The 115,343-nt window shown below is 69.3% G+C and carries 83 protein-coding genes and 3 pseudogenes (2 of these 86 running past the window's edge); 45 read left to right on the forward strand and 41 right to left on the reverse strand.

Features of this window, described 5'->3' with window-relative positions:
• Nucleotides 1-1,294 (reverse strand): annotated as a pseudogene (fadD2, locus tag AC5Y47_RS10850) (long-chain-fatty-acid--CoA ligase FadD2) (its annotated part extends 368 nt beyond the left edge of the window); the annotation flags it as partial.
• Nucleotides 1,295-1,363: 69 nt separating this feature from the next.
• Between fadD2 and AC5Y47_RS10855 the strand changes: the two are divergent.
• The 9 genes from AC5Y47_RS10855 to AC5Y47_RS10895 all read left to right on the forward strand — a co-directional run bounded on the left by AC5Y47_RS10855 (nucleotide 1,364) and on the right by AC5Y47_RS10895 (nucleotide 9,754).
• Nucleotides 1,364-2,599, forward strand: a complete 1,236-nt coding sequence (locus AC5Y47_RS10855; RefSeq protein WP_499943973.1) for a DNA polymerase domain-containing protein — start codon at nucleotides 1,364-1,366, stop codon at nucleotides 2,597-2,599.
• A 41-nt stretch (nucleotides 2,600-2,640) separates the two neighbouring features.
• A complete protein-coding gene (locus AC5Y47_RS10860) occupies nucleotides 2,641-3,606 on the forward strand; it encodes an ABC transporter substrate-binding protein (RefSeq protein WP_499944089.1) in 966 nt (321 codons plus the stop codon).
• A gap of 78 nt (nucleotides 3,607-3,684) precedes the next feature.
• On the forward strand, nucleotides 3,685-4,350 hold the full coding sequence (locus AC5Y47_RS10865) for a 5-oxoprolinase subunit B family protein (RefSeq protein WP_499943974.1): 666 nt from the start codon (nucleotides 3,685-3,687) through the stop codon (nucleotides 4,348-4,350).
• A 10-nt stretch (nucleotides 4,351-4,360) separates the two neighbouring features.
• Nucleotides 4,361-5,233: a 5-oxoprolinase/urea amidolyase family protein gene (locus tag AC5Y47_RS10870; RefSeq protein WP_499943975.1), complete on the forward strand. Its 873-nt coding sequence runs from the start codon at nucleotides 4,361-4,363 to the stop codon at nucleotides 5,231-5,233.
• A 17-nt stretch (nucleotides 5,234-5,250) separates the two neighbouring features.
• Nucleotides 5,251-5,784, forward strand: a complete 534-nt coding sequence (locus AC5Y47_RS10875) for a GNAT family N-acetyltransferase (protein WP_499943976.1) — start codon at nucleotides 5,251-5,253, stop codon at nucleotides 5,782-5,784.
• Between the two features lie 122 nt (nucleotides 5,785-5,906).
• Complete coding sequence (locus AC5Y47_RS10880; protein WP_499943977.1) at nucleotides 5,907-7,313, forward strand: nitrate/nitrite transporter; 1,407 nt, start codon at nucleotides 5,907-5,909, stop codon at nucleotides 7,311-7,313.
• Nucleotides 7,314-7,412: 99 nt separating this feature from the next.
• The gene (locus tag AC5Y47_RS10885) at nucleotides 7,413-8,558 is read left to right on the forward strand and encodes a uroporphyrinogen-III synthase (protein WP_499944090.1); all 1,146 of its coding nucleotides are present in this window, start codon (nucleotides 7,413-7,415) and stop codon (nucleotides 8,556-8,558) included.
• Entirely contained in the window at nucleotides 8,555-9,283 is a 729-nt protein-coding gene (locus tag AC5Y47_RS10890; protein WP_499943979.1) for a sirohydrochlorin chelatase, read from the forward strand. The genes AC5Y47_RS10885 and AC5Y47_RS10890 overlap by 4 nt, the downstream gene beginning before the upstream one ends.
• Before the next feature lie 21 nt (nucleotides 9,284-9,304).
• Entirely contained in the window at nucleotides 9,305-9,754 is a 450-nt protein-coding gene (locus tag AC5Y47_RS10895) for a TetR/AcrR family transcriptional regulator (protein WP_065146645.1), read from the forward strand.
• A gap of 6 nt (nucleotides 9,755-9,760) precedes the next feature.
• Here the strand turns inward: AC5Y47_RS10895 and nirD are convergent, their stop codons facing one another.
• Nucleotides 9,761-10,129 (reverse strand): nitrite reductase small subunit NirD, encoded by a 369-nt coding sequence (nirD, locus tag AC5Y47_RS10900; protein WP_499943980.1) that lies wholly within the window; start codon nucleotides 10,127-10,129, stop codon nucleotides 9,761-9,763.
• 14 nt (nucleotides 10,130-10,143) lie between these two features.
• Nucleotides 10,144-12,684, reverse strand: coding sequence for a nitrite reductase large subunit NirB (gene nirB / locus AC5Y47_RS10905; RefSeq protein ID WP_499943981.1), 2,541 nt, complete (start codon nucleotides 12,682-12,684; stop codon nucleotides 10,144-10,146).
• Nucleotides 12,685-12,901: 217 nt separating this feature from the next.
• On the opposite strand from nirB, the gene AC5Y47_RS10910 reads away from it, so the two are divergent.
• On the forward strand, nucleotides 12,902-13,351 hold the full coding sequence (locus AC5Y47_RS10910; protein WP_499943982.1) for an Hsp20/alpha crystallin family protein: 450 nt from the start codon (nucleotides 12,902-12,904) through the stop codon (nucleotides 13,349-13,351).
• A 63-nt stretch (nucleotides 13,352-13,414) separates the two neighbouring features.
• Here the strand turns inward: AC5Y47_RS10910 and AC5Y47_RS10915 are convergent, their stop codons facing one another.
• Entirely contained in the window at nucleotides 13,415-14,167 is a 753-nt protein-coding gene (locus tag AC5Y47_RS10915) for an isocitrate lyase/PEP mutase family protein (RefSeq protein ID WP_499943983.1), read from the reverse strand.
• A gap of 123 nt (nucleotides 14,168-14,290) precedes the next feature.
• Between AC5Y47_RS10915 and AC5Y47_RS10920 the strand changes: the two genes are divergently transcribed.
• From AC5Y47_RS10920 to AC5Y47_RS10940, 5 genes are all read left to right on the forward strand, one after another.
• On the forward strand, nucleotides 14,291-14,587 hold the full coding sequence (locus tag AC5Y47_RS10920; protein WP_499943984.1) for an Rv0250c family protein: 297 nt from the start codon (nucleotides 14,291-14,293) through the stop codon (nucleotides 14,585-14,587).
• A gap of 80 nt (nucleotides 14,588-14,667) precedes the next feature.
• Complete coding sequence (gene sdhC, locus AC5Y47_RS10925; RefSeq protein WP_499943985.1) at nucleotides 14,668-15,504, forward strand: succinate dehydrogenase subunit SdhC; 837 nt, start codon at nucleotides 14,668-14,670, stop codon at nucleotides 15,502-15,504.
• Between the two features lie 37 nt (nucleotides 15,505-15,541).
• A complete protein-coding gene (locus tag AC5Y47_RS10930) occupies nucleotides 15,542-17,455 on the forward strand; it encodes a fumarate reductase/succinate dehydrogenase flavoprotein subunit (RefSeq protein ID WP_499943986.1) in 1,914 nt (637 codons plus the stop codon).
• Nucleotides 17,455-18,201 carry a succinate dehydrogenase/fumarate reductase iron-sulfur subunit gene (locus tag AC5Y47_RS10935; protein ID WP_499943987.1) on the forward strand — a complete coding sequence of 249 codons (747 nt, stop codon included), beginning with the start codon at nucleotides 17,455-17,457 and terminating at the stop codon, nucleotides 18,199-18,201. The genes AC5Y47_RS10930 and AC5Y47_RS10935 overlap by 1 nt, the downstream gene beginning before the upstream one ends.
• Before the next feature lie 36 nt (nucleotides 18,202-18,237).
• Nucleotides 18,238-18,399 carry a hypothetical protein gene (locus AC5Y47_RS10940; RefSeq protein WP_499943988.1) on the forward strand — a complete coding sequence of 54 codons (162 nt, stop codon included), beginning with the start codon at nucleotides 18,238-18,240 and terminating at the stop codon, nucleotides 18,397-18,399.
• On the opposite strand, the gene AC5Y47_RS10945 is transcribed toward AC5Y47_RS10940, so the two are convergent.
• Both AC5Y47_RS10945 and AC5Y47_RS10950 read right to left on the reverse strand, forming a co-directional pair.
• Nucleotides 18,396-18,884, reverse strand: a complete 489-nt coding sequence (locus AC5Y47_RS10945; protein WP_499943989.1) for a flavin reductase family protein — start codon at nucleotides 18,882-18,884, stop codon at nucleotides 18,396-18,398. The two genes, AC5Y47_RS10940 and AC5Y47_RS10945, sit on opposite strands and share 4 nt — an antisense overlap.
• Before the next feature lie 50 nt (nucleotides 18,885-18,934).
• Nucleotides 18,935-19,972 (reverse strand): isopenicillin N synthase family dioxygenase, encoded by a 1,038-nt coding sequence (locus AC5Y47_RS10950; protein ID WP_499943990.1) that lies wholly within the window; start codon nucleotides 19,970-19,972, stop codon nucleotides 18,935-18,937.
• A gap of 148 nt (nucleotides 19,973-20,120) precedes the next feature.
• Here AC5Y47_RS10950 and AC5Y47_RS10955 point away from each other — a divergent pair, with 148 nt between their 5' ends.
• Nucleotides 20,121-21,956 (forward strand): acyl-CoA dehydrogenase, encoded by a 1,836-nt coding sequence (locus AC5Y47_RS10955; RefSeq protein WP_499943991.1) that lies wholly within the window; start codon nucleotides 20,121-20,123, stop codon nucleotides 21,954-21,956.
• Nucleotides 21,957-22,309: 353 nt separating this feature from the next.
• On the opposite strand, the gene AC5Y47_RS10960 is transcribed toward AC5Y47_RS10955, so the two are convergent.
• Entirely contained in the window at nucleotides 22,310-23,623 is a 1,314-nt protein-coding gene (locus AC5Y47_RS10960) for an acetyl-CoA C-acetyltransferase (protein WP_499943992.1), read from the reverse strand.
• A 120-nt stretch (nucleotides 23,624-23,743) separates the two neighbouring features.
• Between AC5Y47_RS10960 and AC5Y47_RS10965 the strand changes: the two genes are divergently transcribed.
• Nucleotides 23,744-25,108: a 3-oxoacyl-ACP reductase gene (locus AC5Y47_RS10965; RefSeq protein ID WP_499943993.1), complete on the forward strand. Its 1,365-nt coding sequence runs from the start codon at nucleotides 23,744-23,746 to the stop codon at nucleotides 25,106-25,108.
• 1 nt (nucleotide 25,109) lies between these two features.
• Nucleotides 25,110-25,952 (forward strand): MaoC/PaaZ C-terminal domain-containing protein, encoded by an 843-nt coding sequence (locus AC5Y47_RS10970; protein WP_499943995.1) that lies wholly within the window; start codon nucleotides 25,110-25,112, stop codon nucleotides 25,950-25,952.
• A gap of 3 nt (nucleotides 25,953-25,955) precedes the next feature.
• On the opposite strand, the gene AC5Y47_RS10975 is transcribed toward AC5Y47_RS10970, so the two are convergent.
• Genes AC5Y47_RS10975 through AC5Y47_RS10985 form a run of 3 tightly spaced genes read right to left on the reverse strand, consistent with a single transcriptional unit; the run spans nucleotide 25,956 to nucleotide 29,064 of the window.
• Nucleotides 25,956-27,212 carry a chloride channel protein gene (locus AC5Y47_RS10975; protein ID WP_499944091.1) on the reverse strand — a complete coding sequence of 419 codons (1,257 nt, stop codon included), beginning with the start codon at nucleotides 27,210-27,212 and terminating at the stop codon, nucleotides 25,956-25,958.
• Nucleotides 27,213-27,839: a TetR/AcrR family transcriptional regulator gene (locus AC5Y47_RS10980; protein ID WP_499943996.1), complete on the reverse strand. Its 627-nt coding sequence runs from the start codon at nucleotides 27,837-27,839 to the stop codon at nucleotides 27,213-27,215.
• 40 nt (nucleotides 27,840-27,879) lie between these two features.
• Nucleotides 27,880-29,064, reverse strand: coding sequence for a glycoside hydrolase family 3 N-terminal domain-containing protein (locus AC5Y47_RS10985; RefSeq protein ID WP_499943997.1), 1,185 nt, complete (start codon nucleotides 29,062-29,064; stop codon nucleotides 27,880-27,882).
• Between the two features lie 73 nt (nucleotides 29,065-29,137).
• Between AC5Y47_RS10985 and AC5Y47_RS10990 the strand changes: the two genes are divergently transcribed.
• Genes AC5Y47_RS10990 through AC5Y47_RS11000 form a run of 3 tightly spaced genes read left to right on the forward strand, consistent with a single transcriptional unit; the run spans nucleotide 29,138 to nucleotide 34,910 of the window.
• The gene (locus AC5Y47_RS10990) at nucleotides 29,138-29,311 is read left to right on the forward strand and encodes a DUF2613 domain-containing protein (RefSeq protein ID WP_023369784.1); all 174 of its coding nucleotides are present in this window, start codon (nucleotides 29,138-29,140) and stop codon (nucleotides 29,309-29,311) included.
• 25 nt (nucleotides 29,312-29,336) lie between these two features.
• Complete coding sequence (locus tag AC5Y47_RS10995) at nucleotides 29,337-33,482, forward strand: alpha-(1->3)-arabinofuranosyltransferase domain-containing protein (protein ID WP_499944092.1); 4,146 nt, start codon at nucleotides 29,337-29,339, stop codon at nucleotides 33,480-33,482.
• Between the two features lie 27 nt (nucleotides 33,483-33,509).
• A complete protein-coding gene (locus AC5Y47_RS11000; protein WP_499943998.1) occupies nucleotides 33,510-34,910 on the forward strand; it encodes a lipase maturation factor family protein in 1,401 nt (466 codons plus the stop codon).
• Here the strand turns inward: AC5Y47_RS11000 and AC5Y47_RS11005 are convergent.
• From AC5Y47_RS11005 to AC5Y47_RS11025, 5 genes and pseudogenes are all read right to left on the reverse strand, one after another.
• Nucleotides 34,880-35,155: a hypothetical protein gene (locus AC5Y47_RS11005; protein ID WP_499944093.1), complete on the reverse strand. Its 276-nt coding sequence runs from the start codon at nucleotides 35,153-35,155 to the stop codon at nucleotides 34,880-34,882. The two genes, AC5Y47_RS11000 and AC5Y47_RS11005, sit on opposite strands and share 31 nt — an antisense overlap.
• A gap of 189 nt (nucleotides 35,156-35,344) precedes the next feature.
• Nucleotides 35,345-36,803 (reverse strand): annotated as a pseudogene (locus AC5Y47_RS11010) (PPE family protein); the annotation flags it as partial.
• Nucleotides 36,804-37,051: 248 nt separating this feature from the next.
• On the reverse strand, nucleotides 37,052-38,032 hold the full coding sequence (locus AC5Y47_RS11015; RefSeq protein WP_499943999.1) for an NHL repeat-containing protein: 981 nt from the start codon (nucleotides 38,030-38,032) through the stop codon (nucleotides 37,052-37,054).
• 283 nt (nucleotides 38,033-38,315) lie between these two features.
• Nucleotides 38,316-38,912 carry a group II intron maturase-specific domain-containing protein gene (locus AC5Y47_RS11020; protein WP_499944000.1) on the reverse strand — a complete coding sequence of 199 codons (597 nt, stop codon included), beginning with the start codon at nucleotides 38,910-38,912 and terminating at the stop codon, nucleotides 38,316-38,318.
• Nucleotides 38,913-39,385: 473 nt separating this feature from the next.
• Nucleotides 39,386-41,029, reverse strand: a complete 1,644-nt coding sequence (locus tag AC5Y47_RS11025; RefSeq protein WP_499944001.1) for an acetolactate synthase large subunit — start codon at nucleotides 41,027-41,029, stop codon at nucleotides 39,386-39,388.
• Nucleotides 41,030-41,120: 91 nt separating this feature from the next.
• Between AC5Y47_RS11025 and AC5Y47_RS11030 the strand changes: the two genes are divergently transcribed.
• Complete coding sequence (locus AC5Y47_RS11030; RefSeq protein ID WP_499944002.1) at nucleotides 41,121-42,497, forward strand: NADP-dependent succinic semialdehyde dehydrogenase; 1,377 nt, start codon at nucleotides 41,121-41,123, stop codon at nucleotides 42,495-42,497.
• 124 nt (nucleotides 42,498-42,621) lie between these two features.
• Here AC5Y47_RS11030 and AC5Y47_RS11035 read toward each other — a convergent pair whose 3' ends face one another.
• The 3 genes and pseudogenes from AC5Y47_RS11035 to AC5Y47_RS11045 all read right to left on the reverse strand — a co-directional run.
• Nucleotides 42,622-43,560, reverse strand: coding sequence for a R2-like ligand-binding oxidase (locus AC5Y47_RS11035; protein WP_499944004.1), 939 nt, complete (start codon nucleotides 43,558-43,560; stop codon nucleotides 42,622-42,624).
• Nucleotides 43,557-44,231: a TetR/AcrR family transcriptional regulator gene (locus AC5Y47_RS11040; protein ID WP_499944005.1), complete on the reverse strand. Its 675-nt coding sequence runs from the start codon at nucleotides 44,229-44,231 to the stop codon at nucleotides 43,557-43,559. Before AC5Y47_RS11040 ends, AC5Y47_RS11035 begins: the two co-directional genes overlap by 4 nt.
• 143 nt (nucleotides 44,232-44,374) lie before the next feature.
• Nucleotides 44,375-45,697: pseudogene (locus AC5Y47_RS11045) on the reverse strand (acyl-CoA dehydrogenase family protein); the annotation flags it as partial.
• A 62-nt stretch (nucleotides 45,698-45,759) separates the two neighbouring features.
• Between AC5Y47_RS11045 and AC5Y47_RS11050 the strand changes: the two are divergent.
• From AC5Y47_RS11050 to AC5Y47_RS11060, 3 genes are read left to right on the forward strand one after another with little or no spacing between them, the layout of a single operon-like run.
• The gene (locus tag AC5Y47_RS11050; protein WP_499944006.1) at nucleotides 45,760-46,740 is read left to right on the forward strand and encodes a phosphotriesterase family protein; all 981 of its coding nucleotides are present in this window, start codon (nucleotides 45,760-45,762) and stop codon (nucleotides 46,738-46,740) included.
• A complete protein-coding gene (locus tag AC5Y47_RS11055) occupies nucleotides 46,737-48,194 on the forward strand; it encodes an AMP-binding protein (RefSeq protein ID WP_499944007.1) in 1,458 nt (485 codons plus the stop codon). The genes AC5Y47_RS11050 and AC5Y47_RS11055 overlap by 4 nt, the downstream gene beginning before the upstream one ends.
• Nucleotides 48,195-48,197: 3 nt before the next feature.
• The gene (locus tag AC5Y47_RS11060) at nucleotides 48,198-48,944 is read left to right on the forward strand and encodes a PP2C family protein-serine/threonine phosphatase (RefSeq protein WP_499944008.1); all 747 of its coding nucleotides are present in this window, start codon (nucleotides 48,198-48,200) and stop codon (nucleotides 48,942-48,944) included.
• A gap of 95 nt (nucleotides 48,945-49,039) precedes the next feature.
• Here the strand turns inward: AC5Y47_RS11060 and AC5Y47_RS11065 are convergent, their stop codons facing one another.
• On the reverse strand, nucleotides 49,040-50,212 hold the full coding sequence (locus tag AC5Y47_RS11065) for an acyltransferase family protein (RefSeq protein ID WP_499944009.1): 1,173 nt from the start codon (nucleotides 50,210-50,212) through the stop codon (nucleotides 49,040-49,042).
• Nucleotides 50,213-50,314: 102 nt separating this feature from the next.
• Between AC5Y47_RS11065 and pgfA the strand changes: the two genes are divergently transcribed.
• Together pgfA and AC5Y47_RS11075 are read left to right on the forward strand one after the other, a co-directional pair.
• A complete protein-coding gene (gene pgfA, locus AC5Y47_RS11070; RefSeq protein WP_499944010.1) occupies nucleotides 50,315-51,601 on the forward strand; it encodes a cell envelope lipid trafficking protein PgfA in 1,287 nt (428 codons plus the stop codon).
• Nucleotides 51,602-51,606: 5 nt separating this feature from the next.
• Nucleotides 51,607-53,301, forward strand: a complete 1,695-nt coding sequence (locus AC5Y47_RS11075; protein WP_499944011.1) for an MmpA family trehalose lipid delivery protein — start codon at nucleotides 51,607-51,609, stop codon at nucleotides 53,299-53,301.
• On the opposite strand, the gene AC5Y47_RS11080 is transcribed toward AC5Y47_RS11075, so the two are convergent.
• Nucleotides 53,282-53,575: a helix-turn-helix transcriptional regulator gene (locus tag AC5Y47_RS11080; protein ID WP_499944012.1), complete on the reverse strand. Its 294-nt coding sequence runs from the start codon at nucleotides 53,573-53,575 to the stop codon at nucleotides 53,282-53,284. The genes AC5Y47_RS11075 and AC5Y47_RS11080 overlap by 20 nt on opposite strands.
• 208 nt (nucleotides 53,576-53,783) lie before the next feature.
• Between AC5Y47_RS11080 and AC5Y47_RS11085 the strand changes: the two genes are divergently transcribed.
• The gene (locus AC5Y47_RS11085; RefSeq protein WP_499944013.1) at nucleotides 53,784-54,548 is read left to right on the forward strand and encodes a YoaK family protein; all 765 of its coding nucleotides are present in this window, start codon (nucleotides 53,784-53,786) and stop codon (nucleotides 54,546-54,548) included.
• Nucleotides 54,549-54,573: 25 nt separating this feature from the next.
• On the opposite strand, the gene AC5Y47_RS11090 is transcribed toward AC5Y47_RS11085, so the two are convergent.
• Complete coding sequence (locus AC5Y47_RS11090; protein ID WP_499944014.1) at nucleotides 54,574-55,728, reverse strand: glycosyltransferase family 4 protein; 1,155 nt, start codon at nucleotides 55,726-55,728, stop codon at nucleotides 54,574-54,576.
• Between the two features lie 205 nt (nucleotides 55,729-55,933).
• Here AC5Y47_RS11090 and AC5Y47_RS11095 point away from each other — a divergent pair, with 205 nt between their 5' ends.
• The 3 genes from AC5Y47_RS11095 to AC5Y47_RS11105 are packed head-to-tail and all read left to right on the forward strand — an operon-like array spanning nucleotide 55,934 to nucleotide 60,012.
• The gene (locus AC5Y47_RS11095; protein WP_499944015.1) at nucleotides 55,934-57,700 is read left to right on the forward strand and encodes a serine/threonine-protein kinase PknH/PknJ; all 1,767 of its coding nucleotides are present in this window, start codon (nucleotides 55,934-55,936) and stop codon (nucleotides 57,698-57,700) included.
• Nucleotides 57,701-57,723: 23 nt separating this feature from the next.
• A complete protein-coding gene (locus tag AC5Y47_RS11100; RefSeq protein ID WP_499944016.1) occupies nucleotides 57,724-58,491 on the forward strand; it encodes a class I SAM-dependent methyltransferase in 768 nt (255 codons plus the stop codon).
• A 45-nt stretch (nucleotides 58,492-58,536) separates the two neighbouring features.
• Complete coding sequence (locus AC5Y47_RS11105) at nucleotides 58,537-60,012, forward strand: aldehyde dehydrogenase (protein WP_499944017.1); 1,476 nt, start codon at nucleotides 58,537-58,539, stop codon at nucleotides 60,010-60,012.
• Here AC5Y47_RS11105 and AC5Y47_RS11110 read toward each other — a convergent pair.
• Nucleotides 59,963-62,188 carry an MMPL family transporter gene (locus AC5Y47_RS11110; protein ID WP_499944018.1) on the reverse strand — a complete coding sequence of 742 codons (2,226 nt, stop codon included), beginning with the start codon at nucleotides 62,186-62,188 and terminating at the stop codon, nucleotides 59,963-59,965. The two genes, AC5Y47_RS11105 and AC5Y47_RS11110, sit on opposite strands and share 50 nt — an antisense overlap.
• Before the next feature lie 10 nt (nucleotides 62,189-62,198).
• Entirely contained in the window at nucleotides 62,199-63,398 is a 1,200-nt protein-coding gene (locus AC5Y47_RS11115) for a cytochrome P450 (protein WP_499944019.1), read from the reverse strand.
• 134 nt (nucleotides 63,399-63,532) lie between these two features.
• On the opposite strand from AC5Y47_RS11115, the gene AC5Y47_RS11120 reads away from it, so the two are divergent.
• Nucleotides 63,533-64,360 carry a Coq4 family protein gene (locus AC5Y47_RS11120; RefSeq protein ID WP_499944020.1) on the forward strand — a complete coding sequence of 276 codons (828 nt, stop codon included), beginning with the start codon at nucleotides 63,533-63,535 and terminating at the stop codon, nucleotides 64,358-64,360.
• Entirely contained in the window at nucleotides 64,360-65,718 is a 1,359-nt protein-coding gene (locus AC5Y47_RS11125) for a cytochrome P450 (protein WP_499944021.1), read from the forward strand. The genes AC5Y47_RS11120 and AC5Y47_RS11125 overlap by 1 nt, the downstream gene beginning before the upstream one ends.
• A gap of 16 nt (nucleotides 65,719-65,734) precedes the next feature.
• On the opposite strand, the gene AC5Y47_RS11130 is transcribed toward AC5Y47_RS11125, so the two are convergent.
• Nucleotides 65,735-67,030, reverse strand: a complete 1,296-nt coding sequence (locus AC5Y47_RS11130) for a cytochrome P450 (RefSeq protein ID WP_499944022.1) — start codon at nucleotides 67,028-67,030, stop codon at nucleotides 65,735-65,737.
• A 324-nt stretch (nucleotides 67,031-67,354) separates the two neighbouring features.
• Between AC5Y47_RS11130 and AC5Y47_RS11135 the strand changes: the two genes are divergently transcribed.
• Nucleotides 67,355-68,176, forward strand: a complete 822-nt coding sequence (locus AC5Y47_RS11135; RefSeq protein WP_499944023.1) for a phthiotriol/phenolphthiotriol dimycocerosates methyltransferase — start codon at nucleotides 67,355-67,357, stop codon at nucleotides 68,174-68,176.
• 92 nt (nucleotides 68,177-68,268) lie between these two features.
• Nucleotides 68,269-69,075 (forward strand): phthiotriol/phenolphthiotriol dimycocerosates methyltransferase, encoded by an 807-nt coding sequence (locus AC5Y47_RS11140; RefSeq protein ID WP_499944024.1) that lies wholly within the window; start codon nucleotides 68,269-68,271, stop codon nucleotides 69,073-69,075.
• Here the strand turns inward: AC5Y47_RS11140 and AC5Y47_RS11145 are convergent.
• Complete coding sequence (locus AC5Y47_RS11145) at nucleotides 69,050-70,423, reverse strand: WS/DGAT/MGAT family O-acyltransferase (RefSeq protein WP_499944025.1); 1,374 nt, start codon at nucleotides 70,421-70,423, stop codon at nucleotides 69,050-69,052. The two genes, AC5Y47_RS11140 and AC5Y47_RS11145, sit on opposite strands and share 26 nt — an antisense overlap.
• 9 nt (nucleotides 70,424-70,432) lie before the next feature.
• The gene (locus AC5Y47_RS11150) at nucleotides 70,433-71,596 is read right to left on the reverse strand and encodes a 3-ketosteroid-9-alpha-monooxygenase, oxygenase component (protein ID WP_499944094.1); all 1,164 of its coding nucleotides are present in this window, start codon (nucleotides 71,594-71,596) and stop codon (nucleotides 70,433-70,435) included.
• A 498-nt stretch (nucleotides 71,597-72,094) separates the two neighbouring features.
• On the opposite strand from AC5Y47_RS11150, the gene AC5Y47_RS11155 reads away from it, so the two are divergent.
• Both AC5Y47_RS11155 and AC5Y47_RS11160 read left to right on the forward strand, forming a co-directional pair.
• On the forward strand, nucleotides 72,095-72,238 hold the full coding sequence (locus tag AC5Y47_RS11155; protein WP_499944027.1) for a hypothetical protein: 144 nt from the start codon (nucleotides 72,095-72,097) through the stop codon (nucleotides 72,236-72,238).
• A complete protein-coding gene (locus tag AC5Y47_RS11160; protein ID WP_499944028.1) occupies nucleotides 72,235-72,849 on the forward strand; it encodes a TetR/AcrR family transcriptional regulator in 615 nt (204 codons plus the stop codon). Before AC5Y47_RS11155 ends, AC5Y47_RS11160 begins: the two co-directional genes overlap by 4 nt.
• On the opposite strand, the gene AC5Y47_RS11165 is transcribed toward AC5Y47_RS11160, so the two are convergent.
• The 6 genes from AC5Y47_RS11165 to AC5Y47_RS11190 all read right to left on the reverse strand — a co-directional run bounded on the left by AC5Y47_RS11165 (nucleotide 72,850) and on the right by AC5Y47_RS11190 (nucleotide 79,050).
• A complete protein-coding gene (locus tag AC5Y47_RS11165; RefSeq protein ID WP_499944029.1) occupies nucleotides 72,850-73,146 on the reverse strand; it encodes a hypothetical protein in 297 nt (98 codons plus the stop codon).
• Nucleotides 73,143-74,636, reverse strand: coding sequence for a class I adenylate-forming enzyme family protein (locus AC5Y47_RS11170; RefSeq protein WP_499944030.1), 1,494 nt, complete (start codon nucleotides 74,634-74,636; stop codon nucleotides 73,143-73,145). Before AC5Y47_RS11170 ends, AC5Y47_RS11165 begins: the two co-directional genes overlap by 4 nt.
• Nucleotides 74,637-74,729: 93 nt before the next feature.
• Nucleotides 74,730-75,506, reverse strand: a complete 777-nt coding sequence (locus AC5Y47_RS11175; RefSeq protein ID WP_499944031.1) for a crotonase/enoyl-CoA hydratase family protein — start codon at nucleotides 75,504-75,506, stop codon at nucleotides 74,730-74,732.
• Nucleotides 75,507-75,564: 58 nt separating this feature from the next.
• On the reverse strand, nucleotides 75,565-76,974 hold the full coding sequence (locus tag AC5Y47_RS11180) for a WS/DGAT/MGAT family O-acyltransferase (RefSeq protein WP_499944032.1): 1,410 nt from the start codon (nucleotides 76,972-76,974) through the stop codon (nucleotides 75,565-75,567).
• A 35-nt stretch (nucleotides 76,975-77,009) separates the two neighbouring features.
• Nucleotides 77,010-78,209, reverse strand: a complete 1,200-nt coding sequence (locus AC5Y47_RS11185; protein ID WP_499944034.1) for an alpha/beta hydrolase fold domain-containing protein — start codon at nucleotides 78,207-78,209, stop codon at nucleotides 77,010-77,012.
• Between the two features lie 196 nt (nucleotides 78,210-78,405).
• Nucleotides 78,406-79,050: a class I SAM-dependent methyltransferase gene (locus tag AC5Y47_RS11190; RefSeq protein WP_499944035.1), complete on the reverse strand. Its 645-nt coding sequence runs from the start codon at nucleotides 79,048-79,050 to the stop codon at nucleotides 78,406-78,408.
• Between the two features lie 210 nt (nucleotides 79,051-79,260).
• Here AC5Y47_RS11190 and AC5Y47_RS11195 point away from each other — a divergent pair, with 210 nt between their 5' ends.
• Nucleotides 79,261-80,175 (forward strand): alpha/beta hydrolase, encoded by a 915-nt coding sequence (locus AC5Y47_RS11195; RefSeq protein ID WP_499944036.1) that lies wholly within the window; start codon nucleotides 79,261-79,263, stop codon nucleotides 80,173-80,175.
• Here AC5Y47_RS11195 and AC5Y47_RS11200 read toward each other — a convergent pair.
• Both AC5Y47_RS11200 and AC5Y47_RS11205 read right to left on the reverse strand, forming a co-directional pair.
• On the reverse strand, nucleotides 80,160-81,461 hold the full coding sequence (locus AC5Y47_RS11200; protein WP_499944037.1) for an amidohydrolase family protein: 1,302 nt from the start codon (nucleotides 81,459-81,461) through the stop codon (nucleotides 80,160-80,162). The two genes, AC5Y47_RS11195 and AC5Y47_RS11200, sit on opposite strands and share 16 nt — an antisense overlap.
• Nucleotides 81,462-81,468: 7 nt before the next feature.
• Nucleotides 81,469-82,608: a CoA transferase gene (locus AC5Y47_RS11205; RefSeq protein ID WP_499944038.1), complete on the reverse strand. Its 1,140-nt coding sequence runs from the start codon at nucleotides 82,606-82,608 to the stop codon at nucleotides 81,469-81,471.
• A gap of 246 nt (nucleotides 82,609-82,854) precedes the next feature.
• On the opposite strand from AC5Y47_RS11205, the gene AC5Y47_RS11210 reads away from it, so the two are divergent.
• Both AC5Y47_RS11210 and AC5Y47_RS11215 read left to right on the forward strand, forming a co-directional pair.
• A complete protein-coding gene (locus tag AC5Y47_RS11210) occupies nucleotides 82,855-85,605 on the forward strand; it encodes a PE family protein (protein ID WP_499944039.1) in 2,751 nt (916 codons plus the stop codon).
• A 264-nt stretch (nucleotides 85,606-85,869) separates the two neighbouring features.
• Nucleotides 85,870-102,297: a PE family protein gene (locus AC5Y47_RS11215; RefSeq protein ID WP_499944040.1), complete on the forward strand. Its 16,428-nt coding sequence runs from the start codon at nucleotides 85,870-85,872 to the stop codon at nucleotides 102,295-102,297.
• Nucleotides 102,298-102,358: 61 nt separating this feature from the next.
• Here the strand turns inward: AC5Y47_RS11215 and AC5Y47_RS11220 are convergent, their stop codons facing one another.
• Nucleotides 102,359-103,369, reverse strand: a complete 1,011-nt coding sequence (locus tag AC5Y47_RS11220; RefSeq protein WP_499944041.1) for a MaoC family dehydratase — start codon at nucleotides 103,367-103,369, stop codon at nucleotides 102,359-102,361.
• A gap of 56 nt (nucleotides 103,370-103,425) precedes the next feature.
• Here AC5Y47_RS11220 and AC5Y47_RS11225 point away from each other — a divergent pair, with 56 nt between their 5' ends.
• Nucleotides 103,426-104,604 (forward strand): acyl-CoA dehydrogenase family protein, encoded by a 1,179-nt coding sequence (locus AC5Y47_RS11225; RefSeq protein ID WP_499944042.1) that lies wholly within the window; start codon nucleotides 103,426-103,428, stop codon nucleotides 104,602-104,604.
• A 64-nt stretch (nucleotides 104,605-104,668) separates the two neighbouring features.
• Entirely contained in the window at nucleotides 104,669-105,058 is a 390-nt protein-coding gene (locus AC5Y47_RS11230) for a CD225/dispanin family protein (protein ID WP_499944043.1), read from the forward strand.
• Here AC5Y47_RS11230 and AC5Y47_RS11235 read toward each other — a convergent pair.
• The 6 genes from AC5Y47_RS11235 to AC5Y47_RS11260 form a co-directional block, all read right to left on the reverse strand.
• Nucleotides 105,052-105,990, reverse strand: coding sequence for an enoyl-CoA hydratase/isomerase family protein (locus tag AC5Y47_RS11235; protein ID WP_499944044.1), 939 nt, complete (start codon nucleotides 105,988-105,990; stop codon nucleotides 105,052-105,054). The two genes, AC5Y47_RS11230 and AC5Y47_RS11235, sit on opposite strands and share 7 nt — an antisense overlap.
• Before the next feature lie 3 nt (nucleotides 105,991-105,993).
• On the reverse strand, nucleotides 105,994-107,517 hold the full coding sequence (gene fadD4, locus AC5Y47_RS11240) for a fatty-acid--CoA ligase FadD4 (protein ID WP_499944045.1): 1,524 nt from the start codon (nucleotides 107,515-107,517) through the stop codon (nucleotides 105,994-105,996).
• Between the two features lie 24 nt (nucleotides 107,518-107,541).
• Nucleotides 107,542-108,780 carry a calcium:cation antiporter family protein gene (locus tag AC5Y47_RS11245; RefSeq protein ID WP_499944046.1) on the reverse strand — a complete coding sequence of 413 codons (1,239 nt, stop codon included), beginning with the start codon at nucleotides 108,778-108,780 and terminating at the stop codon, nucleotides 107,542-107,544.
• A gap of 228 nt (nucleotides 108,781-109,008) precedes the next feature.
• On the reverse strand, nucleotides 109,009-110,835 hold the full coding sequence (locus tag AC5Y47_RS11250; protein WP_499944047.1) for a phosphoenolpyruvate carboxykinase (GTP): 1,827 nt from the start codon (nucleotides 110,833-110,835) through the stop codon (nucleotides 109,009-109,011).
• A gap of 181 nt (nucleotides 110,836-111,016) precedes the next feature.
• Complete coding sequence (locus tag AC5Y47_RS11255) at nucleotides 111,017-112,477, reverse strand: hypothetical protein (RefSeq protein WP_499944095.1); 1,461 nt, start codon at nucleotides 112,475-112,477, stop codon at nucleotides 111,017-111,019.
• On the reverse strand, nucleotides 112,474-113,490 hold the full coding sequence (locus AC5Y47_RS11260) for a hypothetical protein (protein ID WP_499944048.1): 1,017 nt from the start codon (nucleotides 113,488-113,490) through the stop codon (nucleotides 112,474-112,476). Before AC5Y47_RS11260 ends, AC5Y47_RS11255 begins: the two co-directional genes overlap by 4 nt.
• 131 nt (nucleotides 113,491-113,621) lie before the next feature.
• On the opposite strand from AC5Y47_RS11260, the gene trmB reads away from it, so the two are divergent.
• The 3 genes in view from trmB to mmpL3 are tightly spaced (at most 49 nt apart) and all read left to right on the forward strand, a layout consistent with a single transcriptional unit that may run on beyond the window.
• Nucleotides 113,622-114,368, forward strand: coding sequence for a tRNA (guanosine(46)-N7)-methyltransferase TrmB (gene trmB, locus AC5Y47_RS11265; protein WP_499944049.1), 747 nt, complete (start codon nucleotides 113,622-113,624; stop codon nucleotides 114,366-114,368).
• A 4-nt stretch (nucleotides 114,369-114,372) separates the two neighbouring features.
• A complete protein-coding gene (locus AC5Y47_RS11270) occupies nucleotides 114,373-115,110 on the forward strand; it encodes an NYN domain-containing protein (RefSeq protein ID WP_499944050.1) in 738 nt (245 codons plus the stop codon).
• A 49-nt stretch (nucleotides 115,111-115,159) separates the two neighbouring features.
• Nucleotides 115,160-115,343, forward strand: the 5' end (the start) of a protein-coding gene (gene mmpL3, locus AC5Y47_RS11275) for a trehalose monomycolate exporter MmpL3 (RefSeq protein ID WP_499944051.1). The gene runs 2,651 nt beyond the window's last position; the window shows 184 of its 2,835 coding nt (coding positions 1-184); it begins with the start codon at nucleotides 115,160-115,162; its stop codon lies off the right edge, out of view.

Here is a 115,343-nt window from a genome sequence, read left to right on the forward strand (position 1 = left end):
CGATGATCTCCTTGTGGCCGCCGCCGGTGTAGCCCTCGAACGGGAAGGCGTTGCCCACGAAGATCCGACCGACCTCACCCTGCGGCTTCTCCTTGCCGTTGTCGTCGAGGATCTTGACCTTGACGCCCTTGACCACCGGTCCGACCGTCGACGGGTCTTTCTCCAGGTCCTCCGGGCGGGCGATGGTGGCGAACGCGATCTCGGTCGAGCCGTACATGTTGTAGATGACCGGGCCGAAATCTTCCAGCGCGCGCGCCGCCAACTCGCCACCCAACTGCGAACCCGACACGAAGATGATCTTCAGGTTCGACAGATCGGGCTTCTTGTCCATCTTCTCGATGGCGTCCAACAGCCGCGAGAGCATCACCGGCACCACGACCATGGCGGTCGCCTTGTGCTTTTCGAGGTCTTCAAGCACCAGCGGCGGCTTGAACTTGCGCCGCAACACCAGCGTCGAGCCCAGGAACATGGCGATCGTGGCGTGCAGGAAACCCAGCGCGTGGAACATCGGCGCCGGCAGCGAGGTGATCTCGTTGGCCTTGAACGGAACGTGCGACAGGATGCCGCCGACCGGCGCCAACGTCGGCGGGGTGCTGCGGTTGGCGCCCTTCGGGGTACCGGTGGTGCCGCTGGTCAGGATGATGATCGACGCGTGCTTGCCGGCTTTGGGCGCCGGATCCTTGCTGCTGTGCTCGATCAGCTCGGCCAGCGTTTCGTGGTCACTGCCGGAGTCCTCGTCACTGTCCGGGTTGGTGCCCAGGGCGCGCAGGAAACCCAATTCCGGCTCGGCTTTGCTGACGGTCTTGGTGTATTCGTCGTCGTAGATGATCAGCTTGGCGCCCTCGCGCTCGGACACCTCTTTGACCTGATTGCCGGAGAACTCGCTGTTCAGCAGGATGATGCGGGCGCCGACGCGGGCTGCACCGAAGTAGGCGACGAGGAACCAGCGGGTGTTGCGGGCCAGGATGGCGACACCGTCGCCGGCCTTGACACCCTTCTCGAGCAGGCCGTTGGCGACCGCGTGGGCGGCTTCGTCGAGCTCCTTGAAGCTGAATTCGCCGTCTTCGTCGATGCACGCCGCGCGGTCGGGGGTGCGGGCCGCGTTGAGCGCGGGCAACATGCCGAATTCGCCCCACTTGACGATGCCGGTGGCCAGCGCGGCGTAATTCTGCGGGGGCTCTATCCGGAATGCTCCGGCTTCGAAGATCTTGCGCACGTAATGGAGTTCGGCGGCGCCGCGTTCCACATATTGCTGGATTTTTCCGACCCCGGGTACATCGCTCAGGCTAGGCATGTTCCTCACCATATGTGACGGAGGTCGCAATGCGACCGATAGGTTTCCCTCGAATTACCATCGGCTTCTATGGCCAAACCCGTCTCGCTGGATGTGAGCGGCCGCGAGGTCACCATCACCCACCCGGACAAGGTCGTTTTCCCTGACCGCGGCACCACCAAGCTCGACCTGGTCCGCTACTACCTGAGCGTGGCCGACGGCGCGCTGCGCGGCGTCGCGGGCCGCCCGATGATCCTGAAGCGATTCGTCAAGGGGATCGCCGAAGAGGCGGTATTCCAGAAACGCGCCCCCGCCAATCGGCCGGACTGGGTGGACGTCGCCACCCTGCGCTACGCGTCGGGCACCTCGGCCGACGAGGCCGTCATCCACGACCCGGCCGGACTGGCGTGGGCGGTCAACCTGGGCTGCGTCGACCTGAATCCGCACCCGGTGCTGGCCGACGACCTCGATCATCCCGACGAGCTGCGGGTGGACCTGGACCCGATGCCCGGAGTCGACTGGCGCCGCATCGTCGATGTCGCGTTGGTGGCCCGCGAGGTGCTCGAAGACCACGGACTGACCGCGTGGCCGAAGACCTCCGGGTCGCGCGGCTTCCACATCTACGCCCGGATCGCCCCGCGCTGGCCGTTCCGGCAGGTCCGACTGGCCGCGCAGACCGTCGCCCGCGAAGTCGAGCGTCGCGCGCCCGACCTGGCGACCAGCCGGTGGTGGAAAGAGGAACGCGAAGGGGTGTTCGTCGACTTCAACCAGAACGCGTTCGACCGCACCGTGGCCTCGGCATACTCGGTGCGCGCCACCCCGGACGCGCGGGTCTCCACGCCGCTGCACTGGGACGAGGTCCCCGGCTGCGACCCGGCGCAGTTCACCATCGACACCGTGCCGAGCCGCTTTGCGGAGCTCGGTGATCCGTGGGCCGGGATGGATGACGCGACCGGGAGCCTGGACCAGCTGCTGGCGCTGGCCGAGGAATTGGGCCCGCCGGAGAAAGCGCCGCGCGGCACCCGCAAGAGCGCCGACGGCCGGCGTCAGTCCGTCAAGCCGCTGATCGAGATCGCCCGCACCAAGACCAGGGACGAGGCGATGGCCGCCCTGGACACCTGGCGCGCCCGCCATCCCGCCGCCGCCGAGCGGCTGCATCCCGCCGACGTCCTGGTCGACGGCATGCGCGGACCCAGCTCCATCTGGTACCGGATCCGGATCAACCTGCAACACGTGCCGACCGGCGAGCGTCCCGCGCAGGAAGAACTGATCGCCGACTATTCGCCCTGGGAGGGCTACACACCGAAACCCCGACCACGTAACTGACGGTCTGGTAACCCACGCGCTACTCTCACGCTGTGACGGCGATGAGTCGACGGGGATTCTTGCAGGTCGCCGCCGCTGCGGGCCTGCTCACGGCGTGTTCGGACAAGCCCAAGCCGGGCACGCCCGGCGGCGGGGCGGTGACGGTCACCCACCTGTTCGGTCAGACCGTCGTCAAGGAACCCCCCAAGCGGGTGGTCAGCGCCGGGTACACCGAACAGGACGATCTGCTCGCGGTGGGTGTGGTGCCCATCGCGGTCACCAACTGGTTCGGTGACCAGCCCTACGCGGTGTGGCCGTGGGCGCAGCCCAAACTCGGTGCGGCACAACCGGTTGTGCTCAACCTGGACAACGGGATCCAGGTCGACCAGATCGCCGGCCTCAAGCCGGACCTGATCGTGGCGACCAACGCCGGCCTGGACGCCGACACCTATCGCAAGCTGTCGGACATCGCCCCGACCATCGCGCAGTCCGGCGGTGACGCGTTCTTCGAGCCGTGGCGCGACCAGGCCGCCACGATCGGTCAGGCCGTCTTGCAGGCGGACCAGATGAAGTCGCTGGTCGACGCCGTCACCGCCAAGTTCGCCGACGTCGCCCAGAAGAACCCGTCCTGGAAAGGCCGCAAAGTACTGCTGATGCAGGGCCGGTTGTGGCAGGGCACCGTGGTCGCGACGGCCCCGGGCTGGCGCACCGACTTCCTCACCCAGATGGGGCTCGTCGTGTCCGAGGCCGTCAACGCCTACATCACCGACCACCGCGCGATGATCCCCCGCGACCGCATCAAGGAAGTGCTCGATTCCGCCGACGTCGTGATCTGGTCCACGGAGAGCCCCGAGGATCAGCAGGCGTTGCTGGCCGACCCCGAGGTGGCGGCGGCGCAGACGACCACCCGCCAACGCCACATCTTCACCGGCAAGGACCTGGCCGGCGCGATCGCGTTCGCGTCGCCGCTGAGCTATCCCGTCGTCGCCGACCAACTGCCTCCTCAGATCGCCAAGATCCTGGGCTGACTGAGCATTCGCTAAGGCGCCTCTGGCAGTGCTCGAAGATCGCTGCCCAACGCCCGAAACCGGCGCTAACGTCGAAATATGAGTGTGACCGAGATCACCGATATCCCGAGGGAACCCGACATGGCGTGCGCCGTGCTCGATTACGGCGACCAGGCGCTGATGCTGCAATGTGACGGCACCGCCGACGTACTGGCGTGGGCCGATGCGTTGCGCGCCGCGCAATTGCCCGGTGTCGTCGACATCGTCCCGGCCTCGACCACTGTGCTGGTGAAACTCGCCGGACCCCGCCTGCAGGCGATCACCCGGCAACGGCTCCGCGGGTTGCGGGTCACGCCCGGTTCGGACACCGAGCACGGCGACCCGGCGCGCGACGTCGTCATCGACGTGGTGTACGACGGACCGGATCTGGCCCAGGTCGCCGCGTCGACCGGCCTGACTCCCGCCCAGGTCATCAACGCCCACACCAGCAGTCGATGGCGGGTGGCGTTCAGCGGGTTCATGCCCGGTTTCGCCTACCTGATCGGCGGCGACGAGCGGATACGGGTGCCGCGGCGCTCGGACCCGCGGACGTCCGTCCCGGCCGGCTCGGTGGGTCTGGCCGGCGAGTTCAGCGCCGTGTACCCGCGCCGGTCGCCGGGCGGATGGCAGCTCATCGGCCACACCGACGCGGTGCTGTGGGACATCGACAAACCCGACCCGGCGCTGCTGACGCGGGGCATGTGGGTCCGGTTCCGGGCCGTGTGAAGGAGACGCGATGACCACCACGCTGGAGATCCTGCGCACCGGACCATTGGCCGTCGTCCAGGATCTGGGCCGCGCCGGGCTGGCCCACCTCGGTGTCGGCCGGTCCGGGGCGGCCGATCGTCGCTCGCACACGCTGGCCAACCGATTGGTCGCCAACCCCGACGACCGGGCCACCGTCGAAGTGACCTTCGGCGGCTTCGCGGCCCGGGTCCGCGGTGGCGACCTCGACATCGCGGTGACCGGCGCCGACGCCGAACCGACGGTGAACGGAACCAAGTTCGGCAGCAACAGCATTGCGCATGTCCGCGACGGCGAGGTGATCTCGTTGGGCACGCCGCGCGCCGGGTTGCGCAGCTACCTCGCGGTGCGCGGCGGCATCGGTGTCACCCCGGTGCTGGGTTCGCGCAGCTATGACGTGATGTCGGCGATCGGGCCGTTGCCCCTGCAGCCGGGCGACGTGGTGCCGGTCGGTGAGCACACCGCCGACTACCCCGAACTCGAGCAGGCCCCGGTCGCCGCGATCGACAGCCACATCGTGGAACTCATGGTGGTGCCCGGGCCGCGTGACGACTGGTTCGTCGATCCCGATGCCCTGGTGCACACCGTCTGGATGGCTTCGGACCGCAGCGATCGGGTCGGCATGCGCCTGGAGGGCCGGCCGATGGAGCACCGCTGGCCGGGCCGGCAGCTGCCCAGCGAGGGCACCGTACGTGGCGCAATACAGGTGCCGCCCAACGGTTTACCGGTGATCCTGGGACCCGATCACCCGATCACCGGCGGCTACCCGGTGGTCGGCGTGGTGACCGACGAGGACATCGACAAGGTCGCCCAGGTGCGGCCCGGCCAGTACGTGCGACTGCACTGGGCCCGACCCCGGTCCTGACCTGATAGACAGGGACGGTGCACACCGCACGTCTGGTCCACACCGCCGATCTGGACGACGACAGCCGGCAGCGTATCTGCCGCATGGTCACCGAGGCGTTCGACGGCGACTTCTCCGAGGCCGACTGGGAACACGCGCTCGGCGGCATGCACGCGCTGATCTGGCACCACGGCGCGATCATCGCGCACGCCTCGGTGGTGCAGCGACGGTTGATCTACCGGGACACCGCGCTGCGCTGCGGCTACGTCGAAGGTGTTGCGGTACGCGAGGATTGGCGCGGAAAAGGACTCGTGAGCGCGCTGCTGGACGGCGTCGAGCAGGTGATGCGCGGCGCCTATCAACTGGGCGCGCTGAGTTCGTCGCTCGCCGCCCGCGGACTGTACGCCCGGCGGGGCTGGCTCCCCTGGCTCGGCCCGACGTCGGCGCTGTCCCCCGTCGGCCCGACCCGCACGCCCGAGGACGACGGGACCGTGTTCGTACTGCCGGTAAGTGTGAGCCTGGACACCTCGGCGGGGCTGATGTGCGACTGGCGCGACGGCGACGTCTGGTAGCCCTCACACGGCCTGAAGCGTTGCGGTGAGCGGAAGTTCACAACCGGGGTCATCGCGGGAAGCGCCCGGGCAACAAAAGATTTCTAGCGTTACCGACAAGGTCGCAAACGTTAGGAGTCTTCGTGTTCGCCAAGCTCGCGCGCCGTTCGCACACCATTTCCGACTGGGATCCCGAGGACGTGGTGGCCTGGGAAGCCGGCAACAAGTACGTCGCGCGCCGCAACTTGATCTGGTCGGTGGCTGCCGAGCACGTCGGCTTCTCCATCTGGTCTATCTGGTCGGTGATGGTGCTGTTTATGCCCGCATCGGTGTACGGATTCTCTGCGGGCGACAAGTTCCTGCTGGGTGCCACCGCCACCCTGGTCGGCGGCTGCCTGCGCTTCCCCTACACCTTTGCCACGGCGAAATTCGGCGGCCGTAACTGGACCATCTTCTCCGCGGTGGTGCTGCTGATCCCCACCATCGGCAGCATCTTCCTGCTGGCCAATCCCGGTTTGCCGCTGTGGCCGTACCTGGTGTGCGCGGCGCTGGCCGGGCTAGGCGGCGGCAACTTCGCCTCGTCGATGACCAACATCAACGCGTTCTATCCGCAGCGGCTCAAGGGCTGGGCGCTGGCACTCAACGCCGGCGGCGGCAACCTCGGTGTTCCGATGATCCAACTGGTCGGCCTGCTGGTGATCGCCACCGTCGGTGACCGCGAACCCTATTGGGTGTGCGCGGTGTATCTGGTGCTGCTCGCTGTCGCCGGCGTCGGCGCGGCGCTGTACATGGACAACCTGGCCCAGTTCAGCATCGAGATGCGCACCATGCGTGCGGTGCTGGCCGAACCGCACACCTGGGTGATCGCGCTGCTCTACATCGGCACCTTCGGTTCGTTCATCGGCTTCTCCTTCGCCTTCGGTCAGGTGTTGCAGATCAACTTCATCGCGGGCGGACAGAGCACCGGGCAAGCCGCGCTGCATGCCGCCCAGATCGCTTTCCTGGGGCCACTTCTGGGTTCGCTGTCGCGGGTGTACGGCGGACGGCTGGCCGACCGGGTGGGTGGCGGACGGGTCACCCTCGGTGTGTTCTGCGCGATGATCCTGGCGGCCGGAATCCTGGTCAGCGTCAGCACTTTCGCCGAACACCACACCGGGCCGGCGCCGGCCGCGACCATGGTGGGCTACGTCACCGGGTTCGTGGCGCTGTTCATCCTGTCCGGAATCGGCAACGGCTCGGTGTACAAGATGATTCCGTCGATCTTCGAGGCGCGCAGCCACTCGCTGCCGGTCGACGAGGAGCAGCGCCGGCACTGGTCGCGCGCCATGTCCGGTGCGTTGATCGGGTTCGCGGGGGCGATCGGCGCGCTGGGCGGTGTGGGCGTCAATCTTGCGCTGCGCCAGTCGTATCTGTCCGACGGCACCGCGACTTCGGCGTTCTGGGTGTTCGTCGCGTTCTATGTCGGCGCCTCGGCGCTGACCTGGGTGACCTATGTGCGCAAGCCGCTGCAGGCAACGGCGCACGCACCGGCCGGGCTGGCTTACGTGTAGTCACACCGCTGTTCGATGTGAGCAAGAACGCAGGTGCGAGCAATGCCGCAGCAATTGCCAGGTAACGTCCCGGAAACCGAGCAGGCATACACATGTGACATGGCCCAGGAACCGTCTGCGCCACTGACCGGCTACCGAATCGCAGTGACCTCAGCGCGCCGCGCGGAGGAACTGTGTGCGTTGTTGCGCCGGCACGGTGCCGAGGTATTCAGCGCGCCCGCCATCAGCATGATCGCGCTGCCCGACGACGACGAACTGCACAGCAACACCGAGGCACTGATCAGTGATCCACCCGACATCGTGGTGGCGCACACCGGCATCGGTTTCCGCGGTTGGATCGCCGCCGCCGAGGGCTGGGGGCTGGCCGCCGAACTCAACGAGTCGTTGTCGCGTGCACGGGTCGTTTCACGCGGTCCGAAGGCGACCGGCGCGTTGCGCGCCGCGGGACTGCGCGAGGAGTGGTCCCCGGAATCGGAGTCCTCGCAAGAAGTTCTGGAGTACCTGCTCGCCACCGGTGTCGCCGGTAAGCGCATCGCGATCCAGTTGCACGGCGCCGCCGACGCGTGGGACCCGTTTCCGGAGTTTCTCGCCGGATTGCGCGCCGCCGGCGCCGAGGTGGTGCCGATCCGGGTATATCGTTGGAAGCCAACGCCTTTGGGCGGTGAATTCGATCAGTTGGTCGCCGGTATCGCCCGCCGGCAGTTCGATGCGGTCAGCTTCACATCGGCGCCGGCGGCCGCGGCGGTGCTGGAACGCGGCCGCGAACTGAGCATCGAGGAACAGGTACTGGACGCGCTGCGCGGCGGCGTGCACGCGATGTGCGTGGGCCCGGTGACGGCGCGGCCGTTGATCAGGCGATCCGTACCGACGTCGTCCCCCGAGCGAATGCGGTTGGGCGCGTTGGCCCGTCATATCGCCCAGGAGTTGCCGACGCTCGGTTCGTGCAGCGTCAAGGCCGCGGGTCACGTGGTCGACATCCGGGGTACCTGCGTGCTGGTCGACGGCTCGGTCAAGACCGTGTCGGGATCGGGAATGGCCATCCTGCGCGCCCTGGCCCATCGCCCGGGCGACGTCGTCGGGCGCACCGAGCTCCTTCGCGTGTTACCGGGCAACGGCGACGACACCCATGCCGTCGACACCGCCGTGCTGCGGTTGCGAACCGCGCTGGGTGACAAGAACATCGTGGCGACCGTGGTCAAACGTGGCTATCGGCTGGCCCTCGACCACGAGCACGACGCCGCATGAACCCGATCTTGACGGCACACGGCACCCGCCGGTCGTCAGGCGTGGCGATGATCGGCGATCTCGCCGACCGGGTGAGCCGCTTGCTGGACCGCACCGTGCGGGTGGCCTTCGTCGACGTGCTGGGTCCGTCACCCGGCGAGGTGCTGTCGCGGATGTCCGGTCGAGAACCCGCAATCGTGGTGCCCGCGTTCCTGTCTCGGGGCTACCACGTCCGCGCCGACCTGCCGGCCGAGGTCGCGGCCAGCGGCCACCCGAACGTCACCGTCACCCAGGCGTTGGGTCCGGGACCGGAGATCTCGGCGGTCCTGGGCCACGTGTTGGTCGAATCCGGTTGGCAGCCCGGTGATTCGGTGATTCTCGCGGCGGCCGGAACCTCCGATCACCGCGCTCGCGCCGACCTGCGCAACGCCGCCGCGGCGCTGTCGGTGCTCATCGGGTCGCGGGTCGAGCTGGCGTTTGCCGCGGTCGGTGCTCCGCCCGTACCCGATGCCGTCGCGGCCGCGCGACACCGGGGTGCGCGGCGCGTCGTGGTCGTCTCCTACCTGCTGGCCGACGGCCTGTTCCAACAGCGACTGCAGGAAAGCGGTGCCGATCTGGTCACCCGGCCCCTGGCCACCCATCCCGGCTTGGTGCGCTTGATTGCGAACCGATTCCGCAGCGCGATGCCCATCCGGGAGCTGTGCCGACTGGGCTCGCCCTACGCCGCAGCATTTGATCTTTCCTGAAAATCGGGTAATCCTGGCAGCATGGCCCGCAACGAAGAGCCCTCGCGTGGGCTCCTCGACGACGTAGCGAAAATGCTGCGCCTGCCTTTCAGTACACCGGAGTTCATCGACCGGATCGTCACCGGATCGGTCAATCAGGTCGGCCGGCGCACCTTGTACATGCTCATCACCACGTGGGACGCCGCCGGTGGCGGCCCGTTCGCGGCCAGCGCGATCGCGTCCACCGGGTTGTCGAAGACCGCCGAGATCGTGCAGTCCATGTTCATCGGGCCGGTCTTCAACCCGCTGCTCAAGACGCTCGGCGCCGACAAGGTCGCGGTTCGTGCGTCGTTGTGCGCCTCGCAACTCGTCGGTTTGGGCATCATGCGCTACGGTGTGCGCTCCGAACCGCTGCACTCCATGACGGTGTCGCAGATCGTGGACGCCATCGGTCCGACGATGCAGCGCTATCTCGTCGGCAAGATCGACTGAGCCCGCTCAGGCCGCCAGGCGCGCGGCGAATCGCCCGACCTGGATGCGGCCGTCGGCGGTGACCCGCACCGGGTAGACCGGCACCGACACCCGCTCGTCATCCAGGCAGCTGCCGTCGTCGAGCGCGAAAGCCTGCTTCAGGATTGGCGATTGGACGGTGGCGCGCCCGCCGCGGTCACCGACGATGCCACGTGAGAGCACGGCGGCACCGGAGAACGGGTCCACGTTGCCGATCGCGTGCACCGAGCCGTCGTCGAGGCGGAACAACGCGGCCTGGTTGCCGTCGTCGAGCAGTACGCCGACCCCGCGACCGGGGATCAGGTGGGCGTAGTCGCAGGCGCTCGTCCACACCCGGATGTCGTTGCTGATCGTCACAATTGCTCCTTGCTTCATCGGATTCGTGGGAGGCCAAGGGACACGGGCACTTTGCGTCCGGCACGTTCGGTGAATGTCACGGTCTCGTCGACGGCGTCCGGCGCGTTGACGAAGGAGACGAACCGCGACAACTTGTCCGGGTCCTCCAGCACGCCTTTCCATTCGCACCGGTAGGTGTCAACGTGGCGCTGGATCGCCGCCTCGAATTCCTCGGCCAGGCCCAGCGAGTCGTCGCAGACCACCTCCCGCACGTGATCCAGGCCCAGCGATTCCACCCAGGGTGCGGTGCGCTGCAACCGGTCGGCGGTGCGGATGTAGTACATGAGGAACCGGTCGATGTAGCGGACCAGGGTCTCGGTGTCCAGGTCGCTCGCGATCAACTGGGCGTGCTTGGGGGTCATGCCCCCGTTGCCGCCGACGTAGAGGTTCCAGCCCTGCTCGGTGGCGATCACGCCGACGTCCTTGCCGCGCGCTTCGGCACATTCCCGCGCGCAACCGGAAACGCCCAGCTTGATCTTGTGCGGGGCCCGCAGACCGCGATAGCGCAGTTCCAGGTCGATGGCCAGCTGCACCGAATCCTGTTGCCCGTAGCGACACCAGTCGCTGCCCACGCAACTCTTCACGGTGCGCAGCGCCTTGCCGTAGGCGTGTCCGGACTCCATGCCGGCGTCCACCAGACGCTTCCAGATCGCCGGCAACTGATCCACCCGCGCACCGAACAGGTCGATCCGCTGGCCGCCGGTGATCTTGGTGTAAAGCCCGAAATCCTGTGCGATCTGGCCGATCAGGATCAAGTGCTCGGGTTTGATGTCACCCCCGGGCACCCTCGGCACCACCGAGTAACTGCCGTTCTTCTGTATGTTCGCCAGGAAGTGGTCGTTGGAGTCCTGCAGCGAAGCCTGCTCGCCGTCCAGGATGTGGTCCGAGCCGGTGGAGGCCAGGATCGAGGCGACCACGGGTTTGCAGATGTCGCAACCCTTTCCACTGCCGAAGCGGTCGAGCAACCCGGAGAAGGTGCGGATCTCGGTCGCCGAGATGATCTGGAAGAGTTCGGCACGGGACTGGCTGAAGTGCTCGCACAGCGCTTTGGACTGCGCTACGCCCTGAGCTTCCAGCAGTTGCTTGAGCAGCGGAACGCAGGACCCGCAGGAGGTGCCGGCGGTGGTGCACGCCTTCAACGCGGGCACGTCGGCGCAGCCGTTGGCGATGGCGCACGTCAAGTCGCCCTTGGTGACGTTGTTGCAGGAGCAGATCTGCGCGGAATCGGGCAGCGCCCCGACGCCCAGTGCTCCGGCGCCGTCGCCGGTGCCCGCGGGGGCGATGAAAGTCATTGGGTCACCAGGCAATTCGCTGCCGACCATGGGCCGCAGCACCCCGTACGAGGACGCGTCGCCCACCAGCACTCCACCGAGCAGGGTCTTGGCATCGTCGGAGAGCACCAGTTTGGCGTAGGTGCGGTTGACCGCGTCGTTGACGGCGACCTCGAGGCAGTTCGGCGTGCTGCCCATCGCGTCGCCGAAGCTGGCGACGTCGACGCCGAGCAGCTTGAGCTTGGTGGACAGGTCGGCCTCGCCGAATTCGGCGGTTCCGTCGAGCAATCGGTCGGCCACCACCTCGGCGCTGGTGTAGCCGGGCCCGACCAGCCCGTAACACTTGCCGTCGATCGCGGCGACCTCGCCGATCGCGAAGATGTCCGGATCGCTGGTGCGGCAGGCCAAGTCGGTGATGACCCCGCCGCGTGGCGCAATGTCGAGGCCGGCCGCACGCGCCAACTCGTCGCGAGGTCGGATGCCTGCGGCGAACACCACCACGCCAGCGTCGACGACCTGCCCGTCGCTCAGCCGGACCTGAACCGAATCGTGGCTGGAGACAATCGCTTCGGTGCCGGTCCCGACGTGGATCTCGATGCCGAGCTCGCCGATCATCCTGGCCAGCAGCGCACCGCCGGCCTCGTCGATCTGCTGGGCCATCAGTCGGGGCATCATCTCGACGACATGCGTGGGTAAGCCGAACTGGCGCAACGCGTTCGCCGCTTCCAAGCCCAGCAGGCCACCCCCGATAACGACCCCGGCGCTGCCGGATGTCACCGCGGCTCGGGCTCCGGCGCGTATGGCGTCCAGGTCGTCCAGCGTGCGGTAGACGTGGCAGGACGGCAGATCGTGACCGGCCACCGGCGGGACGAAGGCGTAGGACCCGGTGGCCAGCACCAGGGTGTCATAGGTGTGTCGTTCGCCGTCGGCCGTGACCACAGCCTTTGCCGCACGGTCGATTTCGGTGACCCGGGTGTTCAGCAGCAGCCGCACCGAACCGTCGCCGACGTAGTCGTTGCCGGGCAGCGCCAGCAGGCCGCGGTCCCAGCTCTCGGTATAGGAGGTCAGGCCGACGCGGTCGTAGGCGGCGTCGGCTTCCTCGGCCAACACGGTGATCTGCCACAAACCGCTGGTGTCGCGGGCGCGCAGGGCCTCGACGAAGCGGTGCCCCACCATGCCGTGGCCGACCACCACGACACGCCGGGCACCGGCGCGCACGGAAGTAACGCCGGCTGAAGGAGACATGCCCAAGACCCTACGAACGCGATGTTGCCGAAAATGACGCCGAATGTGACACCGGCATCAAAGCGTCCTCACACCTGGGAAGTCCCTGTGTGACCCGTGTTCGCTCACGGCGAACACCCAGGTGGAACTTTAGTGCAGGCGACTCAAGTTTTACCGGGTAGCCGACCAACACAGCGTCGGGCACAGCCAACTCACAACGAAGAATAAGGAGTCATCCATGAGCAATGTCGCCTTGTGGTCGCGTCCGGCGTGGGACACCGACCGGTGGTTACGGGACTTCTTCGGTCCCACCTATTCGGACTGGAAAGCGGACTCGACCAAGCCGGTGAGCAGCGGGTTCAACCCCGCGGCCGAGATCGTGAAGGACGGCGAGGACGCGGTAGTCCGCGTTGAGCTGCCCGGCGTGGACGTCGAGAAGGACGTCAACGTCGAGGTGGACAAGGGCCGCCTGGTCATTCACGGCGAACACCGCGACGAGCACGCCGAGGAGAAGGACGGCCGCACCTTGCGGGAGATCCGCTACGGGTCGTTCCGCCGGTCGTTCCAGTTGCCGGCGCACGTCACCGGCGAGGCCATCTCGGCCTCGTATGACGCGGGTGTGCTGACCGTCCGCGTCACCGGCGCGTACGCGGGTGCTCAGCCGCAGCGCATCGCCATCACCAAGTAGCGCGAGCAGACGTAAAAGCCCCCATTTCGTACCGAAATGAGGGGCTTTTACGTCTGCTCGGCATCAAACCCAGCGGGCCAGCAGCTCTTTGGCGCGGGCCGACAGGGCCCGTTGGAAATACGGCCCGAAGCTGACCCGGCCGACACCGAGGGGGCCGAACGACGCCGGGTCGTCCTGATCCGGCAAGGCGATCGCATTGATCGGCAACGGTAGCTCGGTTGCCAAGCGGCGCAACGTCTCTGGGTCATGGCGCCCCACCGGGTACAGAACGTCCGCGCCGGCGGCGGCGGCTTCCGTCAACCGCGCCACGGCGCGTTCGACACGGTCCGCATCGTCGCCGTCCTTGCGCAGGAACAGGTCGGTGCGGGCGTTGAGCACGACGTGCACCCCCGCCGCGTCCGCCGCCGCGCGCAACCCCGCCACGAGCTCGGCGTGTTCGGCGGAAGAACGCAGCCGGCCGCCTTCGGAATGCACGGTGTCCTCGATGTTCAGCCCGACGGCACCCGCCTGCAGCAGACCCTCGATCAGTCGCTGCGCGGGCAGCCCGTAGCCGGATTCGATGTCCACCGATACCGGCACGTCCACAGCCGTACAGATCTGGGCGACGCGCGCCAGCACGTCGTCGAACGACATCCCCTCGCCGTCGGGTTTGCCGATCGAGTCGGCCAGCGGGTGGCTGCCCACGGTCAGCGCGGCGAAACCGGCGTCTACCGCCAGGTTTGCCGACCAGGCGTCCCACACGGTCGGGAGGATGACCGGGTTACCGGGCTGATGCAGTTCCAGTAGCGCCTGGGCGCGCTCGGCGAGTTGCGGCATGTCCAGTGCTTTCTGATCGCGGTGGACGACGTGACGGACGTCTTGCCCGACGTCGGTGGAAAACAGCGGATAGTATCTGGTTGCAGACTGTGATCCGCAACACCTTCAGCCCAGGGAGATCTCTTGTCCACCACTACTGAACTCGCCGAACTGCACGACCTGATGGGCGGGCTGCGGCGGTGCGTGAGTTCTCTGAAAGCGCGCTACGGAGACAATCCGGCGACGCGTCGCATCGCGATCGACGCCGACCGCATCCTGAGCGACATCCAGCTTCTCGACAGCGACGTCGCCGAATTGGACCTCGCCCGGGCCACCGTGCACCAATCCGGGGAAAAGATCGCCATTCCGGACACCCAGTACGACAGCGATTTCTGGCGCGATGTCGACGACGAGGGTGTCGGGGGTCACAACCGCTCCTGACGTCGAAGCCCGACTAAATAGCGGGCGTTTGCTCTGTGTACCCTTCGGTTTACAGCCCGTTCGAAGAGGAACACAAATAGATGAGCGCACCCACGGCGAGTCGTTCTGACTCCGGCGTCTTTTCTCCATCTCGCGCACAGCTTGCGCAGAAGACGCTCCGCACGGATAGGTGGTGGCTTCAGCCACTGCGGATCAACCTCGGCTTTGCCGCATTCGTCATCTACGCGACGGTGCGTGCGTTTCAGCGGGAGCACTTCTACGTCGAGAAGTATCACTACCTGACGCCGTTCTACTCGCCGTGCCTCAACGAGAAGTGTGGCCCGGCCAGCGAGTTCTGGCCGCAGATCTTTCCCGCCTCGGGGCTGCTGTCGCTGGTGCCCTACGCGGCGCTGACGCTGCCGTTCCTGCTGTTGTTCCGGCTGACCTGCTACTACTACCGCGGCGCCTATTACCGCACGGTGTGGCAGTCGCCCACTGCCTGCGCAGTCGCCGAGCCGCGCGTGCACTACACCGGCGAGACGCGGTTCCCGCTGATCATCCAGAACACGCACCGCTATTTCTTCTACATCGCCGTGCTGATCTCGTTGATCAACACCTACGACGCGATCGTCGCGTTCCATTCCGATGAGGGGCCGGGCGGATTCGGCTTCGGCCTGGGCAACGTGATCCTGCTCGGCAACGTCATCATGCTGTGGTTTTACACGCTGTCCTGCCACTCTTGCCGGCACGTCACCGGCGGACGCCTCAAGCACTTCTCCAAACATCCTGTGCGGTACTGGATCTGGACGCAGGTGAGCAAGATCAACACCCGGCACAAGCTGTTTGCGTGGATCACGCTCGGCACGTTGATGCTTACCGACTTCTACGTCGCACTGGTGGCCAGCGGCACCATCTCCGACTTGAGATTCGTTGGCTGACAAGCCAACTCATAATTAGAGAACTTAGCGAGGTTTCATGGTTGAGGTCGAACGGCATGCCTACGACGTAGTCGTGATCGGTGCCGGCGGCGCAGGATTGCGTGCGGTGATCGAGGCGCGGGAACAGGGCCAGAAGGTCGCGGTCGTGACCAAATCCCTGTTCGGCAAGGCCCACACGGTGATGGCCGAGGGCGGGTGCGCCGCTTCGATGGGGAACGCCAACCCGAAAGACAACTGGCAGACCCACTTTGGCGACACCATGCGCGGTGGAAAGTTCCTCAACAACTGGCGGATGGCTGAACTGCACGCCAGGGAAGCCCCGGACCGGGTGTGGGAGCTCGAGACCTACGGCGCGCTGTTCGACCGCACCAAGGACGGCCGGATCAGCCAGCGCAATTTCGGTGGGCACACCTACGCGCGGCTTGCGCACGTCGGCGACCGCACCGGCCTGGAACTGATCCGCACCATGCAGCAGAAGATCGTCTCGCTGCAGCAGGAGGACTTCGCCGAGTTCGGCGACTACGAGGCCCGGATCAGGGTGTTTGCCGAGTGCACCATCACCGAGTTGCTCAAAGACGGTGACGCCATCGCCGGAGCGTTCGGCTACTGGCGCGAGACCGGCAAGTTCGTGCTGTTCGAGGCGCCGGCGGTGGTGCTGGCCACCGGCGGAATCGGCAAGTCGTTCAAGGTGACCTCGAACTCGTGGGAGTACACCGGCGACGGACACGCGCTGGCGCTGCGGGCCGGCGCCACGTTGATCAACATGGAGTTCGTCCAGTTCCACCCGACGGGCATGGTGTGGCCGCCGAGTGTGAAGGGGATCCTGGTCACCGAGGGTGTCCGCGGTGACGGCGGCGTCCTGAAGAACTCCGACAACGAGCGGTTCATGTTCGGTTACATCCCGCCGGTGTTCAAAGGTCAGTACGCCGAGACCGAACAGGAAGCCGACCAGTGGCTCAAGGACAACGACTCGGCCCGCCGCACCCCGGACCTGCTGCCCCGTGACGAGGTGGCTCGGGCAATCAACTCCGAGGTCAAGGCCGGTCGCGGCACCCCGCACGGCGGGGTCTACCTGGACATCGCCTCGCGTCTGACCCCGGCCGAGATCAAGCGCCGGCTGCCGTCGATGTACCACCAGTTCATGGAGCTGGCCGAAGTCGACATCACCAAGGAGGCGATGGAAGTCGGGCCGACCTGTCACTACGTGATGGGCGGGGTGGAGGTCGACGCCGACACCGGCGCGGCCAAGGTGCCCGGGCTGTTCGCCGCGGGCGAGTGCTCCGGCGGCATGCACGGCTCCAACCGGCTCGGCGGTAACTCGTTGTCCGACCTGCTGGTGTTCGGCCGCCGCGCCGGCCTGGGGGCCGCGCAGTACGTGGTGGCGCTGGACAACCGGCCGAAGGTCTCGTCCGAAGCCGTCGATGCCGCCGCCGAGTTCGCGTTGCACCCGTTCGAGGGCCCGACGGACGGCTCGGCGCCGGAGAACCCGTATGCCCTGCAGATGGACCTGCAGCACGTGATGAACGACCTGGTCGGCATCATCCGCAAAGAGGACGAGATCTCCAAGGCGCTGACGCTGCTCAAGGAGCTGTGGGCGCGGTACAAGAACGTGCAGGTCGACGGGCAGCGGGAATACAACCCGGGCTGGAACCTGGCGATCGACCTGCGCAACATGCTGCTGGTCAGCGAGTGCGTGGCGAAGGCGGCGCTGGAGCGCACCGAGAGCCGCGGCGGCCACACCCGCGACGACCACCCCGGCATGGACTCCGGTTGGCGCAACACGTTGCTGGTGTGCAGCGAGGCGCAGGACGATCCGGACAACCACATCACCATCGAGCGGCAGCAGCAGATTCCGATGCGCCAGGACTTGCTTGAGCTTTTCAAGCTCTCGGAATTGGAGAAGTACTACACCGACGACGAGTTGGCCGAGCATCCGGAACGGAGAGCGTAATGGCGTACAACGCGAGCATGCGGGTATGGCGCGGCGACGTGAGCGGCGGTGCGCTGCAGGAGTTCACCGTCGAGGTCAACGAGGGCGAGGTGGTGCTCGACGTCATCCACCGCCTGCAGCAGACCCAGACGCCGGACCTCGCGGTGCGGTGGAACTGCAAAGCGGGTAAATGCGGCTCCTGCTCGGCGGAGATCAACGGCCGGCCGCGGCTGATGTGCATGACCAGGATGTCGACGTTCGAGGAGAACGAGGTCGTCACCGTCACCCCGATCCGGACGTTCCCGGTGATCCGCGACCTGGTGACCGACGTGTCGTTCAACTACGAGAAGGCCCGCGAGATCCCGTCGTTCACCCCGCCCAAGGAACTGCAGCCGGGTGAGTACCGGATGGCGCAGGTCGACGTGCAGCGTTCACAGGAGTTCCGCAAGTGCATTGAGTGCTTCCTGTGTCAGAACGTGTGCCACGTGATCCGCGACCACGACGAGAACAAACAGGAGTTCGCCGGCCCCCGCTATCTGATGCGGATCGCCGAGCTCGAGATGCACCCGCTGGACACGGTGGACCGGCGCGACATGGCTCAGGAGGACTTCGGTCTGGGCTACTGCAACATCACCAAGTGCTGCACCGAGGTGTGCCCGGAGCACATCACGATCACCGACAACGCGCTGATCCCGATGAAGGAACGCGTTGCCGACCGCAAGTACGACCCGGTGGTGTGGCTGGGAAACAAGCTGTTCCGGCGCTGACGTTAAGCCGGCGGCGGGATCGGGTATCCGAAATTGATGCTAGATCCCACCAGTATTGACGAACTCAAGACGGCCATCGACGAGATGACGCAGCGCGCGGAACTCGCGCGCAAAGAGGGCCGGAACGACGACGCGACCGAGATCGAGCAGCACATGCAGGGTCTGCGGGAACGGCTCGCCGAGCGCTCGCCGACCTAGACGCCCAGGCGCCGCAGTTCGCTGCGGTGGAAGACGATGGGCGCGATGCCCGCATCCACCGTCACCTCGCTGACCCGCAGCACCACGATGGTGTGATCTCCGGCCGGGATCAGTTGTTCTATCGCACTTTCCAGCCACAGGCCGGTGCCCTTGATGAAGACGGCGCCCGTCTGGCTGGACACCGTGTCCAGGCCGGCGAACCGGTCGCCGGTCTTGGCGGCCAGGGTGCGGACGGCCACGTCGTGGGCCTCTCCCAGCACGCTGATGCCCAGCGTCGGCACATCTTTGAGTTTCGGCCAGGTGGTCGACGTGTTCTGCACGCAGAACGACACCAACGGCGGGTCCAGCGACACCGGGACGAAAGTGCTGGCCGCCAGACCGTGGCGGATTCCGTCGACCTGGGCAGCGATGGCCACCACCCCGGTAGGGAAGTGGCTGAAAGCCTCACGCAGCGACGTCGGCGTCAGCTTGTTGTTCGAATTCACCGGACTTCATTCGCTCCTCGAGCCGAGAACGGGATTCTCGCTTCCGCAGCCTACCCGGCCCCCGGACCGTAGCCATACCGGGAAGCCACATCGGGGTGCGCCCGCAGCCTGCTCTTCCAGGCATTGCGTCCATAGACGGGGTAGATCGGTTCTCTCGGATCGTGTTTCGGGGCTGCACGCAGGTGCGCAGGCAGGTCGAGCACCGGTATCTGGGCGTCCAGCCGCGGGTTGAAGAAGTAGGGCACCGAGATCCGCTGGGCGCCGGCCTCGTCCAGCTGCACCCGATGCTCGGTGGCCCGCAGGTAACCGCCCGTCGCGAACTCCAGCAGCTCCCCGATGTTGACGACGAACGCGCCGTCCAACGCCGGCACGTCGATCCAGTCCCGGCAACCCGGGGGACGCACTTGCAACCCACGGCTGCCCGGTTCGGCAAGCAGCAGGGTAAGCACCCCGGAATCCTGGTGCGCGCCCACACCCTGCGGGCCGGCTGGGCACGCCGGATACCTGATCAACTTGATCAGCGTCGCGGGTGCGTCGGCGAAGGCCGCGTCGAACACCTCGGGTGGGCTGCCCAGCGACGCCGCCCAGTGCCGCAGCAAGCTGCGCGACACCTGGGACAGCGCGGCGTCGAACTCGGCGACGATCCCTGGTAGCTCAGGCAGACCGGCGGGCCACTGATTCGGCCCTTGCAGCCAGAGGTAGTCCGGGCGGCCGGGGCCGCTGATCGGGGGTCGCTCGGGACCGATGTCGATCTGCTCACGCCAGTCGACCTCGCCGCGGGTGTACTCACCGCCCAGCCGGGTGTAGCCGCGGAAGTGCGGACTGTGCACCATCGCCACTGCGTCCTTGTCCGCCTGCGGCAGCGCGAACAGGCGGCGCGCCGCGCTGAGCACCTGGCCGGTCAAGGTTTCCGGCACCCCGTGGCCGGTCAGATAAAAGAAGCCGACCCGGTGGGCCACGTCGCGAAGAGCTTCGCGCAGCAGGGTGGATTCGGCGCGCAAATCCACCACCGGCAGTGTCGTGACGCTCCCCACATGCCCATCATCGCCGCAGGTGAGCGGGGTTGCCAGGGATTCGCTCACTGGCATCCCAACCGGTTGGTTAGTTAGACAGTGCAATTTAGCTCACACTGGCTTGCGTCAAGTTACTGATCGGTATAGTTTTAACGTGTTACTGGTGGGTAACTTAGCCCTAGTACCCAACCACAGGTGGCATTCTCAATGAGGAGGACCCGTAGTGAGCCACTACAAGAGCAACGTCCGTGACCAGGAATTCAACCTGTTCGAGGTACTTGGCGTTGATCAGGCTTTAGGCCAAGGCGAGTTCAGCGATCTGGACGCCGACACCGCTCGCGAGATGCTCGCCGAGGCCGCGCGGCTGTCCGAGGGACCCGTCGCCGCATCGTTCGTCGACGGTGACCGCAACCCGCCCGTCTTCGATCCCAAGACCTTCTCGGTGGAACTGCCCGAGTCGTTCAAGAAGTCGGTCCGCGCGGTCATGGACGCCGGTTGGGACAAGGCCGGCCTCGACGAGGAACTCGGCGGCATGCCGATGCCACGATCGTTGATGTGGGCGCTGCACGAGCACATCCTCGGCGCCAACCCGGCGGTCTGGATGTACTCCGGTGGCGCGGGCTTCGCCCAGATCCTCTACCACCTCGGCACCGAGGAGCAGAAGAAGTGGGCCGTGCTGGCCGCCGAACGCGGCTGGGGCTCCACCATGGTGCTCACCGAGCCGGACGCCGGATCCGACGTCGGCGCGGGCCGGACCAAGGCCGTGCAGCAGGAGGACGGTTCCTGGCACATCGACGGCGTCAAGCGGTTCATCACCTCCGCCGACTCCGGTGACCTGTTCGAGAACATCTTCCACCTGGTGCTGGCGCGACCGGAAGGCGCCGGCCCCGGCACCAAGGGGCTGTCGCTGTTCTTCGTGCCCAAGTTCCACTTCGACCCCGAGACCGGCGAGCTGGGCGAACGTAACGGCGTCTTCGTCACCAACGTCGAGCACAAGATGGGCCTGAAGGTCTCGACCACCTGCGAGCTGTCCCTGGGCCAGCACGACGTGCCCGCCAAGGGCTGGCTGGTCGGCGAGGTGCACGACGGCATCGCGCAGATGTTCGAGGTCATCGAGCAGGCCCGGATGATGGTGGGCACCAAGGCCATCGCCACCCTGTCGACCGGTTACCTGAACGCGCTGGAGTACGCCAAGTCGCGGGTGCAGGGTGCCGACCTGACCCAGATGACCGACAAGACCGCACCGCGGGTGACCATCACCCACCACCCCGATGTACGTCGGTCGCTGATGACCCAGAAGGCCTACGCCGAAGGGCTGCGGGCGCTGTACCTGTTCACCGCCACCTTCCAGGACGCGGGGGTGGCCAAGGTGGTGCACGACGTCACGCCTGAGCTGGCGGCCAAGATCAACGACCTGATGCTGCCCATCGTCAAGGGTGTCGGCTCGGAGCAGGCGTACGCCAAGCTCACCGAAAGCCTGCAGACCTTCGGCGGTTCGGGCTTCCTGCAGGACTACCCGATCGAGCAGTACATCCGGGACGCCAAAATCGACTCGCTCTACGAAGGCACCACCGCCATCCAGGCGCAGGACTTCTTCTTCCGCAAGATCATCCGCGACAAGGGTGTGGCGCTGGCGCATGTCTCCGGCGAGATCCAGAAGTTCGTCGACAGCGAGTCCGGCAACGGCCGACTCAAGAGCGAGCGGGCACTGCTGGCCAAGGCGCTCACCGACGTGCAGGCGATGGCCGCCTCGCTGACCGGCTACCTGATGGCCGCGCAGGAGGACGTCACCAGCCTCTACAAGGTGGGTCTGGGCTCGGTGCGCTTCCTGATGAGCGTCGGCGACCTGGTCATCGGCTGGTTGCTGCAGCGTCAGGCAGCGGTGGCGATCGAGGCTCTGGACGCCGGTGCGACCGGGTCTGAGCGGTCCTTCTACGAGGGCAAGATCGCGGTGGCGTCGTTCTTCGCCAAGAACTTCCTGCCGTTGTTGACCAGCACCCGCGAGGTGATCGAGACGCTGGACAACGACATCATGGAGCTCGACGAAGCCGCTTTCTGAGCCGGCTCACACCGACTGCCGCGACTGTGAATCCTGCGACGCATACACCGCGTGTCGCGTCGCAGGATTCCCACTCAGTGGGACGATCGCACTCGGTGGGCCGATCGCGCCGCGTACGCTGACAACGACCAAAAAGACCGCCGCTGGATCCCCTCAAACCAGCGGCGGCCCTTTTCGTTCGCCCGTCTCCGCTGACCGGCGGTCGACCAGGGATTGCCCCGCGTTGCCGTCGGGGTCGGGGGGTCAGACCACAACACGGGGCCATCCGGACTCACGGATACCCAAACGCTCCGGTACCAAACCACCCGATTTCAATTCCCTTGGGATGTTTCCGGGCGGGCGAAAACCGCGGGTCAGGCCTCCAGGATCGCCGCTACGCCCTGACCACCGGCCGCACAGATCGAGATCAGCGCCCGCACCGTGCCCTTCCCCTTAGCTGCCTTTTTCTTCTCGGCCAGCTGCTTGGCGGCCTGCGCCAGGATCCGTCCGCCGGTGGCGGCGAACGGGTGCCCGGCGGCCAACGACGATCCGTTGACGTTGAGCTTGGACCGGTCGATCGAACCCAACGCGGCGTCCAGACCCAACCGCCCCTTGCAGTATTCGTCGGACTCCCACGCCTGCAGATGCGCCAGCACCACCGAGGCGAATGCCTCGTGGATCTCGTAGAAATCGAAGTCCTGCAGCGTCAGCTCGTTGCGCGCCAGCAACCGCGGTACCGCGTAGGTGGGTGCCATCAGCAGCCCGTCGTTGCCGTTGACGTAATCGACCGCGGCCGTCTCCGCGTCGACGAAGTAGGCCAGCGGCGTCAGCGAATGGTCGGCGGCCCACTGCTCGGTGGACAGCAACGCGACGGATGCGCCGTCGGTGAGCGGCGTCGAGTTTCCGGCCGTCATCGTCGCGTCTCCGGCCTTGACACCGAAGACGGGCTTGAGCTTGGCCAGCTTTTCCACGCTGGCGTCCGGGCGCAGGTTGTCGTCCCGGTAGAGGCCCAGGAACGGGGTGATCAGGTCGTCGAAGAAGCCCCGGTCGTAGGCGTCGGCCATGTTGCGATGGCTGGCGACGGCCAGCTCGTCCTGATCGACCCGTTTGATGCCCATCTCCTTGGCCGTCAGCGCCGCGTGCTCACCCATCGAGAGTCCGGTGCGGGGTTCGCTGTTGGCCGGCACCGCGATGCCGAGATTGGCCGGCAGCGTGCCGACCAGCTTGAGACGTTCCACGTTGGACTTGGCGCGGCGCACCTTCAGCAGGGTGCGGCGCAGGTCGTCGCCGAGCGCGATGGGCGCGTCGGAGGTGGTGTCCACGCCTCCGGCGGCGGCTACCTCGTAGCGGCCGGCGGCGATGCCGTCCGCGGCGGCGATGGCCGCCTGCAGACCCGTGCCGCAGGCCTGCTGGATATCGAAGGCAGGAGTGTCAGGTGAGAGGTCCGAGCCCAGCACGCATTCGCGCATCAGGTTGAAGTCGCGGCTGTGCTTGAGCACGGCGCCGCCGATCACCGCGCCGAGTCGTTCGCCGGACAGGTTGAACCGGTCTACCAGCCCGCCGAGGGCGGCGGTGAACATGTCCTGGTTGGAGGCTTCGGCGTAGCTGCGGTCCGATCGGCCGAACGGGATGCGATTGCCGCCCAGCACGGCGACGCGCCGCCTTGACTCTGAACTTCCAGTGGCCAATTTATTCTCCGTGTGTCGCCGCTTGGTCGGGGATGATTTTGGGGTACCCGCCTCGGCAGGCAATACTACCCACTGTTCTTACTCCGAAGTAAGTTCGTCCCTGACACGGAAGGCAACTCAGTGGCCACCAAGCGCGCGCCCGACCTGTTCTCGCAGGTCGTGAACTCCGGACCCGGATCGTTTCTGGCCAAACAGCTGGGCGTCCCGCAACCTCAGCCGTTGCGGCGCTACAGCGTCGGCGAGCCCCCACTGGCCGGATCGCTGCTGATCGGTGGGGAGGGCCGGGTGGTGGAGCCGCTGCGCACGGCGCTGGCCGACGACTACGAGCTACTCGGCAACAACCTGGGCGGACGCTGGGCCGACAAGTTCGCCGGGCTGGCGTTCGACGCCACCGGGATCACCACCCCGGAAGGCTTGAAGGCGCTGCACGAATTCTTCACGCCGCTGCTGCGCAACCTCGAGCCCAACGCGCGCGTGCTGGTCATCGGCACCACACCCGAAGCGGCGGGCAGCACCGACGAGCGCATCGCGCAGCGCGCGCTGGAGGGCTTCACCCGCTCGCTGGGCAAGGAAGTTCGCAACGGAGCCACGGTGAACTTGGCGTACCTGGCACCGGACGCCAAACCTGCCGCCACCGGCCTGGAATCCACCGCGCGCTTCATCCTGTCGGGCAAGTCCGCTTACGTCGGCGGCCAGGTGTTCTATGTCGGCGCGGAGGACGCGACGCCGCCCGCCGACTGGGACAAGCCGCTGGACGGCAAGGTCGCCATCGTCACGGGCGCGGCCCGGGGCATCGGCCGCACCATCGCCGAGGTGTTCGCCCGGGACGGCGCGAAGGTGGTGGCGATCGACGTCGAGTCCGCCGAAGACGCGCTGTCGGAGACCGCCAACAATGTCGGTGGCACCCCGCTGTGGCTGGACGTGACCGCCGAGGACGCCGTGGACAAGATCACCGAGCACCTGCGCGACCACCACGGCGGCAAGGCCGACATCCTGGTCAACAATGCCGGGATCACCCGCGACAAGCTGCTGGCGAACATGGACGACGGCCGCTGGGACTCCGTGCAGGCCGTCAATCTGCTTGCCCCGCAACGTCTTACCGAAGGACTGGTGGACAACGGAACCATCGGCGCGGGCGGCCGGGTGGTCGGCCTGTCCTCGATGGCCGGGATTGCCGGCAACCGTGGGCAGACCAACTACGCCACCACCAAGGCCGGAATGATCGGCCTCACCCAGGCGCTGGCGCCCGTGCTCGCCAAGAAGGACATCACCATCAACGCGGTGGCGCCGGGCTTCATCGAGACCCAGATGACGGCGGCGATCCCGGTGGCCACCCGTGAGGTGGGTCGCCGGCTGAACGCGCTGCTGCAGGGCGGTCAACCCGTCGACGTGGCTGAGACCATCGCCTACTTCGCCAGCCCGGCGTCGAATGCGGTGACCGGCAACGTCGTTCGGGTCTGCGGCCAAGCCATGATCGGGGCCTGAGATGGGTCAACCCAGCGGGCTTCGCAACATGCTGCGCGCGGTGGCCGGGGCGCTACCCGTGGTGCCCCGATCGGACAAGCTGCCCACCCGCACGGTGACGGTCGAGGAACTGCCCATCGACCAGGCCAACGTCGCCGCCTACGCCGCGGTCACCGGGCTGAGTTACGGCAACAACGTGCCGCTGACCTACCCGTTCGCGCTGACGTTCCCGTCGATCATGTCGCTGGTGTCCGGGTTCGACTTCCCGTTCTCCGCAATGGGTTCGGTGCACACCGAAAACCAGATCACCCAGCACCGCCCGATCGCGGTGACCGACACGGTCAGTGTGCAGGTTCATGCCGAGAACTTGCGCGAGCATCGCAAGGGCCTGCTGGTCGACCTGCTGACCGACATGCACGTCGGCAACGACCTGGCCTGGCAGCAGGTGACGACCTTCCTGCACCAACAACGCACCAGCTTGTCCGACGAACCCAAGCCGCCGCCGAAAAAAGAGCCCAAGCTGCCGCCGCCGTCGACCGTGCTGAGCATTACGCCGGCGCAGATTCGTCGGTACGCCGTGGTGGGCGGTGACCTCAACCCGATCCACACCAATGGTGTCGCCGCGAAGCTGTTCGGCTTCCCGACTTCGATCGCGCACGGAATGTTCAGTGCCGCAGCGGTATTGGCGAACATCGAGGGCAAATTGCCGGACGCGGTGCAGTATTCGGTGCGGTTCGGCAAGCCGATCCTGTTGCCGGCGAAGGTGGGACTGTACGTCGAGCAGGCCGACGGCGGCTGGGATTTGTCGCTGCGCAACCTTTCCAAGGGCTATCCGCACCTGACCGGGAGCGTCAAGCCGCTGTAGTTTTCACCCAGCCCGGTGGTCGTGGGCCGGCGGGCGGCGTCCGAGGACGAGTGTCTTGATCTCGTGCGCGCCGACGGCGGTGACCGCGAAGACCACCAGCATCCAGATCGGCGGCCGGGCCAGTTCCCAGACGAAGATCGCGGACCACACCGGCGATCCCTGCGTCACCGCCAGCACGCCGGCGGCCGCGGCCAGCGAGATCACCGCTCCGTGCAGATGGGTACCGGCCACCTGGTTGAGCGCCAGCACCAACAGCGACCCGGCCGCGGCGCCGGTTGCCAACGAAGGCGTGAGCAGACCACCCGCTCCGCCGGCCCGCAGGAACAGCGCGGTCAGCAGCGGCTTCAGCACCAGAATCACGGCCGCCGAGGTGAGCGTCATGCCGGCGGCCAGGCTGACGGTGAGCACGCTCTTGCCGTTGCCGGGCAGTTCGGGCCACCAGTGCGAGCAGATGCCGGTGAGCAGGCCGGCCGCGGCGAGTGCCGGGATCACCGCCCAGGACCGCATCAGCTCGGCCGGCCGGGCGGCCGCGATGATCTTGTTGAACGCCCACCCCACCCCGAACGCCAGCGGCGCGAGGGCCAGGCCGTGCGCGCTGAGCAAAGGGGTTTGTTCGGCGCTGGGCCACTGCAACTCGTGGTGATCGTGGGTGATCACCGACGCGACGGCGACGGCCAGGCTGGACGTGATCAGCGCCGCACCGACCGCCCGCAGGCGCCAGGTGTTGAGCAAAATCCGCAGGGCGAACAGTGCGCCGGCAGTCGGGACGGCATAGACCGCGGCCAGCCCGGCACCGGCCGCGCAGGCCAGCAGGATCTCGCGGTCGTCGCGCGACAGCCTCCGCAGCCATCCGGTACCGAAATCGCTTGCTGCAGCGGCGAATTGACGCGGCGCACCTTCGCGTCCCAGTGACGCGCCGGATCCGACGAGCAGCACCTGCAGCACCGCGTCGACGCTCCAGGCTGCCCGTGGAATCGGCTGCCGGTTCGCAATGGTTCCGGCCAGCGGCGGCACGTCCGCCCGGCGTCGCAGCAGCCACCAGCCCAGGCCGGCTAGCGCGGCACCGGCCATCGGCCCGAGCGCGCGGCGGACGGGACTGCTGGCGGTGATGCCGTCGAGCAGCGAGCCGAAAGTGTAGTGATAGGTGAGGTGTTCGACGGAGCGCAGCACGACCGTCGTCGCCAATCCGGCAAGACCGGCCAGCAGGCCGGTAATGACTGTCGCGCAGAAGAACTCGAGGTTCCGGCGAGGCACCGGGATCTAGCCCGTCGCGGTGTTGGACGCCACGTCACGATCGGCGGGCGCCCCGCGCAGACCCGCCCAGAACAGGTCGATCATCAGCTGTGCCGCGGCGTCGGCATCGATGTCGCCGGTGCTGAGCCGGTTGGCGATCGCCTCCCCCGCCCCCACCAAAGCGACTGACATGACGTCGATCTCGGAATCGGTGCGGGGGCTACGGGTGCCGGCACGCACCAGACCTCCGACCAGTTCGATGATCTGCTCGCGGCCCTCACGCACCGTGTGGGCGAACGCCTGCGAGCTGGTGGCCTGGGTGTACATCACGATCCACGAGGCGCGGTTCTCGTCGATGTAGCGCAGAAACGAGCTGATAGTGTTGCGCAGCAGGTCTTTTGGGCTCTGGGTGAAGTCGATGTCGGCGCGCAGCGCGTCGATGAACCGGCCCATCTCCCGGTTCAGGCACGCGCCGAACAGGTCTTCCTTGGAGCCGTAGTACAGATACAGCATCGGCTTGGAGATCTGCGCCTCGGCGGCGATGGTGTCCATCGAGGTCTCGTGATAGCCGTTGACCGAGAACATCTGGACGGCAGCATCGAGCATCTGCTGCTCGCGCACAGCACGCGGTAACCGTTTGCTGCCACCGGCCATTGGTCCTGCGCCTCTCTCGCCTGTCCTTCCGACTTTAGAGCTAACGACCGCACGTCGGGGTGACACGCTTCATGGCGGCCACCCGGATCAGGGATGCGTCGACCCGTTGGACCGGCAGGTCACCGGCGTTCACCGCCTGCTCGAGGCGGTCCAGGACGGCCTGCACCTCCTTGGTGGTGATCCACAGCGCGATGTCGGTGCCGGCCTGCAGCGTCTTCAACACCGCCTCGGTCACCGGCAACAGGTCTGAAATGGCGGCCATACTGGACAGGTCGTCGCTGAACACCGGGCCGTCGAACGCCGGGCCGCCGTAACCGGTTCCGGTGCGCAGTAATTCGACGGCCTTCGGGCTCAGGCTGGCCGGCTCGGTGCCGGTCAGGCCCGGCACCTGCATGTGGCCGATCATCACCGCCACCGGGCTCTTGTCCAGCAGCGTCCGGTAGGGCAACAGGTCGTTGGCGATCAGCTCGCCCAGCGGCGGCGTGCTGACACCGCCGGTGTGGGAATCCCCGGAACCGTGCCCGTGCCCGGGGAAGTGCTTGAGCACCGGCAGCAAACCCGCGTCCCGCAGACCCTGCGCGTACTGCCCGGCCCATTCGGTCACCTTTGCCGGGTCCGAGCCGAACGAGCGGTCCCCGATCACGGTGTCGTCCGGGGCCTCGGTGACGTCGACCACCGGGGCGAAGTCGACGGTGATGCCCAGGTCCTTCATCTTGCGGCCGCGGGTCAGCGCCAGGTCGTGGACCTGCTGCGGCGTCATGGTCTGGCCCATCTCCTTGGCCGTGGGCCCCCTGCCGTCCAGCAGCGTGCGCAACCGGGACACCCGGCCGCCTTCTTCGTCGACGCCGACCGCCAGCGGCAGCGGCGCCGCGGCATTGGCGATCTCGGTCAGCGGGCCGGGCAGCATGGTCAGGTCGGTGTCGCTGTCGATGATGATGCCGCCGACATGGAACTGGCTGACGACGGCTTTGGCGTCGGCCGCGTCTTTGACCCCGACCATCAGCAACTGGGCCAGCTTGTCGCGCAGGTTCGTGATCTTCGCCGGCACTTCGCGGGGATCGACACACAGCTTGTTGCCGGGTGCCGCGGCCGGGGTCGAGCTGGTGGGCGCCGGGCTGGGAGTGCTGGTCGACGATGCCGGCCCGTGTTTGGTGCCGCTGTCACTGCAGGCCGCCACCAGCATCGACGCGGTGGCAAGGACGGCCAGAGTACGGGGAAAAGCCATCCGGACATGCTGTCACGGGGCGTTTCGCCGCGAGGTGCGGGGGGCGCGGGCCGTTCTGCTAGGTTCGATCACTATGAACCGGATCGTCGCGCCAGCCGCCGCAAGTGTGGTGGTGGGTCTGTTGCTCGGTGCGGCCGCGATCTTCGGGATCACGCTGATGGTCCAGCAGGACACGAAGCCGCCACTGCCCGGGGGCGATCCGTCGTCGTCGGTGCTCAACCGGGTCGAGTACGGCAACCGCAGCTAGTCAGGGTGCGACCGGCCAGTCGGCCCTGTCGCGTCTTTGGCTGCTGCTCGTCGGGGCCGTCTCCCTCGTCCTGAGCTTCGCCCAATCTCCCGGGCAGGTCTCCCCCGACACCAAACTCGATCTCACCGCCAACCCGCTGCGGTTTCTGGCGCGCGCCACCCACCTGTGGAACAGCGACCTGCCGTTCGGGCAGTCGCAGAACCAGGCCTACGGCTACCTGTTTCCGCACGGCAGCTTCTTTTTGGCCGGGCATCTGCTGGGGGTGCCCGGTTGGGTCACCCAACGGCTGTGGTGGGCGCTGCTGTTGACGGCCGGATTCTGGGGGTTGCTGCGGGTTGCCGAGGCGCTCGGCATCGGTAGCCCGTCGTCGCGGGTGCTGGGCGCGGTCGCCTTCGCGTTGTCGCCGCGGGTGCTGACGACGATCGGGTCGATCTCGTCGGAAACGTTGCCGATGATGCTGGCGCCGTGGGTGCTGTTGCCGACGATCCTGGCGCTGCGTTCGGATCCCGGCCGATCGGCGCGGGTGCTGGCCGGTCAGGCCGGGCTGGCAGTGGCGCTGATGGGCGCGGTGAACGCGATCGCGACGGCCGCGGGTTGCCTGCCGGCGTTGATCTGGCTGGCCTGCCACCGGCCGAACCGGCGGTGGTGGCGTTACGTCGGCTGGTTGCTGGCGGCGGTGGCCGTGGCGGTGCTGTGGTGGGTGGTGGCGCTCAGCCAGTTGCGTGACGTCAGTCCGCCGTTTTTGGACTTCATCGAATCCTCCGGGGTGACCACGCAATGGTCGTCGCTGGTGGAGTTGCTGCGCGGCACCGACAGCTGGACGCCGTTCGTGGCGCCGACCGCGACGGCGGGCGCGCCGCTGGTCACCGGCACCGTGGCGATCCTCGGCACCTGTCTGGTCGCGGCCGCCGGACTGGCCGGGTTGGCCCTGCCCGGGATGCCGGCGCGCGGCCGATTGGTGACGATGTTGCTGGTCGGGGTGGTGCTGCTGGCGATCGGCTACAGCGGCGGGCTGGGCTCGCCGATCGCCCATCAGGTACAGGCGTTCCTGGACGCGGCCGGCACGCTGCTGCGCAACGTGCACAAATTGGGGCCGGTGATCCGGGTCCCGCTGGTGCTGGGCTTCGCGCACCTGCTGGGCCGGATCCCGTTACCGGGCAGTGCGCCCAGGCCGGTGTGGCTGCGGGCGTTCGCACACCCGGAGCGCGACCGGCGGGTCGCCGTCGGGATCGTGGCGCTCGTCGCGCTGATGGTGAGCACCTCGCTGGCGTGGACCGGCCGGCTGACCCCGCCGGGAACGTTCCGCGCGATACCCGATTACTGGCATCAGACCGCCAACTGGCTTGCCGGCCACCCGGGCGGCCGGGCGTTGGTGGTGCCCGGCGCACCGTTCGCGACCCAGGTGTGGGGCACCAGCCACGACGAGCCGTTGCAGGTGCTGAGTTCGGGTCCGTGGGGGGTGCGCGACTCGATCCCGCTGACGCCGCCGCAGACCATCCGCGCGCTGGACTCGGTGCAACGCTTGTTCGCCGCTGGGCGCCCGTCCGCAGGGTTGGCCGATACCCTTGCCCGCCAAGGTATTTCGTATGTCGTGGTGCGCAACGATCTGGACCCGGAGTCGTCGCGGTCGGCGCGACCGATTCTGGTGCATCGCGCCGTCACGGGATCGCCGGGACTGGGCAAGGTGGCCGAGTTCGGGGCGCCGGTGGGACCGGGCACACTGGCCGGCTTCGTCAACGACAGCGGGCTGCGGCCACGCTATCCGGCGGTGGAGATCTACCGGGTCGGTTCCGGCGGCGATCCGGGTGCGCTGGGTGGGCCGGGTGCGCCCTACTTCGTCGACACCGACCGACTCGCGCGCGTCGACGGCGGCCCGGAGGTGCTGCTGCGCCTCGACGAGCGGCGGCGCCTGCTCGGCCAGCCTCCGCTGGGGCCGGTGCTGATGACCGCGGACGCTCAGGCCGCCGGCCTGCCGACGCCGCTCGTCACCGTCACCGACACCCCGCTGGCCCGCGAAACCGATTACGGCCGAGTGGATCTGCATTCGTCGGCGATCCGCGCGCCCGACGACGCCCGGCACACTTACAACCGGGTGCCCGACTACCCCGTCCCGGGCGCGCAGACGGTCTACGGAGCCTGGACGGGCGGGCGCATCACGGCGTCCAGCTCGTCCTCGGATGCCACAGCGCTGCCCGACGTCGCACCGGCCACCGCACCGGCCGCCGCGATCGACGGCGACCCGGCAACCGCATGGGTGTCCAACGCGCTGCAGGCCGCCGTCGGGCAGTGGCTGCGGGTCGACTTCGACCATCCGGTGACCAATACCGTCCTCACGCTGACTCCCAGCGCGACGGCCGTCGGCGCCCAGGTGCGACGCATCCTGGTCGAGACCGCCAACGGCAGCACCACGCTGCGCTTCGACGAAGCCGGCGAACCGTTGACCGCCGCGCTGCCGTACGGCGAAACCCCGTGGGTGAAGATCACCGCTGCCGCCACCGACGACGGCTCACCCGGCGTCCAGTTCGGCATCACCGACCTGAGCGTCACCCAGTACGACGCGTCCGGGTTCGCCCATCCGGTGACGTTGCGGCACACGGTGTCGGTGCCCGGCCCGCCGCCGGGTGCCGCGGTTGCAGGCTGGGACCTGGGCGCCGAGCTGCTGGGCCGGCCGGGGTGTGCGGCAGGGCCGGACAACGTCCGGTGCGCGTCGTCGATGGCGCTGACGCCCGAGGAGCCGGTCAACCTGAGCCGCACGCTGACCGTGCCGGGGCCGGTTACGGTGCGGCCGACGGTGTGGGTGCGCCCGCGGCAGGGTCCCAAGCTGGCCGACCTGATCGCCGAACCCGGCACCGCCCGCGCCCGCGGCGATTCCGATGTGGTCGAGATCCTCGGCTCGGCGTACGCGGCCACCGACGGCGATCCGGGCACCGCGTGGACGGCCCCGCAACGGGTGGTGCAGCACAAGACGCCGCCGACGCTCACTTTGACGCTGCCGCGGCCCACCGAGGTGGCCGGGCTGCGGTTGACCCCCAGCCGGTCGGTGCTGCCGGCGCATCCGACGCTGGTGGCCATCGACCTGGGTGACGGCCCTCAGGTGCGGGCGCTCGCCGGTGGTGACCTGTCGTTGCAGCCGAAGGTGACCGACACCATCACCGTCAGCCTGCTCGACTGGGACGACATCATCGACCGCAACGCGCTGGGCTTCGACCAGCTCAAGCCCCCCGGGCTGGCCGAGATCGTCGCGTTGGGCACCGACGGTCGGCCGATCGCACCGGCCGCCCCGGACCGGGACCGGCAGGTTTTCGTCGACTGTGAGCACGGGCCGGTGATCGCGGTGGCGGGCCGGTTCGTGCACACCTCCGTCCGGACCACCGCGGGGGCGCTGTTGGACGGCCGGCCGGTGGTGGCGCAACCGTGTGAGACCGAGCCGATCGCACTGCCAACCGGACAGCAGGAATTGCTGATCAGTCCCGGCGCGGCGTTCGTCGTCGACGGCGCCCAGTTGGCGATTAGTCCCGAAACTTCCGGTGCCGCTGTTGCTTTCGCTCCCGTCGGGGACTGGGGTCCGTCCCGGCGCGAGGTGCGGGCGGCGGCGTCGGGCACGTCTCGGGTGTTGGTGATTCCGGAGAGCATCAACCCCGGCTGGGTGGCGCGGGACGGTAGCGGGGCGCGGCTGACACCGGTAGCGGTCAACGGGTGGCAGCAGGGTTGGGTGGTGCCGGCGGGGGATGCCGGCACCATCACGCTGACCTTTGCCGCCGACACCGTCTACCGCGCCGGACTTTTCGGGGGCCTTGCTCTGCTGCCGCTGCTGGCCGTGCTGGCTTTCTGGCGCCGGCGCGGCGATTCGGGGGATACCGCCGCGGTGCCGTGGACACCTGGACGATGGGCGGCGATTCCCGTGCTAGGGGCCGGGGCGTTGATCTCCGGTGTCGCGGGAGTCGTGGTGTTCGGAGCAGCGCTGGCCGCACGGTATGCGTTGCGGGATCGCTTCACCGTGGCGTTCAGTGCCGGTGGGTTGATCGCGGCCGGGGTCGTGCTGTCGCGGCACCCGTGGCGCTCGGTGGACGGGTACGCGGGTCATTCCGCGGGTGTCCAACTGCTGGCGCTGATTTCGTTGGCCATGGTGGCCGCTTCGGTGGTGGTGTTGCGACAGGGTGGCGACGAGTAGTTCGGGGCTGGTTGACTGGATACCGCCATGGGATGGTTTTCGGCGCCCGAATACTGGCTGGGCACTACGGTGCTGCAGCGTGGCGTGGCGCTGATCTATCTGATCGCCTTTGTGGCGGCGGCGCGACAGTTCCGGGCACTCATCGGGGAAGACGGCATGCTTCCGGTGCCGCGATATCTGGCCGGACGGTCGTTCTGGCGCGCGCCGAGCATCTTCCACTTCCGTTACTCGGACCGGCTTTTCGCGTTCGTCTGCTGGACGGGCGCCGTGTTGTCGGCGGCGGTGGTCTGCGGCGTGACGCGGGTCGCGCCGTTGTGGGCCGGGATGCTGGTCTGGCTCGTGCTGTGGGCGCTGTACCTTTCGATCGTCAACGTCGGGCAGACGTGGTACGGGTTCGGTTGGGAGTCGCTGCTTTTGGAGGCGGGCTTCCTGATGATCTTTCTCGGCGGCGAGCGGGTGGCGCCGCCGCTGCTGACGCTATTGCTGGCGCGCTGGCTGTTGTTCCGGGTCGAGTTCGGGGCCGGCTTGATCAAGATGCGCGGCGACCGCTGCTGGCGGGATCTGACGTGCCTGTACTACCACCACGAGACGCAGCCGATGCCCGGTCCGCTGAGCTGGTTCTTCCATCACCTGCCCAAACCGTTGCATCGGATCGAGGTGGCGGGCAATCATTTTGCGCAGCTGGTGGTGCCGTTCGGGTTGTTCGCGCCGCAGCCGGTGGCCGGGATTGCCGCGGCGATCATCATCGTGACGCAATTGTGGCTGGTGCTGTCGGGGAACTTCGCCTGGCTCAACTGGGTGACGATCCTGTTGGCGTTCAGTGCGGTCGCGGTGCCCGAGCATCCCGACTTGCCGACGCCGCCGATGTGGTTTGTTGCCGTGGTGATCGTCGCTGCCGCGGCGATGGTGGTCTTGGGTTATTGGCCGACGCGCAACATGCTGTCGGCGCGGCAACGGATGAACGCCTCGTTCAACGTATTTCACCTGGGTAATACCTATGGTGCCTTCGGCAGCATTTCCCGCACCCGGCATGAGGTGGTGATCGAGGGCACCGATTCTGCCGATCCCACCGACGATGCGGTGTGGCGCGAGTACGACTTCAAGGGCAAGCCCACCGGACTGCGGCGGCTGCCAAGGCAATTCGCGCCTTACCATCTGCGGCTGGACTGGCTGATGTGGTTCGCCGCCATCTCGCCCGGTTACGCGCTGGCGTGGATGACGCCGTTTTTGCACCGGCTGTTGCGCAATGACGCTGCGACGCTACGGCTGTTGCGGCACAACCCATTTCCGGATGCGCCGCCGCAGTATGTGCGTGCGCAGCTTTACGTGTACCGGTTCACTACGCCGGCTGAGTTGCGGCGCGATCGCGCGTGGTGGCATCGGACGTTGATCGGGAGCTATGTGCCGCCGATGTCGCTGCGGAGTTGACTCAGAAGAAGAAGCCCGGACGACCGGCGGCCGTCTTGAACCCCTGAACTCCAGTCGCCCTGATTGGCAATGCCTGAACTCTTCAGTCCGGTGTCGTTGATGCCCACGCTGCTGCCGTCACCCACCGAATTGCCGCCCGAATTACCGAAACCGGTGTTCGGAAAGCCGTAATTGAGGTAGCCGACGTTCTGCAGTCCGCTGTTGGCTATGCCGACATTGCCGGCCTTGCCGCCGGTGTTGTAGATGCCGGCGGTCGTACCGTTACCGACGCCGCCACCTCCGCCTCCGCCGCCGCCGCTGACGTTGTCGTAGGCGCCGGACGTGTGGCCTCCGTTACTGACGTTGAAGAAACCCGAGGCGCCCTTGCCGCTGTTTCCATAGCCCGAGTTCGGGGCGTCGACGTCACCCGCGCCGCCGAAGCCGGTGTTGAGGTTGCCGGAGTTGAACGCGCCGGTGTTGGTGTCGCCGGCATTGCCGAAACCGGTATTGACGTTGCCCGAATTGAACAGGCCTGAGTTACCACCGAACCCGTTGCCGGAGTTGAAGCTACCGAAGTTGTAGCCGTTCCGGAGTTGAACTGGCCGACATTCTGCCCGCCACCGGAGTTGAAATCGCCGGCGTTGTGCCCCAGTCCGGAGTTGAGGCTGCTGGCGTTGCTGCCATCACCGGAGTTGAACATGCCAAAGTTCAGGGGACTGGAGTTCGCGATGCCGGTGTTGACGTCACCCGCGTCGAAAAAGCCGGTGTTGATGTCGCCGAAGTTTCCGAAGCCGAAGTTTGCGATGCCGGAGTTGCCGGCGCCGATGTTGCCGGTGCCGGAGTTGAAGAAGCCGATGCTGTTGGTCCCGGAGTTGAACAACCCGATGTTGCCGAGCCCCGAGTTCAGGGCGCCGATGCCCACCTGGTTGTCGCCGGTGAGCCCAATGCCGAAGTTGTTGTTGCCGGTGTTGCCGAATCCGATGTTGCCATTTCCGGTGTTGCCGAATCCGACATTGTTGTTTCCCGGCATGCCCCGGCGCCGGAATTTCCGCTGCCGATGTTGCCGCTGCCGATGTTGCCGCTGCCGAGATTGTCGCTGCCGGTGTTTCCGCTGCCCAGATTGGCGTAGCCGATGTTGCCGCTACCCAAGTTCGAGCTGCCCTGATTGCCGGAGCCGAAGTTCAGGTCGCCGGTGTTGCCCGAGCCGAAGTTCTGACTGCCGGTGTTGCCCGAGCCGATGTTGGTGCTGCCGGTGTTGCCCGACCCGACGTTGTTGTTGCCGGTGTTACCGCTGCCGAAGTTGGTGTCGCCGCGGTTGCCCGAACTCACGTTGCTGTTGCCGGTATTGCCCATCCCCAGGTTGGCGTCCCCGCGGTTTCCCGGCCCCAGGTTGAGATTTCCGCGATCGCCGCCCCCGGTATTCAGGTTCAGGCCGGTTTCGGCCGCGATCGCCTGGGCGGCAGCAGCCGGCAGTTGCTGCCACGACGACAGCTGCGCAGCGATTGCGGACACCCCGCTGTAATAGCCGGCCATTGCCGCCACCTCGGCGGCCCACATCTGTTTGTAGAGACCCTCGGCGGCGGCGATCGCGGGGGCGTTGAGCCCAAACCAGTTCGAACGCACCAACTGTACGAACGCATTACGGTTGGCCGCCCCCTCCAGAGGGTGAATAGTGGCACCATGCGCGGCTTCGAACACCGACACGACCGCACGCACATGGGCGGCCGTCCTCTCGGCGCGGGCCGCCGCAGCGCTCAGCCAGGCGGCATACGGGGCCGCCACATTCGTCATCGCCATCGCGGCCGTCCTTGCCACGCCTGGCTGGTCAATGTCGCGGTCACCGCGCCGAAAGCGGTTGCGGGCCGAGTCTAATTCGCTGGCCAGCCCGTCCCAGGCCACCGCAGCTGAGGCCATCGGTCCGGAACTCGCCCCCCGCGTACATCAGCGCCGAGTTGATCTCCGGTGCCAACACCGAAAAATTCACCAGCACAACTCCTTTCCGTAGGTCACGCAAACTACCGACGGTTCTCGTGCTGCCAGGTTTCGGGCAGCATGGGCAAACTGGGACCGGCACCGAACTCGTCGAGAACCATAGTGGAGGCAGTTGGTGCCGGGGTTGGGCATGAACCGCTGAAACACGTTCTAAACGCCAACACTGTTAATTACTGCACCGCCAGCTTCAACACACGCTTCGCATTAATGTCCTGGCTGACAACCGAATCCGTGACGTAGACGTTGCCAGTAGTGTCCACCGCCACATGGGTCGGGAGGTGGAGACCGGTGAACGGCAATACGGTTGGAGTGCCCGAGCCCGCCGCCAGCTTCAGCACCCGATCGTTGAACTCATCGGCGACGTAGACGTCACCGGCGGCATCCACGGCCACACCCATGGAGCTTCTTAGGTTGGGAAACGGCAGCACAGTTGGGGTGCTTGAGCCCGCCGCCAGCTTCAGCACCCGAGAGCGGTTGGTTGCGTCGACGAGGTAGACGTTGCCAGAGGTGTCCACTGCTACACCCCGTGGGTATTCGACGTCACTGAACGGCAGGACTGTCGGGGTGCCCGAGCCCGCCGCGAGTTTCAGCACCCGTTCGTTGTCCATGTCGGAGATGTAGAGATCACCGGCGCTGCCCACTGCCATGCTCTGTACGTTGCCGAGGCCAGTGAAGGGCAGGACGGTCGGGGTTTCCGAGCCCGCCGTTAGTTTTACCACCCGACGGTGGTCGAATTCGCCGTCGATAACGTAGAAGTTGCCCGCCGAGTCAACCGCCACTCGTCCGGGGTAGTGGAGGCCGGTGAACGGCATCACGATCGAGGTTTCCGGGTCGGCGGCCAGCTTCAGCACCCGATCGTTGAAGATATCAGCCACGTAGAGGTGGCCGGCTGTGTCCACCGCTATACCCGCTGGGTCGTTGAGTCCGGTGAACGTGAGCGTGACTTGGGCGCGGTATGTCTGTCCGTGGTGCTGGGTGCTGCTGGTGGATGATGTCATGTGGGAATTGGATGGCATGATGTGCGGATCGCTTAGCTTGAGGATGACGTAAGCGACGGCGATGCCAACCACCGACAGGAAAACAGCCGTGATGACGATGGCCTGTCGGCGCCACCAATGGCGCTGTGGCTGAGCAGGTACCTCGCCGCTCATTAAAACCAGCCTTCTGTAGAGCTTAGCTGCGCGCCACCCGCTGCACGCGTTTCCGGTAGGCCAGCAACTGCTGGGGTACCCGGCACATCAAAGGCCAACTCACACAGACGATCCGCGTAAGATTCGAGCCCGTCGAGAACCTCGGCGATCTCCTCAAACGAACTTGATGTCATTAGCAGTCAGGGGCGCGGTGTCCGCTGTGCGGATCCGTTTCCCCATCCCCCTTTCAATCCGTGCGTGCGGTTTTCCCGCACACGGCTCACCGATAATCTTCTGGACATGGTCACACGGCCTTCGGGTAGCGGATGGTGCCGCGGAGCCGGTGCAAGCCGTGCCCGTTAAACCACTCCTCGGTCCACTGATCGACGTGTCCAGCACGCAGGTTACGGCCCGGCTTCTTGACCATCAAGCGAAACAATCGCCACACCACGTACCGGTCGATCTGGGTGAACTTGTCGGCGGCGTTGCCGGTGCGAAAGTAGTTGCCCCAGCCCCGCAGAATCGGAGTCAGTTCCGCGATCACGTCGCGAATGTCTGCTCCGACCCGGTTGCGCCCGGTGCGGTCACGAGCCTTGTCTCGCAACCGGGACATGGCCGTTTGGCTGGGCCAGCGGTGCAAGTAGTAGCGGATGATCCGCTTCTGCTGCCACAGTCGCCCTGACATGCGCGCCCGGAAATGACAGCCCAGAAAATCCAGGCCCTCACGTCCCTCGCGCAGGTCGACCACCTTCGTCTTGTCCGGACGCAGCCGCAACCTCAACGACGCCAGGATTTCTCCCACCGCCGCCAAAGCGTGCTCGGCCTGTGCCGCGCTGCGGCACAACACCACACCGTCATCGGCGTAGCGCACCAACTCGCCCAGTCCTCCAAGGCTTTTCATCATCGGCTTATAACCCTTGGTCTTTGCCCGACGCAGGCCAGGCAGACGGGTCTCTCCTGTTTCGAACCAGACTGTGTGCGCGTGCCGCCGCCCATACCCTTGAAAGACCCGACGAACTAACCCCGGACCACGGCTCGCCGGACATGGCCTTTGCCGTGACATGAGCGGCTCGGCTCTCCCGTTGTAGATCTGACGATGCTGCAACGTTCGCTTCACGCTACGGCCCACGCACTTGCTCCCTCCGAAGAGGCTCTTGACATCCCGCTCAGCCCGCCACCTCTCGGCGACGAACCGGGGGGCCTGCTACCCGGCGCTCCGGTACCTACCGGGATGGGACTTCCACCCGCTAGTCCAGTCCAACTCTCAGGACGCAACATGCCCCGGTTCTACGAAGCACACCGACACCAATCCGAACCCAAAGACGCACCTGTGCACAAACATTCAACTGTGGATAAGTCCACATCCGGCGAGCGCTACAGCGTCTCGTCCAGCTCCCCGAGCCGGTCGGTGAGCCGCAGGTTCTCCGAATAGTCCACCGGACAGGAAATGATGGACACGCCGTCGTCATCCAGCGCCGTCCGCAGCGTTGGCAGCAGATCCTCGGCGCTTTCGATCCGATATCCCTTGGCGCCGAAGCTTTCCGCGTAGCGCACCACGTCCGGGTTGCCGAATGAGACGTGGTGGTGCTCACCGAGCTCGAGGTCCATCTTCCACTCGATCAGCCCGTAGCCGCCGTCGTCCCAGATCAACACCACCAGCGGAATCTTCTCCCGCACCGCGGTTTCGATCTCCTGCGAATTCATCAGGAACGCACCGTCGCCGACCACCGCCAGCACCTTCGCGTCGGGCCGGGCGAGCTTCACCCCCAGCGCCCCGGGCAGCGCAAAACCCATGGTGGACAAGCCGTTCGAGATCAGGCAGGTGTTGCGTTCGTAGGTCGGATACAGGCGTGCCATCCACATCTTGGTGGCTCCGGTGTCCACCAGCACCACGTCGTCGCGCCCCAGCGCCTCCCGGGTATCGGCGACCAGCCGCTGCGGCGTCACCGGGAAACGCGAATCCTGTTGCCCGCGAGCGAATTCCTCTTCCAGCAGTCCGGACCCGGGAACCTCGTTGTCGTCGAAGCGCTTCCCGTCCAGGGCATCGGTGAGTTCGTTCAGCGAGTCGGTGATGTCGCCGATGATCCCCACCTCGACGGTGTAGTTCGCGTCGACCTCGGCCGGGAACCGGTGGACGTGCAGAATCTTCTTGTCGCCCTTGGGATTGATGCGGGACGGATCGAACTCCTGCAGTTCGTATCCGACTGCGATGACGACGTCGGCGTTGTCGAATCCGAAGTTGACGTAGTCGTGCGTCATGAAGCCCAGCGTGCCGATGCTGTTGGAGTGATCGTCGGGCATCACGCCCTTGCCGTGGAAGGTGTTGGCCACCTTGATGCCAGTCTTTTCCGAGAAGCGGACCAGCGCCTCGGTGGCGTCGCTGCGGGCGGCGCCATGCCCGGCGAGTACCGCCGGACGCTGCGCGTTGCGCAGGATGTCCACCGCGCGGGCGATCTGCCGCGGCGCCGGCGCGTCGGCGCGAACGACCCTGCGCGGCAACGGCGTCAGGTCGTAGTCGTCCTCGTCCTGGTCGATGTGTTCGGGCACCGCCAGGTAGACCGCGGCCGGGCGTTCGGTCTCGGCGGTCTTGAACGCCTTACGGACCATCTCCGGGATGGCGCGCGCGGTCGGGATGTCGGCAGCCCACCGGGTGATCGGCGCGTACATCGACACCAGGTCCACGTACTGGTGCGACTCCTTGTACTCGCGATCCTGGCCGACCTGCGCCGAGATCGCGACCACCGGGGTGCTGTTGGTGGTGGCGTCGGCGACGCCGAGCTGCATGTTGATCGCCCCCGGCCCCAGCGTCGCGGACACCACCCCGGCGCGACCCGTGACGCGGCCGTACATCTCGGCCATGAACGCCGCGGCCTGCTCGTGCCGGGTCAGCACGTAGCGGATGTCCGACGCGGCCAGCGCCTGGATGAGACGGATGTTCTCCTCCCCCGGTATCCCGAAGACGAACTGGACTCCCTCGTTCTCCAGGCACTTCACGATCAGCTCAGCCGCTGTGCTCATCCGCTGGACCTCCCCGACTCCACTTCGCCACTGTTAGTGGCAGGCTAGATATAGGACAGGTTTCTTGTACCCACCAGACGAAGGATTCAGCGTGCCTATCGCCACCATCAACCCGGCCACCGGGGAGACAGTCAAGACCTTCGACCCGGCCACCGACGACGACGTCGACGCAGCGATCGCCCGCGCGTACGAGCGCTTCCTCGACTACCGGCACTCCACCACCTTCGCGCAGCGCGCCGAATGGGCGAACGCCACCGCCGACCTGCTGGAGAAGGAGGCCGACGACGTCGCGGCGATGATGACCCAGGAGATGGGTAAGACGCTGTCCTCGGCCAAAGCCGAAACGTTGAAGTGCGCCAAGGGTTTTCGCTACTACGCCGACAACGCCGAAAGGTTGCTCGCCGACGAGCCGGCCGAAGCCTCGAAGGTCGGCGCGAAGCAGGCCTACGTCCGCTATCAACCGCTCGGCGTGGTGCTGGCCATCATGCCGTGGAACTTTCCGCTCTGGCAGGCCGTCCGCTTCGCCGCGCCGGCGTTGATGGCGGGAAACGTCGGGATCCTCAAGCACGCCTCGAACGTGCCGCAGTCCGCGCTGTATCTGGCCGACGTCATCTCCCGCGGCGGTTTCCCGGACGGCTGTTTCCAGACGTTGCTCGTCCCGTCGGGTGCGATCGAGCGCATCCTGCGCGATCCGCGCGTCGCGGCCGCCACCCTGACCGGCAGCGAACCGGCCGGGCAGTCCGTCGCCGCCATCTGCGGTGACGAGATCAAGCCGACCGTGCTCGAACTCGGGGGCAGCGACCCGTTCATCGTGATGCCGTCCGCGGAGCTGGACGAGGCCGTCACCACCGCGGTCAAGGCCCGCGTCCAGAACAACGGCCAATCCTGCATCGCCGCAAAGCGTTTCATCATTCACACCGACATCTACGACTCGTTCGTGGACAAGTTCGTCGAACAGATGCAGGCGCTCAAGGTCGGCGACCCCACCGATCCGGACACCGACGTGGGTCCGTTGGCCACCGAGTCCGGCCGCGACGAGATCGCCCAGCAGGTCGAGGACGCGGTCAAGGCAGGTGCGAAGGTCCGGTGCGGCGGAGAACGCCCCGACCGTCCGGGCTGGTTCTACCCGCCGACGGTCATCACCGACATCAGCAAGGACATGCCGCTGTACAAAGAGGAGGTGTTCGGCCCGGTGGCCTCGGTGTACCGCGCCGCCGACATCGACGAGGCGATCGAGATCGCCAACGCCACCAGCTTCGGGCTCGGATCCAACGCCTGGACCAACGACGAAGCCGAGCAGCAGCGCTTCGTCGACGAGATCGAGGCCGGCCAGGTGTTCATCAACGGCATGACGGTGTCCTACCCCGAACTCGGCTTCGGCGGCATCAAGCGGTCCGGGTATGGCCGCGAGCTGGCCGGGCTGGGCATCCGCGAGTTCGTCAACGCCAAGACGGTGTGGGTGGGCTGAGGCCCTCGGCGCGAGCAGACGCAGAATCGCACGCGAACTCGCGTTTTTATGCGATTCTGCGTCTGCTCGCGGTAGGCGGTTCGCGGTTCGCGGTACGCGGTACGCGGTACGCGGTACTAGGGGATCAGACCGCGGCCAGCGCGCGCTCGTCCTCGTCGGCGAAGTCGTCCTCGAGCTGCACGGGCGAGTAGTCCAGGTCGATCTCGCCGATCGGGCGGCCGCGGGCGCTGCTGATGGTGCCGAACCGGCGCATGCCCTTGTCGGTGGAGTACGCCAACATGTCCTCGGGCGACAGATCGAACGGCGGAGGGTCACCGTAGAGGGCGAAACCCTCCTCGGTGAGCCGCAGCGCCATCGGGATCAGCTCGTTCATCCGCGCTTCGAAAACACTCCAGTTGCTGTCGTCGGCGGCCACGTGCCGGCGGCAGGTGAACGTGCCCCACGCCATGTGGCGTCGTTCGTCGTCCCCGATGCGCCGCACCAACTCCTGCATCCCGGGCAGGATGCCGCGTTCCACGCAGATCTTGTTCCAGGCGTAGTAGCCGGTCAGCGCCAACATGCCTTCGACGATGTGGTTGTAGGTGACCGAGGCCCGCACCTGGGCCGCCGGCGACGGGTCGTCGGTCAGCGCGTTCAGACACTCGGGCAGCACGTCGTAGAAGATCTGCCGGTAGGTGGGCAGGCCGTCCAGATACGGGTGCAGATCCTCGGTCATCCCGACCGCGTCGAGCCACATCCGGAACACCTGGACGTGCTTGGCTTCCTCGAACGCGAACTGGGTCAGGTACATCTCGTCGCCCAGCCGGCCCTCGGCGCGCATCGCCGCCATGAACGGCTGGATGTCCTCGGTCACCGCCTCCTCGCCCGCGATGAACTGGGCGCACAGCCGGGTGGCGTAGTCGCGCTCGTCGTCGGTCAACTTCTCCCAGTCGGCCCGGTCGCGGGAGAAGTCGATGTCGGCCGGATTCCAGAATTTCGCGTTGCCGCCGGCGAACAGCTTGAGCGGCAGGCTGTCCCAGTTGAGACCGCCCGCCACCATCGAGCCGGAGTGTGTGCGTGTCATGGAATCTCCTCTGATCGGGCCGGGGCTGGGACGGGCGAGAACGCCGCGGACAGCACCGCGACCAACCTGCGCACCGCCAGCGCCGGCTGTTCGGGCGATGGCTCGTCGAGACCGAGCACCGGGTCCAGGCCGTGGATGTAGGGGGCCAGCGCCAGGTGCGGGAAGATCATCAGCAGCAGTGACAACAGCGCGTCGGTGTCCGCGTCCGCACGCAGATCCCCCCGCCGGTGCGCCTCGGAGACCAGCGGACGCAGCACTTCCAGGTAGTGGCGGTGCAGCACCTTCTGCACGCTGACGCGGGCGTCGGCGTCGACCTCCAGGGTCGCGGCGGCGTGCAACGAACGCTCCCGGGGATGCTCGGCGTAATAGGCCACCCAGGCGTCGAGCAGGTCGGTGAGAAAGTCGAAGAAAGGCCGACTGGGGTCGAGTTCGCGGATGACCAACTCGACGTAGGTTCGCACCCGCTGGCTGGCGACGTCGGCGATGAACGCGTAGAGGTCGCGCTTGTCGGCGAAATACTGGAACAGGCTGCCCTTGGCGACCCCGGCGCGACGGGCGATGACATTCAGGCTGCCGTTGGAGAAGCCGTGCGCGCCGAACTCGGCCTCGGCAGCCTCGATGACGGCCGCTCGACGAGCCGGGTCGACACGAGCCCAGGTAACGGTCGGCATGCATCCCCCTTGTTGATATGACCACTGGTCATTTTACTGTGAGCCAGTTCACAGTCAAGGGGTACGGTCGGCGTCAGGGGCGCATTTGGTACGCGCCGTTAAGCGGCAGGACGTGCTGGGTCCAGACCTGGTCATAACGCGCGCGCGACGTTCGGTAAGTGGGCGTAGCTGGCAAATGACGCTCGCCAGTCGTGGAAGCGCACCTTGCCCAGACCCCCGGTGGGTCCCTGGTTGAACAGGAACGTGTCATCCGCGTCGTCGTCACGCCTACCGATCAACGGCAGCGCGGCGTCGGGGGCGAACAGGAAGTTGGGCATGAACTTGGCCAGCAGCCCGATGTTGATGTGGACGGTGCCCTCCAGCCGGGGCAGCAGGCCGATCTCGCGGGCCACGGTCTCGAAGAAGGTGTCCTTCTCCACACCCTTGGCCGCGATCACGTCCCACAGTGCGGTGATCACCCGCTCGCCCTCACCGGTGACCTTGGCCTTGACCAGCGGGCTGTACAGCAGATAGCGGCGGTCCTCGGCCGAGGCGCTGCGCATGTAGTCGCTGGCGCGGGTGGCGACAAGCCGCATCGCGACCAGCCGGACGTAGGAGTCGGTGAGCAGCCGTCGCACATGGCTGAAGTCGGTGACGACCGTGCCGTACAGGTGCCGGTTGGCGGCGTGGGTGATGGATTCGTAGAAGGCGTGGGTGCACATGCCGATCGCGCCCCAGCCCAGGTTGTACTTGCAGACGTTGACGGTGTTCAGCGCGGCGTGGAACGCGCCCATGCCGCGGTGCAGCAGGTCGGCTTCGGTGACCGGGTAGTCGCGCAGCGCGTAGTTGGCGACGTAGTTCTGCGAGTTGACGACGTTCTTCTTGCATTCGTACCGGTCGTGCTGGGAGTCGGCGGCGAAGAAGACGTACTCGTCGGTCTTGTCGATCTTGCCGAAGGTGGAGACCATCCGGGCCACATTGGCGTTGCCGATGTAGTACTTCTCGCCGTTGGCGACCCAGCCGTGTTCGGCCTCGGTGAGGATCATGTCGGTCTGATAGACGTCGGCGCCGTGGGTCTGCTCGGACAGGCCGAACGCGAACACCTCACCCTGCTCCAGCTGCGCCGCGGCCTTGCGCTTGGCGTCCTCGTTGTCGCTCATCCAGATCGGGCCCAGACCGAGCGCCGTCACCTGGAACGGGTACCAGTAGCTCAACCCGTAGAAGCCGATGATCTCGGCGAACTCGCTGATCCGGTAGGTGTCCCAACGGCAGTCGTCCGCGCCGTATTCGGACGGGGTCAGCAGGGAGGCAAAGATGCGCTCGCGGGCGATGTGGTCGAGAAACTCGGAGTACCAGGCACGTTCGTGGTCGTCGTGCTTGAGCTTCGCCTTGCCGCGGTTCTCGAAGAAGTCCACCGTGGCCTGCATGATCTCGCCCGAGCGGGCGTCCGGGTACTTGCGTTGCAGGTTATTGGGGTTGAGCAGCATGAGCGCACCGTACTGCAAACGCCTCTGTCGGCGGACCGGCTTGGCGACCTAGCATCAGTGACGTGTCAGCACTCAATACCGCCCGCGGCGCCATCGACACCGGCGACCTCGGCGTCACGCTCATGCACGAGCACGTGTTCATCATGACCACCGAGATCGCGCTGAACTATCCCGAAGCCTGGGGCGACGAAGACCAGCGGGTGGCCGACGCCGTCACCCGGCTCAACGAACTCAAGTCCCGCGGCGTGGACACCATCGTCGACCTGACCGTGATCGGGCTGGGCCGCTACATCCCGCGCATCGCCCGCGTCGCCGCACAGACCGAGCTCAACATCGTCGTCGCGACCGGGTTCTACACCTATAACGACCTGCCGCTGCGCTTTCACTACACCGGCCCGGGCACGCTGCTGGACGGCCCGGACGTGCTGGTGGACATGTTCGTCCGCGACATCGAGCAGGGCATCGCCGACACCGGCATCAAGGCCGGAATCCTCAAGTGCGCCACCGACGAACCCGGCATCACCCCCGGGGTGGAGCGGGTGCTGCGCGCGGTTGCCCAGGCGCACAAGCACACCGGGGTGCCGATCTCCACCCACACCCACGCCGGATTACGGCGCGGGCTGGAACAGCAACGCATCTTCGAAGAGGAAGGCGTGGACCTGAGCCGGGTGGTCATCGGGCACTCCGGGGACAGCACCGACGTCGGCTACCTCGAAGAGCTCATTTCCGCCGGCTCCTACCTGGGCATGGACCGATTCGGCATCGACGTCATCCTGCCGTTCGAGGAGCGCGTCGACATCGTCGCCAAGATGTGCGAGCGCGGGCACGCCGACAAGATGGTGCTCTCGCACGACGCCAACTGTTACTTCGACGCGCTGCCCGAGGACATGCTCGCCGTCGCCGCCCCGAACTGGCATTACCTGCACATCCACAACGACGTCATCCCGGCGCTGAAAGAGCGCGGCGTCACCGACGAGCAGCTGCGCACCATGCTCGTCGACAACCCGCGCAAAATCTTCGACCGGCAGGGCGCCTATCAGTGAGCGTCCCACCGATCGGAACCCAGCTCTCCGGGCTGGCCGCGCTCGCCCCCGATGCGCCCGCCGTCAGCTGCGACGGGCACACCATCACCCGCGCCGAACTCGACACGTCGACCAACCGGCTGGCCCGCGCCTATGCCGAACGCGGCGTCGGCGTCGGCGACTACGTCAGCATCGTGTTGCCCAACTCGATCGAGTGGGTGCAAGCGACGGTGGCGTGCTGGAAGTTGGGTGCCGTCCCGCAGCCGCTGTCGCCGCGGATGCCGGACGCGGAGTTCGAAGGTCTGCTGGCGCTCAAGCCGCGGGCGCTGCTGATCGGCCGGGACGACCCCGGCGGCCGGATTCCAGGCGTGCCAACCGGTTTCCTACCCGACGGATTCTCCGACGAGCCGTTGCCCGAAGCGGTGTCGCCGTGCTGGAAGTCGTTGGCTTCGGGCGGCAGCACCGGACGGCCCAAGCTGATCGAAGCCGGCGGCGACAGCCGGATCCCGCCGGCGATCGGCCATCCGCTGGGCGCGCAGGAGGGCGACGTCAACCTGGTGCCGGTGCCGCTCAGCCACAACACCGGGTTCAGCACCGCGACCATCGCGCTGCTGATGGGCCACCACCTGGTGCTGCTGCCGCGGTTCGATCCGCACGAATTCCTGCGGCTCATCGCCGAGTACCGGGTCACGTTCGTCACCGCGGTGCCCACGATCATGCAGCGGGCGCTTCCGGTCTACAACGCCGACCCGGACGCCTACGACCTGTCCTCGATCCGGCGGTTCTGGCACGTCGGCGCCCCGTGCCCGCCGGCGGTCAAGGAAGCCTGGATCAAGCTGCTGGGACCCGAGGCGCTGTGGGAGCTCTACGGCGGCACCGAACTGCAGGCGCTGACGTTCATCAACGGCGAGCAGTGGCTGGCCCACCCGGGTTCGGTCGGGCAGGTGGTCACCGGGCAGATGAAGGTGCTCGACGACGACGGCAACCCGTGCCCGCCCGGGGTGATCGGCGAGATTTACATGCGGCCCAACCCGGGCAGCGCCGCCACCTACCGCTACGTCGGCGTCCGGGCCAAGAGCCGCGACGGCTGGGATTCGCTGGGCGACCTGGGTTATTTCGACGCCGATGGCTTCCTGTACCTGTCCGATCGGCGGGTCGACATGTTCACCGTCGGCGGCCGCAACGTCTACCCGGCCGAGATCGAGAACGCGCTGTCCGCCCACCCGGATGTGTTGTCCTGCTTGGTCGTCGGCGTTCCCGACGAGGATCTGGGACAGGTGCCCTACGCGCTGGTGCACACCGTGCCCGGTTCGGGTCTGGACGAGGCGGGTGTGCAGTCGTTCGTCGGCGAACGGCTCGCCCATTACAAGGTGCCGCGCACCGTGGAGTTCGTCGACACGCCGTTGCGCGACGACGCGGGCAAGGCGCGTCGCACGGCGGTACGTGACGTCGTGGTCGCGCGGTTGCAGACTTAGACCATGTTTGCCCTGGAATACTCCGCGCTCAGCGACGTCGGTTGCGAACGAAGCAACAACCAGGACCGCTGGGGGGCCGATGCCGACCAGTTCCTGTTCATGGTGGCCGACGGCGTGGGCGGCAGCCGCGACGGCGCGCTGGCCGCCCAGACGATGGTCGACGTACTGCCCAACTACGTCTCCCACCACATTCCGCTGGATCAGCGCGACGAGCCGGATGCTCCGGAGCGGCTGGGGCGCGCTGTCTCCGAGCTCTCCGATCACCTGCACGCCAAGTCGCAGGCCGACGCGCGCTACCAGGGCGCCAACAGCACGCTGGTGACCGTGGTGATCGCGGGTCCGCGCGCGCTGGTGGCACACCTCGGCGACAGCCGCGCCTACCTGCGACGCGACGGCCAACTGCAACGGCTCACCCGCGACCACACCCTGGTTCAGGCGCTGGTTGACGCGCACCAGGTCGACGCCGCGGACACCGGGCGGCACAAGGCGCGCAGCGTGGTGACCAAGTACATGGGGATGAAGCCACCGGCGCGGGCGGATTCCAGCGCTCTGGAACTGCGGGCCGGGGACCGGATCCTGCTGTGCAGCGACGGGTTGCACGGCGTCGTCAAGGAGCCGGAGCTGGGCCGGATCCTGGACGAAAACCCCGCTCCCGGTTACGCCTGCGCGGCGTTGATCGCCGCGGCACGGGAAGGCGGCGGGCCGGACAACATCACCGCGTTGGTGATCAACGTGTCCCCCGCCGCGTAGGGGGACGCGAGAGTCCTCATATGTACGCCGAAAGCCGCGTTGCGGCGTACATATGAGCGCGCTCGGCGCCGGGTGTGGCTAGGTGTTCTTCACAGCTAGGGCGCGATCGCGTCCGCCTCGCGGTCTTGCGGCTCCCCCGGTTTCGCGCGTTTCTCCCAGCGGCGCAACGCTTCCCGGCATGGCGACTCGACCAGCGCGTAGCTCACCGCCGCGATCGCGAAGCCGAACACCAGCGTCAGCGTCAGCACCGTCGGCATCCGCCCGTCGAACGCGAAGGCGCCGATCACCGGAAACACCATGTCCAGCGCGGCCAGGTGCCAGATGAACAACCCGTACGACCAGCGGCCCAGCGTGACCATCAGCGTGCTGCCCAGCAGCCGGTGCGGGGTGTCGGGACGGTCCAGGACCAGCGGCGCCACCAGCGCGAACGCCACCACCGCGCCCATCGCTGTCTTCACCGAGAACTGTGACGCGGTGCTGGTCACCAGGCCCGCCGGGCCGGCCAGCGGCGAGGCAGCCACCAGGTAGGCGCCCACCGCGAGCACCGCCATCAGCACCCGGCGGCGGGCCAGCCGGTGCACCCGACCGATGGGGCTGTGCACCAACTCGGCCAGCACCATGCCCGCGGCGAACCAGGAGAAGAACGCCGGCGGCCAGTTCAGCGGATTGGCGCCCGGGCCCCGTCCGAGCGCGTCCAGCGGCAACCACCCCCACGCCAAACTGAGCACGCCTACCGCCGTGATCGCCGGCACCCGCGCGGCGACCGGAAGCCGGCGCGCCAACAACGCCAGAGCCGGCAGAGCCAGATAGAAGCCGACCTCGACCGACAGGCTCCACATTTGGGTGAGCCCGCCGGTCAGCGTCAGCGGCACGTAGATCTGGGTCAGCGTCAGGTTGGCCAGCCACACGGTCAAGTTGGCGTGATTGGAGTCCGGCAGCAGGGTCAGGATCACCACCACCGCCACCAGATAGGCCGGCATGATGCGGACCACCCGCGACCGCAGATAGTGACCGGTGCGCGGGCGCGGTTTGAGGTTGCGCGCCGCCGCCGCGTGCCCGCGCCACAGCAGGAACCCCGACAGCGCGAAGAACACCGCGACGGCCAGATCGAACCGCCCGAACAACCGGCCGTCCACCCCGCTGGAGTGCCCGGTCTGGAAGGCGACGTGCGTGACCACCACGCCCATGGCCGCGCAGGCGCGCATGCCTTCGACGGCGGGCAGGAAACTGCGGGTGCCGCCGACCTGTTGGGCATCGGTCACGGTCACAGTCTGCCTTCGGTCCGGTTGTCCCTTAACCGCTGCTGTTAGGGTCAATCAAGTCTGCCGCACTGGTTGCGAATCCTTGGACCTATAGGAGGTCACTGCAACGTGAATCGAGCAGTCATGTTGCGTATCGCCGCTTGCGGCACCATCGGACTCGGAGCCGCGCTGCTGATCGCGGCGCTGCTGCTGTCGACCTACACCAGCAGCAGGATCGAGAAGATTCCGCTCAACATCGACGCGACGCTGATCAGTGAAGGCAACGGAACCGCGCTGGACGCGGCGTCGCTGTCCGGTGAGCGCGTCGTGGTCAACCAGAACGTGCCGCTGGTGTCCCAGCAGCAGGTCAGTGTCGAGCTGCCGGCCAACGCGCAGGTGGTCACCCTGCAGGTCGGGTCGTCGCTGCGGCGCAGCGACAAGCAGAAGGACAGCGGTTTGCTGCTGGCCATCGTCGACAACGTGACGTTGAACCGTAAGAGCGCCGTCGCGGTCGCCGACGATACGCATCCGGGCGGCTCGGTGCAGAAACCGCGCGGATTCGGCGACGAGAGCCCGCCGACACCGATCCCGCTGCGCCACGAGGGCCTGTCGTACCGATTCCCGTTCAACACCGAGCGCAAGACCTACCCGTACTTCGACCCGATCGCACAGAAGGCGTTCGACGCCAACTACGACGGCGAAGAGGACGTCAACGGTCTGACGACCTACCGCTTCACGCAGACCGTCGGGGTCAACTCCGAAGGCAAGCCGGTGGCTCCGGTCACCTACCCGTCGCTGTATGCCGGCGAAGAGGACCGCAAGATCACCACCAGCGCCGGCATGTGGGGTGTGCCCGGGGACCCGGCCGAGCAGATCACCATGACCCGCTACTACACCGCCAAGCGAGTCTTCTGGGTGGATCCGGTCACCGGCACGATCGTCAAGCAGAGCGACCAGGCCCACCACTACTACGCCCGCGACGGGCTCAAGCCCGAGGTGACGCTGGTGGACTACAAGGTGACCTCGACCCCGGAGACAGTCGAATCGCAGGTCAACTCGGCCCGTGACGAGCGCGACCGGCTGGCGTTGTGGTCACGGGTGCTGCCGATCACGCTCACCGCGACCGGGTTGATCGCGCTGATCGGCGGCGGGGTGCTGGCTTCGTTCAGCCTGCGCACCGAGAGCGCCCTGACCGATCCGGGCCTGGACCGCGACGACACCGACTTCCTGCGTCGGGTCGGCCTCGAGCCGCCGGTGCCCGGGGCGGAAGCGGTGACGGAGAAGATTCCCGCTCAGCGGCCGGATCCGCCCGGTGAGCCGCCGCCGGATCCGCCCCAGCTGGATGCGGGTGCGTCGGCCCCGACCGAGCCGGGACCACCCGAGCCGCCACCGCCGGGCCCGACCGAACGGGGCTAATCGCCGTGCGGGCCGGCTGGGCCCGGCCGGCGTATGCGTTGCTGCTGGCGCTGTTGGTGGCCGCGCCGTTGCTGGGACCCGGCTACCTGCTGCTGCGCGACGCGGTGTCCACGCCGCGGTCGTATCTGTCCGACGCCGCGCTGGGGTTGACCGCGGCCCCGCGCGCGACGCCGCAGGATTTCGCGCTGGCGCTGGCCTCTCGCGCTGTCGACGGCGGTGTGCTGGTGAAGGCGCTGCTGGTGTTGGGGCTGTGGCTGGCGGGCTGGGGAGCGGCGCGGCTGGCGGCCGTGGTGCTGCCCGAGGCGGGGCTGGCCGGCGGCTTCGTGGCCTGCACGCTGGCGGTGTGGAATCCCTATGTCGGCGAGCGGTTGCTGCAGGGCCATTGGAGTCTGCTCCTCGGCTATGGATGTCTGCCGTGGGTGGCCTCGGCCATGGTGGAGCTGCGCTCGGATGCTGGGTGGCGGGGCATGTTGGGGTTGGCGTTCTGGACCGCGCTGGCCGGGTTGACCCCGACCGGGTTGCTGCTGGCCGCGGTTGTGGCGTTGGTGTGTGTGGCGGTCCCGGGGCAGGGACGTCCGCGGTGGTGGTGCGGGGCAGCGGCCTTGGGCTGTGCGGTGCTGGGCGCGCTGCCGTGGCTGACGGCCGCGGTGCTGGGCCCGTCGTTGGATGGCACCGATACGGCCGGGGTCGACGTGTTCGCCCCGCGCGCCGAGCCGGCTCTGGGCACCCTGGGCAGCCTCGCCAGCCTGGGTGGCATCTGGAACGGCGAAGCGGTACCCGCTTCGCGGACAACGCTTTTCGCTGTGGTGTCGGCGGCGGTGCTGCTGGGCGTGGTGGCGGCCGGGCTTGCGGTGGTGGCGCGACGACCGGCGGTGGTTCCGTTGTTGGTGTTGGCCGGGGCGGCGGTGCTGGTGCCAGCGTTGTTGGCCACCGGTCCGGGTCTGCATGTGTTGCGCTCGTTGATCGAGGCGGTGCCGCCCTCGGGGGTGTTGCGCGACGACCAGAAGTGGGTGGCGCTGGCGATGCCGGGGTACGCGCTGGCCGGTGCGGGCGCGGTGGTGACGTTGCGGCGCTGGTTGCGGCCCGGCGTGGCGGCGCTGGTGTGCTGCCTGGCTCTGTTGCTGGCGTTACCCGACCTGGCGTGGGGGGTGTGGGCAAAGGTGACGCCGGTGCACTACCCGCGGGCTTGGGCGGCGGTGGCCGCACGGATCGACAGCGAGCGGGGCCCGGTTGCGGTGCTACCCGCGGGGACCATGCGGCGCTTCGCGTGGTCGGGGCCGGCGCCGGTGCTCGACCCGCTGCCCCGCTGGGTTCGCTCCGAGGTGTTGACCACCGGCGATCTGGTGATCTCCGGGGTGACGGTGCCTGGGGAGGGCGCGCACGCGCGGCGGGTGCAGGAGTTGCTGCTGTCCGGGCCGGAACCGTCGGCCCTGACATCGGCCGGGGTGGCGTGGCTGGTCGTGGAATCCGGCACCCCCAGCGACATGGGGTTTGCTGATCGCACGCTCGCGCAGCTGACACCGGTCTACCAGGACCGGGACCTGACGCTGTATCGGATCGGCGGGAGCAGCGCACCCTTGACTGCTGCCCGCCGCGGCGCCGTCGTGACCGCGCACCTGGCCTGGCTGGCGATGTTGCTGGTGGGAGGGGCGGGCACGCTGTGGACGCGGCGGCGGGTGGCTACGACAACGCCTCGATAAGTTCACCCACGGTGTGGCTGGCTTCCAGCGGGTGACGCAACCGCCCCTTGGGGTTGAGCGTGTACACGTTGCGACGGCCGGCCTTGGATTTGACCAGGTAACCCTCGTCCGTCAGGTCCGCCAGGATCGTCTGGACGGACCGCTCGGTGATGCCGATGCGCAGTGACAATTCCCGCGCGGTCAGGGACTGACCGGCCGAGACACACAGCAGCACATGGCCGTGGTTGGTCAAAAATGTCCAACCACGGTCGGAGCCACCGGGTTTGCTCGGCACGCCCACCATTTTACTCGCGGTGAGTTTTCGCGTAAATGACTTCGTTAATTCATACAACCGAAACATCGTGCGTTTTCACGGGTCGCGACTCTTGCCAGACTCATACGAAAAGGTATTGATGAAGAAAATTTCGTTCAATAGCCTTCGTTCAGGGCGCCGAAGCCCGCTGACCACTCCCCGGAACACCGACGCTGAAAGCGACCTTCCGATGACCATCGACACCGACCGCGAGCGTCCGTTCTCGTCGCCACGGACGCTGCTCGGCTATTGCGCGTCCCTGGCCTTCATCGCGGGTTTCGTCAACGCCGTAGCCATCTCGATCCTTGCTTTCCCGGTCGGCAACCTGACCGGGGTGACGACTCAGTTGGGTATGAACACCGCCAACCCGTGGCTCTACGAAGGCCATCTGCTGGTGGCGATCCTGATCGGCTTCTGGCTCGGTGCCATCGCGGCCGGAGCCGCACTCGGCACCGCGCAGCACCCGCGGGCGCCGCACCACGCGACCGTGCTGACCATGGAGGCAATACTGCTGATCATGGCCGCCTTCGGGGTCGAAGAGACGCCGCTGAAGGCGGGTATCGACGCACTGGGTGTCGAACAACCCGTCATACAGGCGCTATTCGCCGCCGCAGCGCTCGGCATGCAGAACGGGTTGACGTCCAGCTTCCGCGGGATGGCCATCCGCACCACCCACTTCACCGGCACCGTCACCGACCTCGGCCTGATGCTCGGACGCATCCGCCGGCACGGCGTGGAGAAGTGGAAGGCGGCGGTCCTGACCGCGACGCTGGTGCTCTTCCTGGTGGGTGGCGCCGCCGGGATCCTGATCGGAGCGCGGGTCGGCGGTTACGCATTGCTCGTGCCCGCGGCGTTCTGCGTCGTCATCGCGACGTCGTATTCGCTGCACACGCGGCGGGTCCGGGCCGCCTTCCCGGTGCGACGAATCGCCGAAATGGCCACGGCCAGTGCGTGAATCCCAGGCCGACGGGCGCTAGGTCCTAGACCAGACCACTGACCCGTCCGCCGGCCTGCACGGCTTCCAGCACCGTGCGCATCGCGTCGGCACTTTGCCGCCAGGAGAATTCCACACTGCGTGCCTGCGCCTTGGCGCCCAGTTGGTCGCGCAGCACCGGATCGCGAAGCAGCTCTTCCAACCGATCGAGCAGCCCGGCCCGGTCGTCGACCAGCATGCCGGTGACCCCGTCGATGATCGAATCGGACAGACCTCCGGAGGATCGGTACCCGATCGTGGGGACACTGTGCTGCCCCGCCTCGACCACTGCCAGGCCCCATCCCTCTTTGCGCGACGGCAGCACATGCACCCAAGCACGTTGCAGCAGAAGGTGTTTGGTGATGTCGTCGACGTGCCCGTGGAATGTCACCGCGTCGGAGATGCCGAGCCGGTGTACGTGGTCGACGAGCCGCCGGCGCCACCATCCGTCGCCGACGACGTCGAGGTGCAGACCCGGGATCCGGGCCCGCAATCCCGCCACCGACTCCAACGCGTCCTCGATCTGCTTGTGCGGCACCAGCCGGGACAACACCACCACGCGCGGCGCGGCCGCACGCGGGGACGACAACGTCTGCGCAGGTGCCTCGTCGAGGCCGTTGCGTACCACCGCGATTCGCTCGCTGTCGACGCCGAGGGCGACCAGATCCCGCACCGACGGCAGCGACACCGTCACGTACTGATTGCGCCGGTGCAGCAGCGGTGACAGCGTCGACTCGACGAACCAGCCGACCCGGGACAGCACCGGTCCGGCCACCGGCCACTGCTCGCGGTGACAGTGGTGCACCAGCACCACGACCCGCCGTCCATAAAGGAGCCGCGCCAGGAACGGCAGGCCGTTCTGGGTGTCGACGACCACGTCGGGACGGACGTCACGCAGCGGTCCCAGACCGAGTCGGGCCAGGGCCATCGCCAGCATCGCCCAGACGTAGACGGTGTAACGGCCCCCGGCGCGGTCGATGTGCACGCCGTCGACGACTTCGGTGCGGGGGGCGCCGGGGTAGCGCGCGGTGCGCAGCGTGACGCGAATGCCGCCGGCGGCCAGTTGTGCGCCGACGCGCTGCAGATAGGTCTCGCTGCCACCGCCCTGGGGGTGCCCGGTATCGCGCCAGCACAGCAGCAGTACGGAGCGCAGCTCAGACATCGCCCACCAGCCTAGGTGGCGATCGCGAGCGCGGCGGAGCCGGGCGATCGCGAGCGCAGCGAGCCGGGCGCTGCGGGTCGCCACCATCGAACCCCGTGGCGATCGCGAGCACGGCGGAGCCGGGCGCTGCGGGGCACCAATTCCGCGAATCGCTCGGCTAACACGTCAACAGCTCCTAGGGTTGAGCGCAGAAGGAGAAGTTGCTGTGGACGGAACACCCTTTGGCCGTTACCGCCTGATCGAGTTGCTGGGCCGCGGCGGCATGGGCGAGGTCTGGCGGGCGTTCGACACCGTCACCGAGCGCGTGGTCGCCCTGAAAGTGCTGCCCGCGCAGCTCGCCGACGACGAGACCTACCAACAACGGTTCCGGCGCGAAGCCCGATCGGCGGCCGGGCTCGACGAACCCCATGTGGTCCCGATCTACGACTTCGGCGAGATCGACGGACGGCTGTTCGTCACGATGCGCCTGATCGTGGGCCGCGACCTGCAGAGCATCCTGGCCGACGGGCCGTTGGATCCGGCCCGCGCCGTCCACATCATCGACCAGGTGGCCTCGGCGCTGCACGCCGCGCACCGCATCAACCTGGTGCACCGTGACGTCAAGCCGTCCAACATCCTGGTCGCCGAGGACGACTTCGCCTACCTGATCGACTTCGGTATCGCCCGTACTTCCGGGGAGACCTCGCTCACCAGCACCGGCAGCGTGATGGGCACCTGGGCATACCTCGCGCCGGAACGCATGACCAGGGACAACACCGACCACCGCGTCGACATCTACGCACTGACCTGCGTGATGCACGAATGCCTGACCGGCAGCCAACCCTTTCCCGGCGACAGCCTCGAACAGCAACTCGGTGGGCATCTGACCCAGCCGCCGCCCCGGCCGTCCGCGCTGCGTGCCGGCGTCCCCGCCCAACTCGACCAGGTCGTCGCCAAAGGCATGGCCAAGAACCCCGACGACCGCTACAACACCACCAAAGAACTGACCACCGCGGCGCGCAGCGCCATCACCAGCCCGATACCCAAGCCCCCACCGTCGCCGAGCCAGCCCCAGCCTCAGCCCCAGACCCAGCCCCCCACGATGCAGGCACCGGTGCCGTCCGGCCCCGTCCACCAACCTCCCCGCCCGGCCTATCCGCCACCGCACCAGCAACCGCCACCGAACCCGTACGCGAGCGGTCCCACGCAGATGGCCGGGGCCGCACCGTTCGCGGGCCCGCCGCCGATGAGCGGTGGTTTCGGGGGTCCCCCGCCGCCCCGGCGGGGAAACACCAACGTATGGCTGTGGACGGGGGTGGCGGCGGCGGTCGTCCTGGTGATCGCCATCGTCGGCGTCCTCTCCTTTTCAGGCGGCTCCGACAAGGATTTCACCACGGCCAGCTCCAGTGAGACCACCACGAGCGAAACGGCCAAACCCGTCTCCGCGTCGGCATTGAACGGGTTGCTGCTCACCGTGGCCGAGGTCAACCGGACGATGGCGACCAGCGGGATGAGCTCGTCCGGGGGCCCTCACCCGATCACCAACAACCCGTACCAGGTGTCGCCGGCCGAATGTCGCGTCGTGGACACGGTGGAAGCCGACACCTACGCGGGCAGCGGCATGACCGACTCGGTCGAGGAACAGGTCACCGAAAATCCGGCCTATCACTGGCTCGACCAGGCCGTCGCGCGGTTCCCGACCGCGCAGGCTGCTTCCGCATTCGTCACCGAAGCCCGGCCCAAATGGGCCGCCTGCGTGAACCGGACCTATACCGTCACCAAGCCGTCCGGCGAGGCCAAAGAATGGTCGGCCGGGCCGGTCAGCGTCACCAACGGCACCTTGCACAGCGTCGTGACCGGCGGCAGCTGGCGCTGCCAGCAAGCGTTGCGGGCGGCCAACAACGTCGTCGTCAACGTGCAGGCGTGCCACACCAATCTCACCGACGAGGGGATTGTCATCGCCGAGGCGATCGCGGCCAAGGTGTCCAAGTAGTCGGTGACCGTAGGGTTTCCGGCGTGGAAGTCACCGACATCTTCGCGCGCCGGGCCACCTTGGGCCGGTCGGTGCGACTGCTCTCGGAGTTCCGCTACGAACAGCCGGACCCGGCGCGGTTCTACGGCGCTTTGGCCGCCGACACCGCGGCGATGGTGGCCGATCTGTGGTTGTCCCGACAAGGCCGCGGCCTGACCGGCGTCACCCTGCTCGACGTCGGCGGCGGACCCGGATACTTCGCGGCCGCGTTCACCGATGCCGGCGCGCGGTATGTCGGCGTGGAACCGGACCCGGCCGAAATGCACGCTGCCGGACCGGCTTCGGGACGCGCTTGCGGTGCGTTCGTCCGCGCCTCCGGCATGGCCCTGCCGTTCGCCGACGACTCGGTGGACATCTGCCTGTCGTCCAACGTCGCCGAACATGTCCCGCGGCCCTGGCAACTCGGCAACGAGATGTTGCGGGTGACCAGACCCGGCGGGCTGGTGGTGCTGTCCTACACGGTCTGGCTCGGACCGTTCGGCGGGCACGAGATGGGTCTGACACATTACCTCGGCGGGACGCGCGCGGCCGCCCGATACGCGCGCAAACACGGGCATCGCGCCAAGAACGACTACGGGTCGTCGTTGTTCGCGGTGTCGGCCGCCGACGGCCTGGACTGGGCCGCCGGCACGGGGGCTCTGATCACGACTTTTCCGCGCTACCACCCGAGATGGGCGTGGTGGCTGACGTCGGTGCCGGTGCTGCGGGAGTTCCTGGTGAGCAATCTCGTGCTGGTCCTGTCACCGCGATAATGGAACATGTTCTAATTCCGCGCCGGCTTGGGTAGGGTGGCGGCTGTGACTAACGCTACAACCGCTACAACCGAGTACGACAAGCTCTTCATCGGCGGCAAATGGACCGAACCGGCCACCGACGAGGTCATCGAGGTGCACTGCCCGGCCACCGGCGACTATGTCGGCAAGGTGCCACTGGCGACGGCGGCCGACGTGGATGCCGCGGTCGCCGCGGCCCGGGCGGCCTTCGACAGCGGCCCCTGGCCCACTACCCCGCCGCAGGAGCGCGCCGCCGTCATCGCCAAGGCGCTGCAGCTGCTCGAAGAGCGCAAGGAGCACTTCGCCAAGCTGCTCGCCGACGAGACCGGCCAGCCGCCGATGACCATCGAGACCATGCACTGGCTGGGGACGATGGGAGCGTTGAACTTCTTCGCCGGACCGGCGGTCGAGCAGGTCAAGTGGCGTGAGGTCCGCACCGGCTCCTACGGTCAGACCATCGTGCATCGCGAGCCGATCGGCGTGGTCGCGGCCATCGTGGCGTGGAACGTGCCGCTGTTCCTGGCGGTCAACAAGCTGGGCCCGGCGTTGCTGGCCGGCTGCACGGTGGTGCTCAAGCCGGCCGCCGAAACACCTTTGACCGCAAACGCTTTGGCGGAGGTGTTCGCAGACGCCGGTCTGCCCGAGGGGGTGCTGTCGGTGGTGCCTGGCGGCGTGGAGACCGGCCAGGCGCTGACCGCCAATCCCGACGTCGACCTGTTCACCTTCACCGGCAGTTCGGCGGTCGGCAAGGAGATCGGCAAGCGCGCCGCCGAACTGCTCAAGCCGTGCACATTGGAACTGGGCGGCAAGTCGGCGGCCATCGTCCTCGAGGATGTCGACCTGGCCTCGGCCGTCCCGATGATGGTGTTCTCCGGGATCATGAACACCGGGCAGGCCTGCGTGGGCCAGACCCGCATCCTGGCGCCGCGCTCCCGGTACGACGAGATCGTCGATGCGGTAAGCACTTTCGTGCAGGCATTGCCGGTGGGGCCGCCGTCGGACCCGACCGCGCAGATCGGGTCGCTGATCTCGGAGAAGCAGCGCGAACGCGTCGAGGGCTACATCGCCAAGGGCGTCGAGGAAGGCGCCCGGGTGGTCTGCGGCGGCGGCCGTCCCGAGGGCCTCGATAACGGATTCTTCGTGCAGCCAACGGTTTTCGCCGACGTCGACAACAAGATGACCATCGCCCAGGAAGAGATCTTCGGGCCGGTGCTGAGCATCATCCCGTATGACACCGAGGAGGACGCGGTCAAGATCGCCAACGACTCGGTGTACGGGCTGGCCGGCAGCGTGTGGACGTCGGACGTGCCCAAGGGGATCGAGATCTCGGAGAAGATCCGAACCGGGACCTACGCCATCAACTGGTACGCCTTCGACCCGTGCTGTCCGTTCGGCGGTTACAAGAACTCCGGCATCGGGCGGGAGAACGGGCCCGAGGGTGTCGAGCACTTCACGCAGCAGAAGAGCGTGCTGATGCCGATGGGCTACACGGTCGAGTAGCTTCGCGCCGTCCGAAAGGCGACCACCAGTTCCACCTACCGAGTAGGTGCATCAGGGCCGGCAGCAGCACCATCCGCACCACAGTGGTGTCCACCAGGATCGCCAAGGTGAGTCCCACCCCGAACATCCGCAGCACGCTGGTGCCGATCTGCGCGGCGAACGGAACCGCCATCAAGATCGCGGCTGCGGTTACCACTTTGCCGCTGCGCGCCAGCCCGAGCGCCACGCTCTCGTCGTTGTCCGCCTGGGTGCGCCCAGATGCCAACCAGTACTCGCGGATCCGGGAAACCAGGAACACCTCGTAGTCCATCGACAGCGCGAACATGATGCACAACAACGGCAGGGGCACCACGCTGGGCAGCGCCCCGATCGAGGTCGTCCCCAGCCCACCCAGATGCCCATCCTGAAACACCCAGACCAACGCGCCGACGGTGGCGGTCAGGGACAACACGTTGAGCGCCAACGCTTTCAGGGGAACGACGACACTTCCGGTGAGCAGGAACAGCAGGACCAGCATCGCTACCACCGTGATGCCCAGCACCCACGGCAGCGGTCTCGTCATCGCGTCGATGTTGTCGCGGTTGATCTGTGGGAGCCCACCGAAGATCGCAGACCGCCCGTTTGGTGGTGCGACGTCGTGCAGCCGGTCCAGCTGCCTGTCCGACTCTGCGGACAGCAGTTCGGCGCTGCTGGCGACGGTCAGGAACGCGGCCCCGTCCTTCATCGCACTGGCCCCCGACGCCGGCCCGCTGCGGAGCCCGTCGACGTAGCTGCCGCCCGGCGCCGACACACTCGTCACGCCAGGTACCCGAGACAATGCGGCGCCGTAGCGATCCAGGTCCTGCGGCGACAGCCCGGTGGTTTCCGGAATGACCACGGTGACGCCGTCGAATCCCTCGCGCGGGTACTCGTTTCGGAGTTGATCGCCCACCTGGCGGGCCGACGCAGACGTCGGCAGTATCCGGTCGTCGGCGACCCCGAGTTTCAGGCCGGTGACGGGCAGCGCCAATAACACCAACACTGCCGTGGCACCGATGCTCAGCGGAATCGCATGGCGGATAACGAATTTCGTCGAGCGGTACAGCAATTGTTCTTCGACCGGCCGGTGCGCCGGATGTGGGCGACGCAGCAGCCTGGCGAAAAACCTGCGGACATCCAGTGAGTTCAACCGGTTTCCCAGCAGCACGATGACCGCGGGTGTCACCGTCAGCGCGGCCAGGGCGGCGAAACCCACCGTCGCAACCCCGGCGTAGGCGAGCGATTTGAACGCACTCATCGGAAAGAGCACCATCGACGCCGTCGCCAGGGTGACCGTGGCGGCCGAGAACAACACCGTTCGGCCGGCGGTCACCATCGTGGTGACGACGGCGTCGTCGCGCGTGGCCCCGTCGGCGATTTCGTCGCGGTAACGGCTCACGATCAGCAGGGTGTAGTCGACCGCCAGCGCGAAACCCAGGCCGGCACTGATATTCAGTGCGAATGTCGACACCTCGGTGGCAAGCGAGATCAGCCGCAGCGCGGCGAGCGTACCGGTGACCGCGATCATCGCGACGGCGATCGGCAACGCGGCGGCGAGCAGACCGCCGAATACCCACACCAGCAGAAGGAAACTCAACGGAATGGCGACCGACTCCATCACCACCAGGTCCTTGGCCGCCGTCTCGGTGACTTGCGAGGCAAGCATGGACACCCCGCCGGCGCGCACCGTCACCCCGTTGCGGTCGTGTGCGAACTCCTCGGCCAAGTCGCTCGCGTAGCGGGGCGCGTGATTCTCGTCGCCGGTGATGTTGGCGACGATCAGTCCCGACGTGTAGTCGTCGCTGATCAGACCCGCCGCCTGGCCGGTCGGCACGGTCCATGCCGAAATGACGCTTGCCACATGGGGCGACCGGGCCAGGCCGGCGACGATGTCCAGACCGACCGCACGGGCCGGGCCGGTGATCCAGCCGGTCTGTGCCGTCACGGTGATCAGCAGTTGCTGCTGGCTCTGACCGAATTTCTGGGCCATGATGCTGTCCGCCCGGGCCGACTGCGACGCCGGATCGTAGACGCCGCCCGCGGACAGACTCTGGGTCACCGGGATGGCGAGCACGCCCAGTCCCGTCGTGAGCAGCGCGGCCACGAAAACGATCCAGCGTGGCGCCGCGATCGCCGACCGGGCGATGCCTCGCAGCACCGTCAGCCGACTACCACTGCACCGGGAGTTCGGTGAGCCCGCCGGTCAGCGCGTCGGGCGACAACTTCAGCTCCGATACGTCCACGGCCAGGCGCAACGTCGGAAACCGCGACACCAGCTGGCTGAACACCGTCTGCAACTCGACACGCGCCAGCGGCGCGCCGAGGCAGTACCGGATTCCGAAGCCGAGCGCGAGATGGCTTGCGCCCGAACGGGATAGATCGATGCGGCCGGGGTCTTCAAAGGTCCTGGGATCGAGGTTGGCGGCGCCGAGATCGAGCAGCACGAGTTCCCCCGCCTTGATCTGGACGCCGTCGGTTTCGAAGTCGGTGCGCGCGTACCGTGGCACCGGAAAGCCGCGGGTGCGTGCGACCCGCATGGTTTCCTCGATCGCGGTCGGTACCATTCCGGGATTGTCGACCAGTGCCTGCCACTGGGCGGGGTCGGCCAGCAACAGCATTGCGGTGAGCCCGATTTGGACCACAGTGGTCTCGTGTCCGGCGAACAGCAGAGCCATCGACATCCCGGCCACTTCCAGATCGGATACCCCGTCCACGGCGGCGAGCCGGGAGATCACGTCGTCGGTCGGGTGCTCGCGTTTGGCGGTCACCAACTGCTGACCGTAGCTGAAGAGCTGGAATACACCCTGTTCGGAGCGTGCCCGGTCGACGGTGTTGGCGACGTCGTCCACCCAGCCCTGGAACTTGTCGCGGTCCTCGTAAGGCACGCCGAGCAATTCGCAGATCACCAGGATCGGCAGCGGCACCGCCAGCATCGCGTGTAGATCGGCCGGGGATCCGTGTTGTTCGAGTTCGTCGAGCAGTTGCGTTGTCAGGGCCTCGATCCGCGGGGCGAGCGCGCGCATGTGCCGCGGGGCGAAATGGGGTTGCAACAGTTCGCGCATCCGCGCGGTATCGGCCTTCTCGGTGTCGAAATTGCCTACCGGCCCACCGAATAACAATGACTCGCCCAGCCGCGGTGCGGTTTCCGGCTCGGGATGGCCCCGTCCCAGGCGCTCGTCGGCCAGCAGGCGCCGCACGTCGGCGTCACGGGTGACCAGCCACGCCGAATCACCTAACGCGGTACGCACCCGATGGATCGGACCGCGGGCCTGCAACTCGCGCAGTTCCGGGGCGATCTGAAACGGCCCGTCCTGCTCGAACGGCAATTGGGCTTCGAAACTTGTTTTCACGTCGGCCTCTGTGGCCATAGCGACCTCCTCCCACGTCTAACTCAAACGTGCGGCGGACCAATTCGCAAGCCCTACTGTTGCACCGACGGGTCTGAATCGCCCTAAGATTCCATGGGGTCGAGGATTTCTTGACGGACCGGGAGGGGAGTTCCATGCCCGAACAAGAAACACCACTCGCGCAATACCGCCGCCCGGACGGCGTCGTGCCCGAGCGACGCTCGTGGCGCACGATCGTCGGCGCCGCACGCGGTTTCACCCGCAGGGGCAAGCGCATGTACGAGACCTTTTACCTTGCGTCCCTGGAAATCTCGATACCCGCCACCCCGCGCCTGTTCCACCAGGTTCGCGCACATCCGGAGGGCGCCAAGGTCCTGAAAGACAAGCCGGACCTGCTGGCGCTGCTGCGCGACGACGCCTACCTGGCATCGTTGCCGATCGGCACCGTCGGTCACGCCTACCGCTCGTTCCTGACCACCAACAGGCTCGACGCGGGAGTGTTCGACGAGGCGGCCGTCGTACGTCCCTACGCCGAGTCGCGCAACTGGCATGAGGACTACTACTACTTTTTGCTGCGCTGCAACACGGTGCACGACCTGCAACACGTCATCACCGGTTATGGCCCGGACCTGGCCGGTGAGATCATCGGCATCGGATTCCAGTGCGGCCAAAACGAACCCGCCGGCGCGCTGGAGCAACTCGGCTTGGCCGTGGCGGCCAGTCTCCCGGGCGCTCCGCTACGGCACAAATTGCGGGTCTACCGGCAGGCGGTTGACCGTGGCCGCCGCGCCGACAAGATCATGGCCGCACCGTGGGAACAACTCCTCGACAAACCCCTCGACGACGTCCGCGCCCGACTCGGGGTGACCCCAACGCGGGAGGCGCATCCCGACGGCGTGTGGTTCACCAGATGGACCCCACCGGGAATGCGGCCGGCGACGCGGTGGGACTACGACGAGATCGTGGCCCGGGAACTCACCTGATGCCGACAATCGCACGTACGTCGAGTAAGGGTCGCCCGCCCGGACCCGGATTGCTGCGGATGGGCTCCTGGTGCCTGCGGCACGGACCGAATCCATTTGCGTTGGTGCCCAAGATCGCTGACGAGTTCGGCGACGTGGCGGACATTCCGCTGCCGATCCCGGGCTGGACGATGACCATGCTGAGTCATCCCGACCACGTCGACTACGTGATGGTCCGCCACCACACCCGTTACCTGCGCAACGAATTGACCGCCGACCTGGTCCCGGGCGAACCGGACGTGTTGCCCGTCCTGGAAGGCGAGGAATGGAAGCGGTGGCGCCGGGTACTGAACCCGTTCTTCACCGAGAACTCGCTGGCGGCGCTCAGCGATGCGATGTCGGCCGCGGTCGCTGCGGGTATGGAGGCCTGGGCGCAGTACACCGCCGCCGGGCAGTGGATCAATCTGGAACAGGAACTGGGCATGGTCGTGATGGACTCGCTGATGCGGTCCATGTTCAGCTCCGCGCTGGAGCCAGAAGCGCTGAGCCGCTACGTCGTTGCCGCGCGGAACGTCGGCGCCTACACGATCAGTCGTGCCTTCCTGTCGTCCTTCCCGAAGTTCCTGCCGCGCCCCTTCGAGCGACGCGGCGAGGCGGCGCAGGCCTTCATGCTCGGCGAGCTGGACAAGATCATCGCCCGGCGCAGCGCCGACGGTCCGCGGCCGGTACCCGACGTCTTGGACGCGCTGCTGGGGATGTCGCTGGAATGGCCTGCCGACACGCGCTATCGCAGGCTTCGCACCGAGTTGTCTTCGCTGGTGTTCGCCGGCTTCGAGACCACCGCGGAGTCGGTGTCCTGGACCCTCGCGCTATTGCACAGTAATCCAACAGCTTTCGCGCAAGCATACGCGGAGGTCGACGCGCTGGGCGGCGCCCCGGTCAAGTACGCACACCTGGAGCGGCTGCCGTATCTGCGCGCCTGCTTCGACGAAGCGTTGCGGATCGCGGCGCCGATGGGCGTGCTGCGCACCACCAACGAAGACGACGAGATCGACGGATACTTCATTCCGGCGCGCTCGCACGTCCTGATATCGCCGTACCGGCTGCACCGGGATACGCGATTCTGGAGGCGGCCAGAGCAATTCGAACCCAGCCGCTTCCTGCACGACAAGATCAACCGAAACGCTTATATTCCGTTCAGCATCGGGCCACGCAAGTGCATGGGCTGGCGAATGGCCTACATCGACGGGGTGATGACGTTGGCCGCGATCCTGCAGCGCTACGAGTTCGAGTTCCAGCCCGGCTGGACTCCGAAGCCCAAGCTCCGAATCTCCACCGCGCTGGCCGACGGGCTTCCCGTTCGCCTCGTGGCCAGATGAATGGCCCAGGCGCGCTTCACGTCAGGACCACGGTGGCACCGCGGGCCGGTACCGGACTGATACCCCCGCGCCGCACCCGCTCGGGTCGCTCGTCGGCGGGCCGCACCTCGCATTGAGCGAACAGCGCGGCAATGATCTTGCGCATCTCGTATTCGGCGAATGCCTCGCCGATGCAACGGCGTACGCCCCCGCCGAAGGGAATCCAGGTGTAGGTGCCGCCGCGCTTCTCCAGAAAACGCTCGGGCCGGAATTGCTCGGGGTCGGGGTAGATCTCCGGCCGCCGGTGCATCAGATAGATCGACGGCATGATGTTCACGCCCGCGGGCAGCGGCACGCCGCCGATACGCAGCGGCGCTTTGAGTCGCCTGGATACCACCGATATCACCGGCCGCAGCCGCAATGTCTCCTTGACCACGGCGTCGAGGAATTGCTCTTGGCCGGAACGGATTTCGGCGTCGAGCCGGGCATGATGATCGGGGTGGCGGATCAGCCGTTCGACGGCCCAGGCCAGCGCGGTCGCCGTGGTTTCGTGTCCCGCCAGCAGCAGGGTCATCAGTTCGTCACGCATCTCGACATCACTCATCGGCCGGCCGTCTTCGTGTCTGGCCTGCAGCAGAACCGAGAGCACGTCCGAGCGCTCCTGGAGGTCGTCGGCCCGGCGTCGTTCGGCGATCTCGGCGTAGAGCAACCGGTCGACCCCGAGAAGCAGCCTGCGCACCAGCTCCGCCCGGATCCGCTGGGGCCCCAGCGCCACCAGGAACAGTTGCGTCGAGACGCCGGAGGTCCTGGTGAAAATCCGCATCATCTCGGCGCGCAACCGATCCAGCCGCTTACCCTCGCTGAGCCCGAACACGGTGTGCAGGATGATTTCCAGCGTCAGGGCCTGCATCCGCGGATGCAGCCGGACCGGCTTGCCGCGCGGCCAGCTCGCGATCTCGGCCTGAGCGACACTGGTCATCTTGTCGGCGTAGGAGGTCAAATGGTTGCCCCGGAACGGCGGCATCAGCAGGCGGCGCTGCTGCCGATGCGCGTCGTCGTCGAGCAGCAGCAGAGAGTTGGTTCCGAGCGCCGGCACCAGGATGTTTTTCCCCTCTCCCGCGTGCAGGAGTTCGGGCGGGCCGGTGAACACTTCCTTCACCACGTCCGGATGCGACACCATCACCCACGGACACTCGCCGGCGAGCCGCAAGGTGAACATGTCACCGTAGCGCGCGGCCGACCGCTGCATGAATTCCCAAGGGCGGGTTATCCATGCGGCGGTTTGAACAGCAACCGGAAGCCGCGGCCCGGGCGGCAACGCATCGATACTCACCGCGCCCGCACCCACGCCCGGCGATACGCCAATGCCGTCATGGCCGACGACTCTACCGTTTGTCCGCCCGGCCCGGTCGAGCGTGTTGTACCGGCAGTTGTCCAATTGCGTCCTGCCGCAACATTTGTGCGCCTGCGCATTGTCGCGGTGCGTCGATCGGGACTAAGATTTGGTTTCGGCGAGGAGCGCGGATGAACCGGACCGGACGCGCTTGGGGACCAGAAGGGCCGTGGTGGACATACCGTTCGTTCTTATTTCGCACGAGTACAACACAATTCCCGGCTGCCCGATTCAGTGTCCGCCCGGCAGAGCAGCTTTCGCCGGATGAAGGTCGCTCCCGCCGACTTGGTCTTCCGGCTGAGCTACAGCCGTTTCGTCCTGAAACATTCGCCGAAATACCACTATCCGTGGCTGACCCGTCGTATCGGCACCGACCACGACGTGACCTTCCTCAGCGCCGGCTACGAGGAAGATCCCCCGCTGGGCCTGCCGCTGGAGGCGGCCGACGAGCCGGATCGTGCCTGTATCCAGCTTTATCACCGCACCGCCACCCAGACCGACATCGGCGGCAAGCGCGTGCTGGAGGTGGGCTGCGGGCACGGCGGCGGGGCGGCCTACATCGGTCGTTACCTGAACCCGGCCACCTACGTCGGGCTGGACCTGAATCCCCGCGGTATCGCGTTCTGCCAACGGCAGCACCGGGTGCCGGGTGTCGAATTCGTTCAAGGCGATGCCCAGAGCCTGCCGTTTCCCGACGAATCCTTCGACGCGGTGGTCAATGTCGAATCGTCGCACGGGTATCCGGACTTTCCGGGATTCCTCGACGAGGTGGCCCGCGTCCTCACACCGGGCGGCCATTTCCTCTACGCCGACTTCCGCAACCGCAACCACGTCGCGAAATGGGAAGCCCAACTGGCCGCCGCCCCGCTGGAGATGCTGACCCGGCAGGACATCAACGCCGAGGTGGTCCGCGGGTTCGACCAATGGTGGGTTTCGCCGAAGACACGCGAAGTGTTCAAACGCGTAGTGCCGGCGCCGCTGCGCGGTGCCATCAAAGGGGCGATGGGCGCGCCCGGTCCGGGACTCTACCGTGCCGTACAGGATGGGACCCTGTGCTACCGGATCTACGACTTCGTCAAACCGTGAGCGTCTACCGCGGCCGGCCCGGGTGGCTCGAAATACCGTTGCCCGCTTGCTGTTTCGGTGACCGCGACCGGGCCGTTTGCTAGGGTTCGAACATGGGTGTGCTGTTTCGCGTTGCGTTCAACCCGCTCGCCTTCCGCATTTCGGCGAAGTTCATCTACCCCCTGGCCACCCGGTGGATGGAAGCAGACGACGTAGCGTTCTTCAACTTCGGTTACGAAGAAGATCCGGCGATGGGCGTACCGCTGCAGGAGGTCGACGAACCGAATCGCGCGTCCATCCAGCTGTATCACCGGGTCGCCGCCCAGACCGACATCGGCGGCAAGCGGGTGCTGGAGGTCGGCTGCGGGCACGGCGGCGGCGCCTCCTATCTGACCCGCTACCTGCACCCGAAGTCCTACACCGGGATGGACCTGAATCCGCGCGGTATCGAACTGTGCAGGCGACTGCACGAAATCCCAGGACTGGATTTCGTGCAGGGCGACGCGCAAAACCTTCCCTTTCCCGACGAATCGTTCGATGCGGTGCTCAATGTCGAGTCCTCACACTGCTATCCGGATTTTCCGGGGTTTCTGCGCGAGGTGGCCCGGGTGCTCACGCCGGGCGGGCATTTCCTCTACGCCGATATCCGCAACCGCAGTCACGTTCCAGCGTGGGAGGCCGACCTGGCCGCGGCCCCGCTGACCGCGATCGCCGAGCACGACATCCATCGGGAAGTTGTGCGGGGGCTCGAGAAGCTCTGGAGTGCAACGGAAAAGAACAATCTAGTGGAGCGCCGCACGCCCGCGGTGTTCCGCGGACTGGTCAAGCTCGGCGCGGGACGACTGCACGATGCGCTGGACAGCGGCGAAGTCTCCTACCGGATGTACGATTTCGTCAAACCGCATCCATCAACTCTTTGAGCGCGACGGGGAAGCCCTCCGTGAGATCCCATAGGTCGGGCAGCAATTCGGGACACGAGATCAACCCGAAGTCGATGCTGCCGTTGAGCGAGGCCGCGGTGACGTTCAGCCCTGCCCCGTTCATCGCCGGGCCGAACGGGTAGTTCGCGATGATTCTCGCACCGAGGAGTTGTTCCTGCACGCCGACCACGTTGGACAACGACACGTTGTAGACGGGGCGTCGGCCGCTGAGACCGATCAGCGTGTAAAGACGCATGATCGCCGGCGGCAACCCCGGAGAGAACTGCGCGACATCGATCAGCAGGGTCGATCCGATTGCCGAACTGTGTTCTTTGGCAATCGCGCTCGAAGCGGCGATGGCCCGCAGCCGTTCCCCCGGATCGCCGATGTCGGTGTGCAGACTCGACCATATCGGCGCGAACTGGTTACGGCTGGGACTGCTCTCCTCGTAGACCGACATCGGGATCAACGAGATCAGCGGGGCATCCGGTAGAGCGGACCTGGCGAGTAGGAACTCGCGCGCGGCACCGGCCACCACCGCCAACAGCACGTCGTTGACCTTGACCCCGAACCGGTCCTTGACGGCCTTGACGTCCTGCAGGTCCAGCCGGGTGTAGGCAATGGTCCGCCGCTCAGTGAGGTTGCCGTTGAACGGGATTCGCGGGGCCGTGAACGGTGCCGACATCGCCCGTCCGCGCGCGACCCGGACGATGGTCCGGAGCAGGGCCAGGAACATCGCGGGCACGACGCGAGAGACCAGATACCACGGTCGGCGGACGAATCGCGCCAACCCGTCGACCGCGATCTGTCGCCTGCTGATGTCCCCGAAGCCCTCGACGTGGTGCGCCGGTGCCGCAACCGCATCCGCCGCATACAACTGAGCCCACAGATTCCCGGCAGTCAAGCCGTCGGCGAAGACATGGTGCGTTCGGATGACGGCGGCGATCCGAGTCTGCGCGTCGGCTCCCGACACGCCTTCTACCAGCGTGATGTCCCAGAGCGGTCTGGAGCGGTCCAGCGGGGTGGCGGCCAAATGCGCTACCACGTCGGACAATTCACGTCGACCACCCGGGGCGGGCAACTCGATGCGGTGCACGTGCCGATCGATGTCGAAGTCGAAATCCTCCACCCACACCGGGGTATCCAGATTCAGCGCGCTGTCGGCCAGTTTCGCGCGGAACTCCGGCAGCGAATGGGTCCGCTGCGCCAGCATGTCGCGGAATGCTTCGAAGCTGTATCCCTGCGGCATGGTCGAAGTGTCCAGTTCCGCAAGCGAACACGCGTGCATGGGCTGCACCGAACTTTCGAACAACAACATGGTCGCGTCGAAACCACCGAGCCTGTGCACGCCTGACTCCTAGGTTTGAGTTGCGGAAACGCCGGCAGCAGCCATGGATTGACGGGCCACGTTGTCCGCCACCTCGCGGGTCCACACCGAGACGGGGTAGCTGGTGTCGAGTTCGTACTCGAAGCGCGCCGTCATCTCCGGGGTGATGTCGGCGACGTCGACGTAGAACTGCGAATACCAGCGACGCAATTGGCTGATCGGGCCGTCCTCGTCGCACAACAGCGGATCGTCGATCTTGGCCTTGTGCTTGAAGATTTCGATGTCCTGCTCGAACCCGGCCGTGACGCCGTCGGCGACCATATGGGCGAGTTTGGCGGTGGTCTGCTCGTCGAGGCCCTGCGGTTTCTGCACCGAGACAGCGGAATGCACCATGAACGAGTCGTGGTCCACGGGGTAGTGAAAGGCGATCAGGATCGCCTCGGTGCGATAGCCGCTGTAGTTGTTGTGCAGAAATGTGACCACGTAAGCCGGTCCGTAGTAAGACGATTCGCTCTGCAGGACAGACTTCGCGAACCCCGGTCCCAGGTTCGTGTCACCGCGACCGCGGTTGGTCAGGTACTGACTGGCGACGTGTCCCTCGAACACATTCTTGAAGCGGGTAGGAAACCCGTCATGGACGTAGAAGAAGTGCGCGGTGTCGGCCAGGTTGTCGACGATCTCGCGGCTGTGCGAATTCTCGATCAGCCAGCCCTTCACCGACCAGTCGGTCCAGTCATCGGTCGAGACTTCGTCGATGCGAGGAATCTCCACGTCCGCAGGTGGGGGATTGCCCTCGTGGTCGTGCCACACGAAGAGCAGACCGTTGCGCTGGCACGTCGTCCACGCCCGCGTGCGAGCGAGCTTCGGGACGCGTTTGGCGTACGGCACCAACTCGCAGCGACCGGCACCGTTCCATCGCCAGTCGTGAAACGGGCATGCCACCGCATCGCCTTTCACCGAACCACGACTCAGGTCCCCGCCCATGTGGCGGCAGTAGGCGTCGAGGACGCGCAACTGGTGGCGGCTGTCCTGGAACACCACCAGCCTGGTGCCGAACGCGTCGACCGCGTGTGGCTGGCCGTCGCTGAAATCCCGTTCCAGGCCCAGGCAATGCCAGCCCCGAGCGAATCGTGCCGGTATTGCCCATGTCTCGGCTTCACGCACCTTTGCCCCCCGGACGAACTGCGCAGACAGATCGGTCTCAGCTTTAGACGCGATGCTGAGCACCCTCTCAGCATCAACCAGTCAAGCACCCTCGGGAACCGAACGCAATAAATGGCGGCCGTCGATTTTGGGCGGCATCGGCTCGGGCAATCCGTTCCATAAGTCACTAAATACGTTGCCGGACAGACACTTTGGTAGACGATGGATGGCACGCACCGCTGCCGACGCCACGCACTCGGGCAATGGTGTGCGCGCTCTCGGCGCCGCGGGCCACCGGTCAGGACCGTCCCACCGGAGGGCCACCCGTCGTCGGTGACTGTCACCGCCGAGCCCCGCGCAATTATGGGATATGCAATAAAACATAGCCATCCCAGTTGATTTTTTCTCGATCAATGCGGCGTAAGTCACAGTTAGATAGTGAGCAGTTGCTTACTAAACGACCGTCTTATATGATTCTTAACATATTCATGGGCCACAGCCTCCAACATGCGGGCAACAGGGCGCATGAGAGCACTGCCGGGAGAAACCATGTGGATTATCGAGCTCAACATCGCCGGTCTCCGCTATACCCGGGAGTTGCCCGGCCTGCGTCGCCGGCTGCTGCGCCGCACCCCGCGCAATGCGCACTGGACCTCGACCGGTCACGCCCCCGAGCCGTCGCACGCGGCATGACGCCGGCCACCACGAAGCGGGGTGGAACCCGGGACAAGATGCTGGTCAGCGCTGCGCAGGTGCTGCGCGAGCGCGGCGCCGCCGGCGTCACCATCGACTCGGTGCTGGCCCGCAGCGGCGCTCCGCGCGGTTCGGTGTACCACCACTTTCCGAACGGCCGCAATCAGATCCTGGCCGAGGCACTGCGCCACTCGGGCGACTCCATCACCACCGTCATCGACCGGGCCGCCGACCGCGGCGCACGCGCCCTGCTGCGCGAGTTCGTCGAGTTCTGGGAACTTCTGCTCAACGAGGGCGGATTCATGGCCGGCTGCCCGGTGGCCGCCGCCGCGCTCGGATCAGCCGACGACGAACTCGAGCTGAAGGCCGAGGCCGGCGAGATCCTGGACCGCTGGTGTGGCGCGATGACCCGCGCTTTCGTCGCCGATGGTTTTGACGAACACGGCGCGGCGTCGTTGGCGGTGACGTCGATCGCCGCCCTGGAAGGCGCCATCATGCTCTGCCGCTCGACGCGCACCGCGGCACCCCTGCGCGAGGTCGCCGATCAGCTCGAATTCCTGGTCAAGGCAAGGGAATTCGTGCGCCGCACCGGGTTGGGCGAACAGCGCTAGTCAGTCGCTGGCGGGCAGCGGCTTGACCTCTTTGAGCGCCAGTTTGGTCTGGCCCACGCTCAGACTGCCCTGCCCCGGTTTGGTGACGAGCAACTCGGCACCGGTTTCGTCGACGTAGCGCTTGCCCATCACGCTGCCGTCGGCGAACTCCGGGTCGATCTCCCCCGAACGCTCACCACCCATCTCGACCATCGGTGCGCCGCCGCAGCGCAGGTCGTCGAGGCTGTCGGCGCTGCGGACGACGATGACTTGGGTGTCACACACCTGGCTGGCCAGGCGGGTTCCGTTCTTGATCATGATTGCGCCCCTGCTAGGTTTTCGATGATCTCCCGGCGAAGTATCTTGCCGGTGGCGGTGGTCGGCAGCTCGTCGCGAAACACTACTCGATCCGGAGTACGCGACCCCCGCAAACTCTTTCGGACATACTCGCGCAGTTCGTCGGGGTCGGGTTCGGCACCGGCGCGCGGCACCACCACGGCCACGATGGCCTGGCCCCACTGCGGATCCTCGACGCCGACCACGGCCACGTCGTGCACGTGCGGATGCTCGATCAGCACCTCTTCCAACTCGGCGGGCGCGATGTTCTCGCCGCCGCGGATGATGGTGTCGTCGCTGCGGCCGCCGATGAACAGGAAGCCGTCGTCGTCGAGAGCGGCGATGTCCTTGGTGGGGAACCAGCCGTTCTCGTCGAGCACCGAGCCGATCCCGGTGTAGCGGCCCGACACCTGGTCGCCCCGCACGAACAGCTCACCGGTTTGGCCGGGTCCCAGCACCGTGCCGTCCTCGTCGCGGATCTGCAGCTCGATGCCGGGCACCGGCCGTCCCACCGAGCCCAGTCGCCTGGCCACTGCCGGATCCGTGGCGCTCATCGCGTCCCGATGGTCGTCGGGGGTGAGCACGGCGATCGTCGAGCTGGTCTCGGTCAGGCCGTAGGCGTTGACGAAGCCGACTCCCGGCAACAACTCGAGGGCCCGGCGGACCAGCGGTAGCCCCACCTTCGAACCGCCGTAGGCCAGGTTGCGCAACGCAGCCGGGCGATGCTTGCCGGCCTCCAGCACGGTGACGATGCGGTCCAGCATGGTCGGCACCACCGTCGCGGTGGTGACCTTCTCGTCGTCGGCCAGCCGCACCCACTCGTGGGCGTCGAAGTTGGGCAGGTACACCATCTTTCGGCCCGCGTACAGGTTGGACAATGCGGCCCCGACGCCGGCGATGTGGTAGGGCGGCACGCAGATCAACGCGGCGTCCTCGGGTGCGGCCGACTCGAATTCCACCGTCCCCATCACGTAGCTGGTCAGGTTGTTGTGGGTGAGCTCGACGGCCTTGGGTGCCGACGTGGTGCCCGAGGTGAACAGCACGATCGCGACCGAGTCCGGATCGGCGAATTCCGCGGCGGGCTCTGCGGTGCGGGCGGCGGCCACGAAATCGTCGGAGGTGACCAGCCGCTTCGAACCGTCGCCGAGGGTTTCCCGGTAGCGCTCGTCGACGACCACCAGGGGGTCGGGCAGCCGGTCGATGAGGGCGCGGATGCCGTCGGCGGACAGTCGGTAGTTGATCGGGGTGAAGGCCAACCCGGCGCGGGCGCTGGCGAAGATGAGCAGCGGCAGCATCGCGCCGCCGGTGCCGACGTAGACGACGTGCTGGGCGCCGGATGTCGCGATGACGCCGGCGCCGCCGTCGGCCAGGTCGCTGAGCTGCTGCGTCGTCAGGCGCAGCTCGCCGGATACGACGGCGGTGCGGTCAGGGTTGCTCGACGCAGCCATCTCGAGAAGCAACGAAACGCTCATCCTCGATCCTTCTCCGCAGCCCCGCCCTTTACAAATCTTGCCCGTAGTGTAACTGATGGGTGCCAGGGGCACCCGGCCGCGGGTCGCGGGTGCTCAGGTACCCGTCCAGCGCGCCGGGCGCTTCTCGGCGAACGCGATGGCGCCTTCCTTGGCGTCGTTGGAGGCGAACACCGGACCCAGGATCTTGGTCTGTTCAGCGAACATCGTGTCGCGGCTCCAGCTGCGCGATTCCACGATGATCCGCTTGGTCGCGGCCACCGCCAGCGGTCCGTTGGCGGCGATCTTCTCGGCCAGCTCCACCGCGGCATCCAGCGCCCCACCCGGTTCGGCCAGCACGTTGACCAGACCCAACTCGTGCGCGCGCTCGGCCGAGACGCTGTCACCGGTGAGCGCCAACTCCATGGCGATGGCATACGGGATGCGCTCGGGCAGCCGCAGCAGTCCCCCGCCGCCGGCCACCAGACCGCGCTTGACCTCCGGGATGCCGAACGCCGAATCCCGGGCCGCCACAATGAGATCCGTGGCCAGCGCCAGCTCGGTACCGCCGGCCAGGGCGTAACCCTCGACCGCCGCGATCAGCGGCTTGTCCGGGGGTCGCTCGGTGAAGCCCATGCCGCGGCCTTCGACGATGGGCAGTTCGCCGCGGGCAAACGCCTTGAGGTCCATGCCCGCGCAGAACGAGCCGCCGGCACCGGTGAGGATCGCCACCGACAGGCCGGCGTCGCCGTCGAGACGGTCCATGGCGTCGGCAAGCCCGTGGGCCACGGCGGTGTTGACGGCGTTCTTGGCCCGGGGCCGGTTGATGGTGATGATCAGGATCCGGTCGCGCTGTTCGACCAGGACCTCGGGTTCGTTGGCTTCGTCGCTCACAGTGCAGATGGTAGCCGCCGGTGCGCGTGACGAATCGGCCGGTGTGTGTAACGTCGGTTCAGGCCGGCGCCATCGCCTCCGGGACGACGGTCAGTTCCTCGGAAATCCCTGCGGCCCTGCGTATTTCGACGAACTCGGCGATCATCGCCCCGGTCACCTCGTGCGGGTCTTTCAGGGTCGATCCGTCGGACAGGACCGAGATGTTGAGTTGGTCCACGTAGCTCCACACGGTGATGTTGAGGCCGCTGCCGGCGGTTAGCGGGCCCACCGAGTAGATCTCGGTGACCAGCGCGCCGCCCACCTGACCGCGGGTGCGGGGCCCGGGCACGTTGGAGATGTTCAGGTTCAGCACCTTGTTCTGCCCGTCGCGGCCCGACAGCCACCGGAACATGGCTTCGGTTGCCGTGGGCGGCCAGTAGGCGGCCCAGCGGCTGATCAACTCCGGTCCCAGCAACTGGTGGCTCTCCTTGGCCGAGACGGCGTTGTCGTGGGCGGCGCGGACCCGTTCCAGCGGGTCGTCCAGGTCGGTCGGCAGCACCACCATCATCCCGCTGAACTGGTTACCCGAGATCCGTTCCGGCGAGAAGTCATAACTGACCGGCACCGACGCCAGCAGCGGCTCGGCCTTGCCGTCGTAGCGCAACAGCAGGTTGTGCAGGGCGCCGCTGGACATGGCCAACACCATGTCGTTGATCGTCGCGCCGAGTTTCTTACCGGTCTCCTTGACGTCCGCCAGCGCCAGTGTGGCGGTGGCGAACCGGCGCTCCGGGGTGATCTTGTGGTTCATGAACGACGGGGGCGGGTCGATCGGGCGGGTGAGCTTGGTGGAGAACTTGTACGAGCTGCTGCGCACCCGCCGGATGCCTTGGGCGGTGTAGGCGAAGGTGCCAGGGATGCGTTTGATGTGGCGCATGTGGTCGACGAACGCCGTGCTGATCAGTTCGCGCCTGGTGGGCGCCGGATCGGTTGTGTAGGAAGAGCTTTGCGGGGTCGGCATCATGTCCATGCCGTGCGCCATCAGGTTCGCCGAGGCGACCCCGTCGGCCAGGGCGTGATGGATTTTCAGTACCACCGCGATCCGGTCGTTGGCCAGGCCCTCGACGAAGTACATCTCCCATAGTGGCCGGGTGCGATCCAGCGGTGTGCTGGCGATCTCGCCGATCGCCTCGTCGAGCTCACGACGGCCCCCGGGGGCACTCAGCTGCCACGGCCGGACGTGATAGGTGAAGTCGACTTCGCAGTTCTCCCGCCACATCGGGTGATGGAATTTGAACGGGACGTCGATCAGCTGATAACCCAGCGGTACCAGCTTGTCCATCCGGCTGGCGATGACCTGGCGGAAGGCGTCGACGGTGAAACCACGTCTGTCCGGATCCAATTCGATGATCGCGACTTTGATGGTGTGCATGTGCACATTCGGCGTCTCGCTGTACAGCAGCACCGCGTCCCAGCCGGTGAGCCGTTTCACCGCAGTCCCCTGTTCATTGAGTGAGCGTAGCGCTGTCAGATGACCTCTTGGGCGAACTGCGAGCGGGTGCGGTGCACCTGGTTCAGGAACAACGCCGTGGCGTGCGCCATCGCGCCGGCACGGTGGCCGTCCAGCATGTCGAACCCGTGGCCCGCCCCCGGCAACTCCACGTAACTGACCAGCGAGGCCGACACCGAACGCAGCCGCTCGACGAAGCTGCGGGCCTGAGCCACCGGGATCACACTGTCCCTGCTGCCGTGAATCACCAAGAACGGCGGCGCATTTCGGTGCGCGCGCGCCAGCGGCGAGGCGTCCCGGAACACCTCGGGGCGACGGTCGATCGAGCGCTGCACCACCACGCGCTCCAGGAACTGGACGAACCGCTCCCGCTCAGGAGTGGAACGATCCTCCCAGCAGTAACGCCCGTAGATCCCCACCACGGCGTCCACCGAGCTGTCGGCACCTTCGGGCAGCGGGGCCTGGAAGTTCGGGTCGTTGGCGGTCAGACCGGCCAGCGCGGCCAGATGCCCACCCGCCGAACAACCTGCGACGGCAATAAAATTGCGGTCGCCGCCGAACTTGTCGACGTTGGCACGTGCCCAGGCGATCGCGGTCTTGACGTCGGTGATGTGCTTGGGCCAGCGGTTGTGCGGCGAGACCCGGTAGTTGATGGCCAGGCAGACCCAGCCCTGCTCGGCCAGCCGGGACAACAGGGCGGTGCCCTGCATCGTGGTGCTGCCGTGCACCCAGGCGCCGCCGGGAACGAAGATCAACACCGGGGCGGGCGAGACAGGCAGATCCGCACGGCGCCACACGTCGAGCTTCTGCGCGGGATTGTCGCCGTAGTGCACACCACGGCGGTGCAGGAACCGGCTGCCGCGCAGCGCCGCCCAGACCGGCGGCGTGCGGTCCGCGACGGGCCACTCCAGGTCCAGTTCGGCCGCCGACACCGTGCCGCGCAGGGCCGCGATGGACACCTCGTGGGTGCTTTCCCGGTCCTGTCGGCGCACCTCACCACCGCCGGAGGAAAACCAGCTCTTGGCCGATTCCGACACGAGTTCCGGCGCGATCCGCATGCCCCACACGCTCATGGCCGCGACGGTGCCCAGCGGCTCGAGGCGTTTGCCGATCACCGGCAGCGATGCACTTGCGCGGGTCAATGCCAGCAGCCGGTCCGCAGGACTGGCGCGCAGGAACCGCTTGACGCAGGATTTGGACTGTCCAGTCGCCGTCATGGAGGGGAGCGTACCCCTACCGCCGGGTAATAACCCAGCATTCTCGGGGGGTCGCGGTCGGGCAGCGGAAAACATCGAATCCCTATCTTTTCTGAGCCACATCGAATCTCTGCAGCCGAAGTTCGACTGAAAACCTACCGACCTGCAAATCTCGGCGCGACAGAGCGCGGCGAGATTGTGCGGCAACGGATCCGGGTCATCTCAGCGTCAACGTCGCGACCGCTCGCCCGCCGATCACCGAGACCCCGGTCAGGCTGAAACCGACCTGCGCGGCCAGCGCTGCGGCGCTGTCCACCCCGACCGATGCCCAGCGGAACCACGGCCCGACCTCGCGACCCGACTCCAGTCGGACCCGGCGGCCCTGGACGCCGATGGCGCGGACGTCGAACTCGGCGACGCAGCGGCCACCGCGGCGCAACAACTGCGCGGCCCGGCCCAGAATGCGGCGCGGATCCCCGCCCAGGCCGACGTTGCCGTCCACCAACAGCACCGTCTGCCAGCGCCCGACGCCGGGCAGTGGATCGAACACGTCGCCCAGAATGGCCGGGGCACCGCCGCAAGCGGCCAGCCGGATCGCCGTCGCCGACCGGTCGATACCCAGCGCGGGGATACCGAGCTGAACCAGCCGCGCCACCAATCGTGCCGGGCCGCAACCCAATTCGATGGTCGGGCCGTCACACATCCGGGCGACCGCGTCGTCGAACGCGTCGTCACAAGCGTCGGGAACCCGGTCGCTGAGCCAACGCTGGGCCGGCAGCTGACACACCTCGCCGTCGTCGTCGTCGTGGCGGATCCAACATCGCTCACCACCGAGCGCACGGTCGTACAGTTGCCCCAGCATCGTCACGCTCCTCGCACTCGCTCGACCACGTCGCGCGAAGACGCGCCGCTCGCCGGCAACATCCGCCGCTCCCAGCACCCACCCGGTACCCCGATCCCGAGCGCTCTACACCGCCCGCTGTCAACGGTTTCGCTCACCGTCGGTAAAAGGCTCACCGAAGTGATTCGGTACCCCGGCCCGCGAGGTTGGGCGAAACTGGATACTGGACCGATGGCCGATGCCCCAGACGTTGCCGTCCACCCCGACCTGCGCCGGATCGCCCGCCTGGCGCCGTCGCGAATGGTCAGTCCCCGGACGTTGCGGGTGATGCGCGGCCTGATCGGGCTGCGCACCCGGCTGAGCCGCGCGCCCCGCGACATCGAGGTGCTCACGCTGCCCTCCGGGGTGGGCGTCCGGCTGTACCGGCCGGTCGGGGTCACCGGGCCCGCGCCGGCCCTGTTGTGGATTCACGGCGGCGGGTATCTGTTCGGTTCGGCGCAGCAGGACGACCGGATCTGCCTGGGGTTCAGCAGTGCCCTGGGCATTACCGTCGCCTCGGTGGAATACCGGCTGGCGCCCGAACATCCCTACCCGGCGCCGCTGGAAGACTGCTATGCGGCGCTGACCTGGCTGGCCGGGCTGCCCGCGGTGGATCCCGACCGGGTGGCGATCGGGGGCGCCAGCGCCGGCGGGGGTCTGGCGGCGGCGTTGGCGTTGCTCGCCCACGACCGCGGCGAGATCACGCCGGTGTTCCAGCTGCTGGTCTACCCGATGCTGGACGATCGCAGCGCATCGTCGCCGGCCAGCCCGAACTTCCGGTTGTGGGACCCGGCGGCCAACAGGTTCGGCTGGGACTCCTATCTGGGCACCGCGGACCCGCAGATCGCCGTCCCGGCACGGCGCGCCGACCTGAGCGGGCTGCCGCCGGCATGGATCGGGGTCGGCACCCACGACCTGTTCCACGACGAGGACGTCGAATATGCGCGCCGGCTCACCGAGGCCGGGGTGCCGTGCCGGCTGGAAACCATTCCGGGCGCGTTCCACGGATTCGACTTGGTGGCGCCGAAAGTTGGAGTGTCACAACAGTTTTTCACCATGCAGTGCGACGCGCTGCGACCTGCGCTGGCCGGTCACGTCGCGAAGTAGACGAGTTCGCCTTTGATCAGGGTGGCCGCCACCAACGCGGCATCCAACTCGGCCAGCACCACCTCGGGCGGCTCGGAGAGCACGCACAGGTCTCCCGGCTCCCCGATCTCGACGGTCCGCGGCCGGTCGGGACGATCGGGCCAACCCAGGAACATCGTCAAAGCGGTTCGCGCCGAAACGGATTCGGCCGCATTCAGCACCGCGCCGCTGGGCGTGGTGCGCGATACCGCGGCCCGCATCGCCGCCCACGGGTCGCCGCCGCCGAACGGCATGTCGGTGGAGAGTGCCACCGGGACGCCGGCCTGCAGCAACGAGGCGACCCGCCAGAGCTGGTCGTGTTCGTGGACCGGGACGTCGGACAGATACTGATCGCCGCGCTCGGCGACGAAGTTGGGCTGCGTCACCACCGTGACGCCCAGCTCGGCCAGGTCGGCGAGGTTGTCGTCGGGCACCACGGCGGCATGTTCGATCCGGTCGAACGGATGACTGCCGGCCGCCCGCAACGCGGCGATGGTCACCACCAGTTGGGCCGCCGTCACACAGTGCACGGCGACCGGTTGACCCAGCCCGTGCCGCTCGGCGATCCACCCGGTCAGGGCGTCGAGGTCCAGTCGGTCGTCGTGCAGGATCCTCTTGCCCGGTGACAGCAGCCGCACGCCCGGCCGGAACTCGCCGTTGCGATGCGCCATCATCAGCGAGATCAAGTCGCCGGCGTCGATGTCCGGGGTGGCGTCGGTGACTCCGGTGACGCCCCGCGCGGATATCCGGCGGCTCAGTTCGGCCAGATCGGTCTCGCGCCGCGCCAGCGCCTGCGTCCACGGGTCGGCGCTGCGCAGCCGGCCGTCGGGATGCGCGGCCAGCCCGACGCGCCCCAACGCCGCCGAGTTGAGCACCCACAGGGCGCCGCTGCGGTGCTGGACACGCAGCGGCACGTGCGCCAGCACGGCGTCCAGCGTGGCGCGGGTGAGTTCGCCGGCAACCGATTCGTGGTAGCCGACGGCGCGAATCCAGCCGTCGGGTCCCGGCACGGCCGTCGACAATGCCTGCGCCAGTTGCTCTTTGGTGTGCACCGTGGGCGGACCGACGGACAGCGAGTCCAGCGCCGAGGCCGCCGAACGCAGATGGACGTGATGGTCGTGCAGTCCGGGCAGTACCGTCCCGCCGCCGGCGTCGAGCACCCCCTCCCCCGGTCGGGGCCGCAGCGCCGTGCCGACCTCTTCGATGCGCGCGCTCACCCGGATGTCGACGCTGTTGCCGTTCAACAGGGTCGCCCTCTTGATCAACATGGCGACGTCAACATGGCACGCGGAGCCTTTCGGCGACCAGACGGCGGACGGCGTCGTTGTCGGCGCCGAGGTCGACGGCCGCCGTCGTCACCACCGGTGGCCGCGGCGGTGCGGCGGGCAGGTCCGACTCCGACGCGCTGGCCGGGAGTGCCGCGTAGGTCGCGGCGACGGCGGCCATCGCGACCTCGATGAACTCCCCGCCGCCACGCTGCAGCGAATCGGTCACCGCGCGCGCCGCCTCCAACCCGGCCAGCGGATCGGCGATCGCGTCGCCGCAGAACACCGGCCCGCGACCCACCAGCCCGCCGGCCACCGCGGCGTCGTCGCCGAACGCCGGACGCCGGGACCCTGCGCCGTGCCCGGAGATCCGCAGCCAGATCCGTCCGGCCCGCGGGGCCAGGTCGTCGGGTCCGAGTCCGCGCCGCGCCAGTCCGTCGGGCCGGGATCCCTCCAGGACGACGTCGGCGCCCGTCAGCAACTCGCGCAGCTCGACGCTGTGGCGGTCGAAATCCAGGCAGTAGGACAGCTTGGCGCCGTTGATCCAGTCGAAGAAGACCCGGTTGCCGGCCCGGGTCCCGTCCGGGCGGGCGGGGCTTTCCACCTTGATCACGGTGGCCCCCGCCCGGGCCAGCAGCCGACCGCACAGCGGGCCGGCCCACATCGAGGTCAGATCGGCGACCAACAGTCCGGCGGGCGAGCGCGCCGACACCCGCGGTGCGATGCGGCGCACCACCGGCGGCGCGGCGGCGGCCTCGCCCAGTGCGGCGGCGGGAAGGTCGAGAAGTTCGGCGCGCTCGAGGATCTCGCTCGCCGGCCGCGCCTCGACCCAGCGGCCCAGTGGCGGCCACGGATCGTCGGGCGGCGCGTCGACGCACAGCAGCGCGGGAACGGCGGCGACGTCGTCGGGACGCGACAGGGTGAGCGCGCACCAACCGTCGCGGGCCGCGAGCAGCCGGGTGGCACCGCCGGCCGACACCCGACCGGCGCGGGTCAGACCCAGCAGTGCGGCCCGCCCGGTCAGCAACGTGGTCGCGTCGGGGGCGATCTGGCTGGCGCGGTCCAACACGGCCGCCCGGGAGAAGTCGGGTGGCCCGTCGGCCGGACCGGTCAGGCAGGCCAGCCCGCTGCCGGCCCATTGGACACTCACCACACCATGGTTGCGCGCATTCCGCTGGAGGTGGGCGCGGGGCCGGTCCTGCGCGACCGACTGGGGTACAAGAAGCGCCAGTATGCAGAGACTATCCGGATGATTTCTAAGTTTTTGACGGGAATGCAGTTTGTTTTGACGGAAATCAAGTTATCGTTCGTATCGGCTTTGCCGACCAGCATTGACCGGGGGACATGTAAACGCGGCCTGAACAGGTTCGTGACCCAGCTAGTGGATGGTTCCCCGATGTCGTATCTTCTTGCAGCGCCGGACGTGCTGAGTGCCGCGGCTTCCGACTTGGCCGGTCTGGGCGCCACGCTGGAAACGGTCAATGCCGCAGCGGCAGCCTCGACCACCAACGTGCTCGCCGCGGCGCAGGACGAGGTCTCCACCGCCATCGCGTCGCTGTTCGCCACCCACGGGCAGGCCTACCAGAGCATCAGCGCACAGGCGGAGGCCTTCCAGGCCCAGTTCCTGCGGGCGCTGGCGGCCGGCGCGAACTCGTATGCGCTGGCCGAGACGGCCGCCGCCGGTCCGCTGCAGCCCTTGATCGACCTGATCAACTGGCCCACCGAGACTTTGTTCGGACGTCCGATCATCGGCGACGGCGCCGACGGCCTGGACGGAACCGGGGCCGCCGGCCGGCCTGGCGGGTATCTGTACGGCAACGGCGGCCGCGGCGGTTCCGGTGCGGCCGGTCAGGCCGGCGGGGCCGGCGGGTCGGCCGGGTTGATCGGCAACGGTGGCGCGGGCGGTGCGGGCGGGGCTTCGCCGACCGGCACCGGCGGGTTCGGCGGCGCCGGCGGCAACGGTGGCTGGCTGTGGGGCAACGGCGGCGCGGGCGGGACCGGTGGCGCCAACTCCGGCGGCCTGGGAGCGGGTGGCCTGGGCGGTCTCGGTGGCAGCGCACGCCTGATCGGCAGTGGTGGGTTCGGCGGTGCCGGCGGGTCCAGCGCCAGCGGCGCCGGTGCGGCCGGCGGGGACGGCGGCGGCTCCGGTCTGCTGTGGGGCCACGCCGGTCACGGCGGCAACGGCGGCAACGCCAGCGGCAGCGGGACCGGTGGCGCCGGCGGCCACGGCGGCAATGCATGGCTGCTGGGCCCCGGCGGCTTCGGCGGGAATGGCGGAGACTCCGCAGGTCTGGGCGCTGCCGGCGCGGGCGGTGACGGCGGCAATTCGCTGTTCCTGGGCCACGGCGGGGCCGGCGGCAACGGCGGTAACGCCACCGGTACCGGCGCCGGCGGCGCCGCGGGAGTCGGCGGCAACGCCTGGCTGGCCGGTCACGGCGGCAACGGCGGCAACGGCGGCAACAGCCTGGGTGCCGACGCCGGAGCCGGCGGCGCCGGCGGCGCGGCCTGGTTGCTGGGTCCGGGTGGTAGCGGCGGCGCGGGCGGCACCAGCTCGATCGGGTACGGCGGGGCGGGCGGCGCCGGAGCCACCGGCGGACTGCTGATCGGCAGCGGCGGAGCAGGCGGGGCCGGCGGCCACAGCCTGGGCGGCAGCGGAAACGGCGGGGCCGGCGGCACCGGCGGCAACGCCTGGCTGCTGGGCAACGGCGGCAGCGGCGGAGCCGGGGGATCCAGCGTCGGCGGCGACGGCGGCGCCGGTGGTACCGCAGCCAACGGCGGGGTGTTGATCGGCTCCGGCGGGTCCGGCGGCGCCGGCGGCTCGACCGCCTTCGCCACCGGTGCCGCGGGCAGCGGCGGCACCGCCGGCAGCGCCTGGCTGCTCGGCCACGGCGGCCACGGCGGCAGCGGCGGTAGCGCCCCCGGCGGCGGGCTGGCCGCCAACGGCGCCAACGGCGGCACCGGCGGATTCCTGTTCGGCTGCGGCGGCGACGGCGGCAACGGCGGCACCGGGGTGGCCGGTATCGGCGACGGGATCGGCGGCGGCGGCGGCAACGCCTGGTTGTTCGGCAGTGGCGGCGACGGCGGCACCGGCGTGATCGGTGGGACCGCCGGCCGGGCCGGGTTCCTGATCGGCCACGGAGGCGACGGCGGCACCGGGCGTCCGGGCGCCAACGGTGGCCTGCTGTTCGGCGACGGCGGCAACGGCGGCGACGGCGGCTTCGAGCTCCCGTCCCACGGCGGTAACGGCGGCCGGTCCTGGCTGCTCGGCAGCGGCGGTCACGGTGGTGCCGGTAGCGGTGGAATCGCCGCCATCGCCGACGGGAACGGCTGGTACGGCGGCAACGGCGGCGACGCCGGGATCCTGTTCGGGTTCGGTGGCGACGGCGGCGCCGGAGGCGGCGGGTTGGTCGCGGCGGCTGGTTACGGCAACGGCGGTGGTGGCGGCGCCGGCGGTGACGCCGGGTGGATCTGGGGCCGCGGCGGTGCCGGAGGGCACGGCGGCTCCGGCGGTGTCGGGATCGCCGGTGCGACCGGCGGCGCCGGCGGTACCGGCGGCAACGGTGGCACGGCGGTACTGCTCGGCAGCGGCGGCGCCGGCGGCAGCGGCGGGACCGGAGGCCTGGCCGGGGCCGGAACCTCGGGCGGAACCGGTGGTCAGGGCGGTCACGCCGGGGGCAGCGGGTTCCTCTACGGCAACGGTGCGGCCGGCGGGGCCGGCGGCTACGGCGGGGTCGGCGGGCCATTGTCGGCCGGCGGGGCCGGTGGGGCCGGCGGTAACGGCGCATCGACCCTGCTGCTCGGCCACGGTGGTGCCGGTGGGGCCGGCGGAGCCGGTGGCGGCGGCGTCGCCGGAGTCGGTGCGGCTGGCGGCCACGGCGGAGCGGCCGGGAACAGCGGGTTCATCTACGGCAACGGTGGAGTCGGCGGCGCCGGAGGTGCCGGCGGCGAGAACCCGAGTGGCGCGGCCGGTGGACCGGGCGGGGGCGGCGGCAACGGCGGCAACGCCACCTTCATCGGCAACGGCGGCAACGGCGGTGTCGGCGGAGCCGGTGGCAAAGGCAACCCCGACGGCGCCGACGGTACGGGTGGCGGCGGCGGCCGCGGCGGGTTCTTCGGCCAGCCCGGGACCGCCGGCCTATCCGGATAACTCGCCAAGTTCACAACCGACGGTCATCATCCGTCCGGCAGAAGCGTGACGCAGGCCACTGCGAGCCGCCGATTGTCGCTCTCGAAGTGCTTCAACTGGCTCTTTCGGAGACTTTTTGTATGAGTTTTGGCGAATTTGACGGAAACGTAGTTTGATTAGACACAAGTCGAGTTATCGTTCGTATCGGCTTTGATGATCAGCATGACTGGGGGACATGCGAACGTCGGCCTTAACAGGCCGCGACCTAGCAAATGGCGGTTTCCCATGTCGTACTTCATCGCAGCGCCGAGCGTCCTGAATGCCGCGGCTTCGGACCTGGCCGGTATCGGCGCCGTTCTGGAAGCGGCCAACGCATCTGCGGCAGCCTCGACCACCAACCTGCTCGCCGCGGCGCAGGACGAGGTGTCCACCGCGATCGCGGCGCTGTTCGGCACCCACGGGCAGGCCTACCAGACCATCAGCGCCCAGGCCGCGGCCTTCCACAGCGAATTCATGCAGAACTTGTCGGCCGGCGCGGGCTCCTACGCCCTGGCCGAGGCCGCCAACGCGGCGCCGCTGGCCGGACTGGGCGAGGCGGTGCTCGGAGTCATCAACACCCCCACTCAGGTCCTGCTCGGTCGTCCGCTGATCGGTGACGGCGCCAACGGAACCCTGCCCGGCCAGGCCGGCGGGGAAGGCGGTCTGCTGTGGGGCAACGGCGGTGCGGGCGCCGGCGGCGCGGCCGGACAGGCCGGCGGGCGCGGCGGTAACGCCGGGTTGATCGGACACGGCGGTGTCGGCGGGGCCGGCGGGGCCTCGACGACCGCCAACGGCGGAGCCGGCGGGGCCGGCGGCAACGGCGGATGGCTGTACGGCAGCGGCGGCGCCGGCGGCATCGGCGGCGCCAACCTCAACGGTTTGGGCACCGGCGGCATCGGCGGTGCCGGTGGCCGTGCCTGGCTACTCGGCGCCGGCGGGATCGGCGGAGCCGGCGGCATCGGGGCCAACGGCGGGACAGGCGCGGCCGGCGGCGCCGGCGGTTGGCTCTACGGCGACGGTGGCGCCGGCGGGGCCGGCGGCGGCAACACGAGTCCCACCGGCTACGGCGGTACCGGCGGACGCGGTGGCGACGCCTGGCTGATCAGCGCGGGCGGCACCGGTGGTGCCGGTGGCACCGGTCCGTCCGGCGGTGGTCAAGCCGGCTTTGGTGGTGCCGGCGGTCACGGCGGTCTGTTCGCGGGTGCGGGCGGTGCCGGCGGTGCGGGCGGCACCGCGGGCATCGGCGGTAGCGGCGGCGCCGGTGGCGACGCGGGATGGCTTTCCGGCGCTTCGGGTGGCGCCGGGGGTGTCGGCGGCATCGGCAACGTCGACAACGGCGGCCTCGGCGGGGCCGGCGGCTCGGGCGGCCTGTACGGACCCGGCGGGGCCGGCGGCACCGGTGGGACCGGTGCCGCGATCGGCGGTGTCGGCGGTCGCGGCGGCAATGCCGGCTGGTTGCTGGGCACCGGTGGCTCCGGCGGAACCGGCGGCACCAGTGGCGGCGGCCACAACGGCGCCACCGGTGGCGCGGGCGGCAGCGCCGGCTGGCTGTACGGCCAGGGCGGGGTCGGCGGCAACGGCGGAAACGGCGGCATCGGCGCCCTCGGTGTGAACGGCGGGCACGGCGGCGACGGCGGCACCGGCGGTCGAGGCGGCCTGCTGTTCAGCGACGGCGGTAACGGCGGCAATGGCGGCATCGGCGGTAGGGGCGGCACCGGGATCCAGGGCGCCAACGGAGCGGACGGGACCTTCCCCGGCGGCGACGGCGGTGACGGCGGTGACGGCGGGGCCGGTGCGACCGGCGGTAACGGCGGCAATGGTGGCGCCGGTGGCCGCGGGGGTCTGCTCTTCGGTGAGTCGGGCATTCTCGGGCGCGGTGGCGCCGGCGGTGACGGCGGCACCGGCGGCGGCGCGGGCAACGGCGGCAACGGCGCGGCCGGCAACGCGGCCAATCCGCACGGCGGCAACGGCGGAAACGGCGGCAACAGCCAGGGCGCGGGCGGGGCCGGCGGCACCGGCGGCTACGGCTCGGTCATCGGCGCGCACGGCAAGTCCGGCAGCGGGACCCTCCTCGCCGGCGGTAACGGCGGCCACGGCGGGGCGGGTTATGACGCCTCGACCGGCAACGTGGCCGGCGCCAGCGGCGGCAACGGCGGTAACGGCGGTAACGGCGGCAACTACGGCAACGGTGGCGCCGCCGGGGCCGGCGGCAACGGTGCGGCCGGCGCGGACGGCACCGCGGGCGCCAACCCGGGTGACAGCGGCGGCAACGGTACCGACGGCGGTCGCGGTGGCTCCGGCGGTGTCGGCGGAAATGGCGGTTCGATCAGCGGTAACGCCGGCGCCGGTGGCGCCGGTGGCGCGGGCGGTAAGGGCGGCACCGGCGGGCTCGGCATCGACGGCAAGGACGGCACCGCCGCCGGGCAGGCAGGTCTGGCGGGCGGCAACGGCGGTGACGGCGGATCCGGCGGCAACGGTGGCGCCGGAGGCAAGGCCGGACAGGTGCTGGGCAAAGGCGCCGCGGCCGGCGACGGCGCGGGAGGCACCGGCGGTGACGGCGGTGCGGCCGGGCGGCCCGGCGAAGGTGGCACGGGCGCCGACGGCAACGCCGCGCATATCGACGGCGGTGCCGGTGGCGCCGGCGGTGACGCCGGAACCGCGGGCGGCGGCGGCAAGGGCGGCCTGAACGGCAGCACCGTCGGCACCGGGGCCGACGGGAAGAACGGTGCTTCGGTGGTCGGGCCGGCCGGTAACGGCGGCAACGGTGGTGCGGGCTTCACCGCGACGACTCCCGGCGCCGACGGCGGTGACGGCGGGGCCGGTGGTGCCGGCGGCAACATCGGTAACGGCGGTACCGGCGGGGCCGGCGGTGACGGCGCGACAGGCGCAACCGGCGCTGACGGGGCCGGCGCGGGGGGTCACGGCGGCGACGGCCTGGCCGGCGGCAAGGGCGGCGAGGGCGGCGCAGGCGGCGCGGCCGGCGGCAAAGGCACCGTCGGCGGTGACGGCGGCGCCGGTGGTAAAGGCGGCGCCGGCGGTAAAGGCGGCAACGGCCTCGACGGCGAGAACGGTGCCGCGACCGCCGGTGCGGGCGGTTCCGGCACGGCCGGCGGCAACGCGGGCAGTGGCGGCGAGGGTGGCGCCGGTGGTAAAGGCGGCGCGGCCGGCGGCACCGGCCAGGGCGGCAACGCGGGCAACTCGGGATCCGGCGGCGCCGGTGGCAACGGTGGCGACGCCGGCACCGCCGGCAAGGGCGGTATCGGCGCGGCCGGTGCGGTGGGCACGGTGGGCAACAGCGGCGACGGCTACGCCGGCGGCCACGGCGGTGCTGGAGGTAACGGCGGCAACGGCGGTAACGGCGGTACCGGTGGGCAAGCAGGCGCCGGCACCGGCGGTGTTGCCGGCAAGACGGGCGACGGCGGCAACGCCAGCAGCGGTGGCGCCGGCGGCGCGGCCGGTGCGGGCGGCGCCGGCCTCGAAGGCGCCGACGCGGCGGCCGCGGGTGCGGCCGGAACCGACGGTGGTGACGGCGGTGCCGGCGGTACCGGTGGCGCCGGCGGTAAGGGCGGCAGCGGCGGAACCGGCACCAACGCCGGCAAGGACGGCAGCGGCGGAGCCGGTGGCGCCGGCGGCAATGCGGGCACCGCCGGTGACGGTGGTCGGGGCGCCGACGGGGTCGCCAACGGAGTCCTCGACGGCGGCGCGGGTGGTAAGGGCGGCGACGCTGGCGCGGTCGGCCAGGGCGGCGCGGGCGGAGCCGGACCCGCCGGCAAGGGCGCGACCGGTGTGGACGGCAACGGCGCCAACGGTGGGCACGGCGGCGCCGGCGGCGACGGCGCGGCCGGCGACAACGGCGACAACGGCGTGGGTGCGGGTGCCAGCGGTAAAGACGGTGCTGCCGGCGGTCGTGGTGGCGAAGGTGGCGCCGGTGGTACCGCCAGCGGTGCGGGCACCGTGGGCGGTAACGGCGGTGCCGGTGGTCAGGGCGGCGCAGGCGGTGCCGGCGGTTCCGGTGTCGGCGGTGTCGACGGCAAGACCACCAGTGGGGCCGGTACGGCGGGGCAGGCCGGTGGCAACGCCGGTAACGGCGGCAACGGTGGGGCCGGCGGTAAGGGCGGTGACGCCGGCAGCGGCGGAACCGGTGGCGGCAAGGACGGTAACGCCGGCAGTGGTGGCGCGGCCGGCAACGGTGGCGCGGCCGGCACCGCGGGCGCGGGCGGCGCCGGCGGCCAGGGTCATGACGGAACCGCGGCCAGCGCGGGCCACGGGTTCGCCGGTGGCAATGGTGGCGCCGGCGGCAAGGGCGGCAGCGGCGGCGACGGCGGGGCCGGCGGCCAGGCCGGTGCCGGTACCGGCGCCAGTGCGGGCAAGGACGGCAACGGCGGGGCGGCGAGCTCCGGTGGCGCCGGCGGCGCGGCAGGCTCCGGCGGGGCCGGCCTGACCGGTGCCGACGCGGTGGCTGCCGGTGCGGCCGGCAACTCCGGCGGCAATGGCGGGGCCGGTGGCAAGGGCGGCGACGGCGGCGCCGGCGGGACCGGCGGCAAGGCCGGTGGCGCTACCGGCAGCAAGGGTGCCGATGGCAACGGCGGCACCGGTGGCGCCGGCGGCGACGCCGGGACCGCCGGCGACGGTGGTCGCGGCGCGGACGGCGCGACTTCCGGTGTGCTCGACGGCGGCGCGGGCGGCAAGGGCGGCGACGCCGGTGCGGTGGGCGCCGGCGGCAGCGGCGGTGCCGGTGGGGGCGCCACCGGCACCAAGGGCGGCGACGGTGTCGCGGGTGTTGGTGCTGATGGTGGTGATGGTGGTGCCGGTGGTCATGGTGCGGCCGGTGCGGCGGGCAAGGATGGTCTGAACTCCGGGGAGCATGGCACGGCCGGAGCCAAGGGCGGGGCCGGTGGCGCTGGTGGTGCTGGTGGGTCGGCCAGCGGGACGGGCACCGTCGGTGGTGACGGCGGGGCCGGCGGTAAGGGCGGTGTCGGTGGTGCCGGCGGCAGTGGCCGCGACGGCGCCAACGGCGTAGCGACCGCAGGAGACGGTCAATCCGGGCAGGCCGGCGGCAACGCCGGGGCCGGCGGTGAAGGCGGGGCCGGCGGTAAGGGCGGTGACGCCGGGACCAGCGGGGTCGGCGGCGCGGCGGCCAAGGCCGGGTCCGGCGGGGACGCCGGGGCCGGTGGTCACGCCGGCGCGGCCGGCAAAGGCGGTATCGGTGCGGCCGGCAACCACGGCATCAACAGCGGCGACTCCGGGTTTGCCGGTGGTGACGGCGGCGCCGGCGGTCAGGGCGCCAACGGCGGTGCCGGTGGGGTCGCCGGCCTGGCCGGTGCCGGTGCCGGCGGAGTGGCCGGCGCCAACGGCAACGGCGGCAATGCCAGCAGCGGTGGTGCCGGTGGTGCGGCCGGTTCCGGTGGGGCCGGAATCGACGGCGCGATCGGTCAGGCCGGCACCAACGCCGGGGCCGGTGGCATCGGTGGTAGCGGCGGCGCCGGCGGTAAGGGCGGCGCCGGTGGCACCGGCGGCACCGGCGGTAACGCCGGGGGCGCCGGGGCCAGCAAGGGTCTGAGCGGTGTCGGCGGCGACGGCGGCCAGGGCGGTAACGCCGGCACCGCCGGTGACGGCGGCCGCGGCGCCGAGGGCACCAGCACGTTCATCGACGGCGGCGCGGGCGGCAAGGGCGGCAACGCCGGCGCGGTCGGGGTCGGCGGCACCGCGGGCACCGGACCCGCCGGCACCGGCATGGGCGGACTCAACGGTCTGGGCGCCAACGGCGGCGATGGCGGCGCCGGCGGCAACGGCGCAGCAGGCACCAACGGCGACAACGGAATTGGTGCGGGCGCCGACGGCACTGCCGGCACCAGAGGCGGCAACGGTGGCTCCGGCGGTGCCGGTGGCACGGGCAACGGCGTGGGCGCCAAGGGCGGTAACGGCGGCGCTGGTGGACAGGGCGGCGTCGGCGGCAAGGGCGGCTCCGGCATCGCCGGCGCTGATGGAAAGGCGACGCTGGGCGCCGGCGAGGCCGGGCAGGCGGGCGGTAACGCCGGAGCCGGTGGCGCCGGCGGAAACGGCGGGACCGGCGGTGACGCCGGTGGCGGCACCGGCGGTGCGGTGGCCGGCAACTCCGGCAGTGGTGGCGCGGCGGGCAACGGCGGCGCGGCGGGCACCGCCGGGGCCGGTGGAGCCGGAGCAGACGGCCGCAGCGGCGTGAACGCCGGTGATTCGGGCTACGCCGGCGGCAACGGCGGCAAAGGTGGAGCCGGCGCCGACGGCGGCAAGGGCGGTGTCGGCGGACTGGCCGGTGCCGGAATCGGCAGTGGCAACGGTGCCAACGGCACCGGTGGCAACGCGAGCAATGGTGGCGCCGGCGGTCGGGCAGGCTCGGGCGGCGCCGGGGTCGACGGCGCCGTCGGTCAGGCCGGGGTGAATGCGGGCGCGGGCACCGCCGGTGGCAACGGCGGGGCCGGCGGTAAGGGCGGCGACGGCGGCGCCGGCGGCACCGGCGGGCAAGCCGGGGGCCCGGGCGCGAGCGCCGGCACGAACGGTCAGGGCGGCAACGGCGGCAAGGGCGGTAACGCCGGTGCCGCCGGCGACGGCGGCCGTGGCGCCGAGGGCACCAGTACTTACGTCGATGGCGGCGCGGGCGGTAAGGGCGGCGACGCCGGTGCCGTCGGGGCCGGCGGCAAGGCCGGCAGCGGTCCGGGAGGATCCGGCGCGGGCGGTGTCGCGGGTGTTGGTGCTGATGGTGGTGATGGCGGTGCCGGTGGTCATGGTGCGGCCGGCGCGGCGGGCAAGGATGGTCTGAACTCCGGCGAGCATGGCACGGCCGGAGCCAAGGGCGGGGCCGGTGGCGCTGGTGGTGCTGGTGGTTCGGCCAGCGGGACGGGCACCGTCGGTGGTGACGGCGGGGCCGGCGGTAAGGGCGGTGTCGGTGGTGCCGGCGGCAGCGGCCGCGACGGCGCCAACGGCGTGGCGACCGCAGGAGACGGACAATCCGGGCAGGCCGGCGGCAACGCCGGGGCCGGCGGTGAAGGCGGGGCCGGCGGTAAGGGCGGTGACGCCGGGACCAGCGGGGTCGGCGGCGCGGCGGCCAAGGCCGGGTCCGGCGGGGACGCCGGGGCCGGTGGTCACGCCGGCGCGGCCGGCAAAGGCGGTATCGGTGCGGCCGGCAACCACGGCATCAACAGCGGCGACTCCGGGTTTGCCGGTGGTGACGGCGGCGCCGGCGGTCAGGGCGCCAACGGCGGTGCCGGTGGGGTCGCCGGCCTGGCCGGTGCCGGTGCCGGCGGAGTGGCCGGCGCCAACGGCAACGGCGGCAATGCCAGCAGCGGTGGTGCCGGTGGTGCGGCCGGTTCCGGTGGGGCCGGAATCGACGGCGCGATCGGTCAGGCCGGCACCAACGCCGGGGCCGGTGGCATCGGTGGTAGCGGCGGCGCCGGCGGTAAGGGCGGCGCCGGTGGCACCGGCGGCACCGGCGGTAACGCCGGGGGCGCCGGGGCCAGCAAGGGTCTGAGCGGTGTCGGCGGCGACGGCGGCCAGGGCGGTAACGCCGGCACCGCCGGTGACGGCGGCCGCGGCGCCGAGGGCACCAGCACGTTCATCGACGGCGGCGCGGGCGGCAAGGGCGGCAACGCCGGCGCGGTCGGGGTCGGCGGCACCGCGGGCACCGGACCCGCCGGCACCGGCATGGGCGGACTCAACGGTCTGGGCGCCAACGGCGGCGATGGCGGCGCCGGCGGCAACGGCGCAGCAGGCACCAACGGCGACAACGGAATCAACCCCGGTGACAGCGGCACCAACGGAACCGCCGGCGGCAAGGGCGGCAACGGCGGCGAGGGCGGCACCGCCAGCGGCACCGGTACGACCACGGGCGCCGGCGGCGCCGGCGGTCGGGGCGGCGTCGGCGGCAAGGGCGGCTCGGGACTCAACGGCGCGACCGGAACGATGACCGCGGGTGCGGGCAACGCGGGCGGCGCCGGCGGCAACGCCGGCCACGGCGGCAACGGCGGCGCGGGCGGCAACGGCGGCGCCGCGGGCGCAGCCACCGCCGGCATCACCAAGGGCGCCGCGGGCAATGGCGGCGCGGCCGGCAACGGCGGCGCGGCGGGCAACGCCGGGGCCGGCGGGGTCGGCGCCAGCGGCGCCAACGGCACCGCGGGGATCAACAACGGCGCTGGATACACCGGCGGTGGCGGCGGCGCCGGCGGTACCGGCGGCAACGGCGGCAAGGGCGGCAACGGCGGCGCGGCCGGCGGCGCCGGAGCGACCGCCGGAACCAACGGCAACGGCGGGGCGGCCACCAGCGGCGGCACCGGCGGGTTGGCCGGTTCCGGCGGCAACGGCGTCAGCGGTGCTGCCGGGCAGACCGGAGTCAACGCGGGCGCGGGCACCGCAGGCGGCGACGGCGGCGCAGGCGGCAAGGGCGGCGCCGGCGGAACCGGTGGCAACGGTGGTGCCGCGGGCACCGGCGGCACCGGCGGCACCGCAGGGGCCAACGGCAACGGCGGCGCCGGCGGCAAGGGCGGTAACTCCGGTGCGGCCGGCAACGGCGGCAACGGCGTGGCCGGCACCCTGGGCAACCCGGACGGCGGTGCGGGTGGCGCCGGCGGCAACGCCGGCGCGGCCGGCTCGGGCGGCACCGGGGGCAGCGCAGGTACCGGCGGTACCGGCGGCACCGCCGGTGGCACGGGTGCAACCGGTACCGGTGCCAGCGGCGGCAACGGCGGCAGCGGCGGCGCCGGCCTGGCCGGCACGACCGGCAGCAACGGGACCAACGCCCTCAACCCGCACGGTGCCGATGGCACGGCCGGCGGAACGGGTGGCGCCGGCGGTGCTGGCGGCAAAGGCTTCGGCGCAGGCTTCAAAGGCGGCAACGGCGGCGCAGGCGGTACGGGTGGCACCGGCGGCAACGGCGGTAGCGGCATAGACGGCAGCAACGGAGTCGCCACCGCCGGGGTCGGCGGCGCCGGAACCGCCGGTGGTAACGCGGGCAGCGGCGGCGCCGGCGGCAGCGGCGGCGCCGGCGGCGCCGCGGGAGTGGCCAACGGAGGCGCTGCCGCGGGCACCGCGGGCAGCGGCGGCAACGCCGGCAAGGGTGGCAACGCCGGCACCGCCGGCAATGGCGGCAGCGGCGCGGCCGGCGCCAACGGCACCTCGAACACCAACAACGGCGCCGGTTACGCCGGCGGCGAAGGTGGTGCCGGCGGCAAGGGCGGCAACGGCGGCAAGGGCGGCACCGGCGGCGCGGCCGGTTCCGGCACCGGCGGCACCGCCGGCACCAACGCCGGCGGCGGCAACGCCAGCAATGGTGGCACCGGTGGCGCGGCAGGCAACGGTGGTACCGGCTTCACCGGCGCCAACGGCGTCAGCGACGCGAACAACTACAACAACGGCATCGGTGGCGGCCAGGCCGGCGGCGACGGCGGCAACGGCGGCACCGGCGGCGCCGGTGGCGCGGGCGGCACGGGCGGCGCGGCCGGCGGCTCCGGCGCCAGCGCGGGCACCAACGGCACCGGCGGCATCGGCGGCAAGGGCGGCAACGCCGGCACACCCGGCAACGGCGGCAACGGCGCGGCAGGCACGAGCACCAACGTCAACGGCGGCAACGGCGGCAACGGCGGCAACGCCGGCGCCATCGGCAAGGGCGGCGCCGGCGGCACCAACGGCGGCGGCGGCACGGCGGCAAGTGGCGCCAACGGTGCGGGGATCACCGGCATCGTCGGCAACGGCGGTAGCGGCGGTAGCGGGTTCAGCCCGCAGGCTGCGGGCGCCAGCGGCGGCGACGGTGGCGCCGGCGGCGACGGCGGCAACTACGGCAACGGCGGCGCCGGCGGTAAGGGCGGCAACGGCGTGGCCGGCAACGACGGCGTCGACGCGAGCAAAGCCGGCGGCGACGGCGGCAACGCGCAGGTAGGCGGGTCCGGCGGTGACGGCGGCCGCGGCGGCAAGGCCGGTGTGAACGCCGGCAACGGTGGCGCCGGCGGTGCCGGCGGTCACGGCGCCGACGGCGGCGATGGTGGCGACGGCCAGAACGGCAACGCCGGTGTGGCCGGGCAGGACAAGTACGGCAACGGCATCGGCGCCGGTCAGAACGGTGGGAACGCCGGCAGCGGCGCCAAGGGTGGCAGCGGCGGCAACGGCGGCCTCGGCGGCAACTCGACCAAGGGCATCGCGGGTACCTCCGGTGCCGGCGGCAACGCCGGTAACGGTGGCGACTCGGGCACTCCGGGTGACGGCGGCGCGGGCGCGGCCGGCACCTCCACCAACCCCACCGGTGGGGCCGGCGGTAACGGCGGTAACGCCGGTGGCGTGGGCGCCGGCGGCGAGGGCGGCAGCAACGGCAACGGCGTCGGCTTCGGCAAGTACGGCGTCGACGGCGCCCTGCCCACCACCCCGGTCGGCAACGGCGGCGACGGCGGAGCCGGGTTCACCTCGACCGCTGCCGGCGCCAACGGTGGTGACGGCGGCGCCGGTGGCAAGGGCGGCAACTACGGCAGCGGCGGCAACGGCGGCGCCGGCGGCAACGGTGTGGCGGGCGCGGTCGGCCAGAACGGCGTCAGCGACGGCGACAACGGCGGCACCGGCCAGGCCGGTGGTACCGGCGGCAAGGGCGGCGCCGGTGGTGACGCCGGCAGCCAGCTGGGCGACGGCGGGTCCGGCGGCAAGGGCGGCGCCGGGGCCGACGGCGGCAAGGGCGGTCTGGGCCACGACGGCGGCGACGGCGTGTCCGGCGTCGACGAGTACGGCAACGGCGTCGGCGCCGGCCAGCACGGTGGCGACGGCGGCGACGGTGGTGTCGGCGGCGGCGGCGGTGCCGGCGGCGCGGGCGGAAACGCTGGTCCGTTCGGTGTCAAGGGCGTCATCGGTGACGGCGGCAATGCGGGTAACGGCGGTGCCGCGGGTGGTTCGGGCAGCGGCGGGAACGGCGCGGCCGGCATCTCCGGCGCCACCGCCGGCGGCGACGGCGGCAACGCGGGCAATGTCGGCAAGGCGGGCGCCGGGGGCATCGGCGGCGTGGACGGTGCCGGCGACGCGAGCGGCCTGAACGGCAAGGCCGGCGCCAGCTTCACCGGCCCGTCCGGCAACGGCGGCAACGGCGGCGTCGGCCACAGCTGGGCGCCCAACGCCACCGACGCCAACGGCAACGGCCTGGCCGGCGGTGCCGGCGGTAAGGGCGGCAGCGGCGGCACCAACGGCAACGGCGGCAACGGCGGCGCCGGCGGTGCCGGCTCCAACGGAGCCAACGGCGTCAACAACGGCAACACCGGCTCCGACGGCAGCAACGGCGGCAACGGCGGCGCGGGCGGCCAGGGTGGAGCCGGCGGCGCTGGCGGCACGACCATCGGTGACGGCGGCGCCGGCGGCAAGGGCGGCAACGCCGGCAGCGGCGGCAACGGCGGTAACGGCACCAACGGCGACGACGGCGTCCCGAACAAGGACTACTACGGCACCGGCATCGGCGGCGGACAGAACGGCGGCGACGGCGGCACCGGCGGTACCGGCGGCGCAGGCGGCGCCGGCGGCGCGGGTGGCACGGCGACCAAGGGCGTCGCGGGCGCCGGTGCGGCCGGTGGCAACGCCGGTAACGGCGGTAACGGCGGAACCCAGGGCAACGGTGGCGACGGCGCCGCCGGCACCGCTGCCAACCCCGACGGCGGCAAGGGCGGCAAGGGCGGCGACCCGGGCAGCGGGTCGGCCGGCGGCGCCGGCGGCAGCGGCGGCGCCAACGGCAGCGGCACCGGCACCGGGTCCAAGGGCAACAACGGTGCCAACGGCTCCACCCCGGTCAACGTCGGCGGTAATGGCGGCCAGGGCGGTGACGGCTACAACGCCACCGTCCCGGGTGCCAACGGCGGCAAGGGTGGCGCCGGCGGTGACGGTGGCCTGTACGGCGACGGCGGCGCCGGCGGTAACGGCGGCCAAGGCGCGACCGGGCAGAACGGCACCAACGGCACCAGTACCGACCCGAACGGCACCGACGGCAAAGCCGGTGGCAATGGCGGGGCCGGCGGTGACGGCGGCAAGAGCGGTGCCCTCAACGGCCACGGCGGCGCGGGTGGCAACGCCGGCAACGGCGCGGCCGGCGGCACCGGCGGCAACGGCGCGAACACCGCCGCGGGCCTCGGCGGCAACGGCGGCAACGGCGGCAACGGCGGTCTGGGAGCGGCCGGCGGCAAGGGTGGCGACGGCTTCCTCGGCGGCGGCGACGGCGGCCAGGGCAGCAACCCCGGTGCCGGTGGCACCAACGGCACCGCCGGGAACGGGCCGGGCGGGTCGGGCACCAACGGGACTCCCGGCACCACGCCCACCACGGCGACCGGTCACGGCGGTGACGGCGGCGACGCGTTCGGCGTCCCCGGCGCCGGCCAGACCGGCTACGCCGGCGGCAACGGCGGCAACGCCGGCGCGTACGGCAACGGCGGTAACGGCGGCGACGGTTACACCGGCGGCACCGGCGTGACCGGCAGCACCGGCGGCCCGGGCCAGGACGGCGGCGTCGGCGGCACCGGCGGCACCGGTGGCGCCGCGGGCAAGGGCGGCAACGGCGGCACGATCCAGGGCAACAGCGGCAACGGCGGCAACGGCGGTGACGGCGGAGCCGGCGGCGTCGGCGGCAAGGGCGGCACCGGCGACTTCAGCGTCAACGGCGGCAAGGGTGGCAACGCCGGCAACGGCGGCACCGGCGGCAAGGGCGCCAACGGCGGCGCCGCCGGCTTGGTCACCAACGGCACCGTCGGCACCGGTGGCAACGCCGGCGACGGCGGCAACGGCGGGGTGAGCGGCGTCGGCGGCACCGGCGCGGCCGGCACCAAGGCCAACCCGAACGGTGGGGCCGGCGGCAACGGCGCCAACCCCGGGGCGGGCGGCAGCGGCGGCACCGGCGGCACCGGTTCGACGCCGGGCGCCAACGGCAGCAGCGGCAGCATCCCGACCGACCTGGCCGGCGACGGCGGCGTCGGCGGTGCCGGCTGGAACTCCGACGACCCGACCAAGGCCGGCGGCAACGGCGGGGTCGGCGGCAACGCCGGGCAGTACGGCGAGGGCGGCGCCGGCGGCAAGGGCGGCAACGGGGCCAAGGGTTCGACCGGCGCAAACGGTGCCGCGCCCGGCGCCAACGGCAGCAGCGGCGGCAACGCCAGCGCCGGCGGCGACGGCGGTACCGGCGGCAAGGGCGGCACGATCGCCGGTGACGGCGGCGTCGGTGGCGCCGGTGGCTACGGCGGCGACGGCGGTACCGGCGGCAACGGCGCCGGCGGCATCAACGGCGGCGACGGCGGCGACGGCGGTACCGGCGGCAACGGCGCCAGAGGCGGCAAGGGTGGCACCGGCGGAGCGCCCAGCGCCCCCGGTTACAGCCAGGGTGCCGGTGGCGTCGGCGGCAACGGCGGCAACCAGGGCATCGGCGGCAACGGCGGCAACGGCGCCGACGGCACGGCCGGCAACCCCAACGGCGGCCACGGCGGTGACGGCGGCGTGCTCGGTGCCGCGGGTGGTCTCGGCGCCGGCGGCGCCGGGTCCACTACCGGCGCCGACGGCAAGGCCGGCGGCGTGCCCGTCGGGACCGGCGGCAACGGCGGCAACGGCGGCAACGGCTTCAACCCGACCACGCCGGGAACCAGCGGCGGCAACGGCGGTAACGGCGGCGCCGCGGGCCAGATCGGCAATGGCGGCAACGGCGGCAACGGCGGCAACGGGACCGCGGGCACCGCGGGCGTGAACGGCACGGCGCTCGGCCAGAGCGGCACCAGCGGCCAGACCGGCGGCTCCGGCGGCCTGGGCGGCAACGGCGGCGACAGCGGCTCGATCTCCGGCAACTCCGGCAACGGCGGCAACGGCGGCAACGGCGCGACCGGCGGCAAGGGCGGCAACGGCGTGCAGGGCAAGGCCGGTCTGCAGGGAGTCAACAACGGCGCCGGCGGCGGCGGTGGCGACGGCGGCAACGGCGGCGACGGTGGTGCCGGCGGCAACGGCGGCAAGGCCGGCAACCTGCTCGGCACCGGCACCAAGGGCACCGACGGCAACGGCGGCAACGGCGCCAACGGCGGCAAGGCCGGTACCCCGGGCAACGGGGGCGCCGGCGCCAACGGCACCGTCACCAACCCCAACGGCGGCAACGGTGGCGACGGTGGCGACGCCGGCATCGCGGGCAAGGGCGGCGCCGCGGGCGTCGGCCTGACCAGCGGCACCGCCGGCACCGACGGCGCGTCGGTGGTCGGCCCGGCCGGCAACGGCGGCCAGGGCGGGGCGGGCTACAACCCGCTGACCAAGGGCTCCAGCGGCGGCAACGGCGGCAACGGCGGCAACGCCGGCACCATCGGCAACGGCGGCAACGGCGGCGCCGGCGGCAACGGCGTCGACAACATCGCCGGCGCCAACGCCACCAGCCCCGGCGACTCCGGTGTCGACGGCCGCGCCGGCGGCAACGGCGGTAACGGCGGCGCAGGCGGCCAGGGCGGCTCGATCTCCGGTGACGGCGGCAAGGGCGGTGCCGGCGGTAACGGCGCCAACGGCAGCGCCGGCGGCAACGGCAAGTCCGGGCTGAACGGGGTCGCGGACGTCGACCAGTACGGCACCGGCGTCGGCGGCGGCGAGAACGGCGGCAACGGCGGCGCCGGCGGCAACGGCGGCAACGGCGGCAACGGCGGCGTCGGCGGCAAGGCCACCCCCGGTAAGGGTCTGGACGGCATCGACGGAATCGGCGGCAACGGCGGCAACGGCGGCAAGGCCGGCACCCCGGGCGACGGCGGCAACGGCGCGAACGGCACCGTGACCAACCCCGACGGCGGCGTCGGCGGCAACGGTGGCAATGAGACCGCAGGCAAGGGCGGCACCGCAGGCACCTCCGGCACCCAACCGGGCACGCCGGGCACCAATGGCGCCATCGCCGGCGGTGCGGTCGGCAACGGCGGCAGCGGCGGCAACGGCTACAGCCAGACCGCCGCCAACCCGGGCACCGCGGGCGGCAACGGCGGAGCCGGCGGCAACGCCGGCAGCCACGGCAACGGCGGGGCCGGCGGCAACGGCGGCAACGGTTCGGCCGGCACGGCGGGCAACGCCGGATCCGGGGCCGGCGCCAGCGGCACCGACGGCATGCAAGGCGGCGCCGGCGGTCACGGCGGCAAGGGCGGCGCCGGCGGCTCGGTCTCCGGCAACGGCGGCAAGGGCGGCAACGGCGGCACCGGCGCCACCGGCGGCGACGGCGGGGCCGGCGTGAACGGTGCGGCCGGAGTGGCCGGAACCAACAACGGGGCCGGACAGAACGGCGGCAACGGCGGCACCGGCGGCAACGGCGGCAACGGCGGCAACGCCGGTCTCGGCGGCAGTGCGCCGGGCGGGATCGCCGGGGCCGACGGCAACGGCGGCAACGCGGGCAACGGCGGCAAGGCCGGCACCCCGGGTGACGGCGGCGCGGGTGCGGCCGGCACGGCCACCAACCCGCACGGCGGCAAGGGCGGCGACGGCGGCAACGCCATCGTGGGCAAGGGCGGCACCGGCGGCACCAACAGCGGTGGCACCGGCAGCACCGGCAGCAACGGCGCCAACGGCACGGCGCCGGTCGGCGCGGTCGGCAACGGCGGCGCTGGTGGCGCCGGATTCACCCAGACCAGCACGGCGGGGGCCAGTGGCGGCAACGGCGGTAACGGCGGTAACGGCGGCACCTACGGCAACGGCGGTCACGGCGGTGCCGGCGGCAACGGCTTCGTCGGCGCGACCGGCGGGACGGGCCTTGTCGGCGGCAACGGCGGGTCGGGCGGCATCGGCGGTGACGGCGGCAACGGCGGTTCGATCTCCGGCAACGCCGGCAATGGCGGTACCGGCGGAAACGGCGCCAACGGCGGCACCGGTGGCGCCGGTGTCAACGGCACCACCGGCACGGTGGGCGTGAACAACGGCGCCGGCACCAACGGCGGCAACGGCGCCAGCGGCGGCGCCGGGGGCAACGGCGGCGCAGGCGGCAAGGCCGGATCGGTCACCCTGGGCACCGCGGGCACCGACGGCGCAGGTGGCAAGGGCGGTAACGGCGGCACCGGCGGCAAGGCCGGGGCGGGCGGCGCCGGGGCGACCGGTGACATCAACGTCAACGCCGGTGCCGGCGGCAAGGGTGGCGACGGCGGGATCGGCGGTGCCGGTGGCGCCGCGGGCACCGGCGGCGCCGGCGGCGGGACCACCGGCGCGGGCGGTCTGGGCGGCAACGGCGGCAGCGGCGGTGGCGGCGGCACGCCGGGTGCCGGCGGGGCCGGTGCGCAGGGAACCGCCGCCGTCCCCGACGGCGGTAAGGGCGGCGACGGCGGCACCGGTGGCAAGGGCGGCGCCGGCGCAGCAGGCGGAACCGGCGGCAGCGCCGGGGCGGGCGGCACCGGCGGTAAGGGCGGCAACGGCGGCACCGGTGGTGCGGGCGGCAGCGCGGTCGGCACCGGCGGCGCGGGCGGCAGCGGTGGCGGCGTCAACGGCAACGGCGGCAACGGCGGCACGGGCCCCAACGGCGGCAGCGGCGGCGACGGCGGCAACGCCGGTAGCGGCGGGTCGGGCGGCACCGCGGGCGCTAAAGGCAGCGTCGGCAATGGCGGCGCCGCCGGCACCGGCGGCAACGGCGGGACCGGTGGCGCCGCGACGGGCACCGGGATCGCCGGCGTCGCGGGAGGCAAGGGCGGCAACGGCACCGCGGGCAAGGCCGGCACCTGATAGACGAGCAGGCCGACCGCCGGGTCCAGCAGCGTGGCTTGGCGGTCGGCCTGCTATCCAGTCAGAACTGCAGTGCGCGCCAACGCCAATCCAGTACCTGCCGGTCCGGCTGCTCCCCCGAGCCGGCGACGGCGTAGACCAGCGACCGCAACCCCAGCACGCCGCCATTGGGCCCCGGCTCGGCGGATTCGACGTGCAGCTCGCTGTAGAGCGTGTCCCCCTCCCGCACCGGCCCGGTGTGGTCACAGGACTCCCAGCCCAGCACCGTCGCCAGGTTCGGCAGCAACCGGTTGGCCTGCGCGAACGCCAACGAGATGGTGTGCCCGCCGTAGACCAGCCGCTGCCCGGCGACCCGCGAATCGTGGTGTACCGCAGCAATATTGAGCGTCAGGCGGGCCAACTCGGGCGCGCTTGTCACCACGTCGGCGGTGCTGTGCAGTACCGCACCCGCCAGCGCGGGGTCGAAATGCGGTCCCGGTACGCGCTGCCGGAAGGCCTCGCCGTCCCAATCCTCGGTGGGCGCGGCCACCGGAAGCACCGCGTCGGCGCCGATGGCAGACAGGTCGTCGGCCCGGTCGGTGCCCTGCCAGTCCGGGCCGGCCGGCAGCATCGCGCAGCGGTAGAAGTCCAGAACCAACTGGTCGGCCTGGTCGATGGTGGTCATCCGCAGCGCCGCCAGACCGGTGGGGGCCCGGCCGGGCTTGGCGGCGTTGGCGCGCAACCCCACCACCTCGGTGCGGGTGTAGATGGTGTCGCCGATCACCGGGAAACGGTGGAACGTCAGCCCGCGGTAGAACAGGTTGGCTTTGACGCGCTGGGTCGCCAGCGTCGACTGGCCGATCGCCACGTTGCACACCAGACCGGGGTGCGCCAGTGCGGCCGGTGCGCCGGTCACCGCAGTGCACAGCGAGCTGTCCAGCGAGAGCCGCAGCCGGTCCCCCACGATCGCCTGATGGGCGCCCGCCAGCCCGGCCGTCAGCGTCACCGAAGGCGCCCAGTCGAACACCTGGCCCACCGAGAGGTCGTCGAAGTAGGCTCCGCCCGCCCGGATGCCCGCATACCCGTAAGTCACAACGCCCCATGCTGGCAGGCTGGGAAACCGAATGTGCACGCGGGAGGGCGGAAGTGATGAGCCGGGAATCCAACGACCTGGGCGCTGACCTGGACGACGAAGAAGCCATGCTGGTCGCCACCGTGCGCGCTTTCGTCGACCGCGACGTGAAACCGACGGTGCGTGAGGTCGAACATGCCAACACCTATCCGGAGGCGTGGATCGAGCAGATGAAACGCATCGGCATCTACGGTCTGGCGATCGACGAGGAGTACGGCGGCTCGCCGGTGTCGATGCCGTGTTATGTGCAGGTCACTCAGGAGTTGGCGCGCGGCTGGATGAGCCTGGCCGGTGCGATGGGCGGCCATACCGTGGTCGCCAAGCTGCTCACGCTGTTCGGCACCGCGGAGCAGAAACGAAAGTTCCTGCCGCCGATGGCAACCGGTGAGCTGCGGGCCACCATGGCGCTGACCGAGCCGGGCGGTGGTTCCGACCTGCAGAACATGAGCACCACCGCGTTGCCGGACGGCACAACGGAATTGGTGGTCAACGGCGCCAAGACCTGGATCTCCAATGCGCGCCGGTCCGGGTTGATCGCGCTGCTGGCCAAGACCGACCCCAGCGCGACGCCGCGGCACAAAGGCATCTCGGTGTTGCTGGTCCAGCATGGACCGGGACTGACGGTGTCGCGGGACCTACCCAAATTGGGTTACAAGGGCGTCGAGTCGTGCGAACTTTCCTTCGACGGCTTCCGGCTGCCCGCCTCCGCGGTGCTGGGCGGCGTTCCGGGCGAAGGCTTTTCGCAGATGATGAAGGGGCTCGAGACGGGTCGCATCCAGGTGGCGGCCCGTGCGCTGGGTGTGGCGACCGCGGCGTTGGAGGATGCGCTCGCCTACGCCCAGCAACGGGAGAGTTTCGGTCAGCCGATCTGGAAGCATCAATCCGTCGGCAACTATTTGGCCGACATGGCAACCAAACTCACCGCCGCCCGCCAGTTGACCCGTTACGCCGCCGAACGTTACGACAGCGGGCAGCGCTGCGACATGGAGGCCGGCATGGCCAAGCTGTTCGCCTCGGAGGTGGCGATGGAGATCGCGCTGAACGCGGTGCGAATCCACGGCGGTTACGGCTATTCCACCGAGTACGACGTGGAACGCTACTTCCGGGACGCGCCGCTGATGATCGTGGGTGAGGGGACCAACGAGATTCAGCGCAACGTCATCGCCGCGCAGCTCGTTGCCCGGGGCGGAATTTGAAGCTGGATTGCGCTCGGGTGCTGTATATTTGCCTGACTTTAGACCCAAGGGGAAGGCAGCCGCCATGAGTTATCCGTCAGACCCGTATGGCGCCTCCCCGAGCTGGCCCGGTCAGCAGCCGCCGTATGGCGGCCAACCGGGCTTCGGCGGCCAGCCGGCGCCGGACAACTACCTGGTCTGGGCGATCCTCAGTACCGTATTGTGCTGCCTCCCAGCCGGTATCGTGTCAATCGTTTACTCCACGAAGGTGTCCACGCTTTGGGCGCAGGGACGCTCGGCCGAGGCGTATGACGCGGCTGCGAAGGCGAAGAAGTGGGCGATTATCAGTGCGATCATCACAGCCAGCGTCTACGTGGTAGCTATCATTATCTTGGTTATTATCTACGTCTTCATCGGCGCTGTTGCCGTGTCGACCATACCCTCAACCACCTATACGACGTACTCGGGCTACTGAGCGTTGATCGCGTCGATCAACCCCCACGCCAGCGCGGTTTCGGCGCCGATCGTCTGACCGGAGAGCACCAGATAGGCGGTGCGCCAACGGCCGATGCGCCGGGTGACGCTCACCGTGCCGCCGGCGCCGGGAATCAGTCCCAGGCTCAGTTCGGGTAGCCCGAATACCGAATCAGGTTCGGCCGCAACCCATCCGCAGAATGCGGCCATCTCCAGTCCGCTGCCGAGCACCTGCCCGTGCACCTCGGCGCGGCAGGCCCGCCCAAGCCGGCCGGTCAGCTCGTCGAGCACCAACGCCGGGCTGTGCCGGGTGCGGGCCAGGTGAGCGCTGGCCGGGTCGGCGAAGGTGCCGAATTCGGCGAGATCACCGCCGCTGCAGAACGACGGTCCGTTGCCGCCCAACACGATTCCGGCCACCGACGGATCCAGCTGCGCCACCGCCAGCGCTTCGAGCAGCGCGGCGCGGACGTCGGTGGAGAAGGCATTGTGCCGTTGGGGTCGATCGAAGTCGATCCGCAGGGTGTCGCCGTCGCGTTGCGCCGCAACCGGATCGGGGAGTTCTGGCATCCGAGCGGGGCCGCGTTCGGCAAGCCAGCGAGCGAATTCGGGTCCGGCTTGCAGTGTCGAATAGGCCAGCGACTCGGTCACTACACCGGCCAGCGTCGTACCTGCCGGATCGAAGCACCGCAGTACGTCGTCACACACCGCGCTGGCGTGCGGCCAACGCCGGCAACGCAGCGTCAACTGCGTCAGGGTGTCGGCAATCGACGCCACGGTGACCGTGCGCGGATCGGCGCACGGTTGTTCGGTCAGCGTGAAAGTTGCTTGCTGCAGCCAGAATTCGTCGGTCACCGAGCCGTGCGCGACGATCACGCCCGGCGGCGCCGGCGCTTCGCGCTCCGGCGCACTGGACAGATCGATCACCCGGATCATCGATCAGCCTGAGTACTTGTCGACCAGTTCGTTCTTGTACAGCTTGCCGGTGTCGGTGCGCGGCAGCGCCTGCTCGAATGCGATCGTTCGCGGACATTTGAAGTGGGACAACCGGTCTCGAAGCCAGCTGGAAAGTTCCTCGGCGAACTCGTCGGTGGCGTCGGCGGGGTCGACGGTCTGCACCGCGGCCATCACCCGTTGGCCCATCTCGTCGTCGGGAACGCCGAACACCGCGGCGTCCAGCACCTTCGGGTGAGTCACCAAGAGGTTCTCGGTCTCCTGCGGGTAGATGTTGACCCCGCCGGAGATGATCATGTGGTGCCGTCGGTCGGTCAGGTACAGATAGCCCTCGTCGTCGAGATAACCGATGTCGCCGACGGTCATCCAACCGTGTTGGTCCCGTGAGCCGGCGGTTTTGGCGGGGTCGTTGAGATATTCGAAGGTGTACCCGCCCTCGAAGTAGATTTCGCCGGCGTGCCCGGGCGGCAGTTCGTTGCCGTCCTCGTCGAGGATGTGCAACGCGCCCGTCATGGGTCTGCCCACCGAACCCGGATGGGCCAGCCAGTCCTCGGCGGTGATCAGCGTCGAACCGATCGCCTCCGAGGACGCGTAGTACTCGTCGACGATCGGCCCCCACCAGTCGATCATCTGCTTCTTGATCTCCACCGGGCACGGCGCGGCGGCGTGCATCACCCGCTTGAGGCTGGACAGGTCGTACGAATTACGCACGGACTCCGGCAGTTTGAGCATCCGGACGAACATCGCCGGCACGAACTGGCCGTGCGTCACCCGGTAACGCTCGATGGCAGCCAGCGTCTGCTCGGGGTCGAACTTCTCCATCACCACGGTGGTCAGGCCGGCGGCCTGCACGGTCATCGACCACACCGACGGCGCCGTGTGATACAGCGGCGCCGGGCTCAGATACACCGTCTCGGGGTCCATCCAGAACCCGACCAGCGCCGACATCATGCCCGGCGCCTCCGATGGCGGCACGTGCGGCAGTTCGCGTTTGATGCCTTTGGGCCGCCCGGTGGTGCCCGAGGAGTACTGCAGCAGGTCGCCTTCGATCTCGTCGGCGATCGGGGAATCCGGTTGGTCGGCAACACATTCGGGATAACGCTGCCAGCCCGGCAGCGAACCGTCGGCGATCAGCAGCAGTTCCGGCAGCCCGCCCGGCAGGTGCTCGGCCAGCCCCGCGCAGACCTCGCGCAGCGCCCCCGAGCCGACGATCGCCTTGGCGCTGCTGTTGTCGACGATGTAGGCCGCCTCGGGCGCGGTCAGGTGGGTGTTGATCGGCACGTAGTACAAGCCGCTGCGCCGCGCCGCCCACATTACCGCGTGCAGGTGCTCGTTGTTCTCCATCAGGATCGCGACCGCGTCGCCCTCGCGCAGGCCCGCTTGCCGGAACAGGTGCGCCAGCCGGTTGGCACGTGCCTCGAGGTCGCCGAACGTCACCACCGTGCCCGACGGGTGCAGGATGACGGCCGGTTTGTCGGGGTGGGTTTGCGCGTGCGGTCGAATCTGCATGGGGCCGACTGTACGACCCGAGCCTCACGCGGCGAACGGCGCTCGCAGCGTCGGCAGCAGATGGCGCCGGTGCACGATCAGGCCCACCACGGCCGCCGCGGCGTAGATACCGCTGAGCACCAGCCGACCCTCGGTCGAGGTGATCGGGAACTGCACCAGGAACAGCGCGAGCAGCGCCCAGGCCAGGTGCCGGTGAAAACGCAGCGCCAGGATCAGCGCCACCCCCATCAGGGTCTGAGTGGCGGTCAGCAGCATCTCCTCGACCTGCCTGCCGTCCAACACCAGCGCAGTCCCGCCGCCCCCGGCGAGGTGAGCGATCGGCAGTGAACCGACCAGCAGCGTCCACTGATTGACCTTCGACGAGATCAGCGTGGCGATGGCCACCGTGCCCTTGCCGCGGGCGGCGAAAATGATCGCGATCACGAACTCCGGGGCCTCCGAGGCCAGCGGCGCCAGCCACTGCACCAGCAAGAACCGATCGATTCCCAGCCGGGTGCCGGCCCCGATCAGGCTCTCGGCGAACGGTTGCGCGCACACCAGGATCACCACCGCCGCGAACACGAACATCGCGATCACGCCGCTGCGACGGGCCCGCCGCGGCAGCGCGGCCAGCGCGGCGGCCGTTCCGACGAGCTCCGGTTCCTCGACATCCCCGCGGCTGAGCCGGTAGAGGTAGAACCCGAACCAGGCCAGCAGCACCACACCCAAGGTGATCGGGATGCGACCGGTGGCGGGCACTACGAACGCGACGACACCCGCGATCAGCAGGAAGCCGAGTTCGACGCGGTTGCCGCGCTCGAGCCTGAGCCCCACCACCTGCCGTCCGCTGATCTTGCGGGTCGTCCACACGCCCAGCAGCACCACCACCGGCCAGCCCAGCCCCATCAGCAACCGGTTGGAGCCGGTCATGTTCGCCGCCGCGTACTGCGTGTATTCGGTGTGGGATCCGGCGGTATAGGCGTAGTAGAGGTCGACGGCGTATTCCGGCAGCACCGCGATCAGGGCCAGAACCGCGACCGCCAGCCCGCCGGACACGTCGACCTGCGCGGCCTCGGCTCCCCAGGCGAGCAGGAAACTCGCGGCAACGACCGCAGCGCCATAGACGACGAGCGCGACGACCGGGTCGGGATGCAGCCCGATGAACCGGATCACCAGCGCCGGCGCGATGAACAGCAGGGTGGTGAGCAGGGACCGAACCAGCGTGTCCGCCGTCGTCTTCGCCGCCGCAGGGCGGCTCCGACGCCGGTCGGCGAGCAAGGTCATGTCCGCGAGGCTAGCCCGCCCGCCCTCGTCTGGCAACTTAGCGAGGCTACGATTTTCTTGACCAGGGTGTCCTTATTTCTGCTGTTCAGAGACTCGAATCAATGATTCTGGCCTACCGAAACTTTTCATTTGGCAAACCTCATACCCTGACCCTGCTCCCTGCCGAGCAGACGCAAAATCGCCCAAATTCCAGCGGAATTGGGCGATTTTGCGTCTGCTCGCGGGAAGCTAGTCGGCTTCGCGCAGCCGCTCCTTGAGCGCGTCGAACTCGTCCTTCACACCCGTCGGGAGCTTCTCGCCGATGAACTCCAGCCACTCCTCGATCAGCGGCAGTTCCTCGCGCCATTCGTCGGTGTTGACGGCCAGCGCGGCGGAGACATCGGCGGCCTCGACATCCAGGCCATCCAGGTCCAGGTCCTCGACGGCGGGAACCGTGCCGATCGGCGTGGTCTTGCCGCCGGCCTTGTGCTCGATGCGGTCCACGATCCACTTCAGCACCCGGCTGTTCTCACCGAAGCCCGGCCACAGGAAGCGGCCGTCGTCGCCGCGGCGGAACCAGTTGACGAAGAACACCTTCGGCAACTTGGACTCGTCGGCGTTCTTGCCGAGGTTGATCCAGTGGCCCATGTAGTCGCCCACGTTGTAGCCCAGGAACGGCAGCATGGCCATCGGGTCGCGACGCACCGCGCCGACCTTGCCCTCGGCCGCGGCGGTCTGCTCGCTGCCCAGGGTCGCGCCGATGAACACGCCGTGCTGCCAGTCGCGCGCCTCGGTGACCAGCGGCACCGTGGTCTTGCGGCGGCCGCCGAACAGGATGCCCGAGATCGGCACACCCTGCGGGTCGTCCCATTCCGGGGCCAGGATCGGGCACTGTGACATCGGGGTGCAGTAACGGGAGTTCGGGTGGGCGGCCTTCTCGGTGGACTCCGGAGTCCAGTCGCGGCCCTTCCAGTCGGTCAGGTGCTGCGGGTCGCCTTCCAGGCCCTCCCACCACACATCACCGTCGTCGGTCAGCGCCACGTTGGTGAATACCGTGTTGCCACCCTCGATGGTGCGCATCGCGTTGGGGTTGGAGTCCCAGTTGGTGCCCGGCGCCACCCCGAAGAAACCGAACTCCGGGTTGACGGCGTAGAGGCGGCCGTCCTTGCCGAACCGCATCCAGGCGATGTCGTCGCCCAGGGTCTCTGCGCGCCAGCCCGGAATGGTGGGCTGCAGCATCGCCAGGTTGGTCTTGCCGCAGGCCGACGGGAACGCCGCGGCGAAGTAGTACGCCTTGTTCTCCGGCGAGATCAGCTTGAGGATCAGCATGTGCTCGGCCAGCCAGCCCTCGTCGTGGGCCATCGCCGAGGCGATGCGCAGCGAGTAGCACTTCTTACCCAGCAGCGCGTTGCCGCCGTAGCCCGACCCGTAGCTCCAGATCTCGCGGGTCTCGGGGAAGTGGGTGATGTATTTGGTCTCGTTGCACGGCCACGGCACGTCTTTCGCGCCGTCCTCGAGGGGCGCACCGACCGAGTGCAGCGCCTTGACGAAGAAGCCGTCGTCGCCGATCTTGTCCAGCGCGGCCTTGCCCATCCGGGTCATGGTGCGCATCGACACCACGACGTACTCGGAGTCGGTGATCTCCACACCCAGCTTCGGGTCCTCGGCGCCGAGCGGGCCCATGCAGAACGGCACCACGTACATGGTGCGGCCACGCATACACCCGCGGTAGAGGTCCTTCATGAGGGACCGCATCTCGGCGGGGTCTTTCCAGTTGTTGGTGGGGCCGGCGTCGACTTCGTGCTCCGAGCAGATGAACGTGCGGGACTCCACGCGGGCGACGTCGGACGGGTCCGACAGCGCCAGGAACGAGTTGGGGTGCCGGTCCGGGTTGAGCCGGGTGAACGTGCCGGCCTCGACCAGCTGTTCGGAGAGCCGCTTGAACTCCTCGTCGGAACCGTCGGTGAACACCACCCGGTCGGGCTGGGTGAGCTCGGCAACCTCCTCCACCCAGGACAGCAGCCCCTTGTGTTTAGTGGGCGCGGTATCCAGACCGGGGACGGTTGCTGAGGTCATCGAACTCTCCTGAATTCTGCTGCGTGGTGCTGGTCGGTAATGGTATTGCCAGCGCGGCTCTGCTCACACTTAACGCTTTCTTATACAGATTATCGCGCTTCACTTGTAGGGAAAGTGCTGGGCGGGTATAAGACTGCTCACAAGACCGATTCAGAAGCATTTCGCCCTGCGGCAAACCGTGTTATCGGGCACCCGGATCGCCGAGTTCCGCACGCACCGCGTCGAGCGCGGCCTGCACGGTCGGCATCTCCCGATCCCGGGCGGCGGCGGCCCGGGCCGCGGCCAGCGCGTGTTCGCGAAGTTCGGTGTCGATCACGCTGACCTGATCGTTCACCCGGGAGTTCTCCATCTCGTCGCGCGCGGTCGCCGCGGTGCTCAGCAGCGACTCGCCGACCAGCACCCGGCTGGCCACCAGTTGCTCCAGGACCGACCGCAGCGACGACGTGGCCTCCCCCGCCCAGCGGTCCAGTGCGGCACGGTCGCCGAGCAGGGTCCGGATGTGCACCACCCAGACGGTCATCGCCAAGCCGAGCGCGCCGCACGCCACGGTCCCGGCCACCAGGTACGCCGGATGCAGATGGCCGGCCAGACCGGCGAGCAGCCGGCTCAGCGTCAACGCCACGCCGAGGCCGAACACCACGCCGAAAACCATCATCAGCCGGGTCTCCAAGCGGCGCGACTTGAGCTGGACGGGCGGGAACGGGACCGTCGGCGACTCCAACGGCGGGAGGTCCAACGGCACGCCGGCCCCCTGCGCGATCTCGGCGAGGTTGGCGTCGACGGCTGCTCCGATCTCGCCGACCGCTTCGTCACATCGACCGCGCACGTCCTCTTCCAGGCCGCCCATGGCCCGGCGCGGCAAGTTGGCGATGTCCTCCTGCAGGGTGGTACGTATCGAAGCGCTGCGGGTGCGCGCCAGGTAGGACAACTGGACCCGCGCCTGCTGCAGTTGGCCGCGCAGGGTGATCGTGCGCTCCGACTTCGTCTCCCGTCGTTGCCGCAGCGTGGCGCTGCGCTGCTCGCGCAGGGCGTCCACCCGGGCCCGCCGGCCGGCGCCGTCGGCGTCGCGCTCGAAGCGCTGCGCGACCTTCTGCAGGCGAGATTCCCACGCCCGCAACCGATTCCGGCGTGCGACGTCGACGTCGGCGAGCTGTCCCTGGACGGTGGCGATCAGCTCTTCGAGCTGCGGCTCACCCACGTCGGGCGCCGCGGCCGCGCCGACCCAGGACACCCGGTCGTAGCGCGGCGCGTGGCGGGCCAGCTTGGCGACATTGGCGGCCAGCACGTCGCGCCAGCCGTAATGCACGTCGATCTTGCTCACCACGGCCACCACCACATCGGTGTTCTCGGCGGCGGCGTCGAGCAGCGCGCAGTCGGATTCGGTCATCGGCGCCGCGCCCGACACCACGAACACCACCGCCTTGGGCGCCGCTCCGGGTGCCAACTCGGCAGCCTCGACGAAGGTGTGTTGCCCGAGCCGTTCGCGCAGCGCGGTGGCCACCGCGGTGACTCCGGACAGCCACGGGCCGGTCACGAGCACCACGTCCAGCCGGTTGACGGCCGGAGCATCCAGACTCGGCCCGATGGAGGCCACCAGAGCATCGACCCGGGCCACCGGGTCGTCCCGCCGCCCGCCGGTCACCGCGACACCCGACATCCGGCGCCACCGGCGCGCGAGAACAGCCGAAGCGATCCCCGGGTGATGTCGGCCGCGCAGGCCCGCTGCAGCTCGGTAAGCGGTGTGCGGCCCTGGCGCTGCCAGTGCACCGCGCGCGCCAGGGGCGCGTCCGGACCGGGTTCCCGCCCGTCGGCCGCGGCGGCGTCGAGGGCCGCCGCCATCCGGGCGATCACCGTGTCGTCGCGGGACAGGAACTCGGCGACGGCCGGGTCGGCGACGGCCAGTGCCTCGAGTTCGGTGACGGCGTCGCGCACCCGGCGGTAGCGCACCTGGGCGCCGGCGACGGCCAACCGTTCGATCACCGCGTCCACGCCGCTGGCCCGCCGCCATACCGTCCGGACCTGCGCGGGCCCGGCGCCCTGGCGCAACGCCGCGACACCCAGCGCGACGCCCAACAGGTCCAGCGTGCGCAGCAACCGCACCCGCGTCGCCACCGGGACCGGCAGCGGCGCCGTCAGGAACCCGTCGAAGGAGCGGTCGAGGCACGTCGAACCGTCCGGGTGCGCGGCAAGTGCCCGCAGGCCGGCCCAGCACTGCGCATCGACAAAGCACTGCGCATCGGCATCGTCGAGGGCCGCGACGGCGAGCAGCCCGCTGATCGGCAGCACGGGCACCCCCAGCCGGGCGGCCAGCCCGGCACACTGCGACCCCACCCGGCCGTCCCCGGCCAGGCCGGTCACGTCGGCCTTGTTCAGCAACGCCAGCGCCGGGCGCGGCCCGCGGATGTCCTCGGGCTTGGCGACCTCGGCGACCACCTGGACGAGCAGGTCCGCGGCGGCCCCCGGGGGCGTCACCCGCACGCCGGCGCGGTCCAGGGCCCGTGCCACCATGCCGCGGCCCACCCCGCGACGTCCGCGCACCGCCACTCGCAGCGGCGCGGCGGTGCGCTCGGCGAGCGCTTCGATCCGCTGGTCAGCGGCCTGCTGGGCGAAGCGCGTCAGCTCGTCGGCGAAAATCTGATGCCCCTGTCCCGTCATGTTCCGGCTCGTAGCGATCCCACCGAATGGTGGCATCCCCGCCTCCGGCACGCGAGCCAGGTCTCCCCGATACCAGCCGAAGACAACTGTTGGGTATCAATCTGGACCAGAGGCGGCTACATCCGCCGATCATGGGCCACCATGGACGAATGCATGCGCAACCCGGGGTGGGGTTACGGCCCGACACGCCCTGGGGCTATCTGCCTGCCACGAGTTTCCGGTCGCGGCGCTCGGCCTTGTCCAACGCGCAGCGCGAGACCTGGGAACGTCGCTGGCCGGAACTCGGCCGCCAGGCCGACACCCCGCCCGAGCAGCCGCTGGACACCCGTGCCTGGTTCGGCCGGGACGCGCCGCTGGTGCTGGAAATCGGTTGCGGCAGCGGGACGTCCACGCTGGCCATGGCCCAAGCCGAGCCCGACATCGACGTCATCGCGGTGGAGATCTATCGCCGCGGCCTGGCCCAGTTGCTGTGCGGAATCGACAGCGCCGGCGTCGACAACATCAGGTTGATCCGCGGCAACGGAATAGACGTGCTGAAAGATCTGATCGCGCCGGAATCGCTGACCGGGGTGCGGGTCTTCTTTCCCGACCCGTGGCCCAAGGCACGCCACCACAAACGCCGGCTACTTCAGCCGGGAACGGTTTCCCTGATCGCCGACCGGCTACTCGCCGGGGGTGTGTTGCATGCCGCGACCGACCATCCCGGCTACGCCGAGCACATTGCCGCACTGCGACCACCCGGCCTCGTCCGCGTCGATCCCGGCACCGAATCCCTACCCATCTCCATCGTCCGTCCCATCACCAAGTACGAGACGAAGGCTCAAGAAGCGGGCAGCAGCGTCTGTGAGTTCGTATGGAAGAAGCCCGAAATCAGATGAGCACATGAGCCTCACCGAAGACGTGACGACGCCGGCGTCGGAGACGATGGCCCGCCCGATGCTGGCCGCGGGTGACCTGGCGCAGGACGGCCTGGCCGGGCTCGCGAAACCCGTGCAGCGGGTCCTGCTGGTCTGGGACGCGCCCAACCTGGACATGGGTCTGGGTTCGATCCTGGGCCGCCGGCCGACCGGGCTGGAACGGCCCCGGTTCGACGCGCTGGGCCGCTGGCTGCTGGCCCGCACCGCCGAGGTCGGTGCGAGATCGTCCGACGGCACCGATGCCCGCATCGAGCCCGAGGCCACCGTCTTCACCAACATCGCCCCGGGCAGCGCCGAAGTGGTCCGGCCGTGGGTGGACGCGCTGCGCAACGTCGGCTTCGCCGTCTTCGCCAAGCCCAAGATCGACGAGGACAGCGACGTCGACCGCGACATGCTCGAGCACATCGACCTGCGCTACCGGGAGGGGCTGGCGGCGCTGGTGGTGGCCTCCGCCGACGGTCAGGCCTTCCGGCAGCCGCTGGAGGCGGTGGCCCGTGGCGGAACTCCTGTTCAAGTGCTTGGATTTCGCGAACACGCCAGTTGGGCGTTAGCGTCGGATAGCTTGGAGTTCGTCGACCTGGAGGACATCGCGGGTGTTTTCCGGGAGCCACTGCCGCGGATCGGCCTGGATTCGCTACCTGAGCAGGGGGCTTGGTTGCAGCCGTTCCGGCCGCTGTCGTCCCTGTTGATCTCGCGTGTGTGACAACAGAAGAGCAATGCGCGGGTCGCTAGAGATCCAGTAAGGAGCCTAAGTGTTCGCCTGGTGGGGTCGAACTGTGTACCGATTCCGTTTCGTCGTAATCGGGGTCACGGTGGCTTTGTGCCTGCTCGGCGGAATCTTCGGGCTCAGTCTCGGCAAGCACGTCACGCAGAGCGGTTTCTACGACGACGGCAGCGAGTCGGTCAAGGCCTCCATCCTCGGTGACGAGGTCTACG

Source organism: Mycobacterium sp. NGS22 (genome assembly GCF_059813095.1).

What these genes read in the sequence shown, in the direction of transcription:
- AC5Y47_RS10855 (WP_499943973.1), top strand. Translation starts at nt 1,364, where the DNA reads ATGGCCAAACCCGTCTCGCTGGATGTGAGCGGCCGCGAGGTCACCATC.
- AC5Y47_RS10860 (WP_499944089.1), top strand. Translation starts at nt 2,641, where the DNA reads ATGAGTCGACGGGGATTCTTGCAGGTCGCCGCCGCTGCGGGCCTGCTC.
- AC5Y47_RS10865 (WP_499943974.1), top strand. Translation starts at nt 3,685, where the DNA reads ATGAGTGTGACCGAGATCACCGATATCCCGAGGGAACCCGACATGGCG.
- AC5Y47_RS10870 (WP_499943975.1), top strand. Translation starts at nt 4,361, where the DNA reads ATGACCACCACGCTGGAGATCCTGCGCACCGGACCATTGGCCGTCGTC.
- AC5Y47_RS10885 (WP_499944090.1), top strand. Translation starts at nt 7,413, where the DNA reads ATGGCCCAGGAACCGTCTGCGCCACTGACCGGCTACCGAATCGCAGTG.
- AC5Y47_RS10890 (WP_499943979.1), top strand. Translation starts at nt 8,555, where the DNA reads ATGAACCCGATCTTGACGGCACACGGCACCCGCCGGTCGTCAGGCGTG.
- AC5Y47_RS10895 (WP_065146645.1), top strand. Translation starts at nt 9,305, where the DNA reads ATGGCCCGCAACGAAGAGCCCTCGCGTGGGCTCCTCGACGACGTAGCG.
- nirB (WP_499943981.1), bottom strand. Translation starts at nt 12,684, where the DNA reads ATGTCTCCTTCAGCCGGCGTTACTTCCGTGCGCGCCGGTGCCCGGCGT.
- AC5Y47_RS10910 (WP_499943982.1), top strand. Translation starts at nt 12,902, where the DNA reads ATGAGCAATGTCGCCTTGTGGTCGCGTCCGGCGTGGGACACCGACCGG.
- AC5Y47_RS10915 (WP_499943983.1), bottom strand. Translation starts at nt 14,167, where the DNA reads ATGCCGCAACTCGCCGAGCGCGCCCAGGCGCTACTGGAACTGCATCAG.
- sdhC (WP_499943985.1), top strand. Translation starts at nt 14,668, where the DNA reads ATGAGCGCACCCACGGCGAGTCGTTCTGACTCCGGCGTCTTTTCTCCA.
- AC5Y47_RS10930 (WP_499943986.1), top strand. Translation starts at nt 15,542, where the DNA reads ATGGTTGAGGTCGAACGGCATGCCTACGACGTAGTCGTGATCGGTGCC.
- AC5Y47_RS10935 (WP_499943987.1), top strand. Translation starts at nt 17,455, where the DNA reads ATGGCGTACAACGCGAGCATGCGGGTATGGCGCGGCGACGTGAGCGGC.
- AC5Y47_RS10940 (WP_499943988.1), top strand. Translation starts at nt 18,238, where the DNA reads ATGCTAGATCCCACCAGTATTGACGAACTCAAGACGGCCATCGACGAG.
- AC5Y47_RS10950 (WP_499943990.1), bottom strand. Translation starts at nt 19,972, where the DNA reads ATGCCAGTGAGCGAATCCCTGGCAACCCCGCTCACCTGCGGCGATGAT.
- AC5Y47_RS10970 (WP_499943995.1), top strand. Translation starts at nt 25,110, where the DNA reads ATGGGTCAACCCAGCGGGCTTCGCAACATGCTGCGCGCGGTGGCCGGG.
- AC5Y47_RS10980 (WP_499943996.1), bottom strand. Translation starts at nt 27,839, where the DNA reads ATGGCCGGTGGCAGCAAACGGTTACCGCGTGCTGTGCGCGAGCAGCAG.
- AC5Y47_RS10985 (WP_499943997.1), bottom strand. Translation starts at nt 29,064, where the DNA reads ATGGCTTTTCCCCGTACTCTGGCCGTCCTTGCCACCGCGTCGATGCTG.
- AC5Y47_RS10990 (WP_023369784.1), top strand. Translation starts at nt 29,138, where the DNA reads ATGAACCGGATCGTCGCGCCAGCCGCCGCAAGTGTGGTGGTGGGTCTG.
- AC5Y47_RS11000 (WP_499943998.1), top strand. Translation starts at nt 33,510, where the DNA reads ATGGGATGGTTTTCGGCGCCCGAATACTGGCTGGGCACTACGGTGCTG.
- AC5Y47_RS11015 (WP_499943999.1), bottom strand. Translation starts at nt 38,032, where the DNA reads ATGAGCGGCGAGGTACCTGCTCAGCCACAGCGCCATTGGTGGCGCCGA.
- AC5Y47_RS11020 (WP_499944000.1), bottom strand. Translation starts at nt 38,912, where the DNA reads ATGAAAAGCCTTGGAGGACTGGGCGAGTTGGTGCGCTACGCCGATGAC.
- AC5Y47_RS11025 (WP_499944001.1), bottom strand. Translation starts at nt 41,029, where the DNA reads ATGAGCACAGCGGCTGAGCTGATCGTGAAGTGCCTGGAGAACGAGGGA.
- AC5Y47_RS11035 (WP_499944004.1), bottom strand. Translation starts at nt 43,560, where the DNA reads ATGACACGCACACACTCCGGCTCGATGGTGGCGGGCGGTCTCAACTGG.
- AC5Y47_RS11040 (WP_499944005.1), bottom strand. Translation starts at nt 44,231, where the DNA reads ATGCCGACCGTTACCTGGGCTCGTGTCGACCCGGCTCGTCGAGCGGCC.
- AC5Y47_RS11060 (WP_499944008.1), top strand. Translation starts at nt 48,198, where the DNA reads ATGTTTGCCCTGGAATACTCCGCGCTCAGCGACGTCGGTTGCGAACGA.
- AC5Y47_RS11085 (WP_499944013.1), top strand. Translation starts at nt 53,784, where the DNA reads ATGACCATCGACACCGACCGCGAGCGTCCGTTCTCGTCGCCACGGACG.
- AC5Y47_RS11090 (WP_499944014.1), bottom strand. Translation starts at nt 55,728, where the DNA reads ATGTCTGAGCTGCGCTCCGTACTGCTGCTGTGCTGGCGCGATACCGGG.
- AC5Y47_RS11115 (WP_499944019.1), bottom strand. Translation starts at nt 63,398, where the DNA reads ATGGCCACAGAGGCCGACGTGAAAACAAGTTTCGAAGCCCAATTGCCG.
- AC5Y47_RS11120 (WP_499944020.1), top strand. Translation starts at nt 63,533, where the DNA reads ATGCCCGAACAAGAAACACCACTCGCGCAATACCGCCGCCCGGACGGC.
- AC5Y47_RS11125 (WP_499944021.1), top strand. Translation starts at nt 64,360, where the DNA reads ATGCCGACAATCGCACGTACGTCGAGTAAGGGTCGCCCGCCCGGACCC.
- AC5Y47_RS11135 (WP_499944023.1), top strand. Translation starts at nt 67,355, where the DNA reads ATGAAGGTCGCTCCCGCCGACTTGGTCTTCCGGCTGAGCTACAGCCGT.
- AC5Y47_RS11140 (WP_499944024.1), top strand. Translation starts at nt 68,269, where the DNA reads ATGGGTGTGCTGTTTCGCGTTGCGTTCAACCCGCTCGCCTTCCGCATT.
- AC5Y47_RS11155 (WP_499944027.1), top strand. Translation starts at nt 72,095, where the DNA reads ATGTGGATTATCGAGCTCAACATCGCCGGTCTCCGCTATACCCGGGAG.
- AC5Y47_RS11160 (WP_499944028.1), top strand. Translation starts at nt 72,235, where the DNA reads ATGACGCCGGCCACCACGAAGCGGGGTGGAACCCGGGACAAGATGCTG.
- AC5Y47_RS11165 (WP_499944029.1), bottom strand. Translation starts at nt 73,146, where the DNA reads ATGATCAAGAACGGAACCCGCCTGGCCAGCCAGGTGTGTGACACCCAA.
- AC5Y47_RS11170 (WP_499944030.1), bottom strand. Translation starts at nt 74,636, where the DNA reads ATGAGCGTTTCGTTGCTTCTCGAGATGGCTGCGTCGAGCAACCCTGAC.
- AC5Y47_RS11185 (WP_499944034.1), bottom strand. Translation starts at nt 78,209, where the DNA reads ATGACGGCGACTGGACAGTCCAAATCCTGCGTCAAGCGGTTCCTGCGC.
- AC5Y47_RS11190 (WP_499944035.1), bottom strand. Translation starts at nt 79,050, where the DNA reads ATGCTGGGGCAACTGTACGACCGTGCGCTCGGTGGTGAGCGATGTTGG.
- AC5Y47_RS11195 (WP_499944036.1), top strand. Translation starts at nt 79,261, where the DNA reads ATGGCCGATGCCCCAGACGTTGCCGTCCACCCCGACCTGCGCCGGATC.
- AC5Y47_RS11200 (WP_499944037.1), bottom strand. Translation starts at nt 81,461, where the DNA reads ATGTTGATCAAGAGGGCGACCCTGTTGAACGGCAACAGCGTCGACATC.
- AC5Y47_RS11210 (WP_499944039.1), top strand. Translation starts at nt 82,855, where the DNA reads ATGTCGTATCTTCTTGCAGCGCCGGACGTGCTGAGTGCCGCGGCTTCC.
- AC5Y47_RS11215 (WP_499944040.1), top strand. Translation starts at nt 85,870, where the DNA reads ATGTCGTACTTCATCGCAGCGCCGAGCGTCCTGAATGCCGCGGCTTCG.
- AC5Y47_RS11225 (WP_499944042.1), top strand. Translation starts at nt 103,426, where the DNA reads ATGAGCCGGGAATCCAACGACCTGGGCGCTGACCTGGACGACGAAGAA.
- AC5Y47_RS11230 (WP_499944043.1), top strand. Translation starts at nt 104,669, where the DNA reads ATGAGTTATCCGTCAGACCCGTATGGCGCCTCCCCGAGCTGGCCCGGT.
- AC5Y47_RS11235 (WP_499944044.1), bottom strand. Translation starts at nt 105,990, where the DNA reads ATGATCCGGGTGATCGATCTGTCCAGTGCGCCGGAGCGCGAAGCGCCG.
- fadD4 (WP_499944045.1), bottom strand. Translation starts at nt 107,517, where the DNA reads ATGCAGATTCGACCGCACGCGCAAACCCACCCCGACAAACCGGCCGTC.
- AC5Y47_RS11245 (WP_499944046.1), bottom strand. Translation starts at nt 108,780, where the DNA reads ATGACCTTGCTCGCCGACCGGCGTCGGAGCCGCCCTGCGGCGGCGAAG.
- AC5Y47_RS11250 (WP_499944047.1), bottom strand. Translation starts at nt 110,835, where the DNA reads ATGACCTCAGCAACCGTCCCCGGTCTGGATACCGCGCCCACTAAACAC.
- AC5Y47_RS11260 (WP_499944048.1), bottom strand. Translation starts at nt 113,490, where the DNA reads ATGACGGGACAGGGGCATCAGATTTTCGCCGACGAGCTGACGCGCTTC.
- trmB (WP_499944049.1), top strand. Translation starts at nt 113,622, where the DNA reads ATGGGCCACCATGGACGAATGCATGCGCAACCCGGGGTGGGGTTACGG.
- AC5Y47_RS11270 (WP_499944050.1), top strand. Translation starts at nt 114,373, where the DNA reads ATGAGCCTCACCGAAGACGTGACGACGCCGGCGTCGGAGACGATGGCC.